This is a genomic window from Paraburkholderia sp. MM5477-R1, assembly GCF_050436385.1.
In the GTDB taxonomy this organism is placed as follows: Bacteria; Pseudomonadota; Gammaproteobacteria; order Burkholderiales; family Burkholderiaceae; genus Paraburkholderia; species Paraburkholderia tuberum.
Genome location: NZ_JBNDMC010000007.1, coordinates 226,207 through 339,002, shown reverse-complemented (window position 1 = coordinate 339,002; position 112,796 = coordinate 226,207). Strand labels below are relative to the sequence as shown.

Annotated in this window: 103 protein-coding genes and 1 pseudogene (2 of these 104 only partly in view); 50 read left to right on the top strand and 54 right to left on the bottom strand. The window is 65.2% G+C overall.

The features are described 5' to 3' along the window. The 3 genes from OKW35_RS30385 to OKW35_RS30375 form a co-directional block, all read left to right on the top strand. Nucleotides 1-1,610, top strand: partial view of an ABC transporter ATP-binding protein gene (locus tag OKW35_RS30385; protein ID WP_429553997.1) — the 3' portion only. 580 nt of this gene lie to the left of the window's left edge; only the last 1,610 of its 2,190 coding nucleotides appear in the window; the start codon falls outside the window, past its left edge; the stop codon is at nucleotides 1,608-1,610. A gap of 420 nt (nucleotides 1,611-2,030) precedes the next feature. Then, on the top strand, nucleotides 2,031-2,813 hold the full coding sequence (locus OKW35_RS30380) for a hypothetical protein (RefSeq protein ID WP_429553996.1): 783 nt from the start codon (nucleotides 2,031-2,033) through the stop codon (nucleotides 2,811-2,813). A gap of 326 nt (nucleotides 2,814-3,139) precedes the next feature. Further along, nucleotides 3,140-3,601: a Rap1a/Tai family immunity protein gene (locus tag OKW35_RS30375; protein WP_090801594.1), complete on the top strand. Its 462-nt coding sequence runs from the start codon at nucleotides 3,140-3,142 to the stop codon at nucleotides 3,599-3,601. A gap of 93 nt (nucleotides 3,602-3,694) precedes the next feature. Here the strand turns inward: OKW35_RS30375 and OKW35_RS30370 are convergent, their stop codons facing one another. Beyond that, complete coding sequence (locus tag OKW35_RS30370; RefSeq protein WP_429553995.1) at nucleotides 3,695-4,540, bottom strand: aldo/keto reductase; 846 nt, start codon at nucleotides 4,538-4,540, stop codon at nucleotides 3,695-3,697. 195 nt (nucleotides 4,541-4,735) lie between these two features. Between OKW35_RS30370 and OKW35_RS30365 the strand changes: the two genes are divergently transcribed. Then, complete coding sequence (locus OKW35_RS30365) at nucleotides 4,736-5,482, top strand: GntR family transcriptional regulator (RefSeq protein WP_013090333.1); 747 nt, start codon at nucleotides 4,736-4,738, stop codon at nucleotides 5,480-5,482. A gap of 66 nt (nucleotides 5,483-5,548) precedes the next feature. On the opposite strand, the gene OKW35_RS30360 is transcribed toward OKW35_RS30365, so the two are convergent. Then, nucleotides 5,549-6,958 carry a CoA transferase gene (locus tag OKW35_RS30360; RefSeq protein WP_429553994.1) on the bottom strand — a complete coding sequence of 470 codons (1,410 nt, stop codon included), beginning with the start codon at nucleotides 6,956-6,958 and terminating at the stop codon, nucleotides 5,549-5,551. Between the two features lie 126 nt (nucleotides 6,959-7,084). Between OKW35_RS30360 and OKW35_RS30355 the strand changes: the two genes are divergently transcribed. Beyond that, a complete protein-coding gene (locus tag OKW35_RS30355) occupies nucleotides 7,085-8,326 on the top strand; it encodes a citrate/2-methylcitrate synthase (RefSeq protein ID WP_429490052.1) in 1,242 nt (413 codons plus the stop codon). A 35-nt stretch (nucleotides 8,327-8,361) separates the two neighbouring features. Here the strand turns inward: OKW35_RS30355 and OKW35_RS30350 are convergent, their stop codons facing one another. Continuing rightward, on the bottom strand, nucleotides 8,362-8,667 hold the full coding sequence (locus tag OKW35_RS30350) for a DUF2917 domain-containing protein (RefSeq protein ID WP_429356061.1): 306 nt from the start codon (nucleotides 8,665-8,667) through the stop codon (nucleotides 8,362-8,364). 183 nt (nucleotides 8,668-8,850) lie between these two features. On the opposite strand from OKW35_RS30350, the gene OKW35_RS30345 reads away from it, so the two are divergent. From OKW35_RS30345 to OKW35_RS30335, 3 genes are all read left to right on the top strand, one after another. Continuing rightward, nucleotides 8,851-10,269, top strand: a complete 1,419-nt coding sequence (locus OKW35_RS30345; protein WP_184058205.1) for a PLP-dependent aminotransferase family protein — start codon at nucleotides 8,851-8,853, stop codon at nucleotides 10,267-10,269. Nucleotides 10,270-10,398: 129 nt separating this feature from the next. After that, the gene (gene mdtD, locus OKW35_RS30340) at nucleotides 10,399-11,859 is read left to right on the top strand and encodes a multidrug transporter subunit MdtD (protein ID WP_184058207.1); all 1,461 of its coding nucleotides are present in this window, start codon (nucleotides 10,399-10,401) and stop codon (nucleotides 11,857-11,859) included. Nucleotides 11,860-12,186: 327 nt separating this feature from the next. Beyond that, nucleotides 12,187-13,461: an EAL domain-containing protein gene (locus tag OKW35_RS30335; protein WP_184058209.1), complete on the top strand. Its 1,275-nt coding sequence runs from the start codon at nucleotides 12,187-12,189 to the stop codon at nucleotides 13,459-13,461. Here OKW35_RS30335 and OKW35_RS30330 read toward each other — a convergent pair. Next, nucleotides 13,417-14,472, bottom strand: coding sequence for a sigma-70 family RNA polymerase sigma factor (locus tag OKW35_RS30330; RefSeq protein ID WP_429553993.1), 1,056 nt, complete (start codon nucleotides 14,470-14,472; stop codon nucleotides 13,417-13,419). The two genes, OKW35_RS30335 and OKW35_RS30330, sit on opposite strands and share 45 nt — an antisense overlap. Before the next feature lie 24 nt (nucleotides 14,473-14,496). Between OKW35_RS30330 and OKW35_RS30325 the strand changes: the two genes are divergently transcribed. The 3 genes from OKW35_RS30325 (at nucleotide 14,497) to OKW35_RS30315 (ending at nucleotide 17,106) form a co-directional block, all read left to right on the top strand. Then, the gene (locus OKW35_RS30325; protein ID WP_429553992.1) at nucleotides 14,497-14,685 is read left to right on the top strand and encodes a hypothetical protein; all 189 of its coding nucleotides are present in this window, start codon (nucleotides 14,497-14,499) and stop codon (nucleotides 14,683-14,685) included. Between the two features lie 58 nt (nucleotides 14,686-14,743). Next, the gene (clpP, locus tag OKW35_RS30320; RefSeq protein ID WP_184058215.1) at nucleotides 14,744-15,391 is read left to right on the top strand and encodes an ATP-dependent Clp endopeptidase proteolytic subunit ClpP; all 648 of its coding nucleotides are present in this window, start codon (nucleotides 14,744-14,746) and stop codon (nucleotides 15,389-15,391) included. 164 nt (nucleotides 15,392-15,555) lie between these two features. Next, complete coding sequence (locus tag OKW35_RS30315; RefSeq protein ID WP_429553991.1) at nucleotides 15,556-17,106, top strand: NYN domain-containing protein; 1,551 nt, start codon at nucleotides 15,556-15,558, stop codon at nucleotides 17,104-17,106. A gap of 121 nt (nucleotides 17,107-17,227) precedes the next feature. Here OKW35_RS30315 and OKW35_RS30310 read toward each other — a convergent pair whose 3' ends face one another. Then, entirely contained in the window at nucleotides 17,228-17,779 is a 552-nt protein-coding gene (locus tag OKW35_RS30310; RefSeq protein WP_184058218.1) for a glycine zipper family protein, read from the bottom strand. Nucleotides 17,780-17,939: 160 nt separating this feature from the next. Between OKW35_RS30310 and OKW35_RS30305 the strand changes: the two genes are divergently transcribed. After that, nucleotides 17,940-18,158: a hypothetical protein gene (locus tag OKW35_RS30305; protein ID WP_429553990.1), complete on the top strand. Its 219-nt coding sequence runs from the start codon at nucleotides 17,940-17,942 to the stop codon at nucleotides 18,156-18,158. Between the two features lie 232 nt (nucleotides 18,159-18,390). On the opposite strand, the gene sodB is transcribed toward OKW35_RS30305, so the two are convergent. After that, entirely contained in the window at nucleotides 18,391-18,969 is a 579-nt protein-coding gene (sodB, locus tag OKW35_RS30300; RefSeq protein ID WP_429404629.1) for a superoxide dismutase [Fe], read from the bottom strand. Nucleotides 18,970-19,185: 216 nt separating this feature from the next. Next, complete coding sequence (gene xseA, locus OKW35_RS30295; protein WP_187614157.1) at nucleotides 19,186-20,565, bottom strand: exodeoxyribonuclease VII large subunit; 1,380 nt, start codon at nucleotides 20,563-20,565, stop codon at nucleotides 19,186-19,188. Between the two features lie 548 nt (nucleotides 20,566-21,113). On the opposite strand from xseA, the gene lpxK reads away from it, so the two are divergent. The 5 genes from lpxK to OKW35_RS30270 all read left to right on the top strand — a co-directional run bounded on the left by lpxK (nucleotide 21,114) and on the right by OKW35_RS30270 (nucleotide 25,211). Further along, nucleotides 21,114-22,130 carry a tetraacyldisaccharide 4'-kinase gene (lpxK, locus tag OKW35_RS30290; protein ID WP_429553989.1) on the top strand — a complete coding sequence of 339 codons (1,017 nt, stop codon included), beginning with the start codon at nucleotides 21,114-21,116 and terminating at the stop codon, nucleotides 22,128-22,130. After that, nucleotides 22,111-22,314 carry a Trm112 family protein gene (locus OKW35_RS30285; protein WP_007180583.1) on the top strand — a complete coding sequence of 68 codons (204 nt, stop codon included), beginning with the start codon at nucleotides 22,111-22,113 and terminating at the stop codon, nucleotides 22,312-22,314. The genes lpxK and OKW35_RS30285 overlap by 20 nt, the downstream gene beginning before the upstream one ends. A 206-nt stretch (nucleotides 22,315-22,520) precedes the next feature. Further along, on the top strand, nucleotides 22,521-23,315 hold the full coding sequence (kdsB, locus tag OKW35_RS30280; RefSeq protein ID WP_429553988.1) for a 3-deoxy-manno-octulosonate cytidylyltransferase: 795 nt from the start codon (nucleotides 22,521-22,523) through the stop codon (nucleotides 23,313-23,315). Between the two features lie 211 nt (nucleotides 23,316-23,526). Continuing rightward, nucleotides 23,527-24,192: an adenylate kinase gene (gene adk, locus OKW35_RS30275; protein WP_090801619.1), complete on the top strand. Its 666-nt coding sequence runs from the start codon at nucleotides 23,527-23,529 to the stop codon at nucleotides 24,190-24,192. A gap of 260 nt (nucleotides 24,193-24,452) precedes the next feature. Further along, entirely contained in the window at nucleotides 24,453-25,211 is a 759-nt protein-coding gene (locus tag OKW35_RS30270) for a 3-hydroxyacyl-CoA dehydrogenase (protein WP_090805443.1), read from the top strand. Between the two features lie 126 nt (nucleotides 25,212-25,337). On the opposite strand, the gene OKW35_RS30265 is transcribed toward OKW35_RS30270, so the two are convergent. Together OKW35_RS30265 and murJ are read right to left on the bottom strand one after the other, a co-directional pair. Then, complete coding sequence (locus OKW35_RS30265) at nucleotides 25,338-26,180, bottom strand: SirB1 family protein (RefSeq protein ID WP_184058608.1); 843 nt, start codon at nucleotides 26,178-26,180, stop codon at nucleotides 25,338-25,340. Nucleotides 26,181-26,185: 5 nt separating this feature from the next. Then, nucleotides 26,186-27,775 carry a murein biosynthesis integral membrane protein MurJ gene (gene murJ, locus OKW35_RS30260; RefSeq protein WP_429553987.1) on the bottom strand — a complete coding sequence of 530 codons (1,590 nt, stop codon included), beginning with the start codon at nucleotides 27,773-27,775 and terminating at the stop codon, nucleotides 26,186-26,188. 508 nt (nucleotides 27,776-28,283) lie between these two features. Between murJ and rpsT the strand changes: the two genes are divergently transcribed. Further along, entirely contained in the window at nucleotides 28,284-28,562 is a 279-nt protein-coding gene (gene rpsT / locus OKW35_RS30255) for a 30S ribosomal protein S20 (protein WP_027198671.1), read from the top strand. 156 nt (nucleotides 28,563-28,718) lie between these two features. Here the strand turns inward: rpsT and OKW35_RS30250 are convergent, their stop codons facing one another. Further along, nucleotides 28,719-29,066, bottom strand: coding sequence for a DUF3579 domain-containing protein (locus OKW35_RS30250; RefSeq protein ID WP_008923011.1), 348 nt, complete (start codon nucleotides 29,064-29,066; stop codon nucleotides 28,719-28,721). Nucleotides 29,067-29,571: 505 nt separating this feature from the next. Here OKW35_RS30250 and argF point away from each other — a divergent pair. Further along, nucleotides 29,572-30,501 (top strand): ornithine carbamoyltransferase, encoded by a 930-nt coding sequence (gene argF / locus OKW35_RS30245; RefSeq protein ID WP_184058229.1) that lies wholly within the window; start codon nucleotides 29,572-29,574, stop codon nucleotides 30,499-30,501. Nucleotides 30,502-30,636: 135 nt separating this feature from the next. On the opposite strand, the gene murB is transcribed toward argF, so the two are convergent. Then, a complete protein-coding gene (murB, locus tag OKW35_RS30240; protein WP_429509895.1) occupies nucleotides 30,637-31,719 on the bottom strand; it encodes a UDP-N-acetylmuramate dehydrogenase in 1,083 nt (360 codons plus the stop codon). A gap of 240 nt (nucleotides 31,720-31,959) precedes the next feature. Between murB and OKW35_RS30235 the strand changes: the two genes are divergently transcribed. Beyond that, the gene (locus OKW35_RS30235) at nucleotides 31,960-32,445 is read left to right on the top strand and encodes a YajQ family cyclic di-GMP-binding protein (RefSeq protein WP_429553986.1); all 486 of its coding nucleotides are present in this window, start codon (nucleotides 31,960-31,962) and stop codon (nucleotides 32,443-32,445) included. Between the two features lie 93 nt (nucleotides 32,446-32,538). On the opposite strand, the gene plsY is transcribed toward OKW35_RS30235, so the two are convergent. Together plsY and OKW35_RS30225 are read right to left on the bottom strand one after the other, a co-directional pair. Further along, complete coding sequence (gene plsY / locus OKW35_RS30230) at nucleotides 32,539-33,174, bottom strand: glycerol-3-phosphate 1-O-acyltransferase PlsY (RefSeq protein ID WP_184023064.1); 636 nt, start codon at nucleotides 33,172-33,174, stop codon at nucleotides 32,539-32,541. Nucleotides 33,175-33,316: 142 nt separating this feature from the next. Beyond that, nucleotides 33,317-33,808 (bottom strand): aminoacyl-tRNA deacylase, encoded by a 492-nt coding sequence (locus tag OKW35_RS30225; RefSeq protein WP_429553985.1) that lies wholly within the window; start codon nucleotides 33,806-33,808, stop codon nucleotides 33,317-33,319. Between the two features lie 151 nt (nucleotides 33,809-33,959). Here OKW35_RS30225 and OKW35_RS30220 point away from each other — a divergent pair, with 151 nt between their 5' ends. Beyond that, the gene (locus OKW35_RS30220; RefSeq protein ID WP_429553984.1) at nucleotides 33,960-35,522 is read left to right on the top strand and encodes a class I adenylate-forming enzyme family protein; all 1,563 of its coding nucleotides are present in this window, start codon (nucleotides 33,960-33,962) and stop codon (nucleotides 35,520-35,522) included. Nucleotides 35,523-35,555: 33 nt separating this feature from the next. On the opposite strand, the gene xerD is transcribed toward OKW35_RS30220, so the two are convergent. The 3 genes from xerD to queG are packed head-to-tail and all read right to left on the bottom strand — an operon-like array spanning nucleotide 35,556 to nucleotide 38,340. Next, a complete protein-coding gene (gene xerD, locus OKW35_RS30215; protein WP_429553983.1) occupies nucleotides 35,556-36,512 on the bottom strand; it encodes a site-specific tyrosine recombinase XerD in 957 nt (318 codons plus the stop codon). Further along, on the bottom strand, nucleotides 36,509-36,979 hold the full coding sequence (locus tag OKW35_RS30210) for a methylated-DNA--[protein]-cysteine S-methyltransferase (RefSeq protein WP_429553982.1): 471 nt from the start codon (nucleotides 36,977-36,979) through the stop codon (nucleotides 36,509-36,511). Before OKW35_RS30210 ends, xerD begins: the two co-directional genes overlap by 4 nt. A gap of 50 nt (nucleotides 36,980-37,029) precedes the next feature. Continuing rightward, a complete protein-coding gene (gene queG, locus OKW35_RS30205; protein WP_429553981.1) occupies nucleotides 37,030-38,340 on the bottom strand; it encodes a tRNA epoxyqueuosine(34) reductase QueG in 1,311 nt (436 codons plus the stop codon). Between the two features lie 17 nt (nucleotides 38,341-38,357). Between queG and tsaE the strand changes: the two genes are divergently transcribed. Together tsaE and OKW35_RS30195 are read left to right on the top strand one after the other, a co-directional pair. Next, complete coding sequence (gene tsaE / locus OKW35_RS30200) at nucleotides 38,358-38,954, top strand: tRNA (adenosine(37)-N6)-threonylcarbamoyltransferase complex ATPase subunit type 1 TsaE (RefSeq protein ID WP_429553980.1); 597 nt, start codon at nucleotides 38,358-38,360, stop codon at nucleotides 38,952-38,954. Then, nucleotides 38,936-40,543 carry an N-acetylmuramoyl-L-alanine amidase gene (locus OKW35_RS30195; RefSeq protein ID WP_429553979.1) on the top strand — a complete coding sequence of 536 codons (1,608 nt, stop codon included), beginning with the start codon at nucleotides 38,936-38,938 and terminating at the stop codon, nucleotides 40,541-40,543. The genes tsaE and OKW35_RS30195 overlap by 19 nt, the downstream gene beginning before the upstream one ends. 82 nt (nucleotides 40,544-40,625) lie before the next feature. Here OKW35_RS30195 and OKW35_RS30190 read toward each other — a convergent pair whose 3' ends face one another. Further along, nucleotides 40,626-41,507, bottom strand: coding sequence for an EamA family transporter (locus OKW35_RS30190; RefSeq protein ID WP_187614016.1), 882 nt, complete (start codon nucleotides 41,505-41,507; stop codon nucleotides 40,626-40,628). A gap of 167 nt (nucleotides 41,508-41,674) precedes the next feature. On the opposite strand from OKW35_RS30190, the gene OKW35_RS30185 reads away from it, so the two are divergent. Both OKW35_RS30185 and trxA read left to right on the top strand, forming a co-directional pair. After that, entirely contained in the window at nucleotides 41,675-42,550 is an 876-nt protein-coding gene (locus OKW35_RS30185; protein WP_429553978.1) for a pirin family protein, read from the top strand. Between the two features lie 88 nt (nucleotides 42,551-42,638). Beyond that, entirely contained in the window at nucleotides 42,639-43,487 is an 849-nt protein-coding gene (gene trxA / locus OKW35_RS30180) for a thioredoxin (RefSeq protein ID WP_184051515.1), read from the top strand. Between the two features lie 68 nt (nucleotides 43,488-43,555). Here trxA and tcdA read toward each other — a convergent pair whose 3' ends face one another. Then, a complete protein-coding gene (tcdA, locus tag OKW35_RS30175; protein WP_429553977.1) occupies nucleotides 43,556-44,413 on the bottom strand; it encodes a tRNA cyclic N6-threonylcarbamoyladenosine(37) synthase TcdA in 858 nt (285 codons plus the stop codon). Between the two features lie 266 nt (nucleotides 44,414-44,679). On the opposite strand from tcdA, the gene pdxH reads away from it, so the two are divergent. From pdxH to OKW35_RS30160, 3 genes are all read left to right on the top strand, one after another. Next, nucleotides 44,680-45,321 (top strand): pyridoxamine 5'-phosphate oxidase, encoded by a 642-nt coding sequence (pdxH, locus tag OKW35_RS30170; RefSeq protein WP_090801646.1) that lies wholly within the window; start codon nucleotides 44,680-44,682, stop codon nucleotides 45,319-45,321. A gap of 149 nt (nucleotides 45,322-45,470) precedes the next feature. Then, nucleotides 45,471-46,685: an SAM-dependent methyltransferase gene (locus OKW35_RS30165; protein ID WP_090801647.1), complete on the top strand. Its 1,215-nt coding sequence runs from the start codon at nucleotides 45,471-45,473 to the stop codon at nucleotides 46,683-46,685. 107 nt (nucleotides 46,686-46,792) lie between these two features. Continuing rightward, nucleotides 46,793-48,130 carry a DUF72 domain-containing protein gene (locus tag OKW35_RS30160; RefSeq protein WP_429553976.1) on the top strand — a complete coding sequence of 446 codons (1,338 nt, stop codon included), beginning with the start codon at nucleotides 46,793-46,795 and terminating at the stop codon, nucleotides 48,128-48,130. Between the two features lie 63 nt (nucleotides 48,131-48,193). Here the strand turns inward: OKW35_RS30160 and msrA are convergent, their stop codons facing one another. After that, nucleotides 48,194-48,733 (bottom strand): peptide-methionine (S)-S-oxide reductase MsrA, encoded by a 540-nt coding sequence (gene msrA / locus OKW35_RS30155; RefSeq protein ID WP_429553975.1) that lies wholly within the window; start codon nucleotides 48,731-48,733, stop codon nucleotides 48,194-48,196. Nucleotides 48,734-48,932: 199 nt separating this feature from the next. Here msrA and OKW35_RS30150 point away from each other — a divergent pair, with 199 nt between their 5' ends. Beyond that, nucleotides 48,933-49,193 carry a hypothetical protein gene (locus OKW35_RS30150; RefSeq protein ID WP_429553974.1) on the top strand — a complete coding sequence of 87 codons (261 nt, stop codon included), beginning with the start codon at nucleotides 48,933-48,935 and terminating at the stop codon, nucleotides 49,191-49,193. 51 nt (nucleotides 49,194-49,244) lie between these two features. Further along, nucleotides 49,245-49,754, top strand: a complete 510-nt coding sequence (locus OKW35_RS30145) for a flavin reductase family protein (RefSeq protein ID WP_090801653.1) — start codon at nucleotides 49,245-49,247, stop codon at nucleotides 49,752-49,754. Between the two features lie 73 nt (nucleotides 49,755-49,827). On the opposite strand, the gene OKW35_RS30140 is transcribed toward OKW35_RS30145, so the two are convergent. After that, nucleotides 49,828-50,349: an Lrp/AsnC family transcriptional regulator gene (locus OKW35_RS30140; protein WP_090801655.1), complete on the bottom strand. Its 522-nt coding sequence runs from the start codon at nucleotides 50,347-50,349 to the stop codon at nucleotides 49,828-49,830. Between the two features lie 130 nt (nucleotides 50,350-50,479). On the opposite strand from OKW35_RS30140, the gene kynB reads away from it, so the two are divergent. The 5 genes and pseudogenes from kynB to OKW35_RS30115 all read left to right on the top strand — a co-directional run bounded on the left by kynB (nucleotide 50,480) and on the right by OKW35_RS30115 (nucleotide 55,306). Beyond that, the gene (gene kynB, locus OKW35_RS30135) at nucleotides 50,480-51,184 is read left to right on the top strand and encodes an arylformamidase (RefSeq protein WP_429553973.1); all 705 of its coding nucleotides are present in this window, start codon (nucleotides 50,480-50,482) and stop codon (nucleotides 51,182-51,184) included. Continuing rightward, entirely contained in the window at nucleotides 51,171-52,421 is a 1,251-nt protein-coding gene (gene kynU, locus OKW35_RS30130; RefSeq protein WP_429553972.1) for a kynureninase, read from the top strand. Before kynB ends, kynU begins: the two co-directional genes overlap by 14 nt. Before the next feature lie 137 nt (nucleotides 52,422-52,558). Continuing rightward, a pseudogene (locus OKW35_RS30125) lies at nucleotides 52,559-53,576 on the top strand (IS110 family transposase). 272 nt (nucleotides 53,577-53,848) lie between these two features. Beyond that, a complete protein-coding gene (gene kynA, locus OKW35_RS30120) occupies nucleotides 53,849-54,775 on the top strand; it encodes a tryptophan 2,3-dioxygenase (protein WP_429553971.1) in 927 nt (308 codons plus the stop codon). Between the two features lie 159 nt (nucleotides 54,776-54,934). Then, complete coding sequence (locus OKW35_RS30115) at nucleotides 54,935-55,306, top strand: contact-dependent growth inhibition system immunity protein (RefSeq protein WP_260321048.1); 372 nt, start codon at nucleotides 54,935-54,937, stop codon at nucleotides 55,304-55,306. 93 nt (nucleotides 55,307-55,399) lie between these two features. Here the strand turns inward: OKW35_RS30115 and OKW35_RS30110 are convergent, their stop codons facing one another. The 7 genes from OKW35_RS30110 to OKW35_RS30080 all read right to left on the bottom strand — a co-directional run bounded on the left by OKW35_RS30110 (nucleotide 55,400) and on the right by OKW35_RS30080 (nucleotide 63,458). Further along, a complete protein-coding gene (locus OKW35_RS30110) occupies nucleotides 55,400-56,137 on the bottom strand; it encodes an SDR family oxidoreductase (RefSeq protein WP_429490095.1) in 738 nt (245 codons plus the stop codon). Beyond that, the gene (locus OKW35_RS30105) at nucleotides 56,134-57,678 is read right to left on the bottom strand and encodes an FGGY-family carbohydrate kinase (protein WP_429553970.1); all 1,545 of its coding nucleotides are present in this window, start codon (nucleotides 57,676-57,678) and stop codon (nucleotides 56,134-56,136) included. The genes OKW35_RS30110 and OKW35_RS30105 overlap by 4 nt, the downstream gene beginning before the upstream one ends. Nucleotides 57,679-57,709: 31 nt before the next feature. Continuing rightward, entirely contained in the window at nucleotides 57,710-58,798 is a 1,089-nt protein-coding gene (locus OKW35_RS30100; RefSeq protein WP_429553969.1) for an alcohol dehydrogenase catalytic domain-containing protein, read from the bottom strand. Nucleotides 58,799-58,838: 40 nt separating this feature from the next. Then, on the bottom strand, nucleotides 58,839-59,846 hold the full coding sequence (locus tag OKW35_RS30095; RefSeq protein ID WP_187614003.1) for an ABC transporter permease: 1,008 nt from the start codon (nucleotides 59,844-59,846) through the stop codon (nucleotides 58,839-58,841). Next, complete coding sequence (locus OKW35_RS30090; protein WP_429553968.1) at nucleotides 59,833-61,353, bottom strand: sugar ABC transporter ATP-binding protein; 1,521 nt, start codon at nucleotides 61,351-61,353, stop codon at nucleotides 59,833-59,835. The genes OKW35_RS30095 and OKW35_RS30090 overlap by 14 nt, the downstream gene beginning before the upstream one ends. A gap of 62 nt (nucleotides 61,354-61,415) precedes the next feature. Next, the gene (locus OKW35_RS30085) at nucleotides 61,416-62,369 is read right to left on the bottom strand and encodes a substrate-binding domain-containing protein (RefSeq protein ID WP_184051485.1); all 954 of its coding nucleotides are present in this window, start codon (nucleotides 62,367-62,369) and stop codon (nucleotides 61,416-61,418) included. A gap of 111 nt (nucleotides 62,370-62,480) precedes the next feature. Then, on the bottom strand, nucleotides 62,481-63,458 hold the full coding sequence (locus OKW35_RS30080) for an AraC family transcriptional regulator (protein ID WP_429553967.1): 978 nt from the start codon (nucleotides 63,456-63,458) through the stop codon (nucleotides 62,481-62,483). A gap of 378 nt (nucleotides 63,459-63,836) precedes the next feature. Between OKW35_RS30080 and dalD the strand changes: the two genes are divergently transcribed. The 5 genes from dalD (at nucleotide 63,837) to OKW35_RS30055 (ending at nucleotide 69,409) form a co-directional block, all read left to right on the top strand. Beyond that, nucleotides 63,837-65,258 carry a D-arabinitol 4-dehydrogenase gene (gene dalD, locus OKW35_RS30075; RefSeq protein WP_429553966.1) on the top strand — a complete coding sequence of 474 codons (1,422 nt, stop codon included), beginning with the start codon at nucleotides 63,837-63,839 and terminating at the stop codon, nucleotides 65,256-65,258. 67 nt (nucleotides 65,259-65,325) lie between these two features. Continuing rightward, complete coding sequence (gene xylB, locus OKW35_RS30070) at nucleotides 65,326-66,807, top strand: xylulokinase (RefSeq protein ID WP_429553965.1); 1,482 nt, start codon at nucleotides 65,326-65,328, stop codon at nucleotides 66,805-66,807. A gap of 77 nt (nucleotides 66,808-66,884) precedes the next feature. Beyond that, on the top strand, nucleotides 66,885-67,832 hold the full coding sequence (locus OKW35_RS30065; protein WP_429553964.1) for a sugar-binding transcriptional regulator: 948 nt from the start codon (nucleotides 66,885-66,887) through the stop codon (nucleotides 67,830-67,832). Between the two features lie 446 nt (nucleotides 67,833-68,278). Continuing rightward, nucleotides 68,279-69,112 carry an RNase A-like domain-containing protein gene (locus tag OKW35_RS30060; protein ID WP_184058612.1) on the top strand — a complete coding sequence of 278 codons (834 nt, stop codon included), beginning with the start codon at nucleotides 68,279-68,281 and terminating at the stop codon, nucleotides 69,110-69,112. A 9-nt stretch (nucleotides 69,113-69,121) separates the two neighbouring features. After that, a complete protein-coding gene (locus OKW35_RS30055; protein ID WP_429553963.1) occupies nucleotides 69,122-69,409 on the top strand; it encodes a contact-dependent growth inhibition system immunity protein in 288 nt (95 codons plus the stop codon). Between the two features lie 146 nt (nucleotides 69,410-69,555). On the opposite strand, the gene OKW35_RS30050 is transcribed toward OKW35_RS30055, so the two are convergent. The 6 genes from OKW35_RS30050 to OKW35_RS30025 all read right to left on the bottom strand — a co-directional run bounded on the left by OKW35_RS30050 (nucleotide 69,556) and on the right by OKW35_RS30025 (nucleotide 75,626). Further along, complete coding sequence (locus OKW35_RS30050; RefSeq protein ID WP_429490108.1) at nucleotides 69,556-70,665, bottom strand: ABC transporter ATP-binding protein; 1,110 nt, start codon at nucleotides 70,663-70,665, stop codon at nucleotides 69,556-69,558. An 87-nt stretch (nucleotides 70,666-70,752) separates the two neighbouring features. Beyond that, nucleotides 70,753-71,454 (bottom strand): HAD family hydrolase, encoded by a 702-nt coding sequence (locus OKW35_RS30045; protein ID WP_429553962.1) that lies wholly within the window; start codon nucleotides 71,452-71,454, stop codon nucleotides 70,753-70,755. Further along, on the bottom strand, nucleotides 71,451-72,326 hold the full coding sequence (locus OKW35_RS30040) for a carbohydrate ABC transporter permease (RefSeq protein WP_184058279.1): 876 nt from the start codon (nucleotides 72,324-72,326) through the stop codon (nucleotides 71,451-71,453). Before OKW35_RS30040 ends, OKW35_RS30045 begins: the two co-directional genes overlap by 4 nt. Beyond that, nucleotides 72,323-73,258 carry a carbohydrate ABC transporter permease gene (locus OKW35_RS30035; protein ID WP_026226016.1) on the bottom strand — a complete coding sequence of 312 codons (936 nt, stop codon included), beginning with the start codon at nucleotides 73,256-73,258 and terminating at the stop codon, nucleotides 72,323-72,325. Before OKW35_RS30035 ends, OKW35_RS30040 begins: the two co-directional genes overlap by 4 nt. 168 nt (nucleotides 73,259-73,426) lie before the next feature. Then, the gene (locus tag OKW35_RS30030; RefSeq protein WP_429553961.1) at nucleotides 73,427-74,749 is read right to left on the bottom strand and encodes an ABC transporter substrate-binding protein; all 1,323 of its coding nucleotides are present in this window, start codon (nucleotides 74,747-74,749) and stop codon (nucleotides 73,427-73,429) included. A 97-nt stretch (nucleotides 74,750-74,846) separates the two neighbouring features. After that, nucleotides 74,847-75,626: an L-iditol 2-dehydrogenase gene (locus tag OKW35_RS30025; RefSeq protein WP_184006440.1), complete on the bottom strand. Its 780-nt coding sequence runs from the start codon at nucleotides 75,624-75,626 to the stop codon at nucleotides 74,847-74,849. Between the two features lie 298 nt (nucleotides 75,627-75,924). Between OKW35_RS30025 and OKW35_RS30020 the strand changes: the two genes are divergently transcribed. From OKW35_RS30020 to OKW35_RS30005, 4 genes are all read left to right on the top strand, one after another. Continuing rightward, nucleotides 75,925-76,422: a Fur family transcriptional regulator gene (locus OKW35_RS30020; protein WP_429553960.1), complete on the top strand. Its 498-nt coding sequence runs from the start codon at nucleotides 75,925-75,927 to the stop codon at nucleotides 76,420-76,422. Between the two features lie 155 nt (nucleotides 76,423-76,577). Beyond that, a complete protein-coding gene (locus OKW35_RS30015; RefSeq protein WP_429555102.1) occupies nucleotides 76,578-77,504 on the top strand; it encodes a metal ABC transporter solute-binding protein in 927 nt (308 codons plus the stop codon). Beyond that, a complete protein-coding gene (locus OKW35_RS30010) occupies nucleotides 77,501-78,451 on the top strand; it encodes an ABC transporter ATP-binding protein (RefSeq protein WP_429490112.1) in 951 nt (316 codons plus the stop codon). Before OKW35_RS30015 ends, OKW35_RS30010 begins: the two co-directional genes overlap by 4 nt. Then, the gene (locus OKW35_RS30005; RefSeq protein WP_429553959.1) at nucleotides 78,444-79,226 is read left to right on the top strand and encodes a metal ABC transporter permease; all 783 of its coding nucleotides are present in this window, start codon (nucleotides 78,444-78,446) and stop codon (nucleotides 79,224-79,226) included. Before OKW35_RS30010 ends, OKW35_RS30005 begins: the two co-directional genes overlap by 8 nt. Before the next feature lie 82 nt (nucleotides 79,227-79,308). On the opposite strand, the gene fghA is transcribed toward OKW35_RS30005, so the two are convergent. From fghA to OKW35_RS29990, 3 genes are all read right to left on the bottom strand, one after another. Continuing rightward, nucleotides 79,309-80,160: an S-formylglutathione hydrolase gene (gene fghA / locus OKW35_RS30000; RefSeq protein WP_429553958.1), complete on the bottom strand. Its 852-nt coding sequence runs from the start codon at nucleotides 80,158-80,160 to the stop codon at nucleotides 79,309-79,311. 15 nt (nucleotides 80,161-80,175) lie between these two features. Then, nucleotides 80,176-81,282 carry an S-(hydroxymethyl)glutathione dehydrogenase/class III alcohol dehydrogenase gene (locus OKW35_RS29995; RefSeq protein ID WP_184023024.1) on the bottom strand — a complete coding sequence of 369 codons (1,107 nt, stop codon included), beginning with the start codon at nucleotides 81,280-81,282 and terminating at the stop codon, nucleotides 80,176-80,178. A gap of 163 nt (nucleotides 81,283-81,445) precedes the next feature. Next, the gene (locus OKW35_RS29990; protein ID WP_429553957.1) at nucleotides 81,446-82,912 is read right to left on the bottom strand and encodes a xylulokinase; all 1,467 of its coding nucleotides are present in this window, start codon (nucleotides 82,910-82,912) and stop codon (nucleotides 81,446-81,448) included. Nucleotides 82,913-83,378: 466 nt separating this feature from the next. On the opposite strand from OKW35_RS29990, the gene OKW35_RS29985 reads away from it, so the two are divergent. Then, a complete protein-coding gene (locus OKW35_RS29985) occupies nucleotides 83,379-84,788 on the top strand; it encodes a nucleobase:cation symporter-2 family protein (protein WP_429356092.1) in 1,410 nt (469 codons plus the stop codon). A 115-nt stretch (nucleotides 84,789-84,903) separates the two neighbouring features. Here the strand turns inward: OKW35_RS29985 and OKW35_RS29980 are convergent, their stop codons facing one another. The 3 genes from OKW35_RS29980 to OKW35_RS29970 are packed head-to-tail and all read right to left on the bottom strand — an operon-like array spanning nucleotide 84,904 to nucleotide 90,898. After that, complete coding sequence (locus tag OKW35_RS29980) at nucleotides 84,904-86,424, bottom strand: efflux transporter outer membrane subunit (protein WP_184058296.1); 1,521 nt, start codon at nucleotides 86,422-86,424, stop codon at nucleotides 84,904-84,906. 1 nt (nucleotide 86,425) lies between these two features. Continuing rightward, the gene (locus OKW35_RS29975) at nucleotides 86,426-89,656 is read right to left on the bottom strand and encodes an efflux RND transporter permease subunit (RefSeq protein ID WP_429490118.1); all 3,231 of its coding nucleotides are present in this window, start codon (nucleotides 89,654-89,656) and stop codon (nucleotides 86,426-86,428) included. An 18-nt stretch (nucleotides 89,657-89,674) separates the two neighbouring features. Then, a complete protein-coding gene (locus tag OKW35_RS29970) occupies nucleotides 89,675-90,898 on the bottom strand; it encodes an efflux RND transporter periplasmic adaptor subunit (RefSeq protein WP_184058300.1) in 1,224 nt (407 codons plus the stop codon). A gap of 428 nt (nucleotides 90,899-91,326) precedes the next feature. On the opposite strand from OKW35_RS29970, the gene OKW35_RS29965 reads away from it, so the two are divergent. Further along, a complete protein-coding gene (locus OKW35_RS29965; RefSeq protein ID WP_184058302.1) occupies nucleotides 91,327-91,968 on the top strand; it encodes a TetR family transcriptional regulator in 642 nt (213 codons plus the stop codon). A 92-nt stretch (nucleotides 91,969-92,060) separates the two neighbouring features. Here the strand turns inward: OKW35_RS29965 and OKW35_RS29960 are convergent, their stop codons facing one another. Next, nucleotides 92,061-92,699: a cysteine hydrolase family protein gene (locus tag OKW35_RS29960; RefSeq protein ID WP_429553956.1), complete on the bottom strand. Its 639-nt coding sequence runs from the start codon at nucleotides 92,697-92,699 to the stop codon at nucleotides 92,061-92,063. Nucleotides 92,700-92,869: 170 nt separating this feature from the next. Between OKW35_RS29960 and OKW35_RS29955 the strand changes: the two genes are divergently transcribed. Beyond that, complete coding sequence (locus tag OKW35_RS29955) at nucleotides 92,870-93,865, top strand: helix-turn-helix domain-containing protein (protein ID WP_429553955.1); 996 nt, start codon at nucleotides 92,870-92,872, stop codon at nucleotides 93,863-93,865. Between the two features lie 107 nt (nucleotides 93,866-93,972). Here the strand turns inward: OKW35_RS29955 and OKW35_RS29950 are convergent, their stop codons facing one another. The 6 genes from OKW35_RS29950 to OKW35_RS29925 all read right to left on the bottom strand — a co-directional run bounded on the left by OKW35_RS29950 (nucleotide 93,973) and on the right by OKW35_RS29925 (nucleotide 99,681). After that, nucleotides 93,973-94,695: a CoxG family protein gene (locus OKW35_RS29950; protein WP_018421687.1), complete on the bottom strand. Its 723-nt coding sequence runs from the start codon at nucleotides 94,693-94,695 to the stop codon at nucleotides 93,973-93,975. Nucleotides 94,696-94,729: 34 nt separating this feature from the next. Then, nucleotides 94,730-95,110 carry a DUF427 domain-containing protein gene (locus OKW35_RS29945; RefSeq protein ID WP_184058309.1) on the bottom strand — a complete coding sequence of 127 codons (381 nt, stop codon included), beginning with the start codon at nucleotides 95,108-95,110 and terminating at the stop codon, nucleotides 94,730-94,732. Nucleotides 95,111-95,257: 147 nt separating this feature from the next. Further along, nucleotides 95,258-95,752, bottom strand: a complete 495-nt coding sequence (locus OKW35_RS29940) for a carboxypeptidase regulatory-like domain-containing protein (protein ID WP_429356095.1) — start codon at nucleotides 95,750-95,752, stop codon at nucleotides 95,258-95,260. A gap of 277 nt (nucleotides 95,753-96,029) precedes the next feature. Further along, nucleotides 96,030-97,547 carry a DegQ family serine endoprotease gene (locus OKW35_RS29935; protein ID WP_184058614.1) on the bottom strand — a complete coding sequence of 506 codons (1,518 nt, stop codon included), beginning with the start codon at nucleotides 97,545-97,547 and terminating at the stop codon, nucleotides 96,030-96,032. A gap of 168 nt (nucleotides 97,548-97,715) precedes the next feature. Beyond that, entirely contained in the window at nucleotides 97,716-99,014 is a 1,299-nt protein-coding gene (locus OKW35_RS29930) for an ATP-binding protein (protein WP_429553954.1), read from the bottom strand. Nucleotides 99,015-99,018: 4 nt separating this feature from the next. Continuing rightward, nucleotides 99,019-99,681, bottom strand: coding sequence for a response regulator (locus OKW35_RS29925; RefSeq protein ID WP_090801714.1), 663 nt, complete (start codon nucleotides 99,679-99,681; stop codon nucleotides 99,019-99,021). Nucleotides 99,682-99,945: 264 nt separating this feature from the next. Here OKW35_RS29925 and dacB point away from each other — a divergent pair, with 264 nt between their 5' ends. The 3 genes from dacB to OKW35_RS29910 all read left to right on the top strand — a co-directional run bounded on the left by dacB (nucleotide 99,946) and on the right by OKW35_RS29910 (nucleotide 104,011). Beyond that, complete coding sequence (gene dacB, locus OKW35_RS29920) at nucleotides 99,946-101,586, top strand: D-alanyl-D-alanine carboxypeptidase/D-alanyl-D-alanine endopeptidase (RefSeq protein WP_429404556.1); 1,641 nt, start codon at nucleotides 99,946-99,948, stop codon at nucleotides 101,584-101,586. Nucleotides 101,587-101,774: 188 nt separating this feature from the next. After that, the gene (locus OKW35_RS29915) at nucleotides 101,775-102,692 is read left to right on the top strand and encodes a sterol desaturase family protein (protein ID WP_429553953.1); all 918 of its coding nucleotides are present in this window, start codon (nucleotides 101,775-101,777) and stop codon (nucleotides 102,690-102,692) included. Nucleotides 102,693-102,787: 95 nt separating this feature from the next. After that, complete coding sequence (locus OKW35_RS29910; RefSeq protein WP_429490134.1) at nucleotides 102,788-104,011, top strand: SGNH/GDSL hydrolase family protein; 1,224 nt, start codon at nucleotides 102,788-102,790, stop codon at nucleotides 104,009-104,011. Between the two features lie 151 nt (nucleotides 104,012-104,162). On the opposite strand, the gene OKW35_RS29905 is transcribed toward OKW35_RS29910, so the two are convergent. The 8 genes from OKW35_RS29905 to OKW35_RS29870 form a co-directional block, all read right to left on the bottom strand. Continuing rightward, nucleotides 104,163-105,212: an L-threonylcarbamoyladenylate synthase gene (locus tag OKW35_RS29905; RefSeq protein WP_184058322.1), complete on the bottom strand. Its 1,050-nt coding sequence runs from the start codon at nucleotides 105,210-105,212 to the stop codon at nucleotides 104,163-104,165. 10 nt (nucleotides 105,213-105,222) lie between these two features. Further along, nucleotides 105,223-106,419 carry a 5-(carboxyamino)imidazole ribonucleotide synthase gene (locus OKW35_RS29900; protein ID WP_429553952.1) on the bottom strand — a complete coding sequence of 399 codons (1,197 nt, stop codon included), beginning with the start codon at nucleotides 106,417-106,419 and terminating at the stop codon, nucleotides 105,223-105,225. Nucleotides 106,420-106,523: 104 nt separating this feature from the next. Further along, complete coding sequence (gene purE, locus OKW35_RS29895; RefSeq protein ID WP_018421699.1) at nucleotides 106,524-107,042, bottom strand: 5-(carboxyamino)imidazole ribonucleotide mutase; 519 nt, start codon at nucleotides 107,040-107,042, stop codon at nucleotides 106,524-106,526. A 56-nt stretch (nucleotides 107,043-107,098) separates the two neighbouring features. Continuing rightward, nucleotides 107,099-107,989, bottom strand: a complete 891-nt coding sequence (locus tag OKW35_RS29890; RefSeq protein WP_429356100.1) for a phosphoribosylaminoimidazolesuccinocarboxamide synthase — start codon at nucleotides 107,987-107,989, stop codon at nucleotides 107,099-107,101. Between the two features lie 132 nt (nucleotides 107,990-108,121). Then, entirely contained in the window at nucleotides 108,122-109,186 is a 1,065-nt protein-coding gene (fba, locus tag OKW35_RS29885; protein ID WP_184058328.1) for a class II fructose-bisphosphate aldolase, read from the bottom strand. 187 nt (nucleotides 109,187-109,373) lie between these two features. Next, nucleotides 109,374-110,810, bottom strand: coding sequence for a pyruvate kinase (gene pyk / locus OKW35_RS29880; protein WP_018421702.1), 1,437 nt, complete (start codon nucleotides 110,808-110,810; stop codon nucleotides 109,374-109,376). A gap of 487 nt (nucleotides 110,811-111,297) precedes the next feature. After that, nucleotides 111,298-112,491, bottom strand: a complete 1,194-nt coding sequence (locus OKW35_RS29875) for a phosphoglycerate kinase (RefSeq protein WP_429553951.1) — start codon at nucleotides 112,489-112,491, stop codon at nucleotides 111,298-111,300. Between the two features lie 278 nt (nucleotides 112,492-112,769). Then, a protein-coding gene (locus OKW35_RS29870; RefSeq protein ID WP_429553950.1) for an AzlD domain-containing protein crosses the window boundary here: on the bottom strand, nucleotides 112,770-112,796 show its final stretch. It continues 297 nt past the right edge of the window; only the last 27 of its 324 coding nucleotides appear in the window; the start codon falls outside the window, past its right edge — the gene reads right to left on this strand; its stop codon occupies nucleotides 112,770-112,772.

Sequence of the window (112,796 nt, the reverse complement as noted above, 5' to 3'; positions counted from 1 at the left end):
TTCTCGACGAACCGACTACCGGCCTCGATGCGACCGTCGAAGCGGAAGTGCTCGATCTCGTCGCACGGTTGCGCGAGGAACTCGGCACCGCGGTGCTGTTCATCAGCCACAACCTCGCGGTGATCGGCCGCATGTGCGAACGCGTCGGCGTGCTGTACGCGGGCAAGCTGGTCGAGGAAGGCGCGACCCAGGACGTGTTCGCACGGCCGCGTCATCCGTACACGGTCGGGTTGCTGCGCTGCCTGCCGACGGCCGGACGCAGCAAGGACAGCGAGCGGCTCGATACGATCGCGGGCGGCCTGCCTCTGCCGGGCTCGGTCACGCAGGGCTGCATCTATGCGGAGCGCTGCCGTCTCGCCGACGAGCGCTGCCGCCGCGACGCGCCGCCGCCCTATCGCCTCGGCGCCCGGCATGGCGATCAGATGGCGCGCTGCCACTATCACGAGCGTGCGATCGAACTGCCGCGTGCGACATCGAGCGCGGCGCCGGTGGCGGCCGCATCATCCAACGCGGCGCCGCGCGCGCCCTCTGCGCCGGTCTTGCGCGCCCGGAACCTGTCGAAAACATTCCACGTATCGGGCGTCCCGCTGCGCGCGGTCGACGACGTGTCGCTCGAACTCGCGAGCGGCGAGACGCTCGGCCTCGTCGGCGAATCGGGCAGCGGCAAGACAACGCTCGCGCGGCTGCTGCTCGGCCTGCTCGCACCCGATGCCGGCAGCGTGCTCGAACTCGACGGCGCCCCGCTCGCCGCGCGCGTCACACGACGCAGCGACGAGCAGCTGAAATCGCTGCAGATCGTGTTCCAGAATCCGGACTCGGCGCTCAATCGCGCGCATTCCGTCAAGCGGCTGATCGGCCGTGCGCTCGCGCGCTTCACCGCGCTGCGCGGGCCCGAGATCGACGCACGGCTCGCCACGCTGACGGACGCCGTGCGGCTGCCCGAGCGCTATCTGGATGCACGTTCGCGCCAGCTTTCGGGCGGACTCAAGCAGCGCGTCGCGATTGCGCGCGCGTTCGCCGGCGAACCACGCGTCGTCGTGTGCGATGAGCCGACTTCGTCGCTCGACGTGTCGGTGCAGGCCGCGATTCTGAACCTGCTCGCCGATCTGCAGCGCGAGCGCGGCGTCAGCTACGTATTCATCTCGCACGATCTGCACGTGGTCCGCTATGTGTCGGATCGCATCGCGGTGCTCTACCTCGGCCGGCTGCTCGAAATCGGCCCGGCGGCGGCCGTGTTCGATGGACCGCAGCATCCCTATACCGAGGCGCTGCTGTCCGCCGTGCCGACGCTGCCGGGCGACGGCGCGTCCGGCGAGGTGCATCAACGTACGCGTATCCGTCTCACCGGCGAGTTGCCCGGGCCCGGCGCGATGCCGTCGGGCTGCGTGTTTCACACGCGCTGTCCGCGCAAGCTCGGCGCGATCTGTGAGCAGCAGGACCCGCCGTTTCTCGACGCGGACGGCGCCGCCGATTCGTCTTGCGCGCACCGGATTCGCTGTCATATTCCGGTCGCCACACTTCGCGAGCTGCAAAGCGAGCCGCGCGACGACAATGCGGGCGACCCGACGAATGGCGGCACCTCCGACGATGCGTCGGAAAACGCCAGCTAGCGTCGACTCGAACCTCATCGACGCACACCGCCCCTCTTAACGAATCCCGCGTCGGAACACGCTTTTGCGTCCGCGCGTTTCATCGTCGCAACGTTTTGAGGCGTTTTTCCGGCGTGCGCATCGCACATCCCGATATCGCCCGTGTCGCTTCAAGGCTTTGCGACGCGTGGCATGGATATCGCTAAATTAGCGGCCAGAGATTCGAAGCCAAACCGGGCGCGCAACGCCGCGCATATCCGCACGACGAGCGTCACCACGCGATGGCGCGACCTCGCGCGATCAGCACGGCAGCGACGCACGGACAACTTCGACACAACGGACCGGGGGTTCGACAAGACCCGCGTGCAGACAGGTTGGCCGGCGCTGGGGCAGCTCGCGAAGGCGGCAGCGAGGTACCGTCCTTCGCTCTGGAGACGCGCGATGAAGACCGGAAAATCAGATGAGTACTACTGTGCAATGATGCGCGGCGCGGTGGTCCTCGCGGGGGTCGCGGTGTTGGCGGGCGGGACCGCGTACGGGGCGTCGACGGACGTGATCCCTCGCTGGATTGTGCTGGCCGACGCGTTGCGGGTGCAACCCGGCGATTCAACGCCGCTGCTGCTCGCGCAGAACGACGGCGCGGCAACCGGCGCCGAGGCTGGCACGGCCACGGCCGCCGACGATGCCGCCTCGGTGTTCGCGCCGGCCGGCTGCGGCGGGCTCGGCGGTCCGGGCTGCGGGCGGCTCGGCGGCGGCAGTGGCAACGGCAGCGGTAATGGCGGCGCGGCGGGTTCGAGCAATAGCGGTGCAGGCGCAAGCGGCAACAGCGGCGCCGGGGCGGCGGGTTCAGGGAGCGGAAGTGGGAGTGGCGGTGCGGGCACGGGCAGTAAGGGAAATAGCGGTAGTGGTGGTGGCGGTGGAAGCGGAGGCGGTGGAGGCGGTGGAGGCGGTGGCGGCGGTGGCGGCGGTGGAGGCGGTGGCGGCGGTGGAGGCAGCGGCGGTGGAGGCAGCGGCGGAGGCGGAAGCAGCGGCGGCAGCGGGAGCGGCGGCTGCGGTTGCGGAGGCTCCAGCGGTGGCCCTAGCGGTGGTTTCGGCGGTGCGAATGGTGGTGGCTTCGGTGGTGGCTTCGGTGGCGGGTTCGGCGGAGGCTTTGGCGGAGGCTTCGGCGGCGGTCACGGAGGCAAGGGTGGCGGCAGTGGCAACGGTGGCGGGAACGGGCACTAGGCGTCGCCCGTTGCCCCGGGTAGGGAGCCCCCGCGCCCTACCCGCCGGCGACATGTCCCGGCATACTGTCCGCTATCCGCTGGCAACGGCGGTGATGTCCCGATCCCCCGGTCGGGCGTCACCGCCGGAGGCCGGTCGGAGCGGCCCGCCCGCCTTCGGCGCGCGCTGACGGAATGGCTCGGAGCGCGCGCGCCGCGCCTCGCGCCATCGCGCGAACCGCACCGCGAGCGGCGGGAACACAACCTCCATTGCGTGCGAGTGTTATGGAACCAATCCGAGACGACCGCCTCATATCAAATTCATCGTTCGATATGAGGGCCCACAACATGCATAGAAGCGTCCCCCCCGCCGCGACCCGCACGGCAGCCGCCGTGCTGACCGCTGCCGCCCTGGGCCTCGCATCGCTCGCCAATGCGCAAACACCCGCGCAGCCAATGGCGCAAACCTTGTCGCAAGCGGCACCACCGGTCGACCCGAGCTTCTCCGCCTACTCGCTCGTCCAGAGCTGCAAACAGCGCCACGACAATGTCGCGCAAGGGCAATGCGTCGGCGCGATCCGCGGCATCATCCACGGTTATCAATACGGCGTGCTGTTCCTCTCGCAACGAGCAACCCTCCCCGCCAACGAAACGCAGCGCGTGTCGCTATGCCTGCGCGACGTGGCGGTGTCGTCGATCGTCGACGACTTCCTCGCCGATGCCGCCCAGGTGCCGGACGACGCGCTGCAGCACACCCCCGCCGAAGTCGCCGTGCTCGGCTCCGTGCATCAGCACCATCCCTGCACCTGAGCGCCGCCTCAGCGCGAGCGGCGTCATCGACGCCCACAGCGCTTCGAGCCTCGCGCGCCGCCGTTGCGCAACGGACGGCGGCCGCGCCGGCGCTTACAACATCTCCAGCGCACGCTTGCCGCGCGGCGGCTTGAAGTACGCGTCGAGCGCGGCGAGTTCGCCGGCTTCCAGCACCAGTTGCGACGCGCGATGGTTGTCGCGCATATGCTCGACGCGCGCCGTCTTCGGAATCGCGCACACATTGGGCTTGCCCAGCACCCACGCGAGCGCCACCTGAAACACCGAGACGCCGCGCGCGTCGGCGATATCGTCGAGCGGCGAGCGTTTCGGCAGCCGCGCATGATCGACCGGGCTGTACGCCATCGCCGGCATGCCGCGCGCGGCGAGCCACGGCAACAGATCGAACTCCGGCCCGCGCCGCGCCACGTTATACAGAATCTGGTTGGTCGCGCACGCGTCGCCGCCTGGCGTCGCGACGAGTTCTTCCATGTCGTCGGTATCGAAGTTGCTGACGCCCCAGTGACGGATCTTGCCCGCGCGCCGCAGCGCCTCGAAGCCGTCGACGGTGTCCGCGAGCGGCACCGAGCCACGCCAGTGCAGCAGATACAGATCGAGCCGGTCCGTTTTCAGACGCTTCAGGCTCTGCTCGCACGCGGCGATCACGCCGCGCCGGCTGGCGTTGTGCGGATACACCTTGCTGACCAGAAACACCTTGTCGCGCAAACCCGCGAGCGCTTCGCCGAGCAGCGACTCGGTCGCGCCGTCGCCGTACATTTCGGCGGTATCGATCAGCGTCATGCCGAGTTCGATGCCGCAGCGCAGCGCATCGATTTCCGCCGCGCGTCGTGCCCGCTGCTCGCCCATTTCCCACGTGCCCTGCCCCAGTGCTGGCATGCGCTCGCCGCCCGGCAGGCTCACGCTTGCGATCTCGCTCGTCATGCTGACTCCTCGAAAGTGGCTCGATCCAGATGCGAAACGCTGGCCCGCCGCCTCATCACGCAACGCACGCTACTAAAAACCTGGCGACGAGTTTAGCGGCTCCGAGGCCTCACAACGTCGCGCCTGGCAAAAGCCAGCTATAACAGGACGCGCCGATGTTTTAAAATTGCCGCTTGCCCATCTTGCGTGAGCCCCATGACCTCTGCCTCGGAAGACCGCTGGCGCGACCTGCGCCCGGACCCGGAAAACGACACGCCGCTCTATCTGCAACTTGCCCGCAAGCTCGGCAGCGCGATCCACGAAAACCGCTGGAACGCCGGCGAGGCGCTGCCTTCGGAGCGCGTGCTGTCGGAGGCGCTCGGCGTGTCGCGCATCACGTCGCGCAAGGCGATCGCGCTGCTCGTGGAGCAGGGTTTGATCCGCCGCACCCAAGGCGCGGGCAGCTTCATCACGCCGCGCTACGAAGATCCGTTATCGCGTCTGTCGAGCTTCAGCGAAATGCTGCGGCGGCGCGGCTTCACGCCGAGTTCGAAGTGGCTGTCGCGCGAAATCTCGCCGGCCAATCGCGACGAGGTGATCCAACTGGGGCTGTCGCCGGCCGCAGCGGTCACGCGGCTGCGGCGGCTGCGGCTCGCCGACGGCATCGTGATGGCGGTCGAGAATTCGACGTTCCCGGCCGCGGTGATTCCCGATCCACAGGCAATCGGCGACTCGCTGTACACGTATCTGGAGAATCGCGGACTGACGATCGTGCGCGCGTTGCAGCACTTCCGCGCGGTGAACGCGAGCGACGAGATCGCGCAGCAGATGAGCATCGCGCCGAACGAGGCGTTGCTGTTGATCACGCGCGTGGGTTATACGGCGGATCAACGCGCGATCGAACTGACGGACACGTACTGCCGCAACGATTACTACGACTTCGTGGCGGAGTTGCGAAAGTAAGCTGCGACACGGCGGGCGGTCAGGTACGCCGCGTTCCCAACCTGAACGCGCCGCCCGCTCCAACCGTCACGTCCACCGGGCTTCGTGCGCGCCGATGCGCGCCGGCGGCAGCGCATAAAACGCAGGCGTCTGCTCCAGTTCCTCCGCCGGCAGCACGCCAAGCACACGCCCGAACTCCGATTGCACGCTCGCGACGCAATCGCGCACATCGTCGAGCGACACCTCGGGCGCCAGCTGCCCATCGGCCAGCAGCCCGAACGACCGCAGCCAACGCCCCGTCTGCGCAAGAGACACCTTCACATGCCAGCTGCCGCCCTCGCGAGCGCGCCGCGCGAGCGCGACCATCGCGCCGAACGCGGCCAGATAGCCGGTCGCGTGATCGAGCGCCTGACACGGCAGATGCCGCGGCTCGGCTGAACCCGCCGCCGCGCGCTCGGTCCACGCGATGCCGCTCGCCGACTGCACCAGACTATCGAAGCCGCGTCGCTGCGCCCACGGCCCTGTGTGCCCGTACGCGCACACCGAGACATAGACGATGCCGGGCCGCAGCCGCGCCAGCTCGTCCGGCCCGAAGCCGCGCGCCTCGAGCGCGCCCGGACGATAGGCCTGCAGGAACACGTCGGCGTCGCGCGCGAGTCCGCGCAACGTGTCGCAGCCTGCCGCCTCGCGCAGATCGACGATTGCCGAACGCTTGCCGCGGCCGTTGTCGATCACGAGCGGCGCGATGTTCGGCAGATGCGGCCCGTTGATCGTCAACACGTCCGCGCCATGATGCGCGAGCGCGCGGCCGGCCACCGGTCCCGCGATGATCCGCGACAGATCCAGCACCCGCACACCCGCGAGCGGGCGGTCGATACCAGGCTCGGCGTCAGCGGCGGCGTGGCGCGGCGGCTCGGCCGGGGCGTCGCCGATGCGCTCGATCTCGAACAGCGGCAAGCGCGCGATCGCTTTGGCCTGCTCGAGCGCGGCCCATTCGTCGGGCGTGCGAATCAAGGCGGCGCACAGGCCTGCGTCGGCGAGCGTTTGATCGAGCGTCGCGCCCTCCCAACCGCGAATCGCGGCCGCCACCGAGGGCCGCCCATTGTCACAGCCGAGCACCTCGAGCACGCCCTTCAAGTGATGCGCGAAATTCGTATGCAGCTGGATCCAGCGGCCGTCGCCCGTTTCATAGAAGCCGGTGACCGGATCGCGCAGCGCGGGCGGCGGCCCATCGTCGATACGCAAATAGCGTTCGCTGCGAAACGCCGCCAGCGCGCGACGCATCTGCACCGACACCTGTTGCAGGCGAGCGCTGCGCAAGCGCCAGTATTCGGCGGCGGCGAGGCCCGTCGCGGCGATGGTCGACGCCGCGAGGCTGCCGACACGGTAGACCGACGGCAAGCCGGGATCCGCGCCGGCGAGCGACACGGCGTGCAGCGCGACCGGATCGCAGCCGGCGAGGGTCCAGATGTGCTTGAGGGCGAGTTCGGGCGTCATGGGATCGGGCGCGCTGGCCGCGCGGACAGGAAGCAGGCACACCGAGTCTAAATTTGCGCCTTGCCGCAATCAATCTTGATTATGATAATCAACATATATTGATTTCTTCGGTTTATACGCACTTTTATGCCAGCCCCGATTTACCTGAGCGCCGCCGAAGCGGCCGCAACGCTCGGCGTCAGCTTGCCGACGCTGTACGCGTATGTAAGCCGAGGCATGCTCGGCTCGTCGCCGGATGCGCAAGGCAGGCATCGGCTCTACGATGCCGCCGAGGTGCGCCGCCTCGCGCGTCGCAAGGCGGACGGCAAACGCGCCGGCAAGGTCGCGCAGAAGGTGCTCGACTGGGGCGTACCGGTGCTCGAATCGTCGATCACGCTGGTCGCGGACGGTCGGCTGCTGTATCGCGGGCACGATGCGATCGAGCTCGCGCGCAGTGCGTCACTCGAAGACGTCGCGGCGCTGTTGTGGGAATGCAGCGCGCGGCGCATCGCCGATGCGCCCGTCGTGCCGCTCGCCCCCGCGCAATGGGCCGCGTGGCTCAAGCTGTGGAGTGACAGCGCGCCGCTCGATCGCGCGCTGGTGCTGCTGCCGGCCGCCGCCGCGCAGATGCCGCGCGTGTGGGCGCTCGGCCGCGATGCGCAGCTCGACACCGCGTGCGCCGTGATGCGGCTGCTGGCCGCCGCGATGCTGACGGCGGCGCCGTCGAACGAACCGCTGCATCGGCAGATCGCGACGGCCTGGCGGGTGCGCAGCCGTCAGCAAAGCGGACTGCTGCGCGCGGCCTTGGTCGCCTGCGCGGATCACGAACTGAACGCGTCGACGTTCACGGTCCGTTGCATCACGTCGACGGGCACGCACCTGTTCGGTGCGGTCGCGGGCGGGCTCGCGGCGCTTTCTGGGCCGCGTCACGGCGGCGAAACCGTGCGCATCGCCGCGCTGCTCGATGAGGCGTCGCGCTCGCCCGAGCTGGACCGCTATCTGGCGAACCGTCTCGCGCGCTACGAGCACGGCGCGCAAGGTCCGGTGCTGTCGGGCTTCGGTCATCCGCTCTATCCGGACGGTGATCCGCGCGCGCGGCTATTGCTGACGATGCTCGCCGACTGCGCGCCAGCCCGCTCGCCGCTCAACGAGGTGCTGCAGGTCGCGCGAGCGGTGCGCGACACAACCGGCGCGGAGCCGACGGTGGATTTCGCGCTTGCCGCGATCGAGCGCGTACTCGCCTTGCCGAGCGGGGCCGCGTTCACGCTGTTCGCGCTCGGGCGGGTGGTCGGCTGGATCGCGCACGCGATGGAGCAGGCGCGCGATGGCCGGTTGATCCGGCCGCGGGCGCGGTATATCGGGGAGTATGAGGCGGGAGGTGCTGCGTAGGGACCAGGAAGAGGCGGCTCGCCGTTCGCCCTGCATCAGACCACGCCCGGCCGACGCGCCAGCCAGGCCGGCATCGGCCAGCCGAATAGCAGCGTCGGCAACCGGCGTTCCGAGCCGCTCGCCAGCGCAAAACACGCCCCGGCCCGCCCGGCGCTGATCCATGCCACCGATCCACGCGCCAACTCGATCGACTGCCCCTCCGCCAGCCAGTGATCCTCATGCTCGCCCTCGACGGTCAGCCAGACGTTGCCGCTGATCACCTTGAAAATCGTCGGACGCGCAACCCGCCAGGCCCTGACGGGCTCGCCATGTTCCAGCTCGAAAACTCGCACTTCTCGCATCGCCGTTCTCCTCGATGAACTTTCTGTTGTACCGATTATTGACGTGCGATGATCGGAGACCCATGCACAGTTCCGAACACTTTCATCGGAACTGTTCAGTCAAAAAACCGAACAGTTGGCATGGCTCGCGCGGCGCAGGTTTAAAACTTTCGCGTTCGCAGGCCGGCGACAGAAGGCAAGCGTATGAAACTCGAAATCCAGCTCGATCGGGACAACGGCGTGCCGCTGACCGAGCAGATCGTCGCGGGCGTCTCGGCGTGGATCCGCTCGCGCAATGCGCATCCTGGCTCAAAGCTGCCGTCGATCCGCCAGTTCGCCGCCGACTTCGACGTAAGCCGCTTTCCGGTGATCGAGGCATACGACCGGTTGGTGTCGCTCGGCTATGTCGACTCGCGCCACGGCTCCGGCTTTTACGTCGCCGATCGCCAACCGACCGACATGCGCTGCCAGGGCACTTCGGACCCGCGCCGCGCCGATGTCGAGTCGGACCATCTGCTCGAGCAATTCAACTTTCCGGGCGAAACGCTGAAGCTCAGCACCGGTTTCATCCCCGAAAGCTGGCGCGACATCGATGGCATTGCGCAGGCGATCCGCCACGTGTCGCGAACCGATCCGGCTAGCATGGTCGAGTACGCGACGCCGCTCGGCAACCCGGTCTTGCGCGAACAGTTGCGCGGCCGCATTGGCCAGTTGGGCATCCAGGCAGACGCATCGCAGATTCTGATCACCAATGGCGCGAGCCAGGCGTTCGATCTGCTGGTGCGCTACATGCTCAAGCCAGGCGACACGATCTTTGTCGAGGACCCCGGTTACTACAACCTGTACGGCCTGTTGCGCCTGCACGGCATGAAGCTGATCGGCATTCCACGCACCGGCAATGGTCCCGACCTCGACACGATGCAGGCGCAACTGAAGCTGCACCGGCCCAGATTGCTGCTCATCAACACCGTGTTCCACAATCCGACCGGCACCACGGTCGCACCGCAGGTCGCATTCCGTTTGCTGCAAATGGCGCGAGAGCATGGCTTCCAGATCATCGAGGACGATATCTACGCGGATTTTCAGACCGAGCTCACCGACCGCCTGGCCACCCTCGACCAACTCGAACAGGTGATCTACATCGGCGGATTGTCGAAAACGCTGTCGTCTTCGCTGCGGGTCGGCTACGTGGTTGCGAGTCACGCGATCATCAAGGACCTGGTCGACATCAAGATGCTGACGAGCATCGGCTGTTCGCGCTTTGCCGAAGCGGTGGCGGTGTCGATGCTGGAGCGCGGCGCATATCGCAAATATCTGGAGCGACTGCGCCGCCAGATGCGCGGCGCGCTCGGCTCGACCGTCCAGACACTCGAAGATGCCGGCTGGGAGATCTTCGAAGAACCAGCGGGCGGCAAGTTCGTGTGGGCACGCGTGCCGCATGTCGCGGACGCCGAGCGGCTCGTTGAATGCGGCGTGCCCCTCGGAGTGACGGTGCTGCCTGGACAACACTTCAGGCCGAACCGGGAGGTGAGCCCGTGGATCAGGATTCATGTGGCGTTTGGCAACGAGCCACGGGCGCAGGCGTTTTTTCATGCGGCGGCGCAGTTGCCGCCTGATGCGTGAACACGGCGCGGAGCGCGGCCGTGACGCAGCGCCGACACCCGCGCAACGCTGCGCCGCCCGCTGCGCCGGGACCCGCTTTTCCCTAGAATAGCGAGTCCCAACCCGACCGAGCGCGCCCAGCCGCCTCATATGTCCACGACGCCGCCTCCGCCCGCCCTCGCTCCCGATATCCCCTCGGGTCCTTCGCCCCGCTCGCTGACCGTGATGCTGTGGCTGGTCGCCACCGGCTTCTTCATGCAGACGCTCGATTCGACGATCGTCAACACCGCGCTGCCCGCGATGGCGACAAGCCTCGGCGAACTGCCGCTGCGCATGCAATCGGTGGTGATCGCCTACTCGCTGACGATGGCGGTGATGATCCCCGTGTCCGGCTGGCTCGCCGACAGACTCGGCACGCGGCGCGTGTTCTTCAGTGCGATCCTCGTGTTCGCGGTGGGCTCGTTGCTGTGCGCGAACGCGCATACGCTGAACCAACTGGTGCTCTTTCGTGTTCTGCAAGGCGTGGGCGGCGCGATGCTTCTGCCGGTTGGGCGGCTCGCGGTGCTGCGAACCTTCCCGGCTGAGCGCTATCTGCCGGCGTTGTCGTTCGTGGCGATTCCGGGGCTGATCGGACCGTTGATCGGACCGACGCTCGGTGGCTGGCTCGTCAAGATCGCGTCGTGGCACTGGATCTTTCTGATCAACGTGCCGGTGGGCATCGTGGGCTGCATCGCGACGTTTATCTTCATGCCGGATAGCCGCAACGAACACACGAGCAAATTCGACCTTGGCGGCTACCTGTTGCTGGTGGTGGGCATGGTGGCGATTTCGTTCGCGCTCGACGGCCGCACCGAGTTCGGCATTCAACATGCGACGGTGCTGGTGCTGCTGATTCTGAGCATGGCGTGCTTCGTTGCGTATGGGCTGCACGCGGTGCGCGTGCCCGCGCCGATCTTCCCGCTCGATCTGTTCAAGATCCACACGTTTAGCGTTGGGCTGCTCGGTAATCTGTTCGCGCGGATCGGCAGCGGCTCGATGCCCTACCTGATTCCTCTGCTGTTGCAGGTGAGCCTCGGCTATAGCGCATTCGAAGCCGGGCTGATGATGCTGCCCGTGGCGGCCGCGGGCATGGCGACGAAGCGCCTCGTGACGAAGCTGATTCTGAAGTACAGTTACCGGCGCGTGCTGATGGCGAACACGATTCTGGTCGGTCTGATGATGGCGAGTTTCGCGCTCACGAGCACGCATCAGCCGCTGTGGCTGCGGCTCGTGCAACTGGCGATCTTCGGCGGCGTGAACTCGATGCAGTTCACCGCGATGAACACGTTGACGTTGAAGGACCTCGGCACCGGCGGCGCCAGCAGCGGCAATAGCCTGTTTTCGCTCGTGCAGATGCTTTCGATGAGTCTCGGCGTGACGGTGGCCGGTGCGTTGCTGACAACCTTTACCGGCATCATGCAACGCGCGACTGGCGCCAATTCGCTGCCCGCGTTTCATGCGACGTTCCTCTGTGTCGGCATCATCACCGCATGCTCGTCATGGATCTTTGCGCAGTTGTCGCCGGAGATTCGCACGCCCGCGAAAAAGACCGATCCTTCGGAGCGAACTTGAAAGCCGCACGAGCCAGGACGACGCATCCTCGTGCAGTCGCGAACGGATTTCCGGGCATCGCTCCGCGCGCGCCGCACGCAGCACGCAGCACGCTTGCACAGCGTCGCCGACCCGCAACAGGGCGCATCCCGCACCAGCGAAGTGCGCGTTATCGCCTTCGTACTGCGGCGGGCGCACAACGATTTCCTCGGAGCATTGCTGGTGGACGCTCGAGCTTTGTTCGAACACGCGCATAGTTCTTGCTCGTCTATCCTGTAAACTCTTGGTCTGCGCGCGCGAACTCCTGCCTGGCCCAGCAAGCGCCGCCATTTCCACACGACTGACACGATGAGCATGATCGAACTCGATCCTCCCGGCTTCCAGCCACCACGCCCGATGGCCGGCGACGAAGGCTCCCGGCGTACCGTTCTCTATGGCGGCTACACCGTTTTCAGCGTGTTTCAGCCGGTCTTTTCGGTATCGCACCGGCGCGCGATCGGGTATCACGCGTCGCTGCGCGTGCACGACGAGCATGAGCGGCAAGTGCCCTCGCACGAAGTCTTTACGCAGGCCGCGCGACGCGGCGATCTGCTGGAACTCGGACGGCTGGCCGAATCGCTGCACCTCGGCAACTTCAACGCATTCGACAGCCACGACGAATGGCTCTTCCTCAGCCTGCATCCGGCCGCACTGATGGACACCAGCTACGGCGACGCGCTGCTTGCCAGCCTGAAGGCGCTCGGCCTGCCGCCGCAGCGCGTGGTGCTCGAAGTATCCGAACAGGCTGGCGGCGAAACCACGCGCTTCGCCGAAATCGTCGATTCGCTGCGCAAGGCCGGTTTCCTGATCGCGCTCGACGGCTTTGGCGCCAAGCATTCGAACATCGACCGGGTGTGGAATCTGCGGCCGGACATCGTCACGCTCGACCGCTGCATCCTCGCGCAAGCGAGTGAACACTCGCATATCGAGCGCGTGTTGCCGGGCCTCGTCTCTCTGTTGCACGAGTCTGGGCAACTGGTGCTGATGGGCGGTCTGAGCACCGAACGTGATGCGCTGATCGCGCTCGAATGCAATGTCGACTTCGTCCAGGGCGCATTTTTCGCGGGTCCGAGCGTCGAACCCGTCAAGCCGCAAGTTGCCGCTGGCCTGATGGATTCGCTCTCCGCTTCGTTGCGCGAACGCGTTGCCGCTCGAGAGAAAGCGCAATCCGCGCGGCTCGCGCCGTATGTCACGGCGCTCGAGGCAGCCGCCGCGCAGCTGGTTGCCGGGGAATCGATCACGCAGGCGAGCGCACCTCTGCTCGCGCTCGGAGAAACGGCGCGCTGCTTTGTTTTGGACGGTTCGGGGCGGCAGATCGGCGACAACGTGCTGCCGCCGGGGCGCACATCGCAACGCGCAAAGCGCTTCAGCCCGCTGCTGCATTCCGAAGGCGCGAGTTGGGAGCGCCGCCCGTACTTCATTCAGGCGATGCGTCAACCGGGGCGGGTTAATCTGACGCCGCCGTATCTGTCGATCAACGAAGCGCATCTGTGCGTGACCGCCTCGATTGCCGCGCACACGTCGCATGGTACGCAGGTGCTATGCGTCGACATCAACTGGGAAGTCGCGGCTCACCGTAACTGACGCCCCCGGATGGTCCTTGATGCGGGCAAGCAGTTCCGTGATCGCATCACGGCCCAGCATCCGGTTGGCCGCCTGCAGATGCGCGGCGCTGGTCAGGATGCGCAGCGAGACGATTTTCGCCGAAAGGTCCGTTTTTCCATCCGTCACCACGTCGATTAACCCGACGATCTCGCCGTCGCAGAACAGTGCGATGCACACCGCACCCGCCATCGACACCACCTCCGCATGGCTCGCCTGTTGCGCGAGCGATGTGACTACAGCCATCCACTTCGGACCTGAACCCGGTTCGCGGTCGCGTTGCGCTTCGGTTTCAGGCGTTGGCCCTTGTGCTCGAAGGGCCGGGTTGGCTGTGGGGAACTGAGGGGGCGGAACGTACAAAGGTACGTCGCTGATCAGTTGCGGCGCATCGCTGAAAAGCTGTAGCAGGCCCGCCCGGTCTTGCGCTTCGAGCGCCGCGCGCAAACGCTCGACGATTCGCCCATGCACCGCCGGATCGGGCCGCTCCAACGGCGCCCCCGCACGTCTCAGACGCTCCTTGGCGCGATGAACCATTTGCCGGCAAGCGGCCGGCGTGCGCTCGAGAATCGAGGCGATTTCCGCATAACCGCACTCGAACGCTTCATGCAGGACAAGCGCCGCACGTTCGTCTGGTTTCAGATGTTCGAGAAGCAGCATCACGCCGTACGACATATCTGCCGCTCGCAACGCCAACTCCTCCGCCGATGGCGCGACCTCGTCGAGCCACGGCTCCGGCAACCAGCCGCTAGCCTGTGACGCACGCTCGCGCTGTGCATGACGCAGACGGTCGATCGCCGTGCGCGTGGTGAGCGTGGTGAGCCACGCGACCGGCGTTTGCACCGCCTGCGTATCGGCCAGGTGCCATTTGAGCCAGACATCCTGCACCACGTCTTCGGCCTCCGCGCGACTGCCGAGCATCCGATATGCGAGTGCCAGCAGACGGGCGCGCGCGGCCTCGAAACTGGATGCCTTGTCGATTCCCTGTTCCGTCATGCGTAGACCTCCCGATGGTGCGTGGTGAAAAAGCGGATGCATACCGGTGGCATGGCTCAGGCGCGCGTCATGCTCGGTATTCCTGAGCTTGACGCATGGGCAACCGGTGATGTGACAGCGCGGCGCAAAAAAATTCGCTGTCACAACCTGTCACAACGCCAGCGGCTGCTTCGTCAAATGAGCAACAACCGGCGCATGTCACGCGGCTTCTGATCCGCGGCGGCCTGCGCATCCCGGAATGCCCGCGCCATCCATCCTGAACGAGGAATCCATGCCTTCCAGTTACCCGTCTGTCTCCGGCCTCGGCCTTGTGCCCACGGTGATCGAACAATCCGGCCGGGGCGAACGTGCCTATGACATCTACTCCCGCCTGCTGCGCGAGCGCATCGTCTTTCTTGTCGGGCCCGTGAACGAGCAGTCAGCCAGTCTGATCGTCGCGCAATTGCTGTTTCTCGAATCGGAGAACCCCGACAAGGATATTTCTTTTTACATCAACTCGCCCGGCGGCTCCGTGTATGACGGCCTCGCGATTTACGACACCATGCAGTTCATCAAACCGGAGGTCTCGACCTTGTGCACGGGTTTTGCCGCGAGCATGGGCACCTTTCTGCTCACCGCGGGTCAATGCGGCAAACGGTATGCGCTACCCAATGCGCGCATCATGATTCACCAGCCGTCGGGCGGCGGTCAGGGCACCGCGGCGGACATCGAAATCCAGGCCAAGGAGGTGCTGTATGTACGAGCGCGTCTCAATGCGATGATGGCCGAGCGGACCGGACGCAGCATCGAAGAAATCGCGCGCGATACCGACCGCGACAACTTCATGTCGGCGCTCGAAGCGAGGGAATACGGATTGATCGACGACGTGCTGGAAGCTCGCGCGACATGGAACAACGCAGGCCGTCGCGACACCCTGTAACGGAACTGACATCGAGCCGCCCGCTGGACCACCGGTTGGACCGCTGGCTGCAAATTCCCACCTACCGATCGGTGCGAGCGCACCACAAAAGCTGCTCACCTTCGCTGGAATCGCTATCATGTCGCGATTCGTCGACTTCGACGACCGCTTCAATGGAGATACACATGGCGTCATCCAACGAAAACGTCAGCATGGCGCTGTTCTGCGACTTCGAGAATGTCGCGCTTGGCGTGCGCGACGCGAAGTACGACAAGTTCGACATCAAGCTGGTGCTCGAGCGCCTGCTGCTGAAGGGCAGCATCGTCGTCAAGAAAGCGTATTGCGACTGGGATCGTTACAAGAGCTTCAAAGGCGCGATGCACGAGGCCAATTTCGAGTTGATCGAAATTCCGCACGTGCGCCAATCGGGCAAGAATTCCGCCGACATCCGGCTCGTCGTCGATGCGCTCGATCTTTGTTACACGAAATCGCACGTCAATACGTTCGTCATCATCAGTGGTGATTCGGATTTCTCGCCGCTCGTGTCGAAGCTGCGCGAGAACGCCAAACAGGTGATCGGCGTCGGTGTGCAACAGTCCACCTCGGATCTGCTGATTGCGAATTGCGACGAGTTCTTCTTTTACGACGATCTCGTACGCGAAAGTCAGCGCGCAGTCGCGAGGCCCGAATCGTCGCGTCAGCAGCAGAACACCCAGCAGGCAGCCAAACGTGCGCCTGACGAAGAGAAAGCCCCGCCCAAGGAAGATCTGGAGAAGCGCCGCAGCAAGGCCGTTGAAATTGCGGTGCAGACATTCGACGCGCTCGCTTCCGAACGTGGCGACAGCGGCAAGATCTGGGCGTCCGTGCTGAAGAACGCGATCAAACGGCGCAAACCGGATTTCAACGAGACGTATTACGGGTTTCGCGCTTTCGGCAATCTGCTGGAAGAAGCGCAGGCGCGCGGGCTGCTCGAATTCGGCCGCGATGAAAAGTCAGGCGCGTACGTCTATCGAAGCACAGCCGTGAACGTTGCGAGTGAAGCGGCAAGTGAAACCATCGGCGAAACCGCGGCGGAGTCTGCCGAAACGGGGTCGGCCGAAGCGGTATCGGCCGAACAGGCGGCCGAACATTCGTATGAAGCGCAGGCTGCGCAAGCGGCCGCGTCCGAGTCGGGCGGCAAGCACAAGTCGCGGCGCAAGGAGCGCAACAACCGCAAGCTGGGGCGGGGTCAGCAGGAGGCCGCGCACGGCAAGCGCGGTCACCACGAAACGGCTGATGAAGAGCATGCGGCTACCGCTCCGGCTCTCACCGAACACGCGGAACCCGCCGAAGAGGTCGAGCGGCAGGAACCGCGTGAACACGCGCCGCTCCCACGTGAGTTCGTCACTGAACCGATAGCTGAAGCGTCCAAAGCTCGCGCTGTAACAGCGCAAGCGGATACAGCCGCTGAACAAGTCGTATTCGGCCAAGGAACCGACCATTCCACCGACAGCGACCAACCCGCGCTGCGTCAAAGCGCCAAAAAGCGCGCATCGCGCAAAACGGCCGCGAAGAAAGTGAAGAAAAGCACGCCAGGCACGATCGAGGAAGTACCTGAGATCGCAGCGCCGGCCGCGCCCCCTGCTCCAGCAATCAATTCGGAAGAAGGGTCTGAGCCCGCCAGGAAGGCAGCCCGTAAAACGGCGTCCCGGAGCCGTCGCCCGCGCAAAGCGGCATCGACCGACAGCGCGGAATAAGGAGCGGCACGGATTCGACGATCGTCGCTAAAAGCTACCGCCCAACCGTCCTTCGGACTTGAAATGCAGTACCGGCCGACAATGCAAGACAAGCAAGCCGGCCGATCTCAGCTATCACCGCTCAGTAAGCCGGATAAGGCGCGTACATGACGGGCGGAGGCGGCGCGTAATAAGGACGGGGCGCGACGTACACCGGCTGCGTCGAATAGTAAGGCTGCGGCTGAACGATCGTCTCACCCTTCGAGGTCATGCACTGGGCGTAGGCGGTGTCGTAGCGCGCCTGCATGCCGGCCGCCGAATACTGGGCGCCATTCGCGCCGTTCGCGCCCCCGATCAGCAGACCGCTGCCGGCGCCGATCGCCGCGCCCGCGCCGGCGTTGCCCGCCGCGGCGCCGAACAGCGCGCCGATCGCTGCGCCGCCGAGCGTGCCGAGCGCCGCGCTGTTCACGCTGTTCGTGGTGGCCGCCTGCGCAGCGCCGGACGGATTCGTCGATTGATTCGCGTAGTCGCGGCAGGCGTAGTCGTTCTGCTGGAACTGGCTGAGCGGCTCGCCGCTGCGCGGCATCGCGGCTATGCTCGGGCCGCTCGGTGGCGCCACTGCGCAACCGCCTAACGCGAGCGCGATGACGGTGGCGGGAATCGCCAGGCTGATCGTTTTATTGCTGGGAATCATGGTGGTGCACTTCGGAGGTTTGGAGTTCAAACGTTAGGCTAATCGCGAAATTCCGTGGTTACGGCTCAGTTACAGAAAGTTTTTTGCCCGGCTGGCTGGCCTCGACCTTGCTGTGAGTCCGCTGCGGCGATTGGTACGTTATATCAAGTAATGCTTGTAGATGAGCTGGCAATCGATTGACACGACGCCGGCCGCGCCGAACGTCGTACTCCAGCAACTGGGCGTGACGACCTTCCCGAGCGCCGCGACCGCGCAGAACTTCCAGTACATGAACCATCCGCCGCCAGCGCCCGCCCTCGCCAGTTCGGCGAAGTCGACGGGCGCGGACCGGGCTCATCGGCATCGACAGATGTCCACGAATTCTGGCCCCGACGATTAGCCGCGGGGCTTAGCGCCGCGCCCCGCCAAACCGCAGTTACCAACTGTGACAAACTTCTTTCAGGAGCGCGTAAGAAGGGCATCCCTCGGTGGTAAGCAATACCAATCCCTCCCCTTCCAATCGCCTCCAGAAAGAAAAAGCCCTCGCGATGGAGGGCTTTCGTCTCTGGCTACCATCTTCAATCGCGACCGCAAAGATCACGACATCAGACGGCGAGCCGCAACCGGCAATCTCAAGCGAAGTTTTTCGCTGCGAAGTCCCAGTTGACGATGTTCCAGTACGCCTCGACGAACTTCGGACGCGCATTGCGATAGTCGATGTAGTAAGCGTGCTCCCACACGTCGATCGTCAGCAGAGCCTTCGCGTCGGTGGTGAGCGGCGTGGCGGCGTTGCTCGTCGACACGAGGTCGAGCGAACCATCAGCCTTCTTCACGAGCCATGCCCAGCCCGAGCCGAACGTGCCGACCGCGGTCTTCGCAAACTCTTCCTTGAACTTGTCGAACGAACCCCACTTCGCGTTGATGGCGTCAGCCAGCGCGCCGGTCGGTGCGCCGCCACCTTGCGGCGACAGGCTGTTCCAGAAGAACGTGTGATTCCACACCTGAGCCGAATTGTTGAAGATACCGCCCGACGACTTCTTGACGATCTCTTCCAGCGACAGGTTATCGAACTCGGTGCCCTTGATCAGATTGTTCAGGTTGGTCACATAGGTCTGGTGATGCTTGCCATAGTGAAACTCGAGCGTCTCTTCCGACATGTGCGGAGCGAGCGCGTTTTTCGCAAACGGCAGCGGCGGGAGCGTATGTTCCATGGTGCTTTCCTTCTCTGTATCTGTTGTGGGGAGTCTGCGGATGACGCTATCGAGCACTCGATTGTAGGCGAGTTGGAATAACCCCGCAAACCAACGGCCTTTATGTCCGGCATGTCGAACACGCCGTGCGCAAGGCCCATGAGAAGGGCGCGCATGGCGCGTGCCCGGCTCGTCGGAAGACAGTAAACAGGGCGTCACGCGCCCACCGGCGAAACGTCAGAAACCGTCGGTCAGACGCGCCTGCACGTCGGCGAGCGCGACATCGGCCGAGCCTTCGGCGAGATGCATCGTCAGACGACGTCCAGGTTTCAGCGACGACGGCGTGCGAATCGCCCGACCGCTTTGCGCATCGAGCACGGCCGCATAACCGCGCTCGAGCGTGCGCTGTGGACTCAGCACTTCGAGTCGCGCGCTGAGCATGTCGATGCGCGCGACCTGTCGTTCATGCCGGCGCGATAGCGCCGCATTCAGACGCTGCGCCAACACGTTGACGCGCGTGCGCTCGGCCGCGAGATCCGGACGCCAGCGTTGCCAGCGCATCTGCAGCAACGAAAATCGCGCACGAGCGTCGCGCACCGGCCGGGCGCCCGCCGACGCGAGCCGAACGCGCAACTGCTGCAGATGCGTGCGCTGCCGAGCGAGCCGCTCGGCGGGCGACACGAGCCGGCGCGCCAGCCAGTCGAGCTGCTGCGCGCGCCGCTCCATCATGCGGCCGAACGCGCGCGCGAGCGTCGCGTGCCGATGATCGAGTTCGCGCAGCAGCATGACGCGCTGTGGACTGACGAGTTCGGCGGCACCGGTCGGCGTCGGTGCACGTACGTCGGCGGCGAAATCGGCAATCGTGAAATCGGTCTCGTGACCGACGCCGCTCACCACGGGTATGACGCTTTCGGCAATCGCGCGCGCGAGCACTTCTTCGTTGAACGCCCACAGATCTTCGATCGAGCCGCCGCCGCGACACACGATCAGCACGTCGACCTCGCGGCGCGCGCCAGCCGCCTCGATCATCGCCGCGAGCTTCGCGCTGACGCCCGCGCCCTGCACCGGCGCCGGATAAACGATCACCGGAATATGCGGCGCGCGACGCGACAGCGTCGTCAGCACATCGCGCAATGCGGCCGCCTGCAACGACGTGACGATACCGATCGCGCGCGGATGCGTCGGCAGCGCGCGCTTGCGCTCGGCGGCGAACAGCCCCTCGGCCTCGAGTTGCGCCTTCAACCGCAGAAACGCTTCGTACAAACGCCCCTGGCCGGTGCGGCGCACCGCTTCGACATTAAGCTGCAGTTCGCCGCGCGGCTCGTACATCGTGACGAGGGCGCGCACTTCGATGCGATCGCCTTCGCGCGGCATGAATTCGGCGTACTGAGCTCGACCGCGGAACATCACGCAGCGCATCTGCGCCTGCGCGTCCTTGATCGAGAAGTACCAATGGCCGCTCGCGGCGCGCGTGAAGTTCGACACTTCACCCGCGACCCAAACGAGTGGAAACGAGCGTTCGAGCATCGTGCCGATCGCGCGATTGAGCGCGGAGACGGGAACGACGACCTCACCGCCAGGTGCGGCCGCAGAAGCAAAAGGATTTTCGGGGTTCATGCAAGGAATAAATAGCGCTGGCCGGACAGACGATAGACCGAGCGAAGAGCGGCGTCCAGCCGGAATCGCAGGATTGTTAAAAGTGTCCACATGGCGGGAACCGCCTGACGAATTCCGCCAGAACGCCCGCCAACGTCAATAAATTCCTGGCAGAGCCTTGATTTATATGGCGTTTGCATCTCGATAGCGAGCGAGTACTACGATCCAAAGCGCACGGAATGGCCCTTCGGGACAATCGGACGGCAGGTTCTCCACAAAGTTATCCACAGACTGTGAGCAACCGCACATAGCGTGGAGCGGCGTGCGTTGGACCTTACGCGACTTGCCGGGCGGGACGCCCGCGCGCTACAGTGCCGGGTTCGACGGCATGTCGATCGCGCAGCGCGGCGGAGAGCTTGCCCGGCCCGAGGCCACTGGGCGCGGGCCTTTCGCCGCGCCGCTCGCACCTCATTTTTCGACCCGTATTCGCATTCGATTGTCCGGAGAACCGCGTTGATGTTGACCCCGCGTAGTGCGCACGGCGCGCAGTCCGTGCTCGCAACCCGCCCATGAGCGAACTCAGCGACCGTCTCGGAGCGCGCCTCGCGCGCGAATGGCAGCAACGTGGACCGCTCGCCTGGGCGCTGACGCCGCTCGCCTGCGTGTTCGGCGCAGTCGCGGCCGCGCGCCGCGCCGCGTTTTCGCTCGGCTGGCTCAAATCGGTGCGCGTCGGCGTGCCGGTGGTGGTGGTCGGCAACGTGACGGTCGGGGGCACCGGCAAGACGCCGACCGTCATCGCGCTCGTCGAAGCGTTGCGCGCCGCGGGCTTAACGCCCGGCATCGTGTCGCGCGGCTACGGCGCGCGCGTGAGCACGCCGACCCGGGTCACGCCCGGTTCGTCGGCACGGGTCGGCGGAGACGAGCCGTTACTGATCGCGCGCCGCACCGGCGCACCCGTGTGGGTCTGTCCGGACCGCGTCGCCGCCGCGCAGGCGCTGTGCGCCGCGCATCGCGATGTCGACGTGATCGTCAGCGACGACGGCTTGCAGCACTATCGCCTCGCGCGCGATGTCGAACTCGTCGTGTTCGATCACCGGCTCGGCGGCAACGGTTTCCTGCTACCGGCCGGGCCGCTGCGCGAGCCGCTGTCGCGCCGCCGCGACGCGACGCTGATCAACGATCCGTACGCGCGCACGCTGCCCGCGTGGCCGAACACGTTCGCACTGCAGCTCGCCCCTGCCGACGCGTGGCATCTCGACAATCCCGCACTGCGCCGCCCGCTTGCGCAATTCGCCGGTCAACGCGTGCTGGCCGCGGCCGGCATCGGCGCGCCGGAACGCTTTTTCGCGACAGTGCGCGCGGCCGGCCTCGCGCCCACGACGCGCGCGCTGCCCGACCACTACGCGTTCGAGCGCAATCCGTTCACCGACGTCGACGCCGACGCGATCCTGATTACGGAAAAGGATGCGGTAAAATTGGGGGCCTGGCACGACGCGCGCATCTGGGTAGTCCCGGTCGAAGCCGCGCTTGATCACCGCCTCACTGCATTAGTTGTGGAGAAAGTCCGTGGACGCTCGCCTGCTTGAAATCCTCGTCTGCCCGATCTGCAAGGGCCCGCTCAGCTACGACCGCGCCGCGCAGGAACTGATCTGCAACGCGGACAAGCTCGCCTATCCGATCCGCGACGGCATTCCCGTGATGCTCGTCGACGAAGCGAGGCAGACCGTCGAAGGCACGCCGGTCGATCTGAATCCAGGCTCGGTCGCCTGACCCGCCGCGTTGCGGCACCGAGGCGCCGCGACGTCTCGCTCGCGCGCGGGTCAAGGCAGGCTTCATCGATGCCACTGCCCCCTCCCCGCATGCGCTCCAATAACGATCCGCAGCCGTTTTCGCCGCTCCGGCTCATGTCCGACCCTGCGTGAGCGTCGCGCGCGCAGCCTCTTCCTCCGGCCTGATCGCCGACCGTTCCTGATCCGATGATCCACACCACCCCTCATCCGTTTATCGCCGTCGTGCCGGCCCGCCTCGCGTCGACGCGTCTGCCCAACAAGCCGCTCGCGGACATCGGCGGCAAACCGATGGTCGTGCGCGTCGCGCAGCGCGCGCGCGAATCGGGCGCGCAACAGGTGCTGGTCGCGTCGGACGCGCAGGAAGTGCTCGACGCGGCGCGAGACCACGGCTTCGACGCGGTACTCACGCGCGCCGACCATCCGTCGGGCACCGACCGTCTCGCGGAAGTGGCGACGCGTTTCGGCTGGAGCGACGACACGATCGTCGTCAACGTGCAGGGCGACGAGCCGCTGATCGACCCGGCGCTCGTGCGCGGCGTCGCCGCGCATCTGGCAACGACGAGCGACTGCGCGATCGCGACGGCCGCGCATCGGATCACCGATCCCGCCGAAATTTTCAATCCGAACGTCGTCAAGGTCGTGCCCGATGCGCGCGGCATCGCGCTGTATTTCTCGCGCGCGCCGATCCCGTGGGCGCGCGACGCATGGCAACCGCACTGGCCCAACGTCGCATCGATGCCGACGCCGGCCGCGCCCGCCGTCGTATACCGGCACATCGGCCTGTACGCGTATCGCGCGAAATTTCTGCGCACGTACCCGAGCCTCGCGATCTCGCCGATCGAGCAGGTCGAAGCGCTCGAACAACTGCGCGCGATGTGGCATGGCGAGCGCATCGCGGTCCTCGTCACGCAAGACGTACCGTTGGCGGGGGTCGATACCCCCGCCGATCTCGCGCGCGTACGGGCCTTATTCGGGTCTTGAGCGCGGGAAGCCGTGGCATAATCGAACGGTTATGCGCGCCTCCCAGCGCAGGCGACACGCGGGTTATCCCGGTCGCGCCGTGCGGATCTTGCAGCGCCGTCGTATTCGACGTGCAGCGCGAGGTAGCCAACGGTAGCCGATGCGGAACCTGCGAGAATCGCCGGGAAGCATGCCGCGTCAACAAAGAATTCACATAGATCTGGAGATATCCATGCGTTTGATCCTGTTGGGTGCACCGGGTGCCGGCAAAGGCACTCAGGCCAACTTCATCAAGGAAAAGTTCGGCATCCCGCAAATTTCGACCGGCGACATGCTGCGCGCGGCCGTCAAGGCCGGCACGCCGCTCGGCCTCGAAGCAAAGCGCTTCATGGACGCCGGCGAGCTCGTCACGGATGAGCTGATCATCAACCTCGTGAAGGAACGTCTGCAGCAGCCGGACTGCGCGAACGGCTATCTGTTCGACGGCTTCCCGCGCACGATTCCGCAAGCCGAAGCAATGAAGCAGGCCGGTGTCGCGATCGACTACGTGCTCGAAATCGACGTGCCGTTCGACGAGATCATCGTGCGCATGAGCGGCCGTCGCTCGCACCCCGCATCGGGCCGCACCTATCACGTGACGTTCAATCCGCCGAAGGTCGAGGGCATCGACGATGTGACCGGCGAGCCGCTGATCCAGCGCGACGACGACAAGGAAGAAACGGTCAAGAAGCGTCTGGAAGTGTACGAATCGCAAACCAAGCCGCTGATCGAGTACTACAACGGCTGGGCGAAGAACGGCGATACGTCGAGCTCGGTGAAGGCGCCCCAATATCGCCGCATTTCGGGCCTCGGCAGCGTCGATGAAATTCGCGCCCGCGCGTTCGACGCGCTGAAGTAAACCGGCTTGGTCCAAACATTACCGCTGTTTTCGTTTGACCAAAACCCGCCCACGTTGGGCGGGTTTTTTATTTGGCTCGGTGCGCAAACCAAAAGCGGCAAGCGGTGGGGAACGCCCAGCGGACCTAGTTAGGTTTCCATAGCGCTTGCATGCCGCCGCCCGCTTCGCTTTCCGCAGCGCAGCACAGCCGCTACAATCGATCGTCGTCGAAAAATGCTTCGCTCGAGACCGCACTGAACAACCGTAGCAAAGGAGAAGACATGGAAATTCGTGACAACGTGTTCCTGATCACCGGCGGCGCATCAGGGCTCGGCGCTGCCACCGCGCGCCTGCTCGTCGAGAACGGCGGCAAAGTCGTCCTCGCCGACCTGAATCTGGACGCGGGCGAGGCGCTCGCAAAGGAACTCGGCGGCGCTTTCGTCAAATGCGACGTGAGCCGGGAAGAGGACGCGCAACAGGCCGTCGAAGCCGCGACGAAGCTCGGTACGCTGCGCGGTCTCGTCAACTGCGCGGGCGTCGCGCCGGCCGCGAAGACCGTCGGCAAGGATGGGCCCCATTCGCTCGATCTGTTCACGCGCACGATCTCGATCAATCTGATCGGCACGTTCAACATGATCCGGCTCGCCGCGGTGCAAATGTCGAAGAACGAGCCGAACGCCAACGGCGAGCGCGGCGTGATCATCAACACCGCATCGGTCGCCGCGTTCGACGGCCAGATCGGCCAGGCGGCCTACTCCGCGTCGAAGGCTGGCGTGGTCGGTATGACGCTGCCGATCGCGCGAGACCTGTCGCGCAACGCGATCCGCGTGATGACGATCGCCCCCGGCCTCTTCGAAACGCCGATGCTGCTCGGCATGCCGCAGGAAGTGCAGGACGCGCTCGGTGCGATGGTGCCGTTCCCGCCGCGCCTCGGCAAACCGGCCGAATACGCGATGCTCGCCAAGCAGATCTTCGACAATCCGATGCTGAACGGCGAGGTGATCCGGCTGGACGGCGCGATCCGCATGCAGCCGAAGTGAGGATCGCTTAGCGATCGATCGGGTCGCCGATGCTAGGCCCGGGCCTGCATACGGCGATAAAAAAACGCCTGTGCATGTGCGACATGTGCAGGCGTTTGTGTTTATGCAGCGTGAAAACGCGCGTCGCTATTCGCCGCCATCATGCCGCGTGCGCTGCCGCAATTCATGCAACTGCGACTCGACCACGGTGGCATCTTCCGCATCGGGGCGATCGCCGAGATAGCTCTCGAGGTCCTCGAGCGCGGGCCGTAGATAATCGAGCCGCGCATACGCGAAACCGCGATCCCGCACTTCCTCGATATTGTCCGGCAGCAGAATGACGAGTCGTTGCTGCACCGCGAGCAGACGTTGCCAACGCTCGGTCTGCAGATAGATCGCCTTCAGGTTGCGCAACATCCGCGCGACGATCTCGCGATGCGTGGCTGGTTGCAGCAGCATGCGTAGCGCGCGCCCGACCGAATCGCCAGCCGACGCGACGTACGGCTCGAGCATCTCGACCATCTGCGCTTCGGACAGCGAATGACCGCTGGTCGGATCGAGCATCACGTCGCCGTCGGGCATCGTCACGCGCAGCAGGAAGTGGCCTGGAAACGACACCCCACGCACCGGAACGCCGAATTGCTCGGCCATCTCCAGATAGAGCACCGCGAGCGAAATCGGAATGCCGCGGCGGCGTTTGAGTACGACGTTCAGATGGCTGTTGTCGGGGTCGTAGTAATCGTTCAGGTTGCTCGCGAAACCGAGTTCGCGGAAAAAGAAACGATTGAGGATGCCAACCTTCTGACGGATGTCGGCATCGTCGGGCATGCGGCGCCGCAGCCGCAGCACCAGCTCGTCGATCTCGGCGAGCACCGACTGCAGATCGAGGTCGGGATAGGCATCCTGCGCGATCGAGAGCGCCGTCTCGGTCAGCGGCAGGCTCTCGTCTTCGGCGACGAGCGTACTGAAATAATCGAGAACCCGCGACATGGTGATCACTTCACTCGCCTTCTGAAATACGCGTACTTGAAGCCCATCAGCCAAAGCATACCGAAATACAGCGCGGCGAACAGCACGAGACACGCACCGAGCAACACCACGCGGCTGACCGGCTGGGTATGCATGCCGATCCAGTCGAAGCTGATCGCGAGCCAGCGCATCACGCCGGCGAGCACGAGGCACGCTCCGAGCAACTGCACGAAAAACTTGAGCCAGCCGCTCGACGGCATATAAATGCCACGTTTGCGCAGACCAATGAATAGCAGCAACGCATTGCCACGTTTGCGCAGACCAATGAATAGCAGCAACGCATTGACGCAAGCGCCGAGCCCGACGCTCAGCGTGAGACCCGCATGCGCGAACACCGGCACGAACACGTAGTTGCTCAACTGCGTGACGACCAGAACGCCAATGCCGATCTTCACTGGCGTCTTGATGTCCTGCTTCGCGTAAAAGCCCGGCGCGAGGATCTTGATCAGGATCAGGCCGATCAGGCCGACTCCGTAGGCGGCGAGCGCGCGGCTCACCATCACGACCGCATTGCCGTCGAACTTGCCGTAGTTGAACAGCACCGCTGTCAGCGGCTGGGCGAAAAAGAACAGCGCGATCGCGCTCGGCGCGGCGAGCAGGAACGTGACGCGCAGTCCCCAGTCGAGCAGCGACGAATACTCATGCGAGTCGGCATCGACGTGCGCCTTCGACAGGCTCGGCAGCAGGATCGTGCCCAGCGCGACGCCGAGCAGCGCGGTCGGAAACTCCATCAGCCGGTCGGCGTAGTTGATCCACGACACCGCGCCGGGGCCGATGTGCGACGCGATGTTGGTGTTGATGATCAGGCTGATCTGCGCGACCGACACCGCGAACATCGCCGGCACCATCTTCGCGAGCACCCGCTTTACGCCGCGATGCGCGAGCGCGCGCAGCGGGTTCAGGCCGATGAGCGGCACCATGTCGATCTTCTTGAGGCCCGGCAGCTGCACGACGAATTGCAGCACGCCGCCGACGATCACTGCCCAGGCGAGCGCATAGACCGGCGTTTGCAGGCGCGGCGCGAGGAATACGGCGGAGACGATGAACGCGACGTTCAACAGCACGGGCGCGAACGCGGGCAACGAAAAGTTCTTGTACGTGTTCAGCACGCCCGACGCCAGCGACGTCAGCGAGATGAAAATGATGTATGGGAACATGATGCGCGTCATCGCGACCGCAAGCTGGTACGCGTGGCCCTCGTGCGCGAGGCCCGACGCGACGACGAACACGACGCCCGACGCGCCGACCACGCCGATCACTGACAGCACGGCGAGCGCCCACGCGAGCACGGTCGAGGTCGCGTCGACGAGCGCCTTGGTGGCGTCGTGGCCTTGCTGGTTCTTGAACTCCGCGAGGATCGGCACGAAGGCCTGCGAAAACGCGCCTTCGGCGGAAATGCGACGCAGCAGGTTCGGAATGCGAAAGGCGACGTAGAAAGCGTCGGTGTATTGACTGGCGCCGAACGCACGGGCGATCAACGTTTCACGGGCCAGTCCGGTCACGCGCGACAGCAGCGTGAAGCCGCTGACCGTCAGCAGGGCTCGTAATAGATTCATGGGGCGCTTATTATACGGGTCCCGCCAATGCGGGCGACGAGCCAGAACGCGATTCGGACCGATTTGCCACGCGGACGTTCGCCGCGATCGGCTGGAAAGCGCGATTTTTTGTGTTTTCTGCGGTCTTCCCGGCAGCGCCGCCGCCTTCCATCGGCGCCCTCGCAGGAGGGCCAGCACATACGCGCCGACATGACGCCGCTCCGGTCATTGTGGCGCCGGCGCGTGTTTTCCGTTGTCACGTGCCTGATTTTGTTGCTATAATCGTCGGTTTCGAAGCTTGCTCAGTTTTCGAATGGTCTTCGGACGCGGTTCTCAGGTTGGCGCAGCGCCGCCTGTCAATACATCCGGATGCCTTGAAACACGAGCCCGCCTTCGCGTAGTTCGATCGATTTTTTCGACACTTTTGCGCCCTTGGGCAATCGCTTCCAAGGGTTCGGATCGAGAAGCAGCACCTCGCCTCATCATTGAAGGCCGGGTACTGGATACAGGAACAGGATAAGGAACCGTCATGGCTAACTCCGCACAAGCACGCAAGCGCGCCCGCCAGGCCGCGAAGGCAAACTCGCACAACTCGGCACTGCGCTCGAAGTTCCGCACGGCTATCAAGGCTGTCCGCAAGGCAATCGACGCAGGCGATCACGCTAAGGCCGCCGAAATCTTCAAGGCATCGTCGAAGACCATCGACATCATCGCCGACAAGAACATCGTTCACAAGAACAAGGCAGCTCGCAACAAGAGCCGCCTCGCTGCAGCCGTCAAGGGTCTGCAAGCGCCCGCAGCGCAGTAATTCCGGTCGGCCCGCTTCGGCGGGCTACCTCCTGTTTCCGCTGCACAAGAAGCCCGCTTTGGCGGGCTTTTTTGTTTGGGTTGAATTGCCAGCCACAAAAAAACCCGCTGCTTGCGGGTTTTTGTTTTTTGCTTTTGCCGATCCGGTCGACTTACATCAGATGACGTGCCGTTTGGCTTGCGGCGCAGGCGCATGCTCGAGTTCCAGCTCACACGCCTCGGTGACCAGCAGGTCGTTGTCTTTCGCGAAGTTCATAACGAAATCGAAGGCCATTGGTTCGATGTCGCGCAGCCGCGAATCGAGAATCACACATTTGAGGTCGCCGATCATGGTCGGCCGCACGTACAGCGAGTACTGCATATAGGCGTTCGGCCCCTTCCTCACGCCGGGCCCGAACGACGACATGACGCCCGCGAGCCGCTCCGACCAGTCGCTCGGCCGAAATTTTTTTCCGGTCGACGTAATGCCCTGAATGAAATATTCGATTGGAGCTGCTTCGGCCATGTAGAAATACCTGTGTGACTGCCCAGCGGAATGACGACCAACCGGCGACGCCAGTTGTACGCTCGAACTCACCGCAAGCGGCATGTACGGCAAGCGCTTGCAGCCACCTGCGACGTGCGTGGGATCTGGCGCTAACGCAACAATGACGAACCGCACCACGAGAACCGCTGCGGCGAACCGGCTGAACCGCTCTGGCGTCTGTCATGACGGCCACGCCGTGACAGGCTTTCCGCGCCGCGCGAGCCGCGTTTCTTCAAGCGAAACGCCGGCCTGCTGGACTTTGGGATAACCCGCAGATTATAGCGCAGCGGGCCCTTTTCCGCAGCGCACACAAGCGCCTTCCGACGACCCCGCGAAGCCCGGTACGACGCTTTCGAATCGCTTGCGGCGCCTTCCCGCCGACTCGTCAAACGAGGCGAAATCCTTTATGCTGCATGGAGTTACCACCATACCGACGGCGGCGCAGTCCGGCAACCCTGCCGGGTGAGACCGCCGTATTTGTTTCATGACCGCCAAGAAAATTCGCCACTACCTGCAGTTCAAGGACTTCTCGCTGGAAGACTACGAGTACGTGCTGGAGCGCGCGCGCATCCTGAAACGCAAATTCAAGAACTACGAGACCTATCACCCGCTGCATGACCGCACGCTGGCGATGATCTTCGAAAAGAATTCGACACGCACGCGCCTGTCGTTCGAAGCCGGCATCTTCCAGCTGGGCGGCCACGCCGTGTTCATGAGCACGCGCGACACGCAGCTCGGCCGCGGCGAGCCGATCGAAGACGCCGCGCAAGTCATCTCGCGCATGGTCGACATCATCATGATCCGCACGTTCGGCCAGGACATCATCCAGCGCTTCGCCGAGAATTCGCGCGTGCCGGTGATCAACGGGCTCACGAACGAATACCACCCGTGTCAGGTGCTCGCAGACATCTTCACGTACTTCGAGCATCGCGGTCCAATTCGCGACAAGACGGTCGCGTGGGTCGGCGACGCGAATAACATGCTGTACACGTGGATCGAAGCCGCGCAGATTCTCGGCTTCAGGCTGCGCCTGTCCACGCCGCCCGGCTACAAGCTCGACCGCGCGCTCGTCGCGGCGCAAAGCGCGTCGTTCTACGAGGAATTCGACGACCCGAACGAAGCCTGCACGGGCGCCGATCTCGTCACCACCGACGTGTGGACCAGCATGGGCTTCGAGGCCGAGAACGAAGCGCGCAAGAAGGCCTTCGCAGACTGGTGCGTCGACGCCGACATGATGGCGCGCGCGAATCCCGACGCGCTCTTCATGCACTGCCTGCCCGCGCATCGCGGCGAAGAAGTCAGCGCGGAAGTGATCGACGGAGCGCAGAGCGTCGTGTGGGATGAGGCGGAAAACCGTCTGCACGTGCAGAAGGCGTTGATGGAATACCTGCTGCTCGGCAAGCTCAATCACTGAGCGAGCCGCTGGTCCATACACCCGCCGGAACCGCGGACACAAAAAAGGCGCCGGGAGGAAACTCCCGGCGCCTTTTGCATTCGTCGGCGGCGACGCTCCGCGGGGCAACTCAGCGCGAAAAGAGAGAACTGCCGCTCACAGGCAAACTGGCTCCGCCTCCAGTTCCACGCCGAATCGCTCGAACACGTCGTGCTGGATCGCCCGTGCCAGCGCCAACACTTCCGTGCCGCTCGCGCCACCGCGATTCACCAGCACCAGCGCCTGTCGCTCATGCACGGCCGCCGCGCCCATCGCGCGGCCCTTCCAGCCGCATCGGTCGATCAGCCAGCCGGCCGCCAGCTTCACCCGCCCATCCGCTTGCACATACGACACGACTTCCGGCTCGCGACGCTTCAGCGCCTCGAACTGGGCGGCATCGATTACCGGATTCTTGAAGAAGCTCCCCGCGTTGCCCAGTACGAGCGGATCGGGCAGCTTCGCACGCCGCACGGCGACGACCGCATCGAAAATGGCTTGCGCGGTCGGCTGCGCGGCCGCACCCTCGGCTTGGCCAGCGCTCGCCACATGACCGCGCGCCGCCAGCTCGCGCGCGAGATCCGCGTAGCCCGCGCGCGGCTGCCACGCCTTCGGCAAACGGAACGTCACCGACGCAATCACGAAGCGCTCGCGCCCTTCCCGCTTGAAAAGGCTGTCGCGATAGCCGAACCGGCACGCATCGCCGTCGAGTTCGACGGCCTCGCCGGTCACGAGCTCGATCGCCCGCAGCGACGCGAAGCGTTCGCACATTTCGAGCCCGTACGCGCCGATGTTCTGGATTGGCGCCGCGCCGACCGTGCCAGGTATCAGCGCGAGATTCTCGAGGCCGGGCATGCCCTGCGCCAACGTCCACGCGACGAACTCGTGCCACGGCTCGCCGCCAGCCGCCTCGACATACCACGCCTCCTGATCCTCGCGCACCACGCGGCGCCCGCGCAGCGCCACCAGCAGCACGAGCCCGGCGAAGTCGCCGGTCAGCATGACGTTGCTGCCACCGCCCAGCACGAGGCGCGGCAGGCCCTCGACGCGCGGATCGCGCACCGCGGCGAGCAACTGTTCCTCACGCTCGATCAGGCACGCGAACTGCGCGCGCACGTCGAAGCCGAAGGTGTTGTGGGCCTTCAGCGGATAGCCGGCCATGAGGGACGCGACAGCGGGAGCGGCAAGAGCGGATTGGGACATCGGAATGGCAACAGGGCAACGACGGGAAGCAACAGGAAACGACAAAAACCACCAATGATGCGCCTGACGACACGAGCGGCGCCGCCCGACGCGGGATCCCCGCCGTCGCGACGCCGCGCGGCGGCCTTGGGCAAAAGAGAGCGGCGTCGGTAAAATGACGTCCGGTCCGTGATTATAGCGAGTGCCTCGCGCTCAGCCGACCGGCTGTGTCGCGCACTGCCGCACTATTGGGAGAAAGCAATGCCATCGTTTGACGTCGTCTGCGAAGCGAACATGATCGAAGTCAAGAACGCGATCGAGCAGTCCAACAAGGAAATTTCGACGCGTTTCGACTTCAAGGGGTCCGACGCGCGCGTCGAACACAAGGAAAACGAAATCACCACGTACGCCGACGACGACTTCAAGCTCGGCCAGGTGAAGGACGTGCTGCTGTCGAAAATGGCCAAGCGCAACGTCGACGTGCGCTTCCTCGACTACGGCAAGATCGAGAAGATCGGCGGCGACAAGGTCAAGCAGGTCATCAAGATCAAGAAGGGCGTCTCGGGCGATCTGTCGAAGAAAATCGTGCGTCTGGTGAAGGACAGCAAGATCAAGGTGCAGGCGAGCATTCAGGGCGACGCGGTGCGCATCACCGGTGCGAAGCGCGATGATCTGCAAAGCGTGATCGCGATGCTGCGCAAGGACGTGACCGACACGCCGCTCGACTTCAACAACTTCCGCGACTAAGCGGCACGGCGCGCCTGGCTTGCAACGAGCCTCACGCGGACCCGGAAGCACTTCGCATCGGGCCATCGGGCCGGGCGAAGCGCTCAGCCCACTTCAAAGATCGTTGCCCGCCGCCGGACCGGCTGCCTTCTTTTTGTCGCCGATACGGCTCTCCTGCCCCCGCATCAGCTTCGCAATATTGCCGCGATGCCGCCACACGAGCAGCAGGCTCATCACCAGAACCGCGAGCGCGACGATGCGCGGCCCGAACAGAAACACGTAGAACAGCGGCGCGAACAGCGCCGAGCACAGCGCCGCGAGCGACGAGTAGCGCGTAAAGAACGCGACGATCAGCCAGGTTAGCAAGGTCGCGACGCCAAGCGTCGGGTTGATCGCGAGCAGCACGCCCGCGGCGGTCGCGACGCCTTTGCCGCCCTTGAAGCGGAAGAAAATCGGATACAGGTGACCGAGAAACACCGCAAGCGACGCAATCGCGATCGCGCGCTCGTCGAGCCCGTAACGCGCGCCGAAATGCACGACCAGCCATACCGGCAGCCAGCCCTTGAAGGCGTCGCCGATCAGCGTCAGAATCGCGGCCTTCTTGCTGCCGCTGCGCAGCACGTTGGTGGCGCCCGGGTTGCCCGAGCCGTACGAGCGCGGGTCGTCGAGACCCATCGCGGCGCTCACGATCACGGCAAACGACAACGAACCGATCAGATAGGCAACGACAGCGACGATCAGGTTTTGCATCTGGGACTCTTATAAGGATCGCGGTCTGACATTCGATACCCCAACCGCAACAGGGCATGCCCGTCGAATCAGGGCGGCGCACATTTTACCGAACGCGTCCGCGCGAAAAACATTCAGGCAAACGTCAACCCGCTCATCGGCGTCAGTCCACGCTCGCGCATTGCACCGGCTTCGCCGCGAGCAGATCGGTGAGCACCTTCGGCTCGATGCTGACGAGAAAGCCGCGCCGCCCGCCGTTCAACCAGATTTTGTCCATCTCGAGAATGGTCGATTCGACGTACACCGGCATCTGCTTGCGCGTGCCGAACGGCGACGTGCCGCCGATCAGATAACCCGAATGCCGGTTCGCGACCTCGGGCTTGCACGGCTCGACGCGCTTCGCGCAGATCTGCCGCGCGAGGTTCTTGGTGCTGACGGTGCGATCGCCGTGCATCAGCACGATCATCGGCTTCGCGTGCTCGTCTTCCATCACCAGCGTCTTCACGACGCGATGCTCGTCGACGCCGAGCTGGCACGACGATTCCGCGGTGCCGCCATGCTCGACGTAGTCGTAAGGATGCTCGCCGAACGTGACGCCGTGACGGCGCAGCAGCTGCGTGGCGGGTGTTTCCGACACATGTCTGGATTTGCTCATCGGCGCATTGTAATGGCGAGTTTGCACAACGGCTATTTGCCGGATGGCCAATTGTGCGGGTTCGACACTTGTGGCACGATCGTTCGAAAATATGCCGGCGTGGTGCGAGATACTGCGCGCAGGGCCACGAATTGGTAAAGAGGAGACAGTGTTGAAGCAGGCTTCATCCATCCGTTCCACGATCGATATCCCCGCGCTGCTCGCCGCCCTGCCCGCGCGCATCGGCGACATTCCGGCGCTCGCCGCCGCACGCGATCCGCGGCATGTCGCGCTGATCGAAGATGCTCGCCGCCTGACCAACGCGCAACTGCGCGAGGCCGTCGATGCGGCCGCCGCGCTGCTGCGCGACTGGGGCGTGCGCGGCGGCGATCGCGTGATGATCGTCGCGGAGAACAGCATCGCGCAAATCGTGCTGCTGTTCGCGACCGCGAAGCTCGATGCGTGGGCGCTCGTGTCGAACGCCCGACTGTCGGCCGCCGAACTCGATTCGATCCGCGCGCATGCGCAACCGCGCGTCGTCGCGTATGCGCTCGAAAGCTCGCCCGACGCACGCCAGCATGGTGAGCGGCAACGAGCGACACCCGCACCCACGCTGTCGCCGGACATCGGCGCATGGTCGTATGCGGTGGACAGCAGCGTGCAAGCCGAAGCCGTCGAAGCCGCCAGCGACCGCCAATGCGCGGCGCTGATCTACACGACCGGCACCACCGGCACGCCGAAAGGCGTGATGCTGTCGCATCGCAATCTGCTGTACATCGCGGCCGTGTCGAGCCGGCTGCGCCAGGTCGGGCCCGACGACGTCGTCTATGCGGTGCTGCCGATCTCGCATGTGTACGGCTTCGCGTCGGTGTGTCTCGGCAGCCTGCATGCGGGCGCGACGTTGCGGCTCGCGCCGCGCTTCGTGCCGGAAGCGGTGCGCCTCGCCCTCGCCACCGAGCACGTCTCGATCTTCCAGGGCGTGCCGGCGATGCACGCGAAGCTGCTCGAACATCTGCACACGCACGGCCACGCATGGTCCGCGCCGCGACTGCGCTTCGCGTACTCGGGCGGCTCGCCGCTCGACGCCGCGCTGAAGGCGCAGGTCGAAGCCGTGTACGGTCTGCCGCTGCACAACGGCTACGGCATGACCGAAAGCAGCCCGACCGTGTCGCAGACGATGGTCGACGCGCCGCGCGTCGATTGCTCGGTCGGCGAAGTCATTCCGGGCGTCGAAGTGAAGTTCGTCGGGCTCGACGGCGCCGACGCCGCGCCGGGCGAGATCGGCGAGCTATGGGTGCGCGGGCCGAACGTGATGCTCGGCTATTACCGCAACCCCGAGCAGACCCGCGCGAGCGTCACCGAGGATGGCTGGCTGAAGACCGGCGACCTCGCGCGGCAGGCCGCGGACGGCGCGCTGCATATCGTCGGGCGCAGCAAGGAGCTGATCATCCGCTCGGGCTTCAACGTGTATCCGGCCGAGGTCGAGCACGTGCTGAACGCGCATCCGCAGGTCGTGCAGTCGGCGGTGATCGGACGCGCGGTCGAGGGCAACGAGGAGGTGATCGCGTTCGTCGAACTGGTTTCCGGCGCGACGGTCACGCCCGCGGCGTTGATCGCGTGGTGCGGCGAGCGGCTCGCGCCGTATAAGCGGCCAGCCGAGCTGAAGGTGCTCGCGGCGCTGCCGGCCGCATCGACCGGCAAGATTCTCAAGCACCGGTTACGCGAGTTCGTGTGAAGCGCGCGGGCACCCGCGCGCTTCGCGTCGTGCTCACCCGCGCGGATGATGCTGCGCATGCAGCGATTTCAGCCGCTCTCGCGCGACGTGCGTGTAGATCTGCGTCGTCGAAATATCGGTGTGACCGAGCAGCAATTGCACGACGCGCAGATCCGCGCCGTGATTGAGCAGATGGGTCGCGAACGCGTGCCGCAGCGTGTGCGGCGACAACGGCGCATGGACGCCCGCGGTCTGCGCGTGTCGCTTGATGATGTTCCAGAACTGCTGGCGCGTCATGCCTTCCGCGCGTGTCGTCACGAATAGCGCATCGGCCGCGCGCGGGCCGAGGAGCGCCGGGCGCGCCTCGCGCAGATAGCGCTCGATCCACGCGTGCGCCTCTTCGCCGAACGGAACCAGCCGCTCCTTCGAGCCCTTGCCAGTGACGCGCACGACGCCTTCGTTGAGTCCCACCTCGACGGTTTTCAGTGTGACCAGTTCGGTCACTCGCAAGCCGCTCGCGTACATCAACTCGAGCATCGTGCGATCGCGCAAGCCGAGCGGCGTGTCGATGTCGGGTGCGCCGAGCAACGCTTCGACCTGGACCTCGCTCAACGTCGAAGGAAATCGCGGCGGCTGCTTCGCCGAGCGGATGCGCAAGGTCGGATCGGCGGCCGCGCGATGCTCGCGCACCGCCCATGCGTAATAGCGGCGAAACACCGACAGCCGGCGGTTCGCCGAGGTCGCCTTGTCCTTTTGCCGCGCCGCGCTGTAGGCGCTCAGGTCAGCTTCGCTCGCGGTGTCGAGGGAAGCATTGCGCGCGTGCGCGAGCCATTCGCAGAAGAGCCGCAAGTCGCGGCGATACGCGTCGAGCGTGTTGCGCGACAGGCCATGCTCGAGCCACAGCGCGTCGCAGAAGGCGTCGATCGATGCGGAGCTGGTCAGCAGCAGCGGTGATGCGGCGGCCGTGTCTTCGACGTGTACAGCGGTATTGGTGGTGGTGCTGGTGCTCATACGTACGGCACACCTTCATGCACGAGCAACCAGCGCTTCACGTTGCGGAAGAAGCCGTCGCCGCCATCATGCGCGAAGCCGCCTATGCCGCTCGAACTCACCACGCGGTGGCACGGAATCACGATCGGAAAGAAATTGGCGCCGCACGCCTGGCCGACCGCGCGCGGCACGCTGCCGAGCTGCTTGGCGAGTTGTCCGTAAGTCAGCACGACGCCGGGCGGGATGTCGCTGATCGCCTGCCACACGCGCCGCTGGAACGCGGTGCCGCACTCGGCGAGCGGCAGCTCGAATTTCGCTGACGCGTGCTCGAAATAACGCTCGATCTGTTCGGCCACCTCGCGTGCGAGCGGCGTGTCGGGCGCGACGTTGGGCGTCGAGTCGGGCAGATAGACGATCTCGCGCACGGCTTCGCCTTCGAGCCGGATGCCGATCTTGCCGAACGGCGCATCGATCACTGCGTTGAACATGTGCCTGCTCCTCTAGCGTGCCAGATCGCCGGCACCGAATTGCCACGACTTTACGCCGCTTCGAGCGCCCACTCCACATGCTCGCGCACGACCGCCGACGGATCGTCGGCTCGTTGCCTCAAAGCCAGCACGATCGCGGCACGGGCATCGAGGTCGAGACTTGCTGGCGCGGCGCGCAACGCGTTACCCATGCCGACCGCGAGATTGCGCAGCCAGCTCTCGTAGCCGATGCGGCGAATCGCGCTGCCCTGCATGCGCGTATCGAACTCCTCGGCGCTCCACGCGAACAGTTCGACCAGCGACGCGCGATCGAGCCCGTGCCGCACGTCGAAATCGGCGACCGGTGCGGCCTGCGCGAACTTGTTCCAGGGACACACGAGCTGGCAATCGTCACAGCCGTACACCCGATTGCCGATCAGCGGCCGCAGGTCGAGCGGAATACTGCCCTTCAGCTCGATCGTCAGATACGAGATGCAACGCCGCGCGTCGACCTTGTACGGCGCGACGATCGCACCGGTCGGACAGGCGCCGATGCAGCGCGCGCAGCTGCCGCAATGCGAGCCCGGCGTTTCGGGCGCGGCCTCGGGCGAGGTTTCGGCGTCGGTCGGCAGCGGGACGTCGACATAGAGCTCGCCGAGGAAAAACAGCGAGCCGGCGTCGCGCTGCAGCAACAATGTGTGCTTGCCGCGCCAGCCGATGCCGGCCTTCTGCGCAAGCTCGACTTCCAGCACCGGCGCCGAATCGGTGAACACGCGATAGCCGAACGGCCCGATCGCCGCTTCGATCCGGTCGGCCAGTTGTTGCAAGCGCTGACGCATCACCTTGTGATAGTCGCGGCCGCGCGCGTAGATCGACACGACCGCCGTCGACGGGTCCGCGAGCCGCGCGTGCTCGGCCGCGCGCCAGTCGCGCGCGCGGGGTGTCGCGCGTGAGGCGGGTTGCGTTACGTCTTGCGGCATGCTTTCAGGCGCGCTTTCATGGCCCCCTTCATGCGCCCCTTCAGCCGCCTCTGCTTCCAGCGTCTGCGCAGGCAAATAGGCGATGCGCGCGGTGATCACGCGTCGCGTGCCGGCCACAAGCTCGGCCGGCCGCGCGCGTTTCATGCCGTGTTTGGCCATATAATCCATCTCGCCGTGGCAACCCGCTTCGAGCCACGCTGCAAGCGGCGCTTCGGCGGCCGACAGATCGGTATCGCTAATACCGATCGCCCCGAAACCGAGTTCACGGCCCCACGTCTTGATGTCGAGCGCGAGCGCACGAAGCGCCGCCTCGTCGAAACGGGACGTTGCGCCAGAAGCTCGCGCGGCATCATCGGCCGATGCGGGCGTGCAGAAAACAGGGGACTTCGGACTTCGGTTCATCACGCCATTTTACGAGAATGCCTGTCAATCCCGATCACGCGCCCCTATCGTCCGCTCCCGTGCTGCTCGAACGCTCTGTCGCGCTCGCGGACGAAGCCGCCACGCAGGCGTTCGGCGCGCGCTTCGCACAAGCGATCGAAAGCGTGCGCGCGGCCTCGCATCAGGCACAGCCAGCCCAGCCTGGCGCTGTAAGCAGCCTCGCGTTCCACGGCCTGCAAGTCCAACTGGTCGGCGACCTCGGCGCCGGCAAAACCACGCTCGTGCGCGCGACCTTGCGCGGCCTCGGCCACACCGGCCGTGTGCGCAGTCCGACCTACACGCTCGTCGAACCGTATGTGCTCGAGCGGCCCGCCGGGGAACTCGCGCTCTATCACTTCGATCTGTACAGATTCACCGATCCGGCCGAATGGGCCGACGCGGGCTTTCGCGAATATTTCGACAGCGGCGCGGTCTGCCTCGTCGAATGGCCGCAACGCGCGGGAGCGCTGCTCGGCGTGCCGGATCTCGTCTTCTTGCTCGGGCTCGTCGGCAACACAGACGCAAACGCGGACGCACGCGTACTCGTCGCACGCGCTTATAGCGAATCAGGAAAGGCATGTCTCGAAAGATGTTAATCAAACCATTCCATTCGATCGAATCGGCGGCGGGCGCAACGCATAACTGGCGGCGCCGGCAGATCCTGCGCGCCGGTGCGTCGACGCTGGTGCTCGGCCTCGTCGCTCCGCGTCTCGCGTTTGCGAGCTCGGTGCTCGGCGTGCGCGTGTGGCCCGCGCGCGACTACACGCGCGTGACGATCGAATCCGATCAGCCGCTGCAGAACACGCAGCAACTGCTGCAGGGACCGGACCGGCTCGTCGTCGATCTGAACGGCCTCGACCTCGATCAGGCGCTGAAGGAACTGGTCTCGAAGATCACGCCGAACGATCCGCAGATTTCGTCGGTGCGGGTCGGGCAGTATCAGCCGCACGTGGTGCGCATGGTGTTCGACCTGAAGGGCTCGGTGAAGCCGCAGGTGTTCGCGCTGCCGCCGGTCGGCGCGTACAAGTACCGGCTCGTGTTCGACCTGTATCCGGCTGTCGCGCCCGATCCGTTGATGGACCTGCTCGCGCAGACCGAGCGCAAGCAGCAGGCGCTCAACGAAGAAAACAGCGCGCCGCCCGCGACGCTTGCCGGCCCCGGCACGGCGCCGCCGGTCGACAACAGCGAAGCGTTCTTCGAGCACTACGCGCAGAACGGTGGCGCCGGCAATGGCGCCGCGGGCGTACCGCATCCGCCCACGCATGGCACGACGGCGCCGTCCGCGCCGGTCATTGCCGGCAGGCAGGCGGCGCCGTCCGCGCCCTCCGCGCCGCCTGCCGCACTGGCGCGCAACAAGGGTGGCAACGCCAACAGCAACAGCACCGCACGCGGTCTCGACAGCAACAACGACAACCTCGGCGACAGCGGCGACACCTACGCATTCACCACACCGAAGTCGAGCCGCAGCAACACCGTGCGACTGCTCACCGTCGCAATCGATCCGGGTCATGGCGGCGAGGACCCGGGCGCGATCGGCGGCGCAGGCACCTACGAGAAGCACGTCGCGCTCGACATCGCGAAGAAGCTGCGCGCGAAGATCGACGCGCAGCCGAACATGCGCGCGATGATGACGCGCGACGCCGACTTCTTCGTGCCGCTGAACGTGCGCGTGCAGAAAGCGCGCCGCGTCGGCGCGGACCTGTTCGTGTCGATCCACGCGGACGCGTTCACGACGCCCGAGGCGAAGGGCTCCTCGGTGTTCGCGCTGTCGGAGCACGGCGCGTCGAGCGCGGCCGCGCGCTGGATGGCGAACAAGGAGAATTCGTCGGATCTGATCGGCGGCATCAACATCAAGTCCGCCGACGCCACCGTGAATCGCGCACTGTTCGACATGTCGACCACCGCGCAGATTCGCGACTCGATGCGCTACGGCAACTTCGTGCTCAAAGAGATCGGCGACATCAACAAGCTGCACAAGGGCTCGGTCGAGCAGGCCGGCTTCGCGGTGCTGAAGGCGCCGGACATTCCGTCGATCCTCGTCGAGACCGCGTTCATCAGCAATCCGGACGAAGAGCGCCGCCTGAACGACGACGCGTATCGCGACAAGATGGCCAGCGCGATCCTGACCGGCATCAAGCGCTATTTCGCGGCGAATCCGCCGCTCGCGAAGAGCCGCATGACGTGATGTCGGCACACACGAAGCAATAAAAAAACGGCCTCGCGGCCGTTTTTTTATTCACGCTCGCGACGCGTGGCGCAACGGTTGCTCAGCGTGCCGGTATCAAGCGCTGCACGACCCAGCCGCCGAACACGTTGACCGCGAGCCCCGCCATCACGAGCAACGCGCCCGCCACCTGCATCGCAGACAGTTGCTCGCCGAGCAGCAGCGACGCCGACGCGAGTCCGACGATTGGCACCAGCAGCGAGAACGGCGCGACCTGGCTCGCCGGATAGCGCGACAGCAGACGGCTCCACAAGCCATAGCCGACCAGCGTCGCGATAAACGCCAGATAGACGATCGCGAAGATCGACAGCGCGCTGATACCAGTCAACGCGGCGGCGATCTCGCGCGGCCCTTCGAACACGAACGACGCCGCGAAAAACGGCAGCGGCGGAATCAGGCTCCCCCACACGACGAGTCCGACCAGATCGACCTTGCCGACCTTCTTCGTAACGATGTTGCCGAGTGCCCACATGCACGCGGCGCACAGCGTCAGCAGGAAACCAGCGACGGACATCGTGTGGCCGCCTTGCAGGCCGATCACCGCGAGCCCCGCCGCGGCGACCAGCAGACCCGCGACGTTCGGCAAACGGAAGCGCTCGTGCAGAAACAGCGCCGCGAAGATCAGCGTGAAAAACGCCTGCGCCTGAAGCACCAGCGATGCAAGCCCCGCCGGCATGCCGACGTACATCGCCGAGAACAGGAACGCGAATTGCCCGAACGAGATCGTCGCGCCGTAGGCGAACAGCCACCGCCACGGCATCTGCGGCCGCTTGACGAAAAACACCGCCGGCACCGCAGCGAGCGTAAAGCGCAGCGCGCCGAGCAGCATCGGCGGCACGCCGTGCAGGCCGACCTTGATCACGACGAAATTGACGCCCCACGCGAGCACGACGATCAGCGCGAGCAGCAAGTCCCTGGGCGACATCCGGGTCTCCAAAGAAATGGTTCGATCTGGCAGTGTAACGGAGGCCGCAAATTCGCTTCGTTGCGCCCGCTCGTGGCGAGCGTGCGCCGTTGCCGTCGGCAGCGCGCGACGCGCAGTAGAATCGACCATTCGAGTCTTCTCCTTCCATTTTCCCGTCGAGCCTGCCCATGACTTCCTCGATCAAAGCCGTCCTCAAACCGCACTTACGCGACATCGGCAATCTGACCGTGCGGCGTGTCCTGCCTGCGATGGCGGCGCGCCTCGTCGGCCCGTTCATTTTCTTCGACCACATGGGCCCCGCGACCCTCGAACCCGGCAGCGGCCTCGACGTGCGCCCGCATCCGCATATCGGCCTCGCGACCGTCACCTATCTGTTCGACGGCGCGATCATGCATCGCGACAGCCTCGGCTCCGAGCAGAAGATCGTCCCCGGCGACGTCAACTGGATGACGGCCGGGCGCGGCATCGTCCATTCGGAGCGAACGCCGCCGGAAGACCGCGCGCGCGGCCAGACGATTCACGGCATCCAGACCTGGGTCGCGCTGCCGCTCGCCGATGAAGACGCCGAGCCGTCGTTCGCGCATCACGCGGCCGCGACCTTGCCGGTCGTCGAGCGCAACGGCGTGACGCTGCGCGTGATCGCGGGCACCGCGTTCGGCGCGGTGTCGCCGGTCGCGACGTTTTCGGGCACGCTGTACGTCGCCGCCGACTTCACGCCGGGCAGCGCGTTCGCGCTCGAACCGGAGCACGAGGAGCGCGGTGTATATCTGGTGGAAGGCGATCTGGAGATCGACGGCACGCCGCTCGAAGCGGGCCAGATGGCCTTGCTCGCGCTCGACGAAACCGTCACGCTCGCCAGCACGCACGGCGCGCGCGCGATGCTGCTCGGCGGCGAGAAGCTCGACGGCGAGCGCTTCATCGAATGGAATTTCGTCGCGAGCTCGCGCGAGAAGATCGAAGCCGCGAAGCTCGCGTGGACCAATCAGGAAATGGGCCACGTGCCCGGCGAAACCGAATGGATTCCGCTGCCGCAGCGCAAGTGACGGCGCCGGGCCACGCGCCAAGGTGGGCATTGAATTCGTGCGATTCGGCCCCAGCTAGCCACAAACCGTTTCTATCGACGAGGACGCAATGGACACCACTCTGGCCACTTTCGAACAGGACGTCATCAAGGCGTCGATGCTGGCCCCCGTGCTGGTCGATTTCTGGGCGCCGTGGTGCGGCCCCTGCAAGAGTCTCGGCCCGATGCTCGAAAAGCTCGAAGCCGAAGCCGCCGGCAAATGGAAGCTCGTGAAGGTCAACGTGGACGAGAACCACGAACTGGCCGCGCACTTCCAGGTGCGCAGCATTCCGCACGTGATCGCGTTCGCCGACGGCCAGGCCGTCGATCAGTTCGTCGGCGTGCTGACGGAAGGACAGCTGCGCGAGTTCCTCGACCGGCTCGTGCCGCAAGGGGCGCCGGCCGCGCGCATCGAAGCGCAGACCGCGCTCGCCGAAGGCCGCCGCGACGACGCCTACGACCTGCTGCAAGCGGCGCTCGCTTACGACCCGGGCTTCGACGACGCGCGCATGGACCGCATCGAGTTACTGCTCGAAGACAACCGCATCGATGAGGCCCGCAACGAAGTCGATCTGCTGTCGCCGAAAACCACGCAAGGCATCGACGCGCGTTTCAACGCGATCAAGACGCGGCTCGACGCGGTGGACGCCGCCGCGGACCTACCGCCCACCGATGCGCTCGAAGCGCGTGTCGCCGGCAACCCCGACGATCTCGAAGCACGCTTCGATCTCGCGAATGCGTTTATCGCGCGACGCAAATACGCGCAGGCGCTCGAACATCTGCTCGCGATCGTGCAACGCGACCGCGCGTTCCGCGACGATATCGGCCGCAAGACGATGTTGTCGGTGTTCGATCTGGCCGCGCATCAGCCGGAGCTGGTGTCGCAGTGGCGGCGCAGGCTGAGCGCGTCGTTGTATTGATCGATTGTGATGTTTTGCCCGATGGCAGCCTGGGTCAGCGCGGTTGAAACCGCCGCCCGGGCTGCCACCTAAACCGTCGCCTTCTTCGCCAGCTCCCGCAACACGTACGCCGCGGCCGCAAAACCAAAGCTCGCGGTCACGCACACGCTGGAGCCAAACCCGGCGCAGTTCAAGCCGACTGGCCCCGTATGCCCCGGCGACGTGCTCACGTGCTCGGCTTCTTCATCGATATCGCAGACGGCCGCTTCCGGATAGATCAGCGGCTCGTCGGAATACACGGCGTTCACCTTGAACTTCGCCTTCGGCCCGCGCGGAAAGCCATGCTGCTTGCGCAACTGCCCGCGCACCTTCGACAGCAGCGGGTCCTGGATCGTCAGCGCGAGATCGTCGATGCGGATCCGCGTCGGGTCGAGCTGACCGCCCGCGCCGCCGACCGTGATCAGCGGCTGGTTGCGCTCGACGCACCATGCGATCAGCGCGGTCTTCGTGCGCACGCTGTCGATCGCGTCGATCACATAGTCGAAGCCGCCGCCGAGCGTGGCCGCGAAATTGTCCGGCTCGACAAAGTCCTCGATCAGCCGCACCTCGCAGTACGGATTGATTGCCGCGATGCGTTCGGCCATCGCTTCGACCTTCGGTTTTCCGTAGTTGCCGTCGAGCGCGTGAATCTGCCGGTTCGTGTTGCTTTCCGCGACGTTGTCGAGATCGATCAGCGTCAGCGTGCCGAGCGCGCTGCGCGCAAGCGCCTCCGCGACCCACGACCCCACCCCGCCGATGCCGATCACCGCGACGTGCGCACCCTCGAATGCGGCGAGCGCGGGCGCGCCATACAGACGGGCGATGCCGCCGAAACGGCGCGCGCGGTCGGCGGTTTCGTTCGCGTCGAGGCTGGTAGTAAGATCGGATTGCGCGGCGGTGCTGGACATGATGGCAGGGCTCGAAAACACAGGCGGAACAAAGCAGGCGGCGGCGCTTTGGCAAATCGCCTGGGCAAATTGCTTTGGCAAATGGGGCGCGCAGCCCGTATTTTGCCTGAACACGTGAAAACAGCCGCGCAGGACCACGAGCAGCGACGCAATGTTGCAGGCTTGCGCCGGCGCAACATGCGCCGCGCCATACGTTGCTTCGCTCGCGCGCAAAAACCTGACGCCTTAGCTATACTTGGCCCACACTGTAGCGTTCGCATAAGAATATGATCTCACTCGCCGAGCTTCGAAAAAACTACTCGCTGGGCTCACTGGACGTTGCCGACGTCAACCACGATCCGTTCCGTCAATTCGACACGTGGTTCCAGCAGGCCATCGACGCCAAGCTGCCCGAGCCGAATGCAATGACGCTGGCCACGGTCGACGCGCGCGGCCGGCCTTCGGCACGCATCGTGCTCATCAAGGGCGTCGACGAGCGCGGTTTCGTATTCTTCACCAACTATGAAAGCCGCAAGGGCCGCGAACTGAACGTGAACCCCTACGCGAGCCTGCTGTTTCACTGGATCGAACTCGAACGCCAGGTGCGCATCGAGGGCCGCGTCGTCAAAACGAGCGAGGCAGACAGTGACGCGTATTTCGCGTCCCGTCCGCTCGGCTCGCGGATCGGCGCATGGGCATCGAATCAGAGTCAGGTGATTGAAAGCCGTTCGCAGCTCGAAGTACGCGAACGCGAAATCAGCCTGCAATACGGCGAAAATCCTCCGCGTCCGCCGCACTGGGGTGGCTACCGTCTGGTGCCCGACGCGATCGAATTCTGGCAGGGGCGGCCGTCTCGGCTGCACGATCGTCTGCTTTACACGCGCGCGGAAGAAAGCGCCAACTGGCTGATCGCACGCCTGTCGCCCTGACCGGTCGATGACCGGACGAATGAGGCCGGCGGCGGCGCCAACGTAGCGGCGCGCGTCGGCGGGATTGCGTTGCGCGGCCCGCGGAATGCGCCGCGCCATGTCGCGATCCACATAGCTTTGCTTTAAATCAACGAACACGGAGAGATCACATGTTCTGGGAGAAAAAGCTGGCGCAGTGGGTTGAAGATGTCAAAACCACAGCTAACCTGCCCGCACGCCTCGTGCTGTGGGACGGTCAGCAACACGACTTCGGGCAGTTCGCCGCGCCCCGGGTCACGCTACACGTGAAGAGCGCAACCGCGCTGCCCTATCTGCTCGAACCGAGCCTCGACAATCTTGGCGAAGCCTATGTCAAAGGCAAGATCGACATCGAGGGCAAGCTGTCGGACATCATCAATATCGGCTATCAGCTCGCGCGCAGCACCGTGACGAGCGCCGGCAAGCTCGCGCGCGTGCGGCGCTACTTCAATCACTCGAAGACGTCGGATAAGAAAGCGATCCAGTATCACTACGACGTGTCGAACGAGTTCTACAGGTTGTGGCTCGACGAGAACATGGTCTACTCGTGCGCGTACTTCGAGACCGGCACCGAAGACCTCGCGACCGCGCAGTTGAAGAAGATCGATCACATTCTGACCAAAATCCAGCTGCAGCCCGGGCAGCGTCTGCTCGACATCGGCTGCGGCTGGGGCGCGCTCGTGCTGCGCGCCGCGCAGAAGTTCGGCGCGAAGTGCGTCGGCGTCACGCTGTCGCAGAACCAGTTCGATCTCGCCACCGCGCGCGTGAAAGCGGCGGGCCTCGAAAACCAGATCGATATCCGCCTGCAGGACTATCGCGACGTCAAGGGGCAGTTCGACCGCATCACGAGCGTCGGCATGTTCGAGCACGTCGGCCGCAAAAACCTGCCCGGCTATTTCCAGAAGATGCACGATCTGCTCGCCGACGACGGCATCGCGATGAACCACGGCATCACGTCGAGCGATGCCGATAGCGGCGAAACCGCGCTCGGCGGCGGTGAGTTCATCGACCGCTTCGTGTTCCCGGACGGCGAGCTGCCGCACATCAGCCTCGCGCTCGAATCGATGCAGCGCGGCGGGCTCGAACCGGTTGACGTCGAAAGCCTGCGCCGTCACTATGCGCACACGCTCGACATCTGGGCGGAAAATTTCGAAGCCCACGCAGACCAGGCGCGCAAGCTCGTCGACGACGAAAAATTCCGCATCTGGCGCGTGTATCTGGCCGGCTGCGCGTATGCGTTCGAAAACGACGACGTGTCGATTTTCCAGGTGGTGTGCCGCAAAGCCGGCCGCAGCGCGAAAACCCTGCCATGGTCGCGCCGCTACATGTACGAAAAACCGCTGTGACCCGGCTGTGGCCCGGCTGTGACCCGGTTTGTGACCGGTCGCGCCGCGGCGGCGTGCATGGAGCGCGCGCCGCGGCGCAATTCTGATGAACAGCAGGCCGGACATTGATGGACCAGAGCAGGACGAGTGACGTCGAAGAGCCGTCGGACGGCAAGGACGGCAGCGCGGACGATGCGGCGCATCAGGCCGCGCAGCAGTTCGATCTGTTCGGGATGCCGGTGGAGGCCGCGGCAGAAGCGCCGGCCATGTCCCCACGTGAAGCCGATTCGGCCGCCAGCGCTGCTGCGCGGCCAGAGCACAAGCGCACGCCGAAGACCGCCATATCCAACGCCCCCGCGTCGCTGTTCGAAGCCGACACCCGGCCCGACAGCCCCACTCCTGAACCAGACTCCGCGCCGGACTCCGCCGACGCCCCGAAAAAGCGCCGCAGCCGCGACGTGCTCGCTGCACCGCCCTCGCCGGAGCTGCTCGCGCTCGCGGCGCAATTGCCGCCGCAGATCCACCTCGGCACGTCGACATGGTCGTTCCCGGGTTGGACAGGCATCGTCTACGGCGATGACTACAGCAACAGCAAACTGTCGCGCGAGGGCTTGAGTGCGTACGGCGCACATCCGCTGCTGAAGACGGTCAGCATCGACCGCTCGTTCTACCAGGCGTTGACGGTCACCGAATACCTGCGCTACGCGCAGCAGGTGCCCGAGCACTTCCGCTTCATCGTCAAGGCGCCGATGACGATCACCGACGCCACCGTGCGCGCCGAGCGCGGCGAGCCGGTGTCGCTGAACCCGTGCTTCCTGAACGCGCAGATGGCGATCGACGATTTCGTCACACCCTGCCTCGAAGGCCTCGGCGCAAAGGCCGGCGCGCTGGTGTTCCAGTTCTCGCCGCTGCCGGATCAGATGCTCGCGCAGCCGGCGGTATTCATCGAACGACTGGGAGAGTTTTTCGACGCGCTGCCCGGGCTGCCCGACGGCAGTTGCTACGCGGTCGAGATTCGCGACGCGAGCTTGCTCACGCCGCGCTTCATCCGCATGCTGAAGACGGCTGGCGTGCGCTACTGCGTCGGCATTCATGCGCGGATGCCCGATCCGCTGCGCCAGGCCGCGGCGCTCGCGCTGCTCGATGGTGAGCCGGCCGGTCCGCTGATCGTGCGCTGGAGCCTGCACGGCGGTTTCAAGTACGAACAGGCGAAGGCGAAGTACGAGCCGTTCAACCGGCTCGTCGACGAAGATCCGGCGACGCGCGCGTCGCTCGCCGAACTGGCCGCGCGTTACGCGCTCGCTGGTCAGCCGGTCGTGATCGCGGTCAACAACAAGGCGGAGGGATCGGCGCCGCTCAGCTGCGTGAAACTGGCCGAAGAAATCGTCGAAGCCTGCGTGCGTGTCACGCAGGGACGCGGCGATAACGGCGACGAGGCGCCATCGCGAGCACAGGAACCGCAGTGACGAACAGCAGCAGGCGGTCTCCCGCATCCGCCCGTTGCCGACTCCAATCCCCACGCTGCGCCGTTAACCCGCCTTGATCCGATGGGCGAACTTCTGGCGGAATTTCGCGACTTTCGGCGCTACCACGAACGAGCAGTAGCCCTGATTCGGATGCTGCGCGAAATAGTTCTGGTGGTAGGCCTCGGCGGCCCAGTAGTTGTCGCCGAGCGGCAGCACCTCGGTCACGAGCTTGCCGTCGTAGATGCGCTGTTCGCCGATCTCGCGAATCGCCTGCAGCGCGGTTTCGTGCTGCGCGTCGGAATGCGTGAAGATCACCGAGCGGTATTGCGTGCCGACGTCGTTGCCCTGCCGGTTCAGCTGGGTCGGATCGTGGATCGCGAAAAAGATGTCGAGAATCTCGCGATATCTGATCTTGGCCGGATCGAAGTCGACCTTGACCACTTCCGCGTGACCGGTGTCGCCGTCGCAGACCTGCTCGTAGCTCGGATGGCGCGCGTGACCACCCGCATAACCCGACTCCACCGCATTGACGCCCTCGACGCCCAGATACACCGCTTCGAGGCACCAGAAACATCCACCGCCGAGCGTTGCTGTCTCGTTCATAAGCTTCACCCCAGGATCAGATTCACACAATGATCGGCAGCCGGCCTGCGTAGCGCCGCCGTATCTGCCACCGCATCCGAATATATGGCCGAACACGCGTTCTGAAAGGCGCAGTCAGGCACGAGTCAGGCACCCGTCGCGCAATGACCGCAAATCCGGCCGTGCAGATATCGAGTATAGAAACGCCGGCACGCGACGTGTGAATAACCGTGCCTCACACACGCAAGCGCCGCGCCCGCGCCTCGATCCAGCACGATCGTCAAATTTTCGGGTGCAGCCTTTCGAGGCGATCGTCGATGCAACCGCCCGGCTGCCACGCGCCGCACGCATTGTGCTGCGGCGCGCGCGGCGATTGCAGTTAAAATTGGCGGAAATCAACGATTTTCACCATGACTTTCGAAACATCCGCTTCCCGCCGCGCGGGTATACGCTTCAATTCGCGCTTCAATTCGCGCCTTGATTCGCGCTGCAGTCGTTCTTTCACACGGCGCGCGACGGGGGCCTCGCCCCGATGAAGCGCGCGAGCCCACCCAACTTCGACCCGTCCGCGTTCAAACAGGCGCTCAGCCAGTTCGCGACCGGCGTCACCGTGATTACGACGCGCGCCGCGTCCGGTCAATTGATCGGCATCACGGCCAGTTCGTTCAACTCGGTGTCGCTTTCTCCGCCGCTCGTGCTGTGGAGTCTCGCGACGCGCTCCGCGTCGATGCCGGTGTTCCGCGCCAACAGTCACTACGTGATCAATGTGTTGGCCTCGACGCAGCTCGATCTGTGCAAGCGCTTCGCGACCGTGAAGGGCGACCGCTTCGAGGGCGTGTCGCACGCGGCGGGCGACAGCGGCATGCCGGTGCTCGACGGCGCACTCGCGTGGTTCGAATGCCATAACCGCAGCCGCTATGAGGAAGGCGACCACGTGATTTTCGTCGGCGAAGTGGAGCGCTGCGGTGTGCATGAAAATGCCGCGGACATGCTGCCGCTCGTGTTCCAGAGCGCGCAGTTCCACGGCCTGAAGCCGCTTTGAGCGGCGCGGCGCTTCCCTGGCGTCTGTAGCGCCTGTCGGTCGGACGCGTCGAAAACGGCGCGCCCCGCCCTCATCATCCTGAACGGTCGCTATGCGTGGCTCCGTGCCCGCTGTTCTTCTTCACGAGCGACACCGGCACGCCCGAATCTTCCTTCAGCGTTTCGAGCACGATGTTCGAGCGGATGTCCATCACCCCCGGCGCCTTGTACAGGCGATTGAGCACGAAGTCCGAATAGTGCTTGAGGTTGTGCGCGAGCACGCGCAGCAGATAGTGGGTTTCGCCGGTCACGACGAAAGCGCCGACCACTTCGGGCCAGTCGCGCAACGCTTCGGCAAAACTCTCGTGCCAGTTCTGCTGGTCGTTGCGCATCGATACCTGCACGAACGCTTCCAGCTCGAACCCCAAAACTTCGCGGTTCAAGCACGCTCGGTAGTGTTCGATGACGCCCTGCTCTTCCAGCAGACGCAGGCGTCGCAGACAGGCCGATGGCGAGAGCGAGATGCGCTCCGCCAGGTCGAGATTGCTGATCCGTCCTTCCTGCTGAAGCACCGTCAAGATACGGCAATCGGTGGCGTCGAGCGAGATCGCGTTCATATTCGGTCTCCCTTTCCTGTTTGACTCAAATTATGTTCCAAGACACGGCTGGTAAGGAGATTTTTTCGCAATCACATTTCACAGCTTGACCTCTATCATTTAGAGATAGTTACCAACCGTCGACACCGTCATGCGAGCACTCTGGGACATCACCCCCGCCGTCGATACCGCCACGCCCGTCTGGCCGGGCGACACGCCGGTCGGCATCGAGCGCGTCTGGCGCATGGAGGCTGGCTCGCCGGTCAATGTCGCGCGTCTGACGATCTCGCCGCACACCGGCGCGCATACCGACGCGCCGCTGCACTACGACGTCGACGGCGCCGCGATCGGCAACGTGCCGCTCGACGCATATCTCGGTTTATGCAGAGTGATTGACTGTATCGGTGCGTCGCCTGTTGTGACGCCACAACATCTTGCCGGCTCGCTCGACGATTTGCCGCCGCGAGTCTTACTGCGCACTTACAGAAAAGCGCCGACGCGCGAGTGGGATAGTGCGTTCTGCGCGGTCGCGCCCGAGACCGTCGACCTGCTCGCCGCGCGCGGCGTGAGGCTGCTCGGCATCGACACGCCGTCGCTCGATCCGCAGGAATCGAAGACGATGGACGCGCATCACCGCATTCGCGCGCACCGGATGGCGATTCTCGAGGGCATCGTGCTCGACGCGGTCGAACCCGGCGACTACGAGCTGATCGCGCTGCCGCTGAAGCTGACCACGCTCGACGCGAGCCCGGTGCGCGCGGTGCTGCGTGCACTGCCCGGCTCGCGCTCAGCCACGCTCCCCGGCGAGCGATCAACCCGACAACCCAACCCATCGAACCCCCATGAACCATCGTGATGAAGCCGTGGCGCTCGACAGCGCCGAACCGCTCGCAGCGCTGCGTGACCAGTTCGCGCTGTCGCCGACGACCATCTATCTCGACGGCAATTCGCTCGGCGTGCCGCCGGCCGCCGCCGCGCAGCGCGCGCAGACCGTGATCGCCGCCGAATGGGGCGAGGGACTGATCCGCAGCTGGAACAATGCCGGCTGGTTCGCGCTGCCGCGCCGACTCGGCAACAAGCTCGCGCCGCTGATCGGCGCGGCCGAAGACGAAGTCGTGATTACCGACACGATCTCGATCAACCTGTTCAAGCTGCTGTCGGCCGCCGTGCGGCTCGCCAATGCGCGCGATCCGAAGCGTCGCGTGATCGTGTCCGAGCGCTCGAACTTCCCGAGCGATCTGTATATCGCGCAGGGCCTGATCGAGCAGCTCGATCGCGGCTACGAGCTGCGCCTCGTCGACGATCCGTCCGAACTGCCCGACGCGATCAGCGAGGACACCGCGATCGCGATGATCACGCACGTGAACTACCGCACCGGCTACATGCACGACATGGCCGCGCTGACGAAGCTGATTCACGACAGGGGCGCGCTCGCGCTGTGGGATCTCGCGCATTCGGCGGGCGCGGTGCCGGTCGATCTGAACGGCGTCGGTGCCGACTACGCGGTCGGCTGCACGTACAAGTACCTGAACGGCGGTCCCGGTTCGCCCGCGTTCGTGTGGGTGCCTAGACGTCACCAGAACGGGTTTGCGCAACCGCTGTCGGGCTGGTGGGGGCATCGCGCGCCGTTCGAGATGAACCCGACGTATCAGCCCGACAACGGCGTGGGCCGCTACCTGTGCGGCACGCAGCCGATGGTGTCGATGGCGCTCGTCGAATGCGGGCTCGACGTGTTCCTGCAAACGTCTATGCAGGCGGTCCGCCAGAAGTCGCTCGCGCTGACCGATCTGTTCATCGAACTCGTCGAGACACGTTGCAGCGAATTTCCACTGAAGCTCGTGACGCCGCGTGAGCATGCGAAGCGCGGCTCGCACGCGAGCTTCGAACATCCGCACGGCTACGAGGTGATGCAGGCGCTGATCTCGCACGGCGTGATCGGCGACTATCGCGAGCCGCACGTGCTGCGCTTCGGCTTCACGCCGCTGTACACGCGCTTCGTCGACGTATGGGACGCCGTCGAAATCCTGCGCGACGTGCTCGCCCGCGAGGCCTGGCGGGCCCCTGAATTCGCCCAGCGCGGCGCCGTTACCTGAGGAGATGGTATGGACGCCTCCCTCCCGCGTCGGATAGGAGAGGCAGTAGGAACGGCGGAGCCCTCGCTATACCCGACGGCATCAGAGTGCCAAAGTGGTGGTGTCAAAACGACCACTGAGGGTAAGGAGGGCTCGAAATGAAGACTACGACGTTTGGCGTGGACCTGGCAAAGCGGGTCTTTCAGGTGCACTGGGTAGACATGGACACAGGCGAGATCAACCGTCGTCAGCTCAAGCGCGAACAGCTCGTGACGTTCTTCGCGAAGCAGGCGCCCGCGCTCATCGCGATGGAAGCGTGCGGCAGCGCCCATTACTGGGCACGCCGCTTCGCGAGCTTCGGTCATCAAGTCCGGCTCATTGCGCCGTCATTCGTCCGACCGTTTGTGAAGCGCAACAAGACCGATGTGGCAGACGCGCAGGCGATCTGGGAAGCTGCACAACGGCCGGAGATGCGTTTCGTCGCTGTGAAGAGCGAAGCGCAGCAAGCGGTGCTGACGCTGCACCGCGTGCGCGCACAACTGCTCAAGATGCGTCGCATGCAGATTAACCAGACGCACGGCTTGCTGTACGAGTTTGGCGCGGGCAGTGCATCGCGGCTCGCACAGCATGAGCGACGCGGCCCGCATGCTTGGCGAGCTGGCCGACGCTTTGCCCGCCATGGTCATCGACACGCTTCGCGAACAACTGCAGCGTATCGAAGCGCTCACGCGCGACATCCGTGCCATTGAACACCGGCTCGCAGCATGGTTGCGCCAGGACGAAGGGGCCACGCGGCTCGCCGCCATTCCGGGTGTGGGCCTGCTCACGGCGACTGCCGCCATTGCCACCATCGGCGAGGCGAGTACGTTTCGCTCCGGGCGCGAGTTCGCCGCGTTCCTCGGTTTGGTGCCACGGCAAAGCGGCACGGGAGGTCGCGTCAAGCTGCTGGGCATCAGCAAAAGAGGCGACGTGTACTTGCGTACCTTGCTGATTCACGGCGCGCGCGCAGTGCTCTCGCATCCGAAGCACCTGAGCGACGCGCTGCAACGTTTGCTCGCGCGACGACCGTTCAATGTAGTGGTCGTCGCGCTCGCAAACAAAACGGCACGCACGATCTGGGCGCTGCTTGCCCACGCTCGAACGTACCAATCTGGTTACGTGGCTCACGCTGCGTAGAAGATCAACTAACTATGGAGACGTGGTCGCTAATAGGTTGCGCAGGTTGATATACATGTGATGGCGAAACAGGTCGGACCGCGGGGAAGCAAACCTGAATTCTGTCTTGTCCTTCGAGGACTCGCAGGAGATGAGGACTTCCCCGGCAGATTCCATCAGGGCCAGCGGATCACCATCCGCACCACAGGCCGGATATAAGTCTGCAACCTCATCCTGTCCGTCACACACCGAATATCACCTGGCAAACCGGGAGGCGTCCATATAACGACAGAATGACCGATCACATGCACACGCCGGGCTTGCCAGAAGAACCGGCGGCACAAGGCTGCCCGTTCGGGCACCGACGGACGGCGTCGGCGCCGTCCGCGAGCGCGGCCGACAGCGGCTGGCACGACGCGCAGCTCGACTTCTCGGAGTCGATGAGCTACGGCGATTATCTGTCGCTCGGCACGCTGCTGGACGCGCAGCATCCGTTGTCGCCGGATCACAACGAGATGCTGTTCATCATCCAGCATCAGACGAGCGAGCTATGGATGAAGCTCGCGCTGTACGAACTGCGCGCGGCGCTCGCGGCCGTGCATCGCGACGACCTGCCGCCCGCGTTCAAGATGCTTGCGCGCGTGTCGCGAATCATGGAACAGTTGGTGCAGGCGTGGAGCGTGCTCGCGACGATGACGCCGTCCGAATACACGGCGATGCGGCCGTACCTCGGCAGTTCGTCGGGCTTTCAGTCGTATCAGTACCGGCAGATCGAATTCCTGCTCGGCAACAAGAACGAGCAGATGCTGAAGCCGCACGCGCATCGCGCCGACGTGTACGCGCAAGTGAAGGCATCACTCGAAGCGCCGTCGTTCTACGACGAAGTGGTGAGGCTGCTCGCGCGCCGCGGCTTCAGGATTTCGCCCGCGCGGCTCGAACGCGACTGGACGAAGCCGACCGAACATGATGCATCGGTCGAAGCGGCGTGGCTCGAGGTGTATCGCAATCCGTCCGAGTATTGGGAGCTGTACGAGATGGCCGAGGAACTCGTCGATCTGGAGGATGCGTTCCGCCAGTGGCGCTTCCGCCACGTGACGACGGTCGAGCGCATCATCGGCTTCAAGCAGGGCACCGGCGGCACGAGCGGCGCGCAGTATCTGCGCAAGATGCTCGACGTGGTGCTGTTTCCCGAGCTGTGGCACGTGCGGACGATGCTGTAGCGGTTAGCGCGCGTAAGGCACTTCCCGGGCAAACCTGGCATCCTGGCGGGGAACAAAGAGCAAGCCAACACTATTACGCAAGTTCGGAGTTATCCGAATCTTGAGAGATGGTCAGCATGGCAGCATCGGAACCCCATAAAAACATCAGAGTGTTTCGATATGCCCGGTGCCGATGACGACGAAGGACTGAAGGTTGTACTGAGTGCTCAGCAACTCGCGGCTGTGCTATCCGGCCAGTCGATCAATCTGAGATACGAAAATTTGTATCAATTGATTGGTGGCCGCTTCCATGAAGATTTCGACTTGTTCGGAAACACAATTGAGGAATTGGTTTTGTCTTTTACATGCGAATGCACACCGGAAGAGATTTACGCGACGGTGGCCGAGATAGACCGATTCAAGAGCGATCATGCGGGGAACCTTGACGCAGCATTTGAGGAAAATTTTGGCTACCAGTGCGATCCGACCGTGTGGGAGCAGACCACTGAGGCTTTCCTTGACAAGCTTAAGCGTCTTCTTCTGAGTGAGTAGCCCGCACTTCCTCCCACCGGACGGCCCCACACCGTCTGGTAGGGCCTCCGCGTACTTCCATTTCACCCGGCAACCGACAGTGCCTGACACCCGCTAGCGCGCGGTATAACCACCATCGATCGGCAAACACACCCCGCTGATCATCGACGCCGCGTCGCTCAACAGAAACAGAATCGGCGCGGCGACTTCCGCCGATTCGGCAAAGCGCCTGAGCGGAATAGCCTGCAAAGCGGGATCGCGTTTGACAGGATCGCTCCACGCCAGCACCGCCATCGGCGTCAGCGTGACCGTCGGGTTCACGCTGTTCACGCGAATTCCGTACGGCCCCAGCTCGATGCACAACGCGCGCGTGATCGCATCGAGCGCGGCCTTCGATGCCGAATAGCTCAGATGATCGTCGAGCGCGACGAGCGCGGCCTGGCTCGACACGTTGACGATGCTGCCCGCGCGCCCCGCGTCGAGCATGCCACGCGCGACGTGCTTCGCGACTAGCACCGCCCCGCGCGCATTCACCGCCATCACGCGATCGAAGCTTGCGGCCGTCGTTTCCACCGCGCGTTCGAGCAACGCGATGCCCGCGCAATTCACCAGACCGTCGAACGGTTCGAGCGAGGCCATTGCTTCGTCGATCACGGCTTCGTCGCTGATGTCGAGCCTCAACGGCTCGCAACCGGTTTCCTCGGCGAGGCGCGCGAGCTCGTTCAGGTTGCGCGCGGCCGCGACGACCGACGCGCCGCTCGCGCACAGCGCCTCGACCGTCGCGCGGCCGATGCCGCTGGAGGCGCCCGTCACCAGAATCGAGCGGCCGGAAAAATCGAAAGTAGCGTTCATGATGATTGCAAGCGATGCATGACCGGCTTCAACGCCGGATAGAGGTCCGTGTACACGCCGAAGCGCTCTTTGTATAGCGCCATGCGCCGTGCCTCGGGCTGCGCGCGCTCGATCAGCGTGACCCAGCCGCCTTGCGCCGCTTCGCGCGACACGAGACCGACGCCGAGCGCGGCGAGCAGCGCGGCGCCCATCGCGGCTTCGACGTCCTGCTCGATCGTGTAGACCGGATAGCCGGTGACGTCGGCGATGATCTGCATCCACAGGTCCGAATGCGCGGCGCCGCCGACCACGATCAGCTTATCGTCGAGCGATTGCGCGCCTTTGCGCCCCGCCTCGATGTTGTGCTTCAGCGCGAACGACACGCCTTCGAGCACCGCGCGATACAGATGCGCGCGCGTATGAAACAGCGACAGCCCGACGAACGCGCCGCTCGCCTTTGCATCCCACACCGGGCTGCGCTCGCCCATCAGATACGGCAGGAACAGCACGCCGTCGGCGCCGGCCGGCACTTGCGCGGCGCTCTCTTCGAGCAGCCGATGCGGATCGCCATGCGGTGTCGCGCGCGCGGCCTCGATCTCCGCATGACAGAACTGCTCGCGATACCAGCTGACCGACGCGCCCGCGGTAATCGCGCCGCCGAATACGTAGATGTCGTGCTGCCCGTTGAAAACGTGCGGCATGCTGATCAAACCGTGCCGTGCGTCGACACGCTGATTGAGGTAACCCCAGCACATGCTGGTGCCGATCATCGCAACGTGCTGCCCCGCGCGCGTGACGCCGGCCGCGAACGTCGCCATCGCCGCATCGACGCCACCCGCGACGATCGCGGTGCCCGCGTCGATCCCGAGCTGCGCGGTCCATTGCGACAACAGCCCGCCCACCACCTCCGACGATTCGACCAGCCGCTCCGGCATCATCGTCGCGGGAATGCCGAGCATGTCGAGCGCTTCGTCCGACCAGTCGCGCCGCGCGATATCGTAGACGCCGCCGATGTTGCCGGCCGAGCTGTGATCGACGGCGACCTCGCCGGTCAGCATGTAGATCACGTATGCGTTCGGCGGCAAAAAATAGCGCGTATGCGCCCACACGTCCGGCTCGTTTTCACGCAGCCACAGCATCTTCGTATAACCGTAGTAGCTGTCCACCCCGTTGCCGGTGATCGTATAGAGCCGTTCGAGATCGACGTTCTCGCGCACCCAGTCGACCTGCGCGGTCGCGCGCCGGTCCATCCAGATCAGGCACGGCGCGAGCGGCCGCATGTCGTTGTCGACCGCAATGCCCGAGCCGCCGTACAGGCTACTCACGCACAGTGCCTTGATCGCGCCCGGCGCGATGCCGGCCGCCTTCGCCTCGCCGACGCACGCGGCCACGCATTCGACCACGGCCTTCAGCCACACCGCGGGCCACTGCTCGGCCCACAATGGCTTCGGCGTATCGGGCTGATAGCTCGACGCATGCTGCGCGACGATCGCGCCGTGCTCGTCGACCAGCAGCGCCTTCGTGCTCTGCGTGCCGATATCGACGCCGATGACGTAGTTCATAGAGTCTCCGTTGAAACGCCGCGCCCCAGATTCACGCGCGCGGCTTCATCAGCACCTTGATCGAATCGAGCGAGTTCGCGATCCTGATCGCTTCGTCCCATTCTTCCAACGAAAAGCCGTGCGTGACGATGCCCTTCGACGTAACGAGTCCGCGCGCGAGCAGATCGATTGCGATCGGATAGCAATAGGGCCCAAGATGCGCGCCGCGCACGTCGAGTTCCTTGCGATCGCCGATCACCGACCAGTCGAGCGTCGTATCCGCGCCGAACACCGAGAATTCGACGAAGCGCCCGAGCTTGCGGATCAGGTCCATCCCCTGATTCACCCCAATCGGCGCACCCGTCGTTTCGACATAGACGTCGCAGCCGTAGCCGTCCGTCAGTGAATGGATGATCGCGAGCGCGTCGTCCTTCCGAGGATTGATCGTCACGTCCGCGCCATATTCGCGCGCGAGTGCGAGCCGTTCTTCGACGAGATCGATCACGACGAGCCGCTTCGGCGTCTTCAGATGCGCGACCTGCGTCATCATCAGACCGAGCGGCCCCGCGCCCGCGATCACGACCACGTCGTCGAGTTGCAGATCGCCGCGATTGACCGTGTGAATCGCACACGCGAGCGGCTCGATGATCGCGGCGTCTTCGAGCGAGATGCCGTCGGGAATCTTGTGGACGATCGCGGTCGGCGGAATGCGCATGTACTCGGCCATGCCACCGTCCGCCACCTCGCGCTGAAAGCCGAAGATGTTGTGCACTTCGCACATCCAGTACTGGCCGGACTTGCAGTAGCGGCACTTGCCGCACGGCACGATCTGCTCGGCGATCACGCGCTCGCCCTTCTGCACGCCGAAATGCTCGGCCGCGCCCTCGCCCAGTTCCTCGACATAGCCGAAGAACTCATGACCCGGAATCACCGGTGCCTTGACCCATGGGCTCGGGCCGCCCCAGAACATCTTCGCGCCCGAATGGCATTTGCAGTCGCTCGCGCAGATGCCGCACGCGGCGATGCGGATCACGAGTTCGTGCGCGCGCGCGCGTGGTTTCTGTACCTGCTCGACTCGATAGTCTTTCGGTGCATGACAGACGATGGCGGTCATGTTCTGCTGGTCGGATTGAGTCGTCATTGCATGGTCCTGCGAAAAGAGGGATGTGGGGAAGCGAGCGTTACTTTCTGCGGTCGCGGCTGATATAGATTGCGAGCAGAATGATTCCGCCCTTGATCACGTTCTGCACGTATGGATTCACGCCGACCATGTTCAGGCCGTTATTCAGGACGCCGAGTAACAGCGCGCCGATCAGCGTGCCGATGATCGAGCCGCGCCCACCGGAGATCGACGTGCCGCCCATCACGACGGCGGCGATCGCGTCGAGTTCGAAACCGACGCCCGCGTTCGGCTGGCCGCTCATCAGGCGCGCGGTCAGCACGATCGCGGCAAACGCTGACGTCAAGCCGGCGATCGTGTAGACGATCAGCTTCACGCGCGCGACGCGCACGCCGGACAATCGCGTCGCCTGCTCGTTACCGCCGATCGCATACACGTAGCGGCCAAACGGCATCCGTTCGAGCAGCACCCACGCGATCAGATAGATCACCGCCATGATCACGACCGGTGCCTGGACGCCGAGAATCTTGCCGCTGCCGAAGAAGCTGACCCAGTCGGGCAGACCGTCGATCGGGTAGCCGCCCGTGTAGATCAGTGCGAGGCCGCGCGCGATACCCATCGTCGCGAGTGTGACGATGATCGGCGGCATGCCGGCGAACGCGACGAAAAAGCCGTTGGCCGCGCCGAAGCCGAGACCGACCGCGAGGCCGACCGCAAGCGCGGCCACCCCATTCATGCCGGCGACCATCAGGCCGGCCGACAGCGTGCCCGAGAGCGCCATCACCGAGCCGACCGACAGATCGATGCCGCCCGTCAGGATCACGCAGGTCATGCCGACCGCGATGATCGCGTTGATCGACACCTGGCGCAGCACGTTCTCGATGTTCGCGGCCGACAGAAAGCTGTCGCTCGCGAACACCATCACGATGCAGACGACCAGCAGGCCGATGAACGGATAGAACAGCGTCGAGCGCTTGAGCGCGGCCCACGTGAAGCGCACCGGCGCGCCCGGCGTGTCGCTGTTGACACTCGATGTTTTCGGCGAAGAGGAAGGATTAGGCATGTTCATGAGAGGCTCCGAGCGAACCGGCGGTCGCATAGGTCATCACGGCATTCGATTCGATCGCGTCGCCTTCGAGCAGCGCTTCGATGCGGCCCTGCCGGAATACGGCGACGCGGTCGCACATGCCGACGATCTCCGGCAACTCGGACGAGATCATGATGATCGAGTAGCCGCGCGCGGTCAGTTCGCGCATCAGCAGATAGATTTCGGCCTTCGCGCCGACGTCGATGCCGCGTGTCGGTTCGTCGAAGATCAGGATGTTGGTGTGGTGATTGAGCCAGCGCGCGATCACGACCTTCTGCTGATTGCCGCCCGACAGCGTCGCGACTTCGGTGTGCATCGTTGGGGCCTTCACGCCGACGCGCTTCATGATGTCGGCGGTCGCGCGCGCTTCGCTACGTTGGTCGATGAAGAAACGTAGCGACCGGTACTTGCCGAGGTTGTTGATCGAGATGTTCTGCTTGATCGAGAACTCGGTAATGAGCCCTTCGGTCTTGCGGCTCTCGGGCAGAATGCCGACGCCCGCGCGCAGCGCATCAGCCGGATCGGCGAGCTTCGCGGCCGCGCCGTTGACGCGAATTTCCTTCGCGTACGCACGGTCCGCGCCGATCACCGCGAGCGCGGTCTCGGTGCGCCCCGAACCGACGAGTCCCGCGAAGCCGAGAATCTCGCCCTCGCGCAGCGTGAAGCTCAGCTCGGGGCTGTCTTTGAACAGCTGCAAGCGCACGACGTCGAGCACGACCTTCGCGTCGGCGCGCGGCGTCGGCTTCGGCGGAAAGCTGCTTTCGATGCGGCGTCCCACCATCATCTGCACGAGCCGGCCCACGTCGGATTGCGCGACCTCGGTCATGCCGACGTACTGGCCGTCGCGCAGCACCGTGATGCGGTCGCACACCTCGAAAATCTCTTCGAGGTGGTGCGAGATGAAGATCATCGCGACGCCCTGCTGCTTCAGCTCGCGCATGATCGTGAACAGATGCGCGGCCTCGGCGGGCGTCAGCGTCGCGGTCGGTTCGTCGAGAATCAGCACGCGCGCATCGAGCGACAACGCCTTGCCGATTTCGACGAACTGCTGCTGCGCTACCGACAGTTCCCGGATCTGCACCGACAGATCGATCGCTACGCCAAGCCGCTCAAAAATCCGCGCCGCCGCGCGCCGCATGCTGCCGCGTTCGAGCAGACCGAAGCGGTTGCGCAATTCACGGCCGAGAAACATGTTCTCCACCGCGTTCAGATACGGAATCAGGCTGAACTCCTGAAACACGATACCGACGCCTGCGGCCACCGCGTCGTGATAGTTCGCGAAGTGGCGTTGCTCGCCGTCGAGCGTGATCGTGCCTTCGTCGGGCTGGTAGATACCGCACAGAATCTTCATCAGCGTCGACTTGCCCGCGCCGTTCTCGCCGAGCAGCGCGTGAATCTCGCCGCGCGCGATCTCGAGGTGAATGCCTTGCAGCGCCTTCACGCCGGGAAAGCTCTTGCTGATGTTGTCGAGCTTCAGAATCGTGTCCATCGCATGTTCCTGTGCCGCGCGCCGCCGCGCATGATCCGCACGCGCGGCGGCCTGCGCTTGCATTACCAGCTGAAGCCCTTAGCGTTGCTCTTGTCGATCATCTTCACGTCGACCGGAATCGCTTTCGGCACATTGGCGCCCCACTTCTTCGCGAGCGCGATGCCGAGCGCGATGCGCACCTGGTCGGCCGGGAATTGCGCAGACGTCTCGACGAATTTCGAATTCGGCTTCTGGATCGCGGCGATCGCTTCCGGTGCGCCGTCGACGCTCGTCAGCTTGATGTCCTTGCCCGACGATTCGATCGCCGACAGCGCGCCCATCGAGCCGCCGTCGTTCACGCTGAACACGCCCTTCAGATTCGGATGCGCCTGGATCATGTTCTCGGTGACGGACAACGCGGTCGCGCGTTCCTGCTTGCCGTTCTGCGTATCGACGAGCTTCACGCCCGGCGACTTCGCGAGCGCCGCCTTGCAGCCGCGCACGCGTTCGAGAATCGGCACGACCGGAATGCCGTCGAGAATCGCCACTTCGCCGCTGCCGCCGATCGACTTCGCGAGGTAGTCGCACGCCATCACGCCCGCGTCGTAGTTCTTCGAGCCGACGAACGAATCGACCGGACCGTTCGCGTTCGCATCGACCGCGACCACGACGACGCCCGCCTTCTTCGCCGACATGACCGCCGACTGGATGCCGGTCGAGTCGGTCGGATTGACGAGCAGGATGTCGATCTTCTTTTGCAGCATGTCTTCGACGTCGCTGACCTGCTTGCTGACGTCGTGATGCGCGTCGGTGACGATGACCGTCGCGCCAGTCGACGCGGCCGCGTCGTTCAGCGCTTTCTGCATCGTCACGAAGTACGGGTTGTTCAGTTCCTGGAACGTCATGCCGATTTTCAGCGGCGCGGCCTGCGCGGTCTGCGCGGCCGACACAGCGACTAGCGACAAACCGAACGCGAGCGCGGCGACACGGCGCGCGAACATCATCGAAGGGTTAAGCGAAAGAGTAGACGGCTTCATGGTTGTCTCCATTTTTTGAAGTGAGCACGCCCCGTCGCGCTGTGGGCGCACAGCGCGATCGATGCGTGTTGAAACGCGAGTGGAATAAAGCTGTGAACTACCGGATGGGCACTATGTGACCGGGTACGCGACGCCGCTACGCGACAAGCCCGGCGCGAGCACGATCGCCGGCGCGTTGTCGATGCCCCTGCCATGCGCGGCCGCCTGCTCGGAAGCATCGCGGCTCGCATCGTTCAGTTGCTGATAACGGCGAAACGTCGACGGCGCCATGCCCTTCATCGCAAGAAACTGCCGGTTGAAATTCGACAGGTTGTTGAAGCCCGCCTTGAAGCAGATGTCGGTCACGCTCAGTTCGCCGTCGGTCAGCAACTGGCACGCGAGATTGATGCGCATGCGGTTCACATACTGCACGAACGGCAGCCCGGTATGGCGGCGGAAATAACGCGAAAACGCGCTGACGCTCTGGCCGGCGAGTTGCGCAAGCTCCGACTCGCGCAACTCGTTCGCGAGGTTCTTGCCGATATACGCGAGCACGTGATTGATGCGGGTCGCCGCGAAGCTGGTCGGATCGGCCTGATAAGCGGGACTCGCGAGCGTGTCGCGATCCGGCGCGTTGATCAGGATCTCGAGCATCGACATGAACAGCACGAGCCGGCGCAGCCCGCGCGCCGCGAGCAGTTCGAGAAAGAGCGGCTTGATCTGCGCGGATGTCTCCAGGCCGAACGACAGGCCGCGACGCGCATCGGCGAGCAGCGCCTCGACCTGACGCCACTCCGGAAAACTCTCGAGACAGTTCGATACGAACTCCTGGCCAAACTGCACGACCAGATTGCGCTGCACGACGCTCTCGCCTTCGGGCACGTCGCTGACCCAGTTGTGCGGCAGATTCGGCCCCATCAGCACGAGGTTGCCGGGCGCGAAGCTGCCGATGTGATCGCCGACGAACATCTTGCCGGTCGTCGCGACGATCAGATGGATTTCGTACTCCGGATGAAAGTGCCAGCGCACCGTGCGATACGGATAGCCATGCGACCACACTTTGAACGATTCGTCGTGGCGTACGGCCACGATTTCGAGATCAGGTTGCACTGTCTGCCTCCATGAAGCGGCGCGCGGGAGGCACCGCCGATCTTGATCTTGTAAAGCGAAAAGTAACCGCCAAACGCGTTGGCGACCACTTTAAAAGAAACCGCGGACCGATACTTTTTTGTATTCGGGTTAGCCCCGACGCGTGCGCGGTCAAATTTGATGCAATGCAATATGAGCGGCGCGACTCGTTTTCTCGCCTCGGTTGCTCGCCGCTGCCGCCGACGCATCGCCCATGGCGCGCTGCGCCATCAAAAGCCCGCCCCCTTGCCTTGACTTTCGTTTCTCCGGGTACGATCATTCGCTCACATACAGAGCAAATGCTCTGCACGCACAGAACGCGCGCCGCGAGCGCCGCGGACAAGTTTTTGGAGACACAACATGAACAGCGGGCAAGGCAGCGGCGCGGCCGCACACGTGATCCTGCACATCGGCGCGGGATCGTTTCATCGCGCGCATCAGGCGTGGTATCTGCACCGGCTGAACGAAGCGAGCACGGCCGGCGAGCCGCGCTGGTCGCTGAGCGTGGGCAATATCCGCGGCGACATGAACCCGGTGCTCGAAGCGCTCGCCGCGCAGAACGGCGTCTACACGCTCGAAACCGTCACGCCGCAAGGCGAGCGCGCCTACGAGACGATCCGCTCGATCGAGCGCGTGCTGCCGTGGAGCGAAAGCCTCGACGGACTGATCGACGCGGGCGCCGATCCGGCTTGCAAGATCATCGCGTTCACCGTGACCGAAGGCGGCTATTACCTCGACGAACACGACCGGCTCGACACCGCGAATGCCGATCTCGCCGCCGACCTCGCCGGCGGCCACACGACGATCTACGGCGCGCTCGCGGCGATTCTCGACGCGCGCGTGAAGCGCGGCGCGGGACCCGTCACGCTGCAGACCTGCGACAACCTGCGCAGCAACGGCGAGCGCTTTCATGCGGGCATGAGCGAGTTTCTCGAACGACGCGGCGCGAACGAACTCGCGCAATGGTTCGACGACAACACGTCATGCCCGTGTTCGATGGTCGATCGCATCACGCCGCGTCCGACGCCCGACGTGCGCGAGCGCGTGAAGGCCGCGACCGGCGTCGACGACGCGAGTCCGGTGATGGGCGAGGCGTTCATCCAGTGGGTGATCGAAGACCGCTTCATCGCGGGACGGCCCGCCTGGGAGAAGGTCGGCGCGGAACTCGTCGATTCGGTGCTGCCGTACGAGGAAGCGAAGATCCGCATTCTCAACGCGACGCATAGCTGCATCGCGTGGGCGGGCACGCTGGTCGGCCTGAACTACATCCACGAAGGCACGCTCGATGCCGACATCCGCCAGTTCGCGTATGACTACGTGACCGAGGACGTGATCCCGTGTCTGACACCGAGTCCGCTCGATCTCGAACGCTATCGCGACGTCGTGCTCGAGCGCTTCAGCAACCCGCATATCCTCGACACGAACCAGCGCGTCGCCGCCGATGGCTTCTCGAAGTTGCCCGGCTTCATCGCGCCGACACTCGCCGAATGCTTCGAGCGCGGCGTCACGCCGGCGGCGAGCGCGATGCTGCCCGCGTTGTTCTTCCGCTTTCTGGAACGCTGGCACACGGGCAAGCTGCCCTACGCGTATCAGGACGGCGTGATGGAAGAGCGCGTCGCGCACGCCTTTTTCACGGCGCCCGATCCGCTGCGCGCGTTCGCGGCCGACCGGCTGCTGTGGGGCGGCATGGCGCAGACGCCCGAGCTCGAAGCGGCACTCGCGGGCGCGCTCGCGCGGGTCGACGCATGGCTCGCCGAACGCGGCGCGACTAGCCAGGCTTAATGCGCATGACAGCGCGCGCGATGAACCGCTAAAGTAGCGCATCCCCAACGACGAAGGTTTCGCTCCCATGTACCTTGGCATCGACCTCGGCACGTCCGAAGTGAAAGTTCTGCTGCTCGCCTCCGACGGCCGCGTGATCGGCACCGCAGGCTCGCCGTTCACCGTTTCGCGTCCGCACCAGCGCTGGGCCGAGCAGAATCCCGAAGACTGGTGGGCCGGCACGCGCACGGCGCTCGCCGCGTTGCGCGCGCGTCATCCCGACGAATTCGCGCAGATTCGCGGCATCGGCCTGTCGGGGCAGATGCACGGCGCGGTGCTGCTCGACGCGGAAAACCGCGTGCTGCGGCCCGCGATCCTGTGGAACGACATGCGCAGCGACAAGGAGTGCGCGGAGCTGACCGAGCGCGCGCCGGAACTGCACAGCGTCGCCGGCAATCTGGCGATGCCCGGTTTCACGGCGCCGAAGCTGCTGTGGGTCGCGCGTCACGAGCCGGAGATTTTCGCGAGGACTGCCTGCGTGCTGCTGCCGAAAGACTATCTGCGCCTGCAACTGACGGGCGGCAAGGTGTCCGATCCATCGGACGCGGCCGGCACATTGTGGCTCGACGTCGCGAAACGCGATTGGTCCGATTCGCTGCTCGCTGCCTGCAACATGACGCGCGCGCAGATGCCGGCGCTGCGCGAAGGCAGCGCGCCGGCCGGCACGCTGCTGCCGGAACTCGCGCGCGAATTCGGCCTGCGCGACGACGTGATCGTCGCGGCCGGCGGCGGCGACAACGCGACCAGCGCGATCGGCATCGGCGCGACGCAACCGGGCGACGGCTTCGTGTCGTTGGGCACCTCGGGCGTGCTGTGCGTGGTCGGCGACAGCTTCCGCCCGAACCCGGCCTCCGCCGTGCACGCGTTCTGTCATGCGATCCCGGACCGCTGGCATCAGATGAGCGTGGTGCTGTCGGCGGCGAGCTGTTTGCGCTGGGTCTGCAAGCTGACGTCGACCGACGAGCCGACGCTGCTCGCCGAAATCGAGGCGCTGCCCGCCGAGGCCTTGACCACCGCGCCGCTCTTTTTGCCGTATCTGTCGGGCGAGCGCACGCCGCACAACGACCCCTATGCGCAAGGCGCATTCTTCGGCATGACTCACGCAACCGACCGCGCGCTGCTCGGCTACGCGGTGCTCGAAGGCGTGACGCTCGCGCTGACCGACGGCCTCGACGCGCTGCGCGCGGCCGGCACCGAGGCGAAGGTGTTGTCGCTGCTCGGCGGCGGCGCACGCAGCGACTACTGGGCCCAGTTGCTCGCCGATGCGCTCGACACCGTCACCGTCAAGCACGGTGGCGGCGAAACCGGCGCGGCGCTCGGCGCGGCGCGTCTCGGCTGGCTCGCCGCCGGTGGCGAGCCGGCCACCGTGCTGACCAAGCCGCCTGTCGAAAAGGAGTTCACACCGAATCCGCGCCGCCACGCGCAATTGCGCACCCGGCTCGAAGCGTATCGCGCGCTGTATCGACACGTACGGCCGCTGTTCGATCCCGCGCGCGCACCGCTCGCCTGAGCGTCAACCGCGGCCAGCCCGCGCGACAGACGCGCCGCCGGCCGCTATCATCGGCGCACTTCAACCGAAACCTCATCGTGCCCAGGTCCACAGAAAAACTCGATCTCGCCACGCGCGCCGCGTGGCTCTACTACGTCGCGGGCAATACCCAGAACGAAATCGCCGAGAAGCTGCAGGTATCGCGGCCGGTCGCGCAGCGGCTCGTCGCGTTCGCGGTCGAAAAGAACCTGATCCGCGTGCGGGTCGATCACAAGCTCGCTGATTGCCTGTCGCTCGCCGATCAGCTGTCGAAGCGCTATGGCCTCAGCCTATGCGAGATCGTGCCGATCGACGGCGATACGGCCGAGGAAGTCGACCGCAAGCTTGCGGTGGCCGGCGCGCAGGTAATGGAGCGCTATCTGAGCGAGGAAAAGCCGATGGTCGTCGCGGTCAGCAGCGGCCGCACGCTGAAGGCCGCGGTCGATCAGATCGCGCAGCTAGACCGTCCGCAGCATCGGCTGGTATCGATGGTCGGCGCGATCGCGCAGGACGGCTCCTCGAACCGTTACGACGTCGCGCTGCACATTTCGGAAAAGACCGGGGGCAAGCATTTTCTGCTGCCCGCGCCGCTGCTCGCCGACAGCGAGGCCGAGCGCGCACAGTGGTGCAATCACCGTCTCTATCGGATCGTCGAATCGCTGTCGGCGCAGGCCGATGTCGCGTTCGTCGGCATCGGCAACATTGGGATGACCTGTCCGTTGCACGAGGACGGCTTCATCACGGAAGGCGAGGTGAACGAGCTGATGCAGAACGGCGCGGTCGCCGAAATGCTCGGCCTGCCGATCGATGCGGCCGGCGCGCACGTCGAATCGCCGACCGGCCGACGCGTGACGAGCATCGCGCTCGACACGCCGCCACGCCGGCCGACCATCGGCTTCGCGGGCGGGCTGCGCAAGCGCGAGGCGCTGATCGCGGTGCTCAAGGGGGGATGGTTGTCGGGGCTCGTGACCGATGAGTTGTGTGCGCGGGCGGCGTTGGAGGCGTGAGTTTCGAATGCGTGCCGGTCGCGCTCTATCGCGTCAACGCCCGCAAGCACCGCTCACGCTTGACGATCTGCAGTGCGTGCCTTTGACACGCATGATTCTTTCAACGCAAGGCATAAAAAAGCGCCCGCAGAAGAAGCGTGCCTTCTGTTTAATCTATCCAGAGCGATTGTCTACTCGCTTGCCAAATCAGTCTTCATCTTCAAGCCAGATACAGAAATATTGACCATCTCCACTACTTATCACAGTACCCGAATCAAATGTCGATTCCCTGCCTGTAGCGCCGTTATGACGAAACAGTCACGGCGAGCATCATGCTGCGGCTATTCCTGCTTGATGCAGAACGGGTCTCGTGCATCGGGCTACGGAAAATTCGGAGTCGTCCGAATCTTGAGAGACGGTCCGCACGGCAGCATCGGAACCCCATAAAAACATCAGAGGGGTTCGATATGCCCGGTGCAGATAATGCCGACGGAGTGAAGGTTGTACTGAGCGCTCCGCAACTCGCGGCCGTGCTATCCCGCCAGTCGATCAGCCAGACCGAGATGCTTTCCAACCGGCTTTGGGGCGGGTTACAGCTCGTCGGCGGCGTGCTGGAAATGGTCGGTGCGGGTGCGCTGTGCGTTTTGCCCGACCCGACGATGGCGAGCAAAGCCGGGTGTGTCGTGTTCGGGGTACATGGTTCGGACTCGGCGGCGGCGGGCCTGCGGCAGGTCTGGACTGGTCAGGATACGGCCACGCTGACCCAGCAGGGCACAACGAAACTCGCTGAAGCGATGAAGGCGAGCCCCGACATGGCGAACAATATCGGCCTGTCGCTCGATATCGCCGTGCCATTCGGCTTTGCCGGCTCGATCAAGGCGGCACGCGCTGCGCGCGTCACGATGGGCCGGATCAACCTGGACATGCATGAGGCGAAGGCGGGCAGCCGGATCGGTGGACATACGCTCTTGAAACATGTCGGACGGACCGAAGCGCAGTTGCGGGAAAGATTGGTAAATGAGCCGAAGCGGAAAATCGTGTCGTCGTTCACAAGCCGCGGGACTGCGGAATGGGCTATATCGGAAGTTATGTCTTCAAACGTAGGTAGAATCCGCACGTGGGCGCAGAATCCGACGCGAGATATTACTCTCACACTGATTAAGCACGTCGCGGGTGACGTTGGATATGGGATATCGAGGGCAACAGGAAAGCTAACGAAGATGAACAGGGTTACAGTCTTTCTAAAGTACGAACCCTATAATGGCATGTCATATTACGTGCTTACCGCTTACATTGACTGAAGGGAAACGATGTCGCCCGAACGCTACCCGGCGATGCGCCGCATATTCCACGTGTATTTTGGTCAGGATTTTGACCTGTTTGGCGAAACCATTGCTGAAATCGTGGCTTGTTACAAGAAGGACAGTCCCCACACATATTCGGATTTGATTCGTGAAATCAATTCGTTCATGGATGAGCACTCGACCGATCTGGATTCTGCGTTCGAAACAAGCTATGGAGCGGGTTTTGATCCGACACTGTGGGCACACACCACCGAGTCTTTTCTTAATGAACTTAAGCGTCTCATGAGCGAGTAACCTCGTTTTCCCCGAACCGGACGACTCCCCGCCGTCCGGTAGGTTTTTCGTGCGTTCGTTTCACCTTGGCAAGCGAACGCGCCTAACACCTTCCACGGACAGCGCCTTGCGTGCGCCGCCTGCTTATGCAATGCGTCATCGCGCGATCACGCCGCCAGCACCTCAACAATCTTGCGCTGGAACGCCTTGCCTTCGCTATCAAACAGATGGCAATGCTCGGGCGTCGCGCCGAGCTTCTGCGTATTGCCCTTCGCATGCCGTTCGAGCGGCGGAATCCGCGCGATCAAACCCTCGGGCGCGACGCTCGACTCCGCGTACAGATACGCGGCATCGCCGAGCGATTCGACCGTCATCGTGCGTGCCTCGATACCATCCTCGGTCGTGCTGACGTGCAGATGCTCGGGGCGGATGCCGACCGTCACCTTGTCGCCCTGCTTGGCCGCGCCCGGCTCGACCAACACGCGCTGCGTCTCGCCGGTCTCGTAACGCACCGAGAGGCCGTCATGCGACACCGACTGCACGACGCCTTCCATGAAGTTCATCTTCGGCGAGCCGATGAAGCCGGCCACGAAGCGGTTCGCCGGCGCGTGATACAGCATCGTCGGACTGCCGACCTGCTCCAGATTGCCCGCCGACAACACGACGATCTTGTCGGCCAAAGTCATCGCCTCGACCTGGTCGTGCGTCACGTAGATCATCGTCGTCTTCAGCTCGTCGTGCAGGCGCGCGAACTCGAGGCGCATCTTCACGCGCAGCGCGGCGTCGAGATTCGACAGCGGCTCGTCGAACAGGAACACCTTCGGCTTGCGCGTGATCGCGCGGCCGATCGCGACACGCTGACGCTGCCCGCCCGACAGCTGCTTCGGCTTGCGATCGAGCAGATGGTCGATGTGCAGGATCTTCGCCGCGTTGCGCACGGCTGAGTCGATCTCCGGCTTCTTCGCGCCGGCGAGCTTCAGGCCGAACGCCATGTTGTCGTACAGCGTCATGTGCGGATACAGCGCGTACGACTGGAACACCATCGCGATGCCGCGCTTGGCCGGCGGCACGTCGTTCATGCGCACGGCGTCGATGTTCAGATCGCCGCCCGTGATGTCCTCGAGGCCCGCGATCATCCGCATCAGGGTCGATTTGCCGCAACCGCTCGGCCCGACGAACACGACGAACTCGCCATCGGCGATGTCGAGATTGATGTCGCGCATCACTTCGTTGTCGTCGTAGGCCTTTCTGATGTCGCGCAAGGTTACGCTTGCCATGATGTGTCTCCGTGTAATGCTGTTCGATGCTGCTCGTTACTTCGTGCTGCTACCTGATGCCGTGTCGTGTCGCGTGCATTCGTGCGCTCATGGCGCCGCGGCCGTCGCGGAGAGCGTCCATTGCGCGACGAGGTCGGGCAACTGCCGCATGTCCTCGAACACATGACGCGCGCCCGCCGCGTGCAATCGATCGATCTGCGCATCGCTCGCATGACCGCCGCCGATAAACCCCAGCACCGCCATGCCCGCCGTGGCCGCCGCCGTGACGCCGGTCACGCTGTCCTCGACGACGAGGCACGCACCCGGCGCGAGCCCGAAGCCTTGCGCCGCCGCCAGGTACACGTCCGGCGCGGGCTTCGGATTCGGCACCGCATCGGCGCAGAACAGCCGCTCGCCGAAGAAACGCTTCAGGCCCGTGCGCGCCAGCACCGTCTCGACGTAGGGCCGGAAGCTATTGCTCGCGCAGCCTTTGACGAGCGGCACCTGGGTCAGCGCCATCTCGATGCCATCGACGGCGGGCGCCTCGATCGCCGCCGCTTCGACCGCGCGGCGGATCGCATCGATATCGTCGGCGCCGAGCTGTTTGCCGAGCTGAGTCGCGGTGTCCTGCAACACGCGCTCGATGCGCAGCCCGAGCAGCGGCAGCACCACCGGCGCGACGTCGATGCCGGGCCAGCGCGCCTCGAGTTCGCGCACCAGCATGCGCGCGGCCACCGCTTCGCTGTCGATCAGCACGCCGTCGCAATCGCAGATCAACGCATAGCGCACGATGCCCGGGCCAGCCGTCATTTGACGGCCCCGAACGTGAGCCCGCGCACCAACTGCTTCTGCGACAGCCAGCCGACGATCAGGATCGGCGCGACCGCCAGCAACGAAGCGGCCGACAACTTGGCCCAGAACAAACCTTCAGGACTCGAATACGACGCGATGAACACGGTCAGCGGCGCCGCGTTCGAGCTCGACAGGTTGATGCTCCAGAACGCCTCGTTCCACGCCAGGATCACGAGCAACAGCGCGGTCGACGCGAGCCCGGGCAGCGCCATCGGCATCAGCAGATAGACGATCTCCTGCCACGTCGCCGCGCCGTCGATGCGCCCGGCTTCGAGAATGTCGCGCGGAATCTCGGCGAAGTACGTGAACGCCATCCAGACCGCGATCGGCAGATTGATCAGCGTGTAGACGATGATCAGGCCCGACACGGTATCCAGAAGGCCGGTGTTTTTCCACAGCAGATAGATCGGCACCAGCACGCCGACCGACGGCATCATCTTCGTCGACAGCATCCACAGCAGCACTTTCTGCGTGCGGCGCGTCGGGAAGAACGCCATCGCGTACGCGCACGGCACCGCGAGGATCAGGCACAGCAGTGTGACGCCGACCGAGATCAGTATCGAGTTCCACGCGAACGCGAAGTAGTTGCTGCGCGCGAACACCTCGCGGAAGCTGTCGAGCGTCGGCACGAAAAACAGCGACGACGCATAGGCCTGCTGCTCGGTCTTGAACGCGGTGATCGTCATCCAGAAGATCGGGAAGAACAGCAGCAGCGCGACGAGCCACGCGATCACGCCGGGAATGCCGCGACGAATCGTGTCGAACGGCGATTTGGTCGGCACCGCGACCGGCTGCGTCGTCGATGCCGTAGTGGAGGCAACGTGGCTCATTTTTCGTACTCCCCTTTCAGGTTCTTCGCGAGCATCCGCACGAGGAAGATCGACACGATATTGGCCAGCACGACCGCGAGAATACCGCCCGCCGAGGCGAGACCGACGTCGAACTGTTGCAGGCCCAGCGCGAAGATCAGGTACGACAGGGTGGTGGTCGCGTTGCCCGGACCGCCGCCCGTGGTCGTATAGATCTCGGCGAAGATCGACAGCAGGAAAATCGTCTCCATCATCACGACGACCGCGATCGCACGTCGCAGGTGCGGCAGCGTGATGTAGAAGAACATCGAGAACGGACCGGCGCCGTCGATCTTCGCGGCTTCCTTCTGCTCCTGATCGAGCGACTGGATCGACGTGAACAGGATCAGGAACGCGAACGGCAGCCACTGCCACGCGACGATCATGATCACCGCGGTGAGCGGATAGTCGGCGAACCAGTCGATCGGCTGCATGCCGAGCGCGCGCATGCCCTGCGCGACGAGGCCGTACACCGGGTGCAGGATCATGTTCTTCCAGATCAGCGCGCTGACCGTCGGCATCACGAAGAACGGGCCGATCGCGAGCAGGCGTGCCACGCCCTGCCCGTAGAACTTGCGATCGAACAGGATCGCCATCAGCACGCCGCCGCCCACGGTGATCACGAGCACCCATACGATCAGCTCGATCGTATGCGCGATCGACGGACCGAACGACGGATCGGTCGCGAGATAGCGGTAGTTGTCGAAGCCGGCGAAGCCGCGCAGATCGGGATTGAGCAGGTTGTAGTGCGAGAACGAGAACCAGATCGTCATCGCGAGCGGGATGACCATCCACAGCACGAGCACGCCGACCGACGGCGCCACGAGCCAGCGGGCCGAATTGGCCTTACGCTCCTCGCGTTCTTTTTCTGTCTGGGGATGGGTTTGCATCAGAGGTAGGCGCAAAGGACGCATGATGGACCACCTGTTCGGTAATGCGCGGAGCGTTCGCCCGAGCCGCGTATGTGCGACGCGGCGTGCCGTGCCTGAATGGCGCACGACACGCGCCGCATCGCATCGGGCGCAGACGAATGGCCGCCCTGCTGCATGAGCCGCATCGGTCGATGCGGCGGGCCTGCCGGGTTACTTCTGATAACCCGCCTGCTTGACCGCGCGATTCGCGGCCGCGTTGCCGGCCGCGAGTGCCTGGTCGACCGTCATCTGACCGGCGATCGCGCCGGAGATGCTCTGCCCGACCACCGTGCCGAACGACTGGAATTCGGGAATTCCGACGAACTGCACACCCGTGTACGGGACCGGCTTCAAGGTCGGATGATCCGGGTCGGCGGTCTGGATCGCCTTTAGCACGAAGTCGCCGAACGGCGCGGCCTGCTTGTACTCGGGGCGCGCGTAGGTGGACTCGCGCGTGCCCGGCGGCACCGAGGCCCAGCCCTCATCCTTCGCGACCATGTCAATGTACTCCTTCGAGGTCGCCCACTCGATGAACTTCTTCGCCGCATCTTGCTGCTTCGACGACTTCGGAATCGCGAGCGCCCACGCCCACAGCCAGTGCGAGCCCTTCGGCGTGACCTCGATCGGCGCGGCCGCGAAGCCGACCTTGTCGGCGATCTGCGACTGCTGCTTGTTGTAGAGCATGCCGGCCGCGACCGTCGCGTCGATCCACATCGCGCACTTGCCCGACGACATCAGCGTCAGGTTTTCGTTGAAGCCGTTCGAGCTCGCTCCCGGAGGACCGTCCTTCCTCAGCAGATCGACGTAGAACGTTATCGCCTTCTTCCATTCCGGCGAGGTCAGCTGCGCGTTCCACTTCTCGTCGAACCAGCGGCCGCCGAAGGTGTTCACGACCGTCGTGGCGTACGCCATATTCTCGCCCCAGCCCGCCTTGCCGCGCAGGCAGATGCCGTATTGCTCCTTGGACTTGTCGGTGAGCTTGTCGGCGAATTGGGCGATCTGGTCGTAGGTCGGCTGGTCGGGCATCTTCAGACCGGCCTTGTCGAACAGATCCTTGCGGTAATAGGTCATCGAGCTTTCGACGTAGAACGGCAGCGCGTACAGCTGGCCGTTCGCGGACAGACCGTCGCGGGCCGTCTTCACGACGTCGTTGAGGTCATAGCTCGCCGGCAGGTTGGTGATCGGCGCGAGCCAGCCGCGCTTGCCCCATTGCGGGGTTTCATACGCGCCGATCGTCATTACGTCGAACTGGCCGCTGCCGGTCGTGATGTCGGTCGTCGCGCGCTGACGCAGCACGTTTTCCTCGAGGATCACCCAGTTCAGCTTGATGTCCGGATTCGCTTTTTCGAACGCGGGCGACAGCTTCTTCAACTCGATCATGTCCGGATTGTTCAGCGTCGCGATCGTCACCGTCGCCGCCGATGCGCTCAGCGCGAAGCAGGTGGCCGCGCCGGCACCGGCCGCCTTCAGCACGAATTTGAAAGCTGGTTTCATCGTTGTCTCCTTTCTCGTACGTTATGTGATGCTGCGTTCGTTTGACGGAATGACGCGCCGCTCAGAGCAGTCAACGTGCCCGCTCCCTGCTCTTTATTCAGCTCATCCAGTTACCGCCGTCGACGTTCAGCGTCTGCGCGGTGATGTAGTCGGCATCGGCCGACGCGAGGAACAGCGCGGCGCCGGTCAGGTCGTCGGGCACGCCCATGCGGCCGAGCGGCACGGCCTCGCCGACGAGGCGCTTCTTCTCGCCGAGCGGCCGGTTCTCGTAGCGCGCGAACAGCGCGTCGACCTCGTTCCACATCGGCGTGTCGACGACGCCCGGCGCGATGCCGTTCACATTGATCTTATGCGGCGCGAGCGCGAGCGCCGCGGACTGCGTATAGCTCAACACCGCCGCCTTGGTCGCGCAGTAGTGCGACACGAGCGCCTCGCCGCGCCGCCCGGCCTGCGACGACATATTGATGATCTTGCCGCCGCGGCCCTGCTCGACCATCTGCCGCGCGACCGCCTGCATCAGGAAGAACATGCCCTTCACGTTGACCGCGAACAGGCGGTCGAACACGTCCCAGGATTCGTCGAGGAGCGGGCGCATGTCGAACAGCGCCGCATTGTTGAACAGGATGTCGATCTGGCCGAAGCAGCCGAGCGTGCTCGTGACGATGCGCTCGATGTCCTCGCGGCGCCGGACGTCGGCGCTGACGCTCAACACGCGCTCGCCGTAGATGCCGCGCAGCGCGCCGCCGAGGCTGTCGGTCGGCTTCACGTCGACCAGCACGCAGCGCGCGCCCTCGTCGAGATAGCGCAGGGCTACCGCTTCACCGATACCGCTGGCCGCGCCCGTCAGAATGGCGACTTTGTCCTGCAATCGTGCCACTGCCTGTCTCCGCTTCGTTTTTACATTTTGGCGCGCGGTGAGCGAACGCTCATCACGCGAACAATTGCTCGGCTAGTGATCGAATGATCGGATACGGACCGGATCATGTCAAGGCACGCGGACGAATTTCGATGGTGCAGCGCGGCAGGAGCAAGCCCATTGCGCGATGGGTCGCCACGACGCGTTCGCTGCGTGCCGTCGTGCGAGGATTCGCACCGCTGACAAAAAATCGCGCTACGTTATATCATTTCGACCTTGCAGCCCGCTCGGGGGCCGCCATGTCAGGAGATTCACGCCGATGACTACCTCGCTCGCCGAACAGCACGCCATGCGGGTCGCGCATGCGGACGCGCACGCCGCGGCGCAGGGGCTCGCGCTGACGCCGCTGCGCCGCCAGGTGTACGCGGCGATCGTCGCGAGCGAGCGGCCGGTCGGCGCGTACGAGTTGCTCGACGCGCTCGCCCCCGAGCGCGGTCGCATGTCGCCGACCACCGTCTATCGCGCGCTCGACTTCCTCGTCGCGCACGGCTTCGTGCACCGGATCGAATCGAAGAACGCGTTCGTCGCCTGCTGCGAAATCGGCGTGCCGCATCGCAGCCAGTTCCTGATGTGCGACGGTTGCGGCGCGACTGTCGAGATTCCCGGCGACGAGCTCGCCGACCGCCTGTCGCACAGCTCACCCGCGCATGGCTTCGAGGTGCATCGTCAGGTGATCGAGCTAAGTGGACTGTGCGGGCCATGTGCGCGAGCGGCGAAGCCTGGCGGCGCCGGCGGCGCAGCAGGCAATTCGTCGTGATCAGATGCGCGGCGCCGCGCTAAGCACCACCCCGTGCCACCCCGTATTTGGCCTTGCCACCGCGAGTGGCTGATTCAACTCTCACCCAGCAGGAAACAACGATGAAAACAATCGGTTCGATGTTGTCTAGAGCGCACCGCGCGCTGAAGCGTTCGATGTCTGTGCGCACCCATCTGTGCACCTGCCTGCTCGCGATCGCGGCGCTCGGCTTCGGCCACAACGCGTTCGCCGCCGACGCGAAAATTCCGGTCGTCGCCGCGGAGAACTTTTATGGCGACGTGGTCCGGCAACTCGGCGGCGATCGCGTCGACGTGACCAGCATCCTCAGCAACCCGGACCAGGACCCGCATCTGTTCGAAGCGAGCCCGGCCACCGCGCGCGCGTTACAGCATGCGAGCCTCGTCGTCTACAACGGCGCCGACTACGATCCGTGGATGGTGAAGCTGCTGGCCGCGTCGAAAGGCGCGCATCGCACGGTGATCATCGCGGCCGACCTCGTCGGCAAAAAAGGCGGCGACAATCCGCACCTGTGGTACGACCCGGCGACGATGCCGAAAGTCGCGCGCGCGGTCTGCGACGCACTCAGCGCTGCTGACCCGGCGCACAAGCCGGCGTACGATGCGAACCTCGCGAAGTTTCTCGATTCGCTGAAGCCGATCGACGCGAAGGTCGCCGAGCTGCACGGCCGCTATGCGGGCTTGCCGGTCACGGCGACCGAGCCGGTGTTCGGCTATATGTCTGACGCGATTGGCCTCGCCATGCGCAACCAGCGCTTCCAGCTCGCCACGATGAACGACACCGAAGCGAGCGCGGCCGATATCGCCGCGTTCGAACGCGATCTGCGCGAGCGGCGCGTGCGCGTGCTGATCTATAACAGCCAGGCCACCGAGGCGCTGACCAAACGCATGCTGAAGCTCGCGCAACAATCGAAGGTACCGACGATGAGCGTCACCGAAACCCTGCCGCCCGGCAAGACCTATCAGACGTGGATGCTGACGCAGCTCGATGCGTTGCAGAAAGCGCTCGCGGCGGGTGACACGAACGGCGCGACCAGCGCGAGCGCGAAAGGCAAGGCTCCATGATTCCGACTGGCCATCAAACGCCAGCAGGTGCGCAATCAGGCGCACCCACCGCGCGCGGCGACCGGCCCGTGCTCGAACTCGACAACGTGACGCTCGATCTGGGCGGCCGCACGATCCTGCGCGATACCAGCTTCGTCGTGAACCAGGGCGAGTTCATCGGCGTGCTCGGGCCCAACGGCGCGGGCAAGACGACGCTGATGCGCGCGGTGCTCGGCCTCGTGCCGGCCGTGGGCGGCGCGATCCGCGTGCTCGGGCAGACGGTCGAGCGCGGCAACGCGTCGATCGGCTATATGCCGCAGACGCGCAGCGCGCTCGCCGGCCGTCGCGTGCGCGGCCGCGATCTGGTCGCGATGGCAGCCGATGGTCATCGCTGGGGCTTGCCGCATGCGGATGCAAAAACGCGCGCGGACGTCGATCGGGTGCTCGAGCTCGTCGGCGGGACGACTCTGTCGAAGCGGCCACTGTCGGAGTTGTCGGGCGGCGAACGGCAGCGGCTCCTGCTGGCGCAATGCCTGCTCGGCAATCCGAAACTGCTGCTGCTCGATGAACCGTTGATCAGTCTCGATCCGCATCACCAGAAGAGCGTCGTCGAACTGGTGCGGCGCGTGCAGCAGGAGCTCGGCATCGCGGTGCTGTTCTCCGCGCACGAACTCAATCCGCTGCTGAACTCGATCGATCGCGTGCTGTATCTCGGCAGCGGCGTCGCGGCGCTCGGCACCGTCGACGAAGTGATCACACGGCCGGTGCTGTCGCGTCTGTACGGCTCGCCGATCGACGTGATGCGCGTGAACGGCCGCATCTTCGTGATGTCGGGCGGCGTCGAAGTCGAGAAGCACGATCACGGGCACGAACACGACGAGGACGGCGGACATACGCATTCGCACAGCCACTCACACAGTCATCCAGACCCGCAAGACTCACGCGACGGACACACGCACGATGTTTGAATACGATTTCATGGTGAACGCCTTCGCGGCCTCGGGGATCGTCGCGGTGCTGGCAGGCGTGGTCGGCTATTTTCTCGTGATGCGCGGACAGACGTTCGCGGGCCACGCGCTGTCGCACGTCGGCTTCACCGGCGCGACCGGCGCGGTGCTGATCGGCCTCCCGCCTCTCTGGGGGATGATCGGCTTCACGCTCGCGGCCGGTGTGGGCATGGGCGCGCTTGGCGAACGGCTCGCCGGCCGCGACGTCGCGATCGGCGTAATCCTTTCCTTGTCGCTCGGCTTTGGGCTGCTGTTTCTGCATTTCTTCACCGCCTACGCGACGCAGGTGACGGCGCTGCTGTTTGGCAACGTGCTCGGCGTCAATGCAGCGACGCTCGGTGTGCTCGCGGCGTTGGGCGTCGTCAGTCTGGCCGCGCTCGCGGCCATCATGCGGCCGCTGCTGTTCGCGTCGCTGCAACCGGAGCTGGCCGAAGCGAAGGGCGTGTCGCTGCGCCGCGTGTCGGTGCTGTTTCTCGCGATCGCCGCGCTAGCCGTCGCCGCTTGCACGCAGATCGTCGGCGTGCTGCTCGTGTTCACGCTGATGGTCGGGCCGGCCGCCGCCGCGCAGAACCTGAGCACGCGGCTGTCGACGGGTCTCGTGCTCGCGGCCGTGTTCGCGCTCGCGCAGGCGTGGCTCGGGCTGACGCTCGCGTTCTATACCGATTGCCCGACGAGCTTCTGGATCACCGCGCTGTCGGCGGTGGTGTATGGCGGGAGTCTGTTGAAGCGGCATTGAGCGGCGCTTACGCCGATCAAATGAAAAAACGGCGGCACATGAAGTGCCGCCGTTTTTTTTGCCTCGCGTTTTACGACGTTGTTCAGCCGAGCAACACCTTCGCGTGATGCGCGAGATGATCCTCGGCGAACGTCGAGATGAAGTAGTAGCCGTGGTCGTAACCCGCATGCCGGCGCAACGTCAGTGGCTGACCCGCGGCCTTGCACGCCGCTTCGAACACGTCGGGATTGAGCTGCGTGGGCAGGAACTGATCCGCGAGCCCCTGATCGACGAGAATCCCTTCCGCGAACTTGTGCGTCGCGTGCGAAACCAGCTCGCTCGCGTCGTACTGCTTCCACGCTTCACGGTTCTCGCCGAGATAACCGCTAAACGCCTTCTCGCCCCAGGGACAACGCATCGGCGCCGCGATCGGCGCGAACGCCGACACCGACCGATAAATGTCCGGATTGCGCAGCGCGAGCATCAGCGCGCCGTGCCCGCCCATCGAATGACCGAAGACGCCGAGACGCGCGCCATCGATCGGCAGGTTCGCAAGCGCGGTTTCGCGCAGCTCGTCGCGCACGTACGAGTACATGCGGTAGTTCCGCGCCCACGGCTGCTCGGTCGCGTCGACATAAAAGCCCGCGCCGACGCCGAAGTCCCACGCATCGCTCTCGCCTGGCACGCCCGCGCCGCGAGGGCTCGTATCCGGCGCGATCAGCGCGATGCCGTGCCGGGCCGCGAAGCGCTGCGCGCCGGCCTTGATCGCGAACGTCTCTTCGGTGCAGGTCAGCCCCGCTAGGTAGAACAGCGCGGGCACCTTCGCATTGCCCTGCAACGCCTGCGGCGGCAGATAGACCGAGAAGCGCATCGGCAGACCGACGGTGCGCGACTCGTGCCGGTAAAAGCGCTGCTCGCCGCCGTGGCAGGCGTGCGACGATAGTAGTTCGAGCATCGCGACGCTCCTCGCTTAGTAGAGCACGACCGAGCGGATCGACTCGCCCTTCTTCATCAGCTCGAAGCCCTCGTTGATGCGCTCGAGCGGCAGACGGTGCGTAATCAGATCGTCGATATTGATCTTGCCTTCCATGTACCAGTCGACGATCTTCGGCACGTCGGTGCGGCCTCGCGCGCCGCCGAACGCCGAGCCCTTCCACTCGCGGCCCGTCACCAGCTGGAACGGCCGCGTGCTGATCTCCTCGCCCGCCGCCGCGACGCCGATGATGAACGACTGCCCCCAACCCTTGTGCGTGCATTCGAGCGCCTGGCGCATCACCTTCACGTTGCCGATGCATTCAAACGAGTAGTCGGCGCCGCCGTCGGTCAGCTGCACGATGTGATCGACGACGTTCTCGACTTCGTTCGGGTTGATGAAGTGCGTCATGCCGAACTTCTTCGCGAGTTCGACGCGGCCCGGGTTGAGATCGACACCGATGATCTTGTCCGCGCCGACCATCTTCGCGCCTTGAATCACGTTCAGCCCGATACCGCCGAGCCCGAACACCACCACGTTCGCACCCGCCTCGACCTTCGCCGAATACACGACCGCGCCGACGCCGGTCGTCACGCCGCAGCCGATGTAGCAGATCTTGTCGAACGGCGCGTCTTCACGCACCTTCGCGACCGCGATCTCCGGCACGACGATGTAGTTCGAGAACGTCGACGTGCCCATGTAGTGAAACAGCGGCTTGCCATCGAGCGAGAAGCGCGAGGTCGCGTCGGGCATCAGGCCTTTGCCCTGCGTCGCGCGGATCGCCTGGCAGAGGTTCGTTTTGCGCGACAGGCAGAACTTGCACTGACGGCATTCGGGCGTGTAGAGCGGAATCACGTGATCGCCCTTCTTCAGCGTGCCGACGCCCGGCCCGACATCGACGATCACGCCCGCGCCTTCGTGGCCGAGAATCGCCGGGAAGATGCCTTCGGGATCGGCGCCCGACAGCGTGTAGTAGTCGGTGTGGCAGATGCCCGTCGCCTTCACTTCGATCAGGACTTCACCGGCGCGCGGACCTTCGAGATCGACTTCCTCGATCGTCAACGGGGCGCCGGCTTTCCATGCGATTGCTGCTTTGGTCTTCATCGTCAATGCTCCTGTGAGTCCGTGAGTCCGTGAGTGCGTGAATGCGAAATGGCATCGCGTGCCGGCGACTGCGTGGCGCGCGAAAAGCGTCATGGTATTGCATAGTGCGTGAAGGCTGCGTCGCCGATGGCTGCGCTCGGCACCGTGTTCAACGCCGTCGCTGTCACTGCGCTTCGCACGGCGCGCTACCACCGAACCACGGCTCGACCCGGACATACAGATCGACGAAGCGCGCATAGCGTTCAGCAAGCGCCGCATCGCCGCGTGGACCCGCGACGCGCGTCGCGCCCGGCGCGAGCGCGGCGAGATCGCGCGTCTGCCAGTGGCCGCACGCAAGACCGCCGAGGATCGCCGCGCCGCGCGGCGCCGCGTTCGGGCAATCGACCGCATGCAGGTCGACGTCGAGCGCATCGGCGAGCAGTTGTCGCCAGCGCGCATCGACGGAGCCGCCGCCCGCGAGCTTGAGCGCCGTCACCGGCGCGCCGCTCGCGCGAATCGCGTCGAGCCCCGCGCGCAACGAGAACGCGACGCCCTCGAACGCGGCACGCATCATCGCGCCGCGCGTATGCTCGAGCGACAAACCGAGCCAGCCGCCGCGCGCCTGCGGGTTCAGCCACGGCGTGCGCTCGCCGGTCAGGTACGGCAGGAAGCTCAGCGTCGACGCCACTTCAGCGGCGGCATGAGCGCTTGCATCAGCCGCATCGTCAAATGCCTCTCGGTAAGCCTCCGCCCACCCAAACGACAGCCACCCGCGCACCCGCTCCAGCGCGATGCCGACGTTCTGCATCGCCGCCATCCGATACCAGTGATCGCTCGCCGCGCGATAGCGATGCAAGCCCTTCAGCGGCGCAGGCTCGTCGTTCGCGAGCACGACGATCTGTCCGCCGGTGCCGGTCGTCAGCAGCGCGTCGCCGTCACGCACGAGTCCGCTGCCGAGCGCCGCGCACGGCGTATCCGCGGCGCCGGCTGCGAGCACGATACCGGCCCGTAAGCCAAGTGCCTGCGCGGCCTGCGGCGACAGCGCGCCCGCCGCCGCATACGACGGCGCCACAGGCGCGAACCACTCGGACGGAATCTCGAGGCGTTGCAGCAGCGCCGTGTCCCACGCGCCGGCGGGATCGGCGAGCGCGGTCGCGCACGCGTCGGACGCATCGGTCACGCACGCGCCGCCGAGCGCGACGCGCAGCCAGTCCTTCGGCTGCAGCGCCCAGCGCGTGCGGCGCGCGGCTTCCGGTTCTTGCAGCACGAGCCAGCGCAGCAGCGGTCCGGCCATGCCGGGCGCGACCGGATTCGGTTGCGGCTCGGGCCACGCGTCGAGCATGGCGAGCGCGCGCGAGTCCGGCCACAGCATGGCGCGCCGCACCGCTGCGCCGTTTGCATCGAGCAGCACGACGCCGTGCATCTGGCCAGAGAAGCCAATCGCGCGCACGCCGTCACGCAGCTCGCGCGGCAGGCCCGCCATCGCGTGGACGAGCGCGTTCCACCAGGTCTCGACGTCGATTTCGGCCCAACCCGCGTGCGGCGTAACGAGCGCATAAGCGACGCTCGATACCGCCTGCTCGCGTCCATGTTCGTCGACGATTGCCGCTTTCAGGGAGCCGGTGCCGAGATCGATGCCGAGAAAACTCATGAGCGCAGGGACGTTGAAACGAGGTGAAGAAGGAGCCAGCGAGACTGGCGACGAAGTGGGAAAGCGAAGCTCAAAGGCGAAGCTGCACAGACGTCGCGAACGTTGAACAAACGGCTCGGAAAACACGCGAAAAAAAACCATTCGCGGGTTAACCCCGCCGTGCTGCGAGCGTCATCAAAACAGGACTATGCGTGAAGCGTGATACACGTCATTGATTCTCACACATATCCCCTCGCGCGACGAACCCGCGCCGCGCACGCCATGCACCGCCCGCGGCCCCCACTGCATAGGGTTCTCTGGCATCCGACGGCCGATCCGTCCCACGCGTGGCTTTAATTTGCCTTTCAAAACAGGTCTCTGCATATCGCCGCCGGGAATGCCGGAATAGCCACGTATGGTCTTGTTGCGACTTTTCGTCCCCGATACCTTGGAGTCATCCCAAAACGAGATGGTGGAGACAGACGATATGCAAGCGAACACGGTTCACCCGTGCGACGAGCGCCTACCGGCGGGCCAGTTGCTCACTCTCGGCATCCAGCACGTGCTGGTCATGTACGCTGGCGCGGTCGCGGTGCCGCTGATCATCGGCGCGGCGCTGAAGCTGCCGAAAGACCAGGTCGCCTTCCTGATCAGCGCCGATCTGTTTTCCTGCGGCATCGCCACGCTGATCCAGACGCTCGGACTGTGGATCTTCGGCATCCGCCTGCCCGTCATCATGGGCTGCACGTTCGCGGCCGTCGGCCCGATGGTCGCGATCGGCACCAATCCTTCGCTCGGCATCCTCGACATCTTCGGCTCGACGATCGCGGCCGGCGTGATCGGCATTCTGCTCGCGCCCGCGGTCGGCAAGCTGTTGCGCTTCTTCCCGCCGGTCGTGATCGGCGTCGTGATTTCGGTGATCGGCCTGTCGCTGATGGAGGTCGGCATCAACTGGGCGGCCGGCGGTGTCGGCAATCCCGACTACGGCAATCCGGTCTATCTCGGCCTGGCGCTGCTCGTGCTGACGCTGATCCTGCTGATCAACAAGTTTGCCAGGGGGTTCGTCGCCAATATCTCGGTGCTGCTCGGCATCGTCGCGGGCTTCGCGATCGCGCTGATGCTCGGCCGCGTCAACCTGGACGGCGTCATGCACGCGCCGTGGGTCGGCTTCGTGATGCCGTTCCACTTCGGTCTGCCGCACTTCGATGCGCTGTCGATCGCGACGATGGTCACCGTGATGTTCGTCACGTTCATCGAATCGACCGGCATGTTTCTCGCGGTCGGCGACATGGTCGATCGTCCGGTCGATCAGAAAACGCTGGTGCGTGGCTTGCGCGTCGACGGTCTCGGCACGCTGATCGGTGGCATCTTCAACTCGTTCCCGCATACGTCGTTCTCGCAGAACGTCGGGTTGATCGGCGTGACCGGCGTGAAGAGCCGCTTCGTGTGCGCGATGGGCGGCGTGATCCTCGTGCTGCTCGGCCTCTTCCCGAAGATGGCGCAGGTGGTCGCGTCGGTGCCGGCGTTCGTGCTCGGCGGCGCGGGCATCGTGATGTTCGGCATGGTCGCGGCGAACGGCATCAAGGTGCTGTCGCGCGTCGACTTCGTGAGGAATCAGCACAACCTCTTCATCGTCGCGGTCAGCATCGGGCTCGGCCTCGTGCCGGTCGTCTCGCCGCACTTCTTCTCGCAACTGCCGCCGGCGTTGTCGCCGCTGCTACATAGCGGGATTCTGCTCGCGTCGGTGTCGGCGGTCGCGCTGAACCTGATCTTCAACGGCGTGAAGAGCGAGAAGAAGGCGAAGAGCGAGCTTCGCCGCGCCGGGCACGATCTCGACGCCAGCGCGGGCGGCGCACCGCAGAGCAACGAGATGCTGCGGGCGGCGGATCTGCATTGAGCTTTTGATGCAGCGATGATGCGGCGAGCGGCACCGAACGCCGCGAATCAACAAAAACGCCACGGCATGCCGTGGCGTTTTTGCTTCACTTCAGCGGTTCGTCGAGCCGCAGCGCTTAGCCTGCCGTCGCCGCCGAAGCCGCGACCGGTGCGCTCGCCGCACCGTAATCGACCGGCGCGTCGGCGGGACGCGGCTGGTCGCCGTTGTGCTCGATCCAGCCGCCGCCGAGCGCCTGGTACAGCGTGACCAGGTTCTGCAGACGTTCCATGCGCGCGGTGACCAGCGCCTGCTGAGCCACGTACAAGGAGGTCTGCGCGGTCAGCACCGAAAGATAGCTGTCGACACCGTTCGTATAACGGAGGGTCGACAGATCCAGCCGGCGCTGCTCGGCCGCGACATCCCGCTCGAGCGCCGCGATCTGCTCGTCGTACGTGCCGCGCGCGGCCAGTCCGTCCGCCACTTCGCGGAAGGCCGTCTGGATCGCCTTTTCATACGTGGCGATCTGCACGTTCTTCTCGATGTTGGCGAGATCGAGGTTGGCCATGTTCTGACCGCCCTCGAAGATCGGCAGCGTGATCGACGGCGCGAAGCTCCACGCCGCCGAACCCGGCTTGAACAGCCCGCCGAGCGTCGGGCTCAGCGTGCCGGCGCTGCCGGTCAGCGTGACCTTGGGGAAGAACGCGGCGCGCGCCGCGCCGATGTTCGCGTTGGCCGCGAGCAGATTTTCCTCGGCCTCCATGATGTCGGGACGGCGCGTCAGCAGATCGGACGGCAGGCCCGCCGGAATATCCGTGAGCAGGCTCTGGTCGCTCAGCGGCAGGCCTGGCGCAAGATCAGCCGGCAACGGCTCGCCGATCAGCAGCACCAGCGCGTTGTCAGCCTGAGCCCGCAAACGCATCTGCGCCTGCAGGTCCGCGCTCGCGGTTTCGACAACCGTTTGCGACTGGCGCAGATCGAGTTCCGAACCGGTGCCGTTGTCGAACTGCAGCTTGGTGATCCGAAACGACTCCTGCGCCGTCTTCAGCGTGTTCTGCGTGACCTTCAGCAGATCGTCCAGTTCCAGCACCGTCATGTACTGGTTCGCCACCTGCGACACCAGCGCGATTTCCGCGGACTTGCGCGCCTGCGCGGTGCCGAGGTACGTGGCCAACGCCTGATCCTTCAGGCTCTGCACGCGCCCGAAGAAGTCGATTTCCCACGACGCGTTCAAGCCCACCGAATACGTGTTGCTAATCGTCGGGCCGTTGGGCAACGCCAGCAGATCGCGCGGCGTGCGCTGCCGGCTTTGCGAAGCCGCGGCGTCGAGCGTCGGGAACAGGCCCGCGCGCACGATACGGTACTGCGCCGCCGACGCCTGCATGTTCAGCACCGACACACGCAGATCACGGTTGTTCTTCAGCGCGATTTCGATCAGCTGCTGCAGACGCGGATCGACGAAGAAGTCGCGCCAGCCGATGTCGCCGGCAGCCAGGCCGTTCGCGCCGCGCGCGCCCTGCGCGCCCGGCTGCTGGTCGTACACGCCGCCCGTCGGGAAAGTCGCCGTCACGGGCGCGGCGGGCCGCTGGTAGTGCGGCGCCAGCGTGCAACCCGCGGCGAGCAGCGCGACCGCTACTGCAATCAAAGAGTGTTTTTGCATCTCAATGCCCATCCTTGCCCGAGCCATTGCCATCCGACCCGTCGGTCGTGCCACCCGCCGCGCCGCCTTGCGGATCGTGCGGATGGTGCTGTTGATAGTGGCGCAGCGCCTCATCCGGGTCTTCCTTCTCACCGCCGAACTTCGCGCGAATCACGACGAAGAACATCGGGATCATGAAGATCGCGAGGAAGGTCGCCGTCAACATGCCGCCGATCACGCCGGTACCGATCGCGTGCTGGCTGGCCGACCCCGCGCCGTTACTGATCGCGAGCGGCAGCACGCCGAGAATGAACGCGAGCGAGGTCATCAGGATTGGACGCAACCGCAGACGCGCCGCTTCGAGCGCGGCTTCGATCGGTCCCATGCCTCCACCCTGCTGCAGTTCTCGCGCGAATTCCACGATCAGAATCGCGTTCTTCGCCGACAGACCCACGGTGGTCAGCAGACCCACCTGGAAGAACACGTCGTTCTCGAGCCCGCGCAGCGTCGCGGCCAGCAGTGCGCCGATCACGCCGAGCGGCACCACCATGATCACCGAGAACGGGATCGACCAGCTTTCATACAGCGCCGCGAGACACAGGAACACGACGAGAATCGAGATGCCGTACAGGATTGGCGCCTGCGAACCCGACTGACGCTCTTGCAGCGACAGACCCGTCCACTCGTAGCCGACTCCCGCCGGCAGCTTGGTGACGATCTGTTCCATCGCCGCCATCGCCTGACCGGTCGACTTGCCCGGCGCGGCCGCACCCTGGATTTCCACCGACGAAATACCGTTGTAGCGCTCGAGCTTCGGCGAACCGTAGGTCCACTCGGTGCTCGCGAAGGCCGAGAACGGCACCATCGCGCCCGCGCCGTTGCGCACGAACCAGGCATTCACGTCTTCCGGTTTCATCCGGAACGGTGCGTCGCCCTGCAGGTAAACCTTCTTGATCCGGCCGTCCGTGTCGAGGAAGTTGTTCACGTACGACGAGGCCCAAGCGATCGAGAACGTCTGGTCGATCGAGGCAAGCGACACGCCGAGCGCCGAAGCCTTCTCGTGGTCGATGCTCACCTTGAACTGCGGCGTATCGTTCAGGCCGTTCGGACGCACCTGCGCGAGCGTCGGATCTTTCGCCGCCAGACCGAGCAGCATGTTGCGCGCTTCCATCAGCTTCGCGTGACCGAGACCCCCGCGGTCCTGCAGCTGGAAGTCGAAGCCCGCCGCGGTGCCGAGTTCAGGAATCGACGGCGGATTGACCGGATACACGACCGCGTTCTTGTAGCTGCTGAAGTGCATGAACAGACGCCCAACGAGTGCCTGCACTTTCTGGTCCGCGTGCTGACGCTGTGCGTAGTCCTTCATCCGCACGAACACGAGACCCGCGTTCTGGCCACGACCCGCGAAGCTGAAGCCGTTCACCGTGAAGGTCGATTCGACGATCGCCTTTTCGTCGTTCAGCAGGTAGTCCGACACGTCCTTCAGCGCGCGCGCGGTGGTTTCCTGCGTGGAACCCGACGGCGTTTGCACCAGCACGAACATCGTGCCCTGGTCTTCGTCAGGCAGGAACGACTTCGGCAGACGCACGAACAGCAGCCCCACCGCGAAGATCACCACCATGTAGATGATGAGCCAGCGGCCCGAGCGCTTGATCACGTGGTGCACGCCCGAGTGGTATTTGTCGCGGCTGGTGTTGAAGGTACGGTTGAACCAGCCGAAGAAGCCGGTGGCTTTTTCGTGATGACCCTTCGGAATCGGCTTCAGGATCGTCGCGCACAGCGCCGGCGTCAGAACCAGCGCGACGAGCACGGACAGCACCATCGCCGCGACGATCGTCAGCGAGAACTGCCGGTAAATCGCACCCACCGAGCCGCCCGAGAACGCCACCGGCACGAACACCGCCGACAGCACGAGCGCCACGCCAACGAGCGCGCCGGTGATCTGGTCCATCGCCTTGCGGGTTGCTTCGCGAGGCGATAAGCCCTCCTCCTGCATCACCCGCTCGACGTTTTCCACCACCACGATCGCGTCGTCCACCAAAAGGCCGATCGCGAGCACGAGACCGAACATCGACAGCACGTTGATCGAGAAACCGACCACGCTCATGATCGCGAAGGTACCGAGCAGCACCACCGGCACCGCGATCGTCGGGATCAGCGTGGCGCGCAGGTTCTGCAGGAACAGGTACATGACGAGGAACACCAGCACGATACCTTCGAGCAGCGTCTTGACCACTTCCTCGATCGACAGGCGCACGAACGGCGTCGTGTCGTACGGGTACTGCACCACCAGACCGTGCGGGAAGTACTTCGACAGTTCGGCGATCTTCGTGCGCACCGCCTTCGCGGTGGCGAGCGCGTTCGCGCCCGTGGCCAGCTGGATACCGAAGCCTGCCGTCGGCTGACCGTTGTACTTGGTGTCGAAGTTGTAGTTTTCGCCGCCCAGTTCGACGCGCGCCACGTCGCGCAGACGCACCTGCGAGCCGTCCTGGTTCACCTTCAGCAGGATGTTGCCGAACTGCTCGGGCGTATTGAGCAGCGTGGCCTGCGTGATCGTGGCCTGCAGCACCTGCCCCGGCACCGACGGCGTACCGCCGAGCGAGCCGCCCGCGACCTGCACGTTTTGCGCCTGCAGCGCGGAGGAGACGTCGAGCGGCGTCAGGCCGAAGTTGTTCAGCTTGTTCGCGTCGAGCCAGATCCGCATCGCGTACTGCGAGCCGAACAGCGTCACCGTACCCACGCCGTCGATACGGCTGATCGGATCCTGAATGTTCGACGCCACGTAGTTCGCGAGGTCGTACTTGTTCATGCTGCCGTCGGTCGACACGAACGCCATCACCATCAGGAAGCTGCTGCTCGACTTCGTGACCTTGGTGCCGAGCTGCTGCACCGCTTGCGGAAGCAGTGGCGTGGCGAGCTGCAGCTTGTTCTGCACCTGCACCTGCGCGATGTCAGGGTTGGTGCCGGCCGCGAACGTCAGCGTGATGGTGGCCGTGCCTGAGTCGTCCGAGGTCGACGCGAGGTACAGCAGGTGGTCAAGACCACTCATCTGCTGCTCGATCACCTGCGTAACGGTGTTTTCCACCGTCTTCGCCGAAGCACCCGGATAGGTTGCGCTGATCTGGATGGACGGCGGCGCGATGGTCGGGTATTGCGCGATCGGCAGCGTGAACACCGACGCGATACCCGCGAGCATCAGGATGATGGCGATCACCCATGCAAAAATCGGGCGATCAATAAAGAACTTTGCCATGAGGCGGGCTCCCTGTTATTACGCGCCCGAAGCGGCGGAGGCAGGCTGAGCCGCGGGTTGACCTGTCTGGGCGCCGTTTGCGGCGGCCTCGGAAGCCGGGTTGCCGGGCAGCTGCGCCGGCACGGGCTTGACCTGCTGGCCGGGACGCGCCTTGTCGGTGCCCTGGACGACCACGCGGTCACCCGGCTTCAGGCCGTCCGAGACCACCCAGTACGAGCCGAAGGTGCCCGAGGTGACGAGCTGACGCAGCTCGACCTTGTTGTCGTTGCCGACGACGAGCGCGGTGGGCTGACCCTTCTGGTCGTGCGTGACGCCGACTTGCGGCACGATCAGCGCGTTCTGGTTGACGCCCTCGTCGATCTTCGCGCGCACGAACATGCCCGGCAGCAGCACGTGGTTCGGGTTCTTGAAGATCGCGCGCACCGTAACCGAACCGGTGCCCTGGTCGACGGTCACGTCGGTGAACTGCAGCTTGCCCTTCTCGGAGTAGACGCGGCCGTCTTCCAGCACCAGCGTGACCTGCGCGGCGCCCGGGCCGGTCGTCTTGAGACGCCCTTCCTGCATGTCGCGGCGCAGCTTCAGACCTTCGAGGCTCGATTGCGTGAGGTCGGCGTACACCGGGTCGAGCTGCTGGACCGTGGCCATCAGCGTGGCCGCACTCTGCTGCACGAATGCGCCCGGCGTGACCTGCGACACGCCGATCCGGCCGGTCACGGGCGAGGTCACGTCGGTATAGCCGAGGTTGATCTGCGCGGTATCGACCGCGGCCTTGCCCGCGGCGACGTCGGCGGCGGCCTGGCCTTCGGCGGCGACCGCGTTGTCGTAGTCCTGCTTGCTGACCGCGTTCGCCGCGACCAGCACCTTGTAGCGATTGGCCTGCGCGGTGGTCGTCACCAGGTTCGCCTGCGCCTTCGCGAGCGATGCCTTCGCGTTGTTCAACGACGCGATGTACGGCGCCGGATCGATCTTGTACAAACGCTGGCCGGCCTTGACCTCACTACCCTCGGTGAACTCACGGCGCAACACGATGCCGTCGACCCGCGCGCGCACCTGCGCGACGAGGAAGGCACTGGTACGGCCGGGAAGTTCGGTGACGACGGGCACGGTCGTCGGCTGGAGGGTGACGACGCCGACTTCGGGCGTCTGTGGCGGCGGGGCAGATTGTTTTGGTCCGCACGCCGCCAGCAAGATGGCAGCCGTCGCGGCACTGATTAAGCGGAATGGAACCCGTTCGACGCGCATGGAGCGACCTCTGTCAAAGACTGAGTAATGAAAAAGTGCGCGCATCCCTACCCCGGAGACGACAGCGCACACAAGCGTCTCGCGACGCTCGACCGGAAGCCCATGGATGCAAACCTGCGCCTGCAGGGCACCCTGCTACGAATGCGCCATACCGGGGAATGCCGCGCAACGCCGCCGTTTGGCGGCCGCGAAAGCGCTTTCGAAAGGCAACAGTGACGGATATTAACCGCTCGTCACGGCTTGGGCTATCCGATCGTGGGGTGCTATTATATATACATTCATGAATGCATGTAAAAGTGCATTTATATCTTCCGAGGCTGGGGTACTGCAGATTCGCGTCGCAATTCGCTTCAGAAGTAGTCAAAGCGTCATCAGACTGACTTAAAACTGTCCGCATAAACCCCAGGATCAGCGCAGGCTACACCAATATGGTCAGAAGAACCAAAGAAGAGGCGCTGGAGACGCGCAACCGGATTCTCGACGCGGCCGAACTGGTCTTCTTCGAGAAGGGTGTATCGCGCACGTCGCTGGCCGATATCGCCCAGGCCGCGGGCGTCACGCGCGGCGCCATTTATTGGCATTTCGCGCATAAGAGCGAGCTGTTCACCGAAATGTTCGACCGCGTGCTGCTGCCGCTCGACGAACTGAAGGCGGCGTCGCTCGATCCCAACGAAGCTGACCCGCTCGGGCGACTGATGGAAGTCTGCATCGTCTGCCTGCGCGACACCGCCAACGATCCGCGCCGCCGCCGCGTGTTCGACATCCTGTTTCTGAAGTGCGAGCTGGTCGAAGACATGGGGCCGGTGATGGAACGGTATCAGACCAATATGCGCGAGGGGCTCGCGAAGATCGAGGGCGGTCTGCGCAATGCGATCTCCAAAGGCCAGATGCCCGCCGACCTCGACACGAAGCTTGCCGCGGCGATGGTCCACGCGTTCGTCGGCGGCTCGTTGCGCGACATGCTGTTTTTGCCCGACGCGACCGACTTCGGCGCGCATGCGCAGCAGATGGTGGAAGCGATGTTCGACGCCTTGCGCCTGAGTCCGGCGTTGCGCAGGAAGGCGGCGTAGAAGGCGCGCGAGGGTGACGGATTGGAAAAGCGGGCGGTTCGGTGAACCGCCCGTTTCTGTTTTTGGACCGGACCACCGCCCCTACGCCGGGTTCAGGCAACCGCCCGGCGCGCTCGCGCCGCCTGATTCGACGCATAGATGTTGCCGCGCTCGAGCGGCGCGCCGCTCTTTAGCGCCGCGATCCATTGATCGGTGCTCGCGACCGCCGCGAAGCGCGACTGCAGCACCACGCTGAACACGCGATGAATCTCCTCCGCGCTCGCGAAGCCCGCGCTGTTTTCATACGGCACCGAGCCGGTTGCGTCGTGCAGGAACTCGACGGCGAGGCCAGCATGCACCGCGTGGTTGATCGTCGAGGCATCGCAATTGTGGGTCATGTAGCCGGTGACGCTCAGCGTATCGATCTGCCGGGCGGCGAGCCAGTCGCCCAGATCGGTCCCAGCGAATGCGCTCGGCAGCGACTTCTCGACGAAATGATCATGAGCGCGCGAGCTCACGACCGTGTGCAGTTCCGCGCCCGCGCTGCCGCGCGCGAACAGCGGCGAGGTGGCGGGCGCAACGTTCTGCACGATCACGACCGGCACGCTGGCGGCGCGCGCTGCATCGATCGCGCGACCGATGTTGGCGAGCGACGTGCGCACGTCCGGAAATTCGATCGGCAGGTCGCCGCTCACGTATTCGTTCTGCACGTCGATGACGATCAGCGCGCGGCGCGGCGCGGGTGTGCTCATGGCAAGGCTCCTTGTCAGAAAAAGCGGTCGATGGTGCGCGCCCAGCGCGGTGGCCGCGGCGCAACGGCAATGACGGCATTGTTGCTCCGCTGCCCGCCTGTCGACAGCGGCCCGAATGACAACCTTCGCTAGAATCGGGCCATACTTATGGCTTTCATGAGGCGCCCGGCATGACCACCTTCGCATCTTCCGACGACGTCTCCGATCAGGCGCCGCGCCACGTCGTCGCCGTCGTCGCGTTCGACCGCATCAGCCCGTTCCATCTGTCGGTGCCGTGCGTCGTGTTCGGCGAGGACCGTCGCGGCGGCGGTGTTCCCGACTTCGACTTCCGCGTCTGCGCCGCGGAGACAGGCGCGCTGGCGACGACCGCGGGCTTCTCGATCGCGGTCACGCACGGACTCGAAGCGCTTGCCGACGCGCAGACGATCATCGTGCCGAGCTGGCGCGATCCCGCCGAAACCCCGCCCGCCGCGCTGCTCGACGCGCTGAGGGCCGCGCATGCGCGCGGCGCGCTGCTCGTCGGCCTGTGCCTCGGCGCTTTCGTGCTGGCCGCCGCGGGCATCCTCGATGGACGGCCCGCTTCGACGCACTGGGCCTGGGCCGACGACTTCGCGCGCCGCTACCCGCGCGTGCGGCTCGACGCCGACGTGCTGTACGTCGACGACGGCAACGTGCTGACCTCGGCCGGCACCGCCGCCGGCCTCGACTGCTGCCTCCATGTGCTGCGCAAGATCTGCGGCGCGCGGGTGGCGAACCACGTCGCGCGCCGGCTCGTCGTGTCGCCGCATCGCCAGGGCGGCCAGGCGCAATACGTGCGGCAGCCGATGCCGCCGAACCCGCGCGGCGATCGCCTGTCCGGCCTGCTCGACTGGGTGAGCGGCAACCTGGCCACGCCGCATACGCTCGACACGCTCGCCGCGCGCGCATTGATGAGCCGCCGCACCTTCACGCGGCGCTTCCGGCTCGCGACCGGCACCACCGTCGGCGCGTGGCTGCTCGCGCAGCGGCTCGCGCGTGCGCAACAGCTGCTGGAAAGCACCGACGGGTCGGTCGAAGCGATCGCGGCGAGCGCCGGATTCGGCTCGGCCGCATCGCTGCGGCAGCATTTCGCGGACGCGTTTCGCACGTCGCCGAGCGCGTGGCGGCGGGAGTTTCGCGGGGATTAGATGAAGGCGGCGGGAGCACCGCTATTTCGTAGTGCGTCACCGGGATTTCGTAGTCGCGCGGGATGTTTGTCGCGCGTTCCATCAGGGGCTGCGCGCGGCTCGCGGCCTCAATGCTCGCTGAACCAGCGCGCGACATACAACAATAGTGCGACCAGAAAGATCATCCCGGCCCACGCCCAGTACGGCACGACATGCTGACCGGGCTCGTGATGCGACCAGCTATGCGACGCGCTCGCCGCGCGCCCCGACAGCGCATGGCTGTGCTCGATGCGCGCTCGCCGCGCGATGCCGCCGAGCGTGATCGGCCGCAAAAACACGTACTGGCGACGCGGCGCCGTGCCACGCGCGCGGTTCGGCCCTTTGCCGTGCTTGGCGCGCACGACGGCGTCGAACTCGGCGAAAAAATCGTCGGCGATCTGACGCAAGGCGTTCTCGAGCTGGCGCGTCGGCAGCTCGGCTAGCGGTCCCGACGACGTCGCCCACAGTGTGTAGTCGATGCGCGTGCCGCGCTCCCGCCCCTCGTCCGCGCGCAAACGCACTTCGATCTGACCGCGCAACGCGCCGATGCCCTCGGCCAAGGCCTTGAAGTTGATGGTGCGGCGCTGCGCGTCCGCCGGGCCGGAATCCTGGCCGGCGACGTGCGCGCGCGCCTGATAATGCGCGCGCAACGGGCCGAGCGGCACGGTCATCGTCAGCGCGTATTCGCCGTGGGCGAGACGCACGAACGACTCGCAGTTGTCGAGGCTGGCACGCAACAGCGCGAGGTCCTGCAACGCGTCCCAGACCTCGGACGGCGCCAGCGGAATCCGTAACGCGTCGTTCAGTTCCATGACAACCTCCCCGATGAACGCGCCGACTGCGGGATCAGGACGTCTGATCGATGCGGTCGACGCGCGATGCGTAAAAAGCGAGATAGCCCTTGATGCGACTGACCGGCTCGAACGGCGCCTCGTAGCACCACACCGCGTTCTCGATCACGCCATCTTCGGTGCGCAGATGGAAGTACGACGCGTCGCCCTTGAACGGGCAATGCGACGTGTGCGTCGAGCGTTCGAGCCGGGCCATGTTCACGTGCTCGCGCGGGAAATAGAACACGTCGGCGAGGCCGGTCTCCGATAGCGTCAGCGCGGCCTTGGTGTCGGCCATCGTCACGCCGCCGTGAATCACGCGCACGCGGTGACCGTTGTCGCGGATCACGATGGTATGGCCGTCCAGCCGTCCCGCAGATGTCGACGCATCGCTCATGTCCAGGCTCCGTGATGGGGTGGGTGCTGCACTGCCGGCTGTTGCCGCCGGAACGGCAAAGCCACGGGAGCTGCCCGTGGCTTCATTATCGGCCAAACTTCGGCCGATTGCGCAAGCTTGCTGCGCGGCGGCGGACCGATCGACCCGTTACTTCGCGTTCCAGATGAACGCGGATTTGACGTTGCCGTGCGCCGGCACGCTAACCGAGCGGGTTTGCTCGCTGTCGTTGTATTTCGCGTGCACCGTATAGCGGCCGGGGCTCAAGCGCACCAGCATGAACGGTCCGCGCGACGTCGTGTTCAGCACTTCGCCGTTATGGGCATCGACGATACGCACGTGCACATCCGCGAGAAACTCGGCGTTGGGTCCGGTGAAGCGCAACGTCATTGGCCACTGGCTTTGCGCTTGTCGCAACGCCCGCGATTCGTCGAGGCCGACGCCGCCCGACACGTACGACACGTCGCCCTGCTGCTGGACTTGCGGCAGACCGCCGCCGTTGGTGTTGCCCGCGCTGGTGTTGTCGGTCGTCGAGCCACCGGTCACGCCCGCCTGCTGCGCGTACGCACCGCCCGCCAGTCCGAGCGCGAGCGCCGCGCACAGCGCGACGGCTACGATCCTTTGCTGATTGCGTTGGGTTTTCATCGGTTCGCTCTCCTTGTTGCAGTCCTTTCCCAGTCCCCGAACAGGCCCAAATCAAGGTCGAAGCAACCTGCGTGCCAACCATCCGGTTGCGTCGACTGGACATGCGCGACCGTGGCAACAAGCCGCGTGGCGCGTTTCGCCCTGTCCGCGCTGCTCGCTGTAGCACGGTACGGACCGGCGAAAAAAAACCGGTCCTTGCAGTAAATGCAAAGGACCGGCAATCGCTACTACAGCCAAACTGGAATGGGCGATCCGTTCGAACCGCCCGGATACTGGATCAGCCGAGATCTACGGGCACGAAAATCTGCGCGTTGTCCCGCTGGATCAGCAACGCAATGCTGTTGCCTGCGCCCGAAATCATCTGCTTCAGCTGATCGATGTTCGTGACCGGACGGCCATTGACCGCGAGAATCACGTCGCCCGCCTGGATGCCGGCACTCGCCGCCGCGCCGCCTGCCTGCTGTACGAGCAGACCGTGCGACACCGACGCGCTGCTCTTCTCTTCCGGCGTCAGCGGCCGCACCGCGACGCCGAGACGGCCTTGCAACTGGGTCTGCTGATCGGTCTTGTTCGCCGACGCAACCTTCGCGTCCGAGAACGAGCCGATCGTCACCTTCACGTCCTTGCTGGCCTTGTCACGCCACACTTTCAGCGTGGCCGAGCTGCCCGGCGCGAGACCTGCGATCTTCGCCGGCAGATCCGTCGAATCGCTCACTTCGTCGCCATTCACCGACAGGATCACGTCGCCCGGCTGCAAGCCAGCCTTGGCCGCCGGCCCGTTGGCGTCGACCGAGCTGACCAGCGCGCCTTGCGGCTTCTGCATGCCGAACGACTCGGCGAGCGTCTGGTTCAAGCCCTGTACCGCGACGCCGAGGCGGCCGCGGCTCACGTGACCGGTCTTGACGAGATCGTCTTTGACCTTGATCGCCTCGTTGATCGGGATCGCGAACGACAGGCCCTGGAAGCCGCCCGTCTGCGAGTAGATCATCGAGTTGATGCCGATCACTTCGCCTTGGAGATTAAAGAGCGGACCGCCCGAGTTGCCAGGGTTCACCGGCACATCGGTCTGGATGAACGGCGTGTAGTTCTCATTGGGCAGCGAACGCGACTTCGCGCTGATGATGCCCGAGGTCACGGTGTTGTCGAAGCCGTACGGTGAGCCGATCGCGACGACCCACTGACCAACCTTGCTTTGGCGCGGATCGCCAATCTTCACCGTCGGCAGATCGCTCGCGTTGATCTTCAGCACGGCGACGTCGGACTGCTTGTCGGCACCGACCACCTTCGCCTTGAATTCGCGCTTGTCGGTGAGCTTCACGGTGACGACGTTCGCGCCATCGACCACGTGCGCGTTCGTCAGAATGTAGCCGTCATTGCTGATGATGAAGCCCGAGCCGAGGCTCGCGCTCGGCTGGTCGGGCGCGTCTCCGCCATCGCCGCCCTGCATGCCGGGCACGCCGCCGAAGAACCGCTTGTAGAACTGATAGAACGGATCGTTCGGATCGATCGGCAGCTGGTTGCCGTTGAGGTTGCCGCCATTACCACGCATCGCGGTTTGCTTGACCACGTGCTTCGCGCTGATGTTGACGACGGCCGGACCGTAGGTTTCGACGAGACCGGAGAAATCGGGGATACCGGTTTTGGCGGCTGCTTCTGCTGGCATCATCGCGGCGGCTTGCGCCGGCGAGATGATCTGCGGTGCTGGCACGTCGCGATGGCCCGCCACATAGCCGGCTGAAAGCGCAGCGGCCACAGCTACCGCAACGGCGCCGCGGGACAAGGTTTTCGCGTTCATCATGAGCTCCTGACTGGACAAAGTGACTTTGGATGTCGAGGAGCGTAAGGGGCATCACTTAAAAGAGTCTTAAGCAGCGCCAGATCATGGGAACCTTATCGGACCGGCCGCTACGGACCGCCGCGTCAGCACGAACGCCAGCGTTGGCCGAACAGTAAATCACCATGATCAGAAGCGTACGATGACCTGCAAACCACCGGCCGGCGAGTCATCGAGCGACACTTGCGCATGATGTTGGGTGGCAATCCGACGCACGATCGCGAGACCGAGGCCGCTGCCCGCCACGTCGGTGCGCGCGCGATTCGCGCCCGCTCCCGCGCGATAGAACCGGTCGAACACGCGCTCGCGATCGGCGGGATCGATACCGGGGCCGCTATCGGCGATCCGCACGACCGGATGGCCGTCCTCGATACGCAGGCTGACGTCGACGCGGCCGCCACGCGGCGTGTACTTGGTCGCGTTGTCGACGAGGTTGTTGAACATCACGCGCAGCGCTTCGGCGTCGCCGGTCACGCTGGCGGCCTCGCTCGCCTCGATGCCGAGGTCGACGCCGCGATTCATCGCGAGCGGCGCGTAGGTCGCGACGCACTCCTGCAGCAGCTCGCGCAGATCGAGCATCACTGCGCCGGCGGCGCCGTCCGGCTCGGCGCGCGCGAGCGCGAGCAGTTGCTCGGCGAGGCGCGTCGCGCGCGTGACACCCGCCTGCAGATCGGCGAGCGCCTCGCTGCGGGCTGTGTCGTCCTTCGCGCGCGCGACCAGTTGCGCCTGAATCTGTACCGCGGCAAGCGGCGTGCGCAATTCGTGCGCGGCATCGGCGACGAACGCCTTCTGGATATCGAGCGCGGTCGCGAGCCGCTGCAGCAGCCCGTTCAGCGCACGCACGAGCGGCCGCACTTCGAGCGGCAGGCGCTTATCAGGCAATGGATCCAGCGCTTCGGGATGACGGGTGTCGAGCGCGCTCGTCACGCGCCGCAGCGGCCGCAGCCCGCGACCGACGATCACCCATACCGCGAGTCCGAGCAGCGGCAGCAGCACGATCAGCGGCCACAGCGTGCGCAGCGCGACATCGGCGGCGAGCCGGTTGCGCACCGACAGCGGCTGCGCGAGCTGCACGACGTTGTCGCCGACGATCGCGCCATATACGCGCCATTCGCCGCGGTCGGTGCGCTCGGTCGAAAAACCGAGTTCGGCGCGCGGCGCGAGCGGCGCACGCGGCCGCGAGTAATACATCAGCATGCCGTTGCGGTTCCAGATCTGCAGCACGATGCCCTCGTCGCCGGTATCGCGGCCGAGCACCTGCGAGAACGGTTCCGCCGGCAGCGCCGCGGCGATCTGCTCGAGCTGGTAGTCGAACAGCTCGTTCGCTTCGGCGAGTGCCTGCCGGTAGATCAGCCAGCCCGCGATGCCGACGCCGAGCAGCACGAGCGCGAGCAGCCAGAACAACAGTTGTCGGCGAATCGAGCGCATCGGCTCAGGCGTCCTTCGCGATCATGTAGCCCAGCCCGCGAACGTTGCGGATCAGATCGGCGCCGAGCTTCTTGCGCAGCGCGTGGATATAGACCTCGACAGTGTTGCTGCCGATCTCCTCGCCCCAGCCATACATCTTTTCCTCTAGCTGGCTCTTGGACAGCACCGCGCCGGGTCGCGCGAGCAGCGCCTCGAGCAGCGCGAATTCGCGCGCGGATAGCGCGACCAGGGCGCCATCGAGCGTCACCTGGTGCGACGCGGGATCGAGGGTCAAATTGCCGTGGCGAATCGTCGAATCGCTGCGGCCGGACTGGCGCCGGATCAGCGCGCGCATCCGCGCAGCGAGTTCGTCGAGATCGAAAGGTTTGACAAGATAATCGTCAGCGCCGGCGTCGAGGCCCTTGACACGATCGGCGACCGCGTCGCGCGCGGTGACGATCAGCACCGGCAGCGCATGGCCGCGCGCACGCAGTGCGCGCAGCACCTCGAGACCGTCGCGCTTAGGCAGACCGAGGTCGAGCAACGCGAGGTCGTAAGGCTGGGCCGCCGCCGCGCGCAGCGCCGCTTCGCCGTCCTCGACCCAATCGACGGCGAAGCCTTCGCCGCGCAGCGCCTTGCGCACGCCTTCGGCGATCATCCGGTCATCTTCGACTAGCAGGATGCGCATGGTTGTCCGTTCCAAAACATTCGATGATGCCGCATTCTAGCGCCCGCTTCCGACCCGTGCGGCGTGTGGCGCTTTTTTCACCGCAGCCTCGCGGGATGTCACTACAATGGGCGCTTTGCGTCGCGCGACGGCCGTCGGGTAGACTGCGGCGCGCTACCGCGCCGTCTAGGCGCCCAGCTTGCCGTTCCATCGTCCCGCGCACGGCGCACGCCGCTCGCCGCACACCTTGAAATCCTGCTCGTCCGTTTGCCCGTTCACCCGTTCATGACGCACCCTTTTCTGTCTTCCGTCGCACGCCGTATGGCGCTGCACTCGCGCCGTATGTTCGATCGCGCAGCCTTCATGCCTAACCGTGTCGTGCCGCGCGCGGCCGTCTGGCTCTGCGCCGCCGCGCTCGGCGCCGGCACGCTGCTGCCGCTGACGGGGGAGGCACGCGTCAAGGCCACGCATCCGAGCGTCAACGTCACGACGGTACTGCCGCAGCCGGTGATGGTCGGTCTGCAGCGCGCGCACGTGCCGTTGTCGTCGATCAGCGTGGTCGTCGAAAAGGTCGGCGATCGCACGCCGATCCTCGCGCTGAACGCCGGCAAGCCGATGATGCCCGCCTCGACCATGAAGCTTGTCACCACCTACGCGGGCCTGTCGATCCTCGGTCCCGGTTACCGCTGGCGCACCAGCGCGTACGCGGACGGCCCGCTCGACGCGAGCGGCGTGCTGCACGGCAATCTGTACATCCAGGGCACCGGCGACCCGAAGCTCGTGCCCGAAGAACTGATCGACCTCGTGCAGAAGATTCACAAGGCGGGCATCAACGGTATCGACGGCGCGCTGGTGCTCGACAAGCGCTACTTCGATCCGTCGACTCGCGACCTGCCCGCGTTCGACGACGACGTGAACGCGCCATACAACGTCGGCCCCGATCCGCTGCTGTACGCGTTCAAATCGCTGTCGTTCACGCTGACGCCGTCGCCCGATGGCACGGTGGCGATCGACGTGCTGCCCGCGCTCGCGCAACTGCGCATCGACAACCAGCTGCGTGCGACGAGCGGCCCATGCCGGGGCGAGTTGCCGACGCCGACCGTCACGCCGGAGCCTGACGGCACGCTCGTCGCGTCGTTCATCGGCGACTTTCCGGTGCGCTGCGACGCGCGCACGATCAACGTCGCCGTGCTCGATCACTCGACGTTCTTCGCGCGCGGCTTCCTCGCGCTGTGGCAGCAAACCGGCGGCACATTCACGGGCGCGACCCGCGAAGGCGCAGTGCCCGCCGGCGCGAAGCTCGTCGCCAGGCACGAAGGGCCGATGCTGTCGGACATCGTTCGCGACATCAACAAGTTCAGCAACAACACGATGGCACGCAACCTGTTCCTGACAATCGGCGCCGCCGAGGAAAGGCCGCCCGCCACGCCCGCGAAAGCCGCGCACGCGGTCGAAGCTTTCCTGACGCGCGACAGCCTGAACACCGAATACCTGTCGCTCGATAACGGCTCGGGCCTGTCGCGCGACGAACACATCACCGCGCTCGCGCTCGCCGATGTTCTGCAACGCGCGAACGCGAGCCCAGTCGCGCAGGTGTTCGTCGACTCGCTGCCGATCGCCGGTGTCGACGGCACGATGCGCAATCGCCTGACCAGCCAGGGCGCGGGCGGCAACGCGCACATCAAGACCGGCACGCTGCGCGACGTACGCGCGATCGCCGGCTACGTCGCGTCGGCCGACGGCAACAGTTATGTCGTCGTCAGCCTGATCAACGATCCGCATTCGGAAGCGGCGCGCGCCGCGCACGACGCGCTGCTCGAATGGGTGTACGAAGGCCCGTCGCAGGGCTTTACGAAGGTTTCCGCGCCCATCGAGGAAGCGCGCGAGAAGCCCAGGAAAAACCCGCGCAAGCGCGGCAGCCACTGAGTATTCCTTCTAGCGATGCCGCGCGCGGCAAGCTCCTAACCGTGTACGCTGTCGGGCAGCATGCGGCGCGCGACATCACGGGCTTGCCGCGCAGGGCGCCGGTCGTGCAGACCGCGCGACCTCACGAACGATAACGACACCACCCGCCGCGTACCGCGCGGCGGTCAGGGACCAGGAAGGGAGACAAGATGCAATTCGATGCCGAATTGCTGCTGCTCGCCATGGCGCCCGTCTTTCTTGCCTGCATCGGCTGGGAGGCGTGGCACGTGAGCCGCACGCGCCCGGCCGAGCGGCTCTACAGCTGGCGCGACACGCTGTGCAACGCCGCGCTCGCGCTGCTGCAGCAGGCCGCCGACAAGCTCGCGTGGCTCGCGATCATCCCTGTCTACGCGTTTTTCTACGAGCATTACCGCTTTCATACATGGCCGGCGACGTGGCTGTCGTTCGTCGTGCTGTTCGTCGCGCAGGACCTGCTCTATTACCTCTTTCATCGCTGCAGTCATCGCGTGCGCTGGCTGTGGGCCGCCCACGTCGTGCATCACTCGTCGGAGCGGATGAATTTTTCGACCGCGTTCCGCCAGAGCCTGATGTACCCGATCGCCGGCATGTGGGTGTTCTGGATTCCGCTCGCCATTGCTGGCTTTGCTCCGAAGCAGATCGTCGCGATCGTGCTGATCAATCTCGGCTTCCAGTTCTTCGTGCACACGCAGGCGATCGGCAAGCTCGGCTGGCTCGAATACGTGTTCAATACGCCGTCGATCCATCGCGTGCATCATGCGCGCAACGATCGCTACATCGATCGCAATTACGCAGGTGTACTGGTGATCTGGGATCGCCTGCTCGGCAGCTACATCGAAGAAGACCCGCACGAGGCGCCGCGGTACGGCATCGTCGAGCCGCTGCACACGTACAACCCGCTGAAGGCGACGTTTCACGAATGGGCATCGATGGCCGCAGACTTCGCGAGCGTGCGCGGCTGGCGCAACAAATGGCGTGCGCTGTTCGCGCCGCCCGCCTGGGCCGCCGCTTATCATGCGCAGCGCGCGCAGGGAGCCGGCTTGAACTCAAACCATACGGTCGCGCTTCGGACATCGCGCAGGCCGTAGAAGATTCTGTAAGCTGTCGTCACGCCGCCAACGCGGTGGACGCCGCCTGCAACACATGGCATCAAGGGCCACACATACGAGGAGATGCAGTCAACATGAATCAAACCGCTTCGAAGAAACAGCAATGGTTGCGCGTCACGCAGATCGCAGTGGCGAGCGCAGCGTTCGCCGCGCTCGCGGCATGCGGCGGTGGCAGCGACAACAATAGTTCGAGCAGCAGCAACACGCCGCCGGGGGGCGTCACGCTGCAGGTCGTGTCATTCGGCGACAGCCTGTCGGATGTCGGCACATACATGCCGGCGGTCCAGGCGAACGTCGGCACGGGCGGCGGCCGCTTCACGACGAATCCGGGTGAGGTCTGGACGCAGAAGGTCGCCGAGTACTACGGCGGCACGCTCACCGCCGCGTACGTCGGCGGCTTCGGCATGCCGCTCACCGCGACGGGCGGCCTCGGTTACGCGCAGGGCGGCTCGCGTGTCGATCTGCAGCCGGGCGAAGGCTACGCGCCGAACAACATGGCCGCGACGACGGTGCCGGTCACGACGCAGGTCGCCGAGTATCTGGCCGGGCACAATAACAGCTTCAATTCGAACCAGCTCGTGCTGATGAACGGCGGCGCGAACGACATCTTCGTCGCGGTCCAAGCGGTCTCGGCTGCCGGAACGGCAGCGGCGACGCAGGCGCTCCTGAACGGCGGTACCCCGGCCGACGCGCAGACGGCGGCGGCCGCCGCGTCGCAGACGGCCACGCTGGCCGCGCTGCAGGACATCACCACCGCGGCGACCACGTTCGTCGGCACGGTGCAGAAGGTCGTCGCGTCGGGCGCGACGCACGTGGTGGTGTCGGACGTGCCGGACATCGCGCAGACGCCGCAAGGTCTCGCCGCGGGCGCGCAAGGCCAGGCGCTCATCAACGCGCTCGTCAAGACCTACAACGGCGTGCTGCAGCAAGGCCTCGCGTCGACCAAGCAGGTCATCTACGTGAGCGCATTCGCGTGGATCGACCAGACGTTGCAGAACTATCAGTCGCTCGGTTTCACCGTGTCGAATACGGGCACCGCGTGTAACCTGACGTCGATGGCCCAAAGCGCGACCACGTACGCGACGAACAATCCGAGCGTGCTCGCCTCCGGCCAGACGGCGGCGGACTTCGGCAGCGCGCTTGCGTCGTCGCTGTTCTGCTCGCCGCAAACCTACACGGTGGCCGGCGCAGACCAGAGCTACATGTTCGCCGACCTCGTGCATCCGACCACGCATCTGCAAGCGCTGTTCGCACAGCAGGTCGAGACGCAGATCGCTGCTAGCGGGCTTGGCAAGTAACGCGGCGTTGGCCGTGGGGTTAGCGGTATTGACATGACAGCTAACCGGCGTCGCTAAGGCTGGCTAGATGGCAAAAGGCCCGGCTCGTTGAACGAGCCGGGCCTTTGCCTTTTCCGGTGGCCGTGCCATGCAGCGCAGCGATCCGATTGCGTCAGTGCTGCGCTTCGAACGCCGCCGCCGCGCGCCCGAGCCGATCGTTGACCGCGATCCATTCGATCGTATCGGGCAGCTTCTCGATCAGAATCCGCGTGACGTTCGCGCGATCGAGCGCGCGTAGCAAGCCGTAGAGCTCGCGTGCATAGACGTGCGGATCTTCCGGCGCGGCGACGAAATGCACGCCGTCGACATCGGCCCACTGTCCCGCACGCGACGCGCGCGCGACCAGCGCGACGCGCTCGCCCGGCTCGCGCACCGCGAGCAGCGGCTCGAGCTCGCCGAGTGGCAGCAGCACGAGCGGCGTGCGCGGCGCGTAATGCGCTTTCAACGTGCCCGACGCGCGCGGCGCGGTCGCGTCCGACCCGTCGGGCAGACGCGGCGCCTCGCCGAGCACGTCGGCGATATCCTGCGGCGTCACGCGACCGGGCCTCAGCAGCGCCGGAAAGCCGCGCGACAGATCGAGAATCGTCGACTCGATACCGACATCCGACGCGCCGCCATCGAGCACATGAATCGCGCTGCCGAACTCGTCGCGCACATGCTGCGCGGTGGTCGGGCTCACATGCCCGAAGCGGTTCGCCGACGGCGCGGCGACGCCGCCATGCCCGCCGCGCAACGCGCTGAATGCATCGAGCAACGCCTGCGCAACCGGATGCGACGGGCAGCGCAGTCCCACCGAGTCCTGCCCGCCGCTGACCGCCGCCGGAATGCGCGCAGCGCGCTTGAGGATCAGCGTGAGCGGTCCCGGCCAGAACGCGTCGATCAGGCGCTGCGCATCCGCCGGCAAATACTCGACCCAGTAGTTCGGATCGCCATGCGGCGCAAGATGCACGATCACCGGATGATTGGCCGGCCGCCCCTTCGCCGCGTAAATGCGCGCGACCGCGTCCGGGTTCTCGGCATCGCCGCCGAGGCCGTACACGGTTTCCGTCGGAAACGCGACCAGCCCCCCCGCGTCGAGCAAGGCCGCCGCGTGCTCGATCTGCGCGGCGCTGACCGGCAACGCGTTGGTAGCGTCCTCGGCGGGTTTCAGTTGATCCGGCATGGCGCGCGCGTCAGCTGGTGGCGATGTGCAGCAGCCGCGCGCAATCGCGCGCCGCGGTGCGGGCTTCTTCGAGGGTCGGCGCGGTGAAGTTCACGTGGCCCATCTTGCGGCCGCAACGCGCCTCTTCCTTGCCGTACAGATGCAGGCGCGCTGACGGCATCGCGGCGACTTCCTGCCACGGCGGCGTGACCGCCGCGCGCTTCGGACCGTCCGGAAACCACACGTCGCCGAGGATGTTCAGCATCACCGCCGGCGAATGCTGGCGCGTGTCGCCGAGCGGCATGCTGGTCATCGCGCGCACCTGCTGCTCGAACTGGCTCGTCGCGCACGCATCGACCGTGTAGTGGCCGGAGTTATGCGGGCGCGGCGCCATTTCGTTGGCGACCAGCGAGCCGTCTTCGAGAATGAAGAATTCGACGCACAGCACGCCGACGTAGCCGAGCTTCCCGGCGATCTGCAGCGCGGCCTGTTGAGCCTGCTGCACGAGCGCCGGCGACGCGTCCGGCGCGGGGACGATGGTGTGCGACAGCACGCCGTCGCGATGGGTGTTCTGCGCGAGCGGATAGACCACCGACGCCCCGCTCGCCGCGCGCGCGATCAGGGCCGACACCTCGAACTTCAGCGGCAGGCGCTTCTCGAGCACACACGGCACGCCGCCGAGCGACGCATGCGCCTCGCGCACTTCCTCGGCGTTGCGCACGCGAATCTGGCCTTTGCCGTCGTAACCCATGCGCGCCGTTTTCAGGATGCCGGGCAGCACCGCTTCGAACTCGCCATCGCCCAGCGCCGCAAGCGCATCCGACGACTCGATCACGACGTGCGGCGCAACCGTCACACCCGACGACGCGATAAAGCGCTTCTCGGCGATCCGGTCCTGCGCGACGGCGACGCAACGCCCCGCCGGGCTCACGAAGGTGGTCTTGCCGAGAAAGTCGAGGCTCGCGGACGGCACGTTCTCGAATTCGGTCGACACCGCCGCGCACAACCGCGCGAGTTCGGTCAGCGCCGCTTCGTCGCCGTAGGCCGCGCGCAGGTGGCGATCGGCGACCGCGCCGGCCGGGCTGGTTTCGTCCGGGTCGAGCACGGCGACGCGATAGCCCATCGCCTGGGCGGCAAAACAGAACATGCGGCCGAGCTGGCCGCCACCGACCATGCCAAGCCATGCGCCGGGCAGAATCGGTGAAACCGGTGTGTTGTCAGGGTTCATCTTGGTGGTCGGTCGCGGCCGGATACGCGTCGCGCTCGCACAGCGAGCGGCGGGCATCCGGCCGGGGGTCGGACAGGAGACGTCTTATAAAACAACCAGCGCGCTTACAGCGCCGGCAATACCATCGCGTGAGCCGCTTCGTTCTGGCGCACACGGAATGCAGCGAGCTTGTCCGCGTATTCGGCGCTGGTGCCGGAGAGCAGGGACACCGCGAACAGCGCCGCGTTCGCGGCACCCGCCTCGCCGATCGCAAACGTCGCGACCGGCACACCCTTGGGCATCTGCACGATCGAATGCAGCGAATCGACGCCCTTCAGATACTTGCTCGCGACCGGCACGCCAAGCACCGGCACCGTGGTCTTCGCGGCCAGCATGCCCGGCAGATGCGCGGCGCCGCCCGCACCCGCGATGATCGCGCGAATGCCGCGCTCGCGCGCGCTTTCAGCATAGGCGAACATTTCGTCGGGCATGCGGTGCGCGGACACGACCTTCGCTTCGTACGGCACGCCGAATTCCTGCAGAATCGCGACGGCGTTTTTCATCACTTCCCAGTCGGAACTGGAGCCCATCAATACGCCGACGACCGGCGCATCATGCGTATGGGCGGTTTGTGCTTCACTCATCTTACGGCTTCCTTGTTTCCCGGCGATGCGCGCCTGACACGGCGCGCGCGATCACATCAGTCGAGCTTGTGGCCGGTCAGGCGCTCGAGCGCTTCCTGGTACTTCTCGCCCGTTTTCGCGACCACGTCGTCCGGCAGCTTCGGCGCCGGCGGCTCTTTCTTCCACGGCTGGGTTTCGAGCCAGTCGCGCACGAACTGCTTGTCGAACGATGGCGGGTTCGTGCCGACCCGGTACTGGTCCGCCGGCCAGAAGCGCGACGAATCGGCGGTCAGCGCCTCGTCCATCAGGTACAGCTTGCCGTGGTTGTCCAGACCGAATTCGAACTTCGTGTCCGCAATGATGATGCCGCGCGTGGCCGCGTAATCAGCGGCTTCCTTATACAGACGGATCGAAATGTCGCGGATCGTGGCCGACAGTTCGGTGCCGATGCGGCGCTCCATCTCGTCGTAGGTGATGTTTTCGTCGTGGTGGCCCATCTCGGCCTTGGCGGCCGGCGTGAAGATCGGCTCGGGCAGCTTCTGCGCGTTCTGCAGACCCGGCGGCAGTTGCACGCCGCAGACCGAACCGGTGGCCTGGTAATCTTTCCAGCCGCTGCCGGCCAGATAGCCGCGCACCACCGCTTCGACGAGGATCGGCTCGAGACGCTTGACGACCACCGCGCGCCCCTTGACCTGCTCGACTTCGTCCGGCGCGACCACCGACTCCGGCGCGACGCCCGTCAGGTGGTTCGGCACCACGTGCTTCAGTTTCTCGAACCAGAAGTTCGCCATCGCGTTGAGCACGCGACCCTTGTTCGGAATCGGCTCGCCCATGATCACGTCGAACGCCGACAGACGGTCGGTCGTGACGATCAGCAACTGGTCGTTGCCCACGGCATAGTTGTCGCGGACTTTGCCGCGGCCGAGCAGCGGCAGCGAGCGGAGCGTGGATTCGTAGAGGGTAGACATCGTCGTGGTTCGCTAAAGTGGTGCAAAAAATGTGACCGGAACAAAAGGGAAACGCCGTTCCCCCGATGATGCGGGAACGGCGATCGGACGACAACCTGGCCAAACGGCCAGGCGCGGAGCCAAAACTACAGCTTAACGGACGACTTGCGCGAGCTCGCCCGACTTGTACTTCTGCGCAATTTTATCAAGCGAAACCGGCTTGATCTTGCCAGCCTGGCCTTCGCAGCCGAATTGCATGTAACGGTCGATACAGATCTTCATCGCCGCTTCGCGCGCCGGCTTCAGGTAATCGCGCGGATCGAACTTGCCCGGGTTGGTCGCCATGTAGCGGCGGATCGCGCCCGTGATCGCCAGACGCAGGTCGGTATCGATGTTGACCTTGCGCACGCCGTGACGGATGCCTTCCTGGATTTCTTCGACCGGCACGCCGTAGGTTTCCTTCATGTCGCCGCCGAATTCGCGGATTTCCGCGAGCAGCTCCTGCGGCACCGACGACGAGCCGTGCATCACGAGGTGCGTGTTCGGAATGCGCTGATGGATTTCCTTGATGCGCTGGATCGAGAGAATATCTCCCGTCGGCTTCTTGCTGAACTTGTAGGCGCCGTGCGAGGTGCCGATCGCGATGGCCAGCGCGTCGCACTGGGTCAGCTTGACGAAGTCGGCGGCCTGCTCCGGATCGGTCAGCAGTTGTTCACGCGTCATCGTGCCTTCGGCGCCGTGGCCGTCTTCCTTGTCGCCCTTCATCGTTTCGAGCGAACCGAGCACGCCCAGCTCCGCTTCCACGGTGACGCCGATCGAGTGCGCCGCCTCGACGACCTTGCGCGACACTTCGACGTTGTACTCGTACGATGCGACCGTCTTGCCGTCGGCTTCGAGCGAACCGTCCATCATCACGCTGGTGAAGCCGCTGCGAATCGCCGCCATGCACACCGCCGGCGACTGACCGTGGTCCTGGTGCATCACGACCGGAATGTGCGGATACGACTCGACGGCCGCTTCGATCAGATGACGCAGGAACGGCTCGCCCGCGTACTTACGCGCACCGGCCGACGCCTGCATGATGACTGGGGCGTTGACCTTGTCGGCCGCGGCCATGATCGCCTGCACCTGCTCCAGATTGTTCACGTTGAATGCCGGAAGGCCATAGCCGTTTTCCGCAGCATGGTCCAGCAGTTGACGCATTGATACGAGAGGCATGCTGAAACTCCTTAGATTGAAACGAATTCTTTTGCCGTCGGCATCTTTTGCGGCGATTTTATCGCGAAGCAGGCGGCGTTCCCGCGATGACACCGGCGCTTTGGTGCGCCGTCGCACATGGACCGTGCGGGTTTCGCCGCCCTGCTTCGCTCAATCGAGCCTGTGCCGATCGAGCAGTCCTGCCTGATCAGTACGGTTCACCGACCCGCACGATCTTCAACGTGTTGGTGCCGCCCGCCTGACCCATCGGCTCGCCGACCGTCAGCACGACCATGTCGCCGTGCGACGCGTAGCCCTTGCCGACCACCGTTTCGAGCGCCTGCTGCAGCGCCGTGTCGCGGTCGGTGTTGGTGTCCAGATGCAGCGACGTCACGTTGCGGTACAGCGCCATCGCCCGTTCGCTGCCGACGCGCGGCGTCAGCGCGAAGATCGGCACGTGGGTCCAGTGACGCGACATCCACAGCGCGGTCGAGCCCGATTCGGTCAGCGCGACGATGGCCTTGGCGCCAAGGTGATAGGCGGTGAACAGCGCGCCCATCGCGATCGACTGGTCGATCCGCGTGAACGTGCGGTCGAGGAAGTCCTTGTCGAGCTCCGACTGCTCGGACTTTTCCGCTTCGACGCAAATCGCGGCCATCGTCTCGATGGTCTGCACCGGGTACTTGCCCGCCGCCGATTCCGCCGACAGCATCACCGCGTCCGTGCCGTCGAGCACCGCGTTGGCGACGTCCGACACTTCCGCGCGGGTCGGCACCGGCGCGTGGATCATCGACTCCATCATTTGCGTCGCGGTGATCACGAACTTGTTCGATTCGCGCGCCATCCGGATCATGCGCTTTTGCAGCGCCGGCACCGCGGCATTGCCCACTTCCACAGCCAGATCGCCACGCGCGACCATGATGCCGTCCGACGCGTCGAGGATGCCTTGCAGCGCCGGAATCGCTTCCGCGCGCTCGATCTTCGCGATCATCTTCGGCTTGATGCCGTACGGCGCGCCGGCGATGTTCGCGAGCTGGCGGGCCATTTCCATGTCGGTCGCGTTTTTCGGGAACGACACCGCGACGAAATCGACGCCGAGCGACATCGCCGTGCGGATGTCCTCCATGTCTTTGGCGGTCAGCGCGGGCGCCGACAGACCGCCGCCCTGGCGGTTGATGCCCTTGTTGTTCGACAGCTCGCCGCCGATCTTCACGACCGTGTGGATCTCGTTGCCGATCAGGCGCTGCACGTTCAGCACGATCAGGCCGTCGTTGAGCAGCAGTACGTCGCCCGGCTTCAGGTCGCGCGGCAGATCCTTGTAGTCGAGGCCGACGCGCTCGTCGTTGCCGAGCTCGCAGTCGGCATCGAGGACGAACGGATTGCCGGTGACGAGCGTCGTGCGGCCGTTCTCGAATTTGCCGACGCGGATTTTCGGGCCTTGCAGGTCAGCCATGATGGCGACTTCGCGGCCGGCCTGGCGGGCCGCCTCGCGCACGAATTCGGCGCGCTGGCGATGGTCGTCCGCGGTGCCGTGTGAGAAATTGAGCCGCACCACGTCCAATCCCGCCTGAATCATTTGCAGCAGGATTTCCGGCGTGCTGGAAGCCGGACCGATAGTAGCGACAATCTTGGTGGCGCGATGCATGAGTCTCCTCGTCTGGATAGGATCGCTGGTAAGAGCGCTGCGGGGCTGCTGCGGAGTTCGCGCATCGAAAGATGCTGCCTGGGGTCGCGCGCCGGTTGTGGCCGGTGTCGCTTTGTGGAGTGATGCGGGTGATGCGGTATTCGAGAGCGGCGCCTCGCGCGCCGGAGATTTGCTGCCCTGCTTGCCGGAAGGCTGTTCCGGCTGGGCCGAATCGCGTTGAGCAGCTTCGACCTGTGCCGTTGGGGGCTGCTCCGCGTCGCCGGTCGGAGCATGCGCTGCAACCGGTCCTGCGGGCGCTCCCGCGGCTAGCGCCGGTTCGGTGGCCGCGGGCGCTATCGGCGCTTCGGCAGCCACGTCCTGTCCGGCCGCTGCCGACGCAGCGGCCGCGCGTGTCGCGCGCTCCCCTGCCGGCGTTGCCGCGCTACCGCGCTGCGCTTTCACGCCACGCGCCTTGGTCGACTTCGCCGCTGGGGAGCGCGTCGCCACGTTAAGCCCGCGATTCCAGAACTTCTACCGCCGGCAGCTTCTTGCCCTCGAGGAACTCGAGGAATGCGCCGCCGCCCGTGGAAATGTAGCTCACCTGGTCGTGGATGCCGTACTTGGCGATTGCCGCGAGCGTATCGCCGCCGCCTGCGATCGAGAACGCCGCCGAGCGCGCGATCGCGTCCGCGAGCGTCTTCGTGCCGTTGCCGAACTGGTCGAACTCGAACACGCCGACCGGGCCGTTCCACACGATCGTGCCGGCCTTCTCGAGTTGCGCGGCGAGCACCTTGGCCGTTTCCGGGCCGATGTCGAGGATCATGTCGTCGTCCTGCACATCGGCGACGGCCTTTACTTCTGCCTTCGCGGTCGGCGAGAACTCCTTGGCCGTGACGACGTCGGTCGGGATCGGCACCGAGGCGCCGCGGGCCTTGGCCGCGTCGATGATCGCCTTCGCTTCGTCGACCAGATCGGCTTCGGCGAGCGACTTGCCGATCTTCAGGCCGGCCGCGAGCATGAACGTATTGGCGATGCCGCCGCCAACGATCAGCTGGTCGACCTTCTCCGCGAGCGACTTCAGGATGGTCAGCTTGGTCGACACCTTGGAGCCCGCGACGATCGCCACGAGCGGACGCTTCGGTGCGCCGAGCGCCTTGCCGAGCGCTTCGAGCTCAGCGGCGAGCAGCGGACCCGCGCAGGCAACCGGCGCGTACTTCGCGATGCCGTGCGTAGTCGCTTCGGCGCGGTGGGCGGTGCCGAACGCGTCGTTCACGTAGATATCGCAGAGCTTGGCCATTTTCTGCGCGAGCTCGTCGGAATCTTTCTTTTCGCCCTTGTTGACGCGGCAGTTTTCGAGCAGCACGACCGAGCCCGGCGCGACGTTCACGCCGTTTTCGACCCAATTCGCGACGAGCGGCACGTCGCGGCCGAGCAGCTCCGCGAGACGCTTCGCCACCGGTGCGAGCGAATCTTCCGGCTTGAAGTCGCCTTCGGTCGGACGGCCAAGGTGCGAGGTGACCATCACCGCGGCGCCGGCGTCGAGCGCGGCCTTGATGGCCGGCACGGAAGCGCGGATGCGGGTGTCTTCGGTGATGTTGCCTTGATCGTCCTGCGGCACGTTCAGATCGGCGCGGATGAACACGCGTTTGCCGGACAGCTTGCCTTCGGCGATCAGGTCGGAGAGACGCAATACCTTGTTCATGGGCTTGAGTATGCGAGTTGATGAGAAGGCGGTGACGGTCAGCGCGCGGGGACGAGGCGCAGCGAACTCCAGCGCTTCGGCCCAACGGCTCCGCGGGATCGGGCGCCGGCGGCCGGCCGCGGCACCAGGCGCCTTGCCGCGGCGCGCTCAACCCGGAAAAGGCATTTTAACTGATCCCAACGGCCTTCTGATCCGCGACACAGCGAATGTCGCGGATTTGATCGCAAGGCCGCGGATGCCGCGGCGTAGCATTCATCGCCGCACCCCGGGCCCGGCCCTCACAGGAAGACGCGCATCAGCGTGAA

Bases quoted from the DNA above. Each gene is read 5' to 3' on its own strand.
- OKW35_RS30380 (WP_429553996.1), top strand. From the start codon at position 2,031: ATGAAGACCGGAAAATCAGATGAGTACTACTGTGCAATGATGCGCGGC.
- OKW35_RS30375 (WP_090801594.1), top strand. From the start codon at position 3,140: ATGCATAGAAGCGTCCCCCCCGCCGCGACCCGCACGGCAGCCGCCGTG.
- OKW35_RS30370 (WP_429553995.1), bottom strand. From the start codon at position 4,540: ATGACGAGCGAGATCGCAAGCGTGAGCCTGCCGGGCGGCGAGCGCATG.
- OKW35_RS30365 (WP_013090333.1), top strand. From the start codon at position 4,736: ATGACCTCTGCCTCGGAAGACCGCTGGCGCGACCTGCGCCCGGACCCG.
- OKW35_RS30360 (WP_429553994.1), bottom strand. From the start codon at position 6,958: ATGACGCCCGAACTCGCCCTCAAGCACATCTGGACCCTCGCCGGCTGC.
- OKW35_RS30355 (WP_429490052.1), top strand. From the start codon at position 7,085: ATGCCAGCCCCGATTTACCTGAGCGCCGCCGAAGCGGCCGCAACGCTC.
- OKW35_RS30350 (WP_429356061.1), bottom strand. From the start codon at position 8,667: ATGCGAGAAGTGCGAGTTTTCGAGCTGGAACATGGCGAGCCCGTCAGG.
- OKW35_RS30345 (WP_184058205.1), top strand. From the start codon at position 8,851: ATGAAACTCGAAATCCAGCTCGATCGGGACAACGGCGTGCCGCTGACC.
- mdtD (WP_184058207.1), top strand. From the start codon at position 10,399: ATGTCCACGACGCCGCCTCCGCCCGCCCTCGCTCCCGATATCCCCTCG.
- OKW35_RS30335 (WP_184058209.1), top strand. From the start codon at position 12,187: ATGAGCATGATCGAACTCGATCCTCCCGGCTTCCAGCCACCACGCCCG.
- OKW35_RS30330 (WP_429553993.1), bottom strand. From the start codon at position 14,472: ATGACGGAACAGGGAATCGACAAGGCATCCAGTTTCGAGGCCGCGCGC.
- clpP (WP_184058215.1), top strand. From the start codon at position 14,744: ATGCCTTCCAGTTACCCGTCTGTCTCCGGCCTCGGCCTTGTGCCCACG.
- OKW35_RS30315 (WP_429553991.1), top strand. From the start codon at position 15,556: ATGGCGTCATCCAACGAAAACGTCAGCATGGCGCTGTTCTGCGACTTC.
- OKW35_RS30310 (WP_184058218.1), bottom strand. From the start codon at position 17,779: ATGATTCCCAGCAATAAAACGATCAGCCTGGCGATTCCCGCCACCGTC.
- OKW35_RS30305 (WP_429553990.1), top strand. From the start codon at position 17,940: ATGAGCTGGCAATCGATTGACACGACGCCGGCCGCGCCGAACGTCGTA.
- sodB (WP_429404629.1), bottom strand. From the start codon at position 18,969: ATGGAACATACGCTCCCGCCGCTGCCGTTTGCGAAAAACGCGCTCGCT.
- xseA (WP_187614157.1), bottom strand. From the start codon at position 20,565: ATGAACCCCGAAAATCCTTTTGCTTCTGCGGCCGCACCTGGCGGTGAG.
- lpxK (WP_429553989.1), top strand. From the start codon at position 21,114: ATGAGCGAACTCAGCGACCGTCTCGGAGCGCGCCTCGCGCGCGAATGG.
- kdsB (WP_429553988.1), top strand. From the start codon at position 22,521: ATGATCCACACCACCCCTCATCCGTTTATCGCCGTCGTGCCGGCCCGC.
- adk (WP_090801619.1), top strand. From the start codon at position 23,527: ATGCGTTTGATCCTGTTGGGTGCACCGGGTGCCGGCAAAGGCACTCAG.
- OKW35_RS30270 (WP_090805443.1), top strand. From the start codon at position 24,453: ATGGAAATTCGTGACAACGTGTTCCTGATCACCGGCGGCGCATCAGGG.
- OKW35_RS30265 (WP_184058608.1), bottom strand. From the start codon at position 26,180: ATGTCGCGGGTTCTCGATTATTTCAGTACGCTCGTCGCCGAAGACGAG.
- murJ (WP_429553987.1), bottom strand. From the start codon at position 27,775: ATGAATCTATTACGAGCCCTGCTGACGGTCAGCGGCTTCACGCTGCTG.
- rpsT (WP_027198671.1), top strand. From the start codon at position 28,284: ATGGCTAACTCCGCACAAGCACGCAAGCGCGCCCGCCAGGCCGCGAAG.
- OKW35_RS30250 (WP_008923011.1), bottom strand. From the start codon at position 29,066: ATGGCCGAAGCAGCTCCAATCGAATATTTCATTCAGGGCATTACGTCG.
- argF (WP_184058229.1), top strand. From the start codon at position 29,572: ATGACCGCCAAGAAAATTCGCCACTACCTGCAGTTCAAGGACTTCTCG.
- murB (WP_429509895.1), bottom strand. From the start codon at position 31,719: ATGTCCCAATCCGCTCTTGCCGCTCCCGCTGTCGCGTCCCTCATGGCC.
- OKW35_RS30235 (WP_429553986.1), top strand. From the start codon at position 31,960: ATGCCATCGTTTGACGTCGTCTGCGAAGCGAACATGATCGAAGTCAAG.
- plsY (WP_184023064.1), bottom strand. From the start codon at position 33,174: ATGCAAAACCTGATCGTCGCTGTCGTTGCCTATCTGATCGGTTCGTTG.
- OKW35_RS30225 (WP_429553985.1), bottom strand. From the start codon at position 33,808: ATGAGCAAATCCAGACATGTGTCGGAAACACCCGCCACGCAGCTGCTG.
- xerD (WP_429553983.1), bottom strand. From the start codon at position 36,512: ATGAGCACCAGCACCACCACCAATACCGCTGTACACGTCGAAGACACG.
- OKW35_RS30210 (WP_429553982.1), bottom strand. From the start codon at position 36,979: ATGTTCAACGCAGTGATCGATGCGCCGTTCGGCAAGATCGGCATCCGG.
- queG (WP_429553981.1), bottom strand. From the start codon at position 38,340: ATGAACCGAAGTCCGAAGTCCCCTGTTTTCTGCACGCCCGCATCGGCC.
- tsaE (WP_429553980.1), top strand. From the start codon at position 38,358: ATGCCTGTCAATCCCGATCACGCGCCCCTATCGTCCGCTCCCGTGCTG.
- OKW35_RS30195 (WP_429553979.1), top strand. From the start codon at position 38,936: ATGTCTCGAAAGATGTTAATCAAACCATTCCATTCGATCGAATCGGCG.
- OKW35_RS30190 (WP_187614016.1), bottom strand. From the start codon at position 41,507: ATGTCGCCCAGGGACTTGCTGCTCGCGCTGATCGTCGTGCTCGCGTGG.
- OKW35_RS30185 (WP_429553978.1), top strand. From the start codon at position 41,675: ATGACTTCCTCGATCAAAGCCGTCCTCAAACCGCACTTACGCGACATC.
- trxA (WP_184051515.1), top strand. From the start codon at position 42,639: ATGGACACCACTCTGGCCACTTTCGAACAGGACGTCATCAAGGCGTCG.
- tcdA (WP_429553977.1), bottom strand. From the start codon at position 44,413: ATGTCCAGCACCGCCGCGCAATCCGATCTTACTACCAGCCTCGACGCG.
- pdxH (WP_090801646.1), top strand. From the start codon at position 44,680: ATGATCTCACTCGCCGAGCTTCGAAAAAACTACTCGCTGGGCTCACTG.
- OKW35_RS30165 (WP_090801647.1), top strand. From the start codon at position 45,471: ATGTTCTGGGAGAAAAAGCTGGCGCAGTGGGTTGAAGATGTCAAAACC.
- OKW35_RS30160 (WP_429553976.1), top strand. From the start codon at position 46,793: ATGGACCAGAGCAGGACGAGTGACGTCGAAGAGCCGTCGGACGGCAAG.
- msrA (WP_429553975.1), bottom strand. From the start codon at position 48,733: ATGAACGAGACAGCAACGCTCGGCGGTGGATGTTTCTGGTGCCTCGAA.
- OKW35_RS30145 (WP_090801653.1), top strand. From the start codon at position 49,245: ATGAAGCGCGCGAGCCCACCCAACTTCGACCCGTCCGCGTTCAAACAG.
- OKW35_RS30140 (WP_090801655.1), bottom strand. From the start codon at position 50,349: ATGAACGCGATCTCGCTCGACGCCACCGATTGCCGTATCTTGACGGTG.
- kynB (WP_429553973.1), top strand. From the start codon at position 50,480: ATGCGAGCACTCTGGGACATCACCCCCGCCGTCGATACCGCCACGCCC.
- kynU (WP_429553972.1), top strand. From the start codon at position 51,171: ATGAACCATCGTGATGAAGCCGTGGCGCTCGACAGCGCCGAACCGCTC.
- kynA (WP_429553971.1), top strand. From the start codon at position 53,849: ATGACCGATCACATGCACACGCCGGGCTTGCCAGAAGAACCGGCGGCA.
- OKW35_RS30115 (WP_260321048.1), top strand. From the start codon at position 54,935: ATGCCCGGTGCCGATGACGACGAAGGACTGAAGGTTGTACTGAGTGCT.
- OKW35_RS30110 (WP_429490095.1), bottom strand. From the start codon at position 56,137: ATGAACGCTACTTTCGATTTTTCCGGCCGCTCGATTCTGGTGACGGGC.
- OKW35_RS30105 (WP_429553970.1), bottom strand. From the start codon at position 57,678: ATGAACTACGTCATCGGCGTCGATATCGGCACGCAGAGCACGAAGGCG.
- OKW35_RS30100 (WP_429553969.1), bottom strand. From the start codon at position 58,798: ATGACGACTCAATCCGACCAGCAGAACATGACCGCCATCGTCTGTCAT.
- OKW35_RS30095 (WP_187614003.1), bottom strand. From the start codon at position 59,846: ATGAACATGCCTAATCCTTCCTCTTCGCCGAAAACATCGAGTGTCAAC.
- OKW35_RS30090 (WP_429553968.1), bottom strand. From the start codon at position 61,353: ATGGACACGATTCTGAAGCTCGACAACATCAGCAAGAGCTTTCCCGGC.
- OKW35_RS30085 (WP_184051485.1), bottom strand. From the start codon at position 62,369: ATGAAGCCGTCTACTCTTTCGCTTAACCCTTCGATGATGTTCGCGCGC.
- dalD (WP_429553966.1), top strand. From the start codon at position 63,837: ATGAACAGCGGGCAAGGCAGCGGCGCGGCCGCACACGTGATCCTGCAC.
- xylB (WP_429553965.1), top strand. From the start codon at position 65,326: ATGTACCTTGGCATCGACCTCGGCACGTCCGAAGTGAAAGTTCTGCTG.
- OKW35_RS30060 (WP_184058612.1), top strand. From the start codon at position 68,279: ATGCCCGGTGCAGATAATGCCGACGGAGTGAAGGTTGTACTGAGCGCT.
- OKW35_RS30055 (WP_429553963.1), top strand. From the start codon at position 69,122: ATGTCGCCCGAACGCTACCCGGCGATGCGCCGCATATTCCACGTGTAT.
- OKW35_RS30050 (WP_429490108.1), bottom strand. From the start codon at position 70,665: ATGGCAAGCGTAACCTTGCGCGACATCAGAAAGGCCTACGACGACAAC.
- OKW35_RS30045 (WP_429553962.1), bottom strand. From the start codon at position 71,454: ATGACGGCTGGCCCGGGCATCGTGCGCTATGCGTTGATCTGCGATTGC.
- OKW35_RS30040 (WP_184058279.1), bottom strand. From the start codon at position 72,326: ATGAGCCACGTTGCCTCCACTACGGCATCGACGACGCAGCCGGTCGCG.
- OKW35_RS30035 (WP_026226016.1), bottom strand. From the start codon at position 73,258: ATGCGTCCTTTGCGCCTACCTCTGATGCAAACCCATCCCCAGACAGAA.
- OKW35_RS30030 (WP_429553961.1), bottom strand. From the start codon at position 74,749: ATGAAACCAGCTTTCAAATTCGTGCTGAAGGCGGCCGGTGCCGGCGCG.
- OKW35_RS30020 (WP_429553960.1), top strand. From the start codon at position 75,925: ATGACTACCTCGCTCGCCGAACAGCACGCCATGCGGGTCGCGCATGCG.
- OKW35_RS30015 (WP_429555102.1), top strand. From the start codon at position 76,578: ATGTCTGTGCGCACCCATCTGTGCACCTGCCTGCTCGCGATCGCGGCG.
- OKW35_RS30010 (WP_429490112.1), top strand. From the start codon at position 77,501: ATGATTCCGACTGGCCATCAAACGCCAGCAGGTGCGCAATCAGGCGCA.
- OKW35_RS30005 (WP_429553959.1), top strand. From the start codon at position 78,444: ATGTTTGAATACGATTTCATGGTGAACGCCTTCGCGGCCTCGGGGATC.
- fghA (WP_429553958.1), bottom strand. From the start codon at position 80,160: ATGCTCGAACTACTATCGTCGCACGCCTGCCACGGCGGCGAGCAGCGC.
- OKW35_RS29995 (WP_184023024.1), bottom strand. From the start codon at position 81,282: ATGAAGACCAAAGCAGCAATCGCATGGAAAGCCGGCGCCCCGTTGACG.
- OKW35_RS29990 (WP_429553957.1), bottom strand. From the start codon at position 82,912: ATGAGTTTTCTCGGCATCGATCTCGGCACCGGCTCCCTGAAAGCGGCA.
- OKW35_RS29985 (WP_429356092.1), top strand. From the start codon at position 83,379: ATGCAAGCGAACACGGTTCACCCGTGCGACGAGCGCCTACCGGCGGGC.
- OKW35_RS29980 (WP_184058296.1), bottom strand. From the start codon at position 86,424: ATGCAAAAACACTCTTTGATTGCAGTAGCGGTCGCGCTGCTCGCCGCG.
- OKW35_RS29975 (WP_429490118.1), bottom strand. From the start codon at position 89,656: ATGGCAAAGTTCTTTATTGATCGCCCGATTTTTGCATGGGTGATCGCC.
- OKW35_RS29970 (WP_184058300.1), bottom strand. From the start codon at position 90,898: ATGCGCGTCGAACGGGTTCCATTCCGCTTAATCAGTGCCGCGACGGCT.
- OKW35_RS29965 (WP_184058302.1), top strand. From the start codon at position 91,327: ATGGTCAGAAGAACCAAAGAAGAGGCGCTGGAGACGCGCAACCGGATT.
- OKW35_RS29960 (WP_429553956.1), bottom strand. From the start codon at position 92,699: ATGAGCACACCCGCGCCGCGCCGCGCGCTGATCGTCATCGACGTGCAG.
- OKW35_RS29955 (WP_429553955.1), top strand. From the start codon at position 92,870: ATGACCACCTTCGCATCTTCCGACGACGTCTCCGATCAGGCGCCGCGC.
- OKW35_RS29950 (WP_018421687.1), bottom strand. From the start codon at position 94,695: ATGGAACTGAACGACGCGTTACGGATTCCGCTGGCGCCGTCCGAGGTC.
- OKW35_RS29945 (WP_184058309.1), bottom strand. From the start codon at position 95,110: ATGAGCGATGCGTCGACATCTGCGGGACGGCTGGACGGCCATACCATC.
- OKW35_RS29940 (WP_429356095.1), bottom strand. From the start codon at position 95,752: ATGAAAACCCAACGCAATCAGCAAAGGATCGTAGCCGTCGCGCTGTGC.
- OKW35_RS29935 (WP_184058614.1), bottom strand. From the start codon at position 97,547: ATGAACGCGAAAACCTTGTCCCGCGGCGCCGTTGCGGTAGCTGTGGCC.
- OKW35_RS29930 (WP_429553954.1), bottom strand. From the start codon at position 99,014: ATGCGCTCGATTCGCCGACAACTGTTGTTCTGGCTGCTCGCGCTCGTG.
- OKW35_RS29925 (WP_090801714.1), bottom strand. From the start codon at position 99,681: ATGCGCATCCTGCTAGTCGAAGATGACCGGATGATCGCCGAAGGCGTG.
- dacB (WP_429404556.1), top strand. From the start codon at position 99,946: ATGACGCACCCTTTTCTGTCTTCCGTCGCACGCCGTATGGCGCTGCAC.
- OKW35_RS29915 (WP_429553953.1), top strand. From the start codon at position 101,775: ATGCAATTCGATGCCGAATTGCTGCTGCTCGCCATGGCGCCCGTCTTT.
- OKW35_RS29910 (WP_429490134.1), top strand. From the start codon at position 102,788: ATGAATCAAACCGCTTCGAAGAAACAGCAATGGTTGCGCGTCACGCAG.
- OKW35_RS29905 (WP_184058322.1), bottom strand. From the start codon at position 105,212: ATGCCGGATCAACTGAAACCCGCCGAGGACGCTACCAACGCGTTGCCG.
- OKW35_RS29900 (WP_429553952.1), bottom strand. From the start codon at position 106,419: ATGAACCCTGACAACACACCGGTTTCACCGATTCTGCCCGGCGCATGG.
- purE (WP_018421699.1), bottom strand. From the start codon at position 107,042: ATGAGTGAAGCACAAACCGCCCATACGCATGATGCGCCGGTCGTCGGC.
- OKW35_RS29890 (WP_429356100.1), bottom strand. From the start codon at position 107,989: ATGTCTACCCTCTACGAATCCACGCTCCGCTCGCTGCCGCTGCTCGGC.
- fba (WP_184058328.1), bottom strand. From the start codon at position 109,186: ATGCCTCTCGTATCAATGCGTCAACTGCTGGACCATGCTGCGGAAAAC.
- pyk (WP_018421702.1), bottom strand. From the start codon at position 110,810: ATGCATCGCGCCACCAAGATTGTCGCTACTATCGGTCCGGCTTCCAGC.
- OKW35_RS29875 (WP_429553951.1), bottom strand. From the start codon at position 112,491: ATGAACAAGGTATTGCGTCTCTCCGACCTGATCGCCGAAGGCAAGCTG.